Source organism: Ruegeria sp. A5 (genome assembly GCF_056543005.1).
In genome coordinates this window covers 55,127-165,788 of the sequence record NZ_JBQGAV010000009.1, presented here as the reverse complement: position 1 = coordinate 165,788, position 110,662 = coordinate 55,127, and the positions used below count along the sequence as shown (strand labels likewise).

At 57.7% G+C, this 110,662-nt stretch carries 116 protein-coding genes and 1 pseudogene (2 of these 117 cut by a window edge); 64 read left to right on the top strand and 53 right to left on the bottom strand.

The annotated features are described in order from the left end of the window. Positions 1-173 carry the final stretch of a hypothetical protein gene (locus tag ACR0AY_RS18270; protein ID WP_480454490.1) on the top strand. 781 nt of this gene lie to the left of the window's left edge, so the window shows 173 of its 954 coding nt (coding positions 782-954); the start codon falls outside the window, past its left edge; the stop codon is at positions 171-173. 416 nt (positions 174-589) lie between these two features. Beyond that, positions 590-959: pseudogene (locus ACR0AY_RS18265) on the top strand (transposase); the annotation flags it as partial. A 143-nt stretch (positions 960-1,102) separates the two neighbouring features. On the opposite strand, the gene ACR0AY_RS18260 reads toward ACR0AY_RS18265, so the two are convergent. The 8 genes from ACR0AY_RS18260 to iolD all read right to left on the bottom strand — a co-directional run bounded on the left by ACR0AY_RS18260 (position 1,103) and on the right by iolD (position 10,924). Continuing rightward, a complete protein-coding gene (locus ACR0AY_RS18260; protein WP_170515268.1) occupies positions 1,103-2,116 on the bottom strand; it encodes a hypothetical protein in 1,014 nt (337 codons plus the stop codon). 443 nt (positions 2,117-2,559) lie between these two features. Beyond that, positions 2,560-2,700, bottom strand: coding sequence for a hypothetical protein (locus ACR0AY_RS18255; RefSeq protein WP_170515265.1), 141 nt, complete (start codon positions 2,698-2,700; stop codon positions 2,560-2,562). Positions 2,701-4,554: 1,854 nt separating this feature from the next. Then, positions 4,555-5,544, bottom strand: coding sequence for an inositol 2-dehydrogenase (gene iolG / locus ACR0AY_RS18250; protein WP_170515262.1), 990 nt, complete (start codon positions 5,542-5,544; stop codon positions 4,555-4,557). A 1-nt stretch (position 5,545) separates the two neighbouring features. After that, positions 5,546-6,376 carry a class II fructose-bisphosphate aldolase gene (locus ACR0AY_RS18245; protein WP_170515259.1) on the bottom strand — a complete coding sequence of 277 codons (831 nt, stop codon included), beginning with the start codon at positions 6,374-6,376 and terminating at the stop codon, positions 5,546-5,548. Further along, positions 6,373-7,230 carry a 5-deoxy-glucuronate isomerase gene (locus tag ACR0AY_RS18240; protein ID WP_170515256.1) on the bottom strand — a complete coding sequence of 286 codons (858 nt, stop codon included), beginning with the start codon at positions 7,228-7,230 and terminating at the stop codon, positions 6,373-6,375. The genes ACR0AY_RS18245 and ACR0AY_RS18240 overlap by 4 nt, the downstream gene beginning before the upstream one ends. A 12-nt stretch (positions 7,231-7,242) precedes the next feature. Continuing rightward, positions 7,243-8,220 (bottom strand): 5-dehydro-2-deoxygluconokinase, encoded by a 978-nt coding sequence (gene iolC / locus ACR0AY_RS18235; protein ID WP_170515253.1) that lies wholly within the window; start codon positions 8,218-8,220, stop codon positions 7,243-7,245. Continuing rightward, a complete protein-coding gene (locus ACR0AY_RS18230) occupies positions 8,217-9,056 on the bottom strand; it encodes a phytanoyl-CoA dioxygenase family protein (protein ID WP_170395022.1) in 840 nt (279 codons plus the stop codon). The genes iolC and ACR0AY_RS18230 overlap by 4 nt, the downstream gene beginning before the upstream one ends. Further along, on the bottom strand, positions 9,056-10,924 hold the full coding sequence (gene iolD, locus ACR0AY_RS18225) for a 3D-(3,5/4)-trihydroxycyclohexane-1,2-dione acylhydrolase (decyclizing) (RefSeq protein WP_170515250.1): 1,869 nt from the start codon (positions 10,922-10,924) through the stop codon (positions 9,056-9,058). The genes ACR0AY_RS18230 and iolD overlap by 1 nt, the downstream gene beginning before the upstream one ends. Before the next feature lie 129 nt (positions 10,925-11,053). On the opposite strand from iolD, the gene ACR0AY_RS18220 reads away from it, so the two are divergent. Genes ACR0AY_RS18220 through ACR0AY_RS18210 form a run of 3 tightly spaced genes read left to right on the top strand, consistent with a single transcriptional unit; the run spans position 11,054 to position 14,217 of the window. Continuing rightward, entirely contained in the window at positions 11,054-12,157 is a 1,104-nt protein-coding gene (locus tag ACR0AY_RS18220) for a Gfo/Idh/MocA family protein (protein WP_170395018.1), read from the top strand. Between the two features lie 19 nt (positions 12,158-12,176). After that, positions 12,177-13,070 carry a sugar phosphate isomerase/epimerase family protein gene (locus ACR0AY_RS18215; RefSeq protein WP_170515248.1) on the top strand — a complete coding sequence of 298 codons (894 nt, stop codon included), beginning with the start codon at positions 12,177-12,179 and terminating at the stop codon, positions 13,068-13,070. Between the two features lie 13 nt (positions 13,071-13,083). Then, positions 13,084-14,217, top strand: coding sequence for a Gfo/Idh/MocA family protein (locus ACR0AY_RS18210; RefSeq protein ID WP_170408589.1), 1,134 nt, complete (start codon positions 13,084-13,086; stop codon positions 14,215-14,217). Here the strand turns inward: ACR0AY_RS18210 and ACR0AY_RS18205 are convergent. Next, positions 14,214-15,218: a LacI family DNA-binding transcriptional regulator gene (locus ACR0AY_RS18205; RefSeq protein ID WP_170395012.1), complete on the bottom strand. Its 1,005-nt coding sequence runs from the start codon at positions 15,216-15,218 to the stop codon at positions 14,214-14,216. The genes ACR0AY_RS18210 and ACR0AY_RS18205 overlap by 4 nt on opposite strands. Before the next feature lie 187 nt (positions 15,219-15,405). On the opposite strand from ACR0AY_RS18205, the gene ACR0AY_RS18200 reads away from it, so the two are divergent. The 3 genes from ACR0AY_RS18200 to ACR0AY_RS18190 all read left to right on the top strand — a co-directional run bounded on the left by ACR0AY_RS18200 (position 15,406) and on the right by ACR0AY_RS18190 (position 18,358). Further along, a complete protein-coding gene (locus ACR0AY_RS18200; protein ID WP_170395010.1) occupies positions 15,406-16,356 on the top strand; it encodes a sugar ABC transporter substrate-binding protein in 951 nt (316 codons plus the stop codon). A gap of 87 nt (positions 16,357-16,443) precedes the next feature. After that, positions 16,444-17,568, top strand: coding sequence for an ABC transporter permease (locus ACR0AY_RS18195; protein ID WP_170408588.1), 1,125 nt, complete (start codon positions 16,444-16,446; stop codon positions 17,566-17,568). Position 17,569: 1 nt separating this feature from the next. Continuing rightward, a complete protein-coding gene (locus ACR0AY_RS18190) occupies positions 17,570-18,358 on the top strand; it encodes an ATP-binding cassette domain-containing protein (RefSeq protein WP_170515245.1) in 789 nt (262 codons plus the stop codon). A gap of 36 nt (positions 18,359-18,394) precedes the next feature. On the opposite strand, the gene ACR0AY_RS18185 is transcribed toward ACR0AY_RS18190, so the two are convergent. The 5 genes from ACR0AY_RS18185 to ACR0AY_RS18165 are packed head-to-tail and all read right to left on the bottom strand — an operon-like array spanning position 18,395 to position 22,595. Next, a complete protein-coding gene (locus tag ACR0AY_RS18185; RefSeq protein ID WP_170395003.1) occupies positions 18,395-18,937 on the bottom strand; it encodes a DUF3833 domain-containing protein in 543 nt (180 codons plus the stop codon). Then, positions 18,934-19,551 carry a DUF3833 domain-containing protein gene (locus ACR0AY_RS18180; RefSeq protein ID WP_170395001.1) on the bottom strand — a complete coding sequence of 206 codons (618 nt, stop codon included), beginning with the start codon at positions 19,549-19,551 and terminating at the stop codon, positions 18,934-18,936. The genes ACR0AY_RS18185 and ACR0AY_RS18180 overlap by 4 nt, the downstream gene beginning before the upstream one ends. Further along, positions 19,548-20,771 (bottom strand): MFS transporter, encoded by a 1,224-nt coding sequence (locus ACR0AY_RS18175; RefSeq protein WP_170515242.1) that lies wholly within the window; start codon positions 20,769-20,771, stop codon positions 19,548-19,550. Before ACR0AY_RS18175 ends, ACR0AY_RS18180 begins: the two co-directional genes overlap by 4 nt. Continuing rightward, entirely contained in the window at positions 20,771-21,310 is a 540-nt protein-coding gene (locus ACR0AY_RS18170) for a hypothetical protein (RefSeq protein WP_170515239.1), read from the bottom strand. The genes ACR0AY_RS18175 and ACR0AY_RS18170 overlap by 1 nt, the downstream gene beginning before the upstream one ends. After that, positions 21,267-22,595, bottom strand: a complete 1,329-nt coding sequence (locus ACR0AY_RS18165; protein ID WP_170515236.1) for an FAD-dependent oxidoreductase — start codon at positions 22,593-22,595, stop codon at positions 21,267-21,269. Before ACR0AY_RS18165 ends, ACR0AY_RS18170 begins: the two co-directional genes overlap by 44 nt. 185 nt (positions 22,596-22,780) lie before the next feature. Between ACR0AY_RS18165 and ACR0AY_RS18160 the strand changes: the two genes are divergently transcribed. After that, complete coding sequence (locus ACR0AY_RS18160) at positions 22,781-23,506, top strand: SDR family NAD(P)-dependent oxidoreductase (RefSeq protein WP_170515234.1); 726 nt, start codon at positions 22,781-22,783, stop codon at positions 23,504-23,506. 2 nt (positions 23,507-23,508) lie between these two features. On the opposite strand, the gene ACR0AY_RS18155 is transcribed toward ACR0AY_RS18160, so the two are convergent. Continuing rightward, positions 23,509-23,796 (bottom strand): I78 family peptidase inhibitor, encoded by a 288-nt coding sequence (locus ACR0AY_RS18155; RefSeq protein WP_170394986.1) that lies wholly within the window; start codon positions 23,794-23,796, stop codon positions 23,509-23,511. Between the two features lie 129 nt (positions 23,797-23,925). Between ACR0AY_RS18155 and ACR0AY_RS18150 the strand changes: the two genes are divergently transcribed. Then, positions 23,926-25,038: an S-(hydroxymethyl)glutathione dehydrogenase/class III alcohol dehydrogenase gene (locus ACR0AY_RS18150; protein WP_170394983.1), complete on the top strand. Its 1,113-nt coding sequence runs from the start codon at positions 23,926-23,928 to the stop codon at positions 25,036-25,038. Between the two features lie 54 nt (positions 25,039-25,092). Here the strand turns inward: ACR0AY_RS18150 and ACR0AY_RS18145 are convergent, their stop codons facing one another. Further along, entirely contained in the window at positions 25,093-26,031 is a 939-nt protein-coding gene (locus ACR0AY_RS18145; protein WP_170408579.1) for a DMT family transporter, read from the bottom strand. A 196-nt stretch (positions 26,032-26,227) separates the two neighbouring features. Between ACR0AY_RS18145 and ACR0AY_RS18140 the strand changes: the two genes are divergently transcribed. Next, positions 26,228-26,695 carry a DUF1203 domain-containing protein gene (locus ACR0AY_RS18140; protein WP_170515231.1) on the top strand — a complete coding sequence of 156 codons (468 nt, stop codon included), beginning with the start codon at positions 26,228-26,230 and terminating at the stop codon, positions 26,693-26,695. Here the strand turns inward: ACR0AY_RS18140 and ACR0AY_RS18135 are convergent. Continuing rightward, on the bottom strand, positions 26,692-27,684 hold the full coding sequence (locus ACR0AY_RS18135) for an ABC transporter ATP-binding protein (protein ID WP_170395098.1): 993 nt from the start codon (positions 27,682-27,684) through the stop codon (positions 26,692-26,694). The two genes, ACR0AY_RS18140 and ACR0AY_RS18135, sit on opposite strands and share 4 nt — an antisense overlap. A gap of 87 nt (positions 27,685-27,771) precedes the next feature. Here ACR0AY_RS18135 and ACR0AY_RS18130 point away from each other — a divergent pair, with 87 nt between their 5' ends. From ACR0AY_RS18130 to polA, 3 genes are all read left to right on the top strand, one after another. Then, positions 27,772-27,957: a zinc-finger domain-containing protein gene (locus tag ACR0AY_RS18130; RefSeq protein ID WP_170426216.1), complete on the top strand. Its 186-nt coding sequence runs from the start codon at positions 27,772-27,774 to the stop codon at positions 27,955-27,957. Positions 27,958-28,001: 44 nt separating this feature from the next. Then, positions 28,002-28,664: a YrbL family protein gene (locus tag ACR0AY_RS18125; RefSeq protein ID WP_170514188.1), complete on the top strand. Its 663-nt coding sequence runs from the start codon at positions 28,002-28,004 to the stop codon at positions 28,662-28,664. Between the two features lie 104 nt (positions 28,665-28,768). Continuing rightward, complete coding sequence (gene polA / locus ACR0AY_RS18120) at positions 28,769-31,570, top strand: DNA polymerase I (protein WP_170515226.1); 2,802 nt, start codon at positions 28,769-28,771, stop codon at positions 31,568-31,570. A gap of 45 nt (positions 31,571-31,615) precedes the next feature. Here polA and ACR0AY_RS18115 read toward each other — a convergent pair whose 3' ends face one another. Next, positions 31,616-31,846: a DUF2798 domain-containing protein gene (locus ACR0AY_RS18115; RefSeq protein ID WP_170408576.1), complete on the bottom strand. Its 231-nt coding sequence runs from the start codon at positions 31,844-31,846 to the stop codon at positions 31,616-31,618. Between the two features lie 73 nt (positions 31,847-31,919). Beyond that, positions 31,920-32,675 carry a hydroxypyruvate isomerase family protein gene (locus ACR0AY_RS18110; RefSeq protein WP_480454489.1) on the bottom strand — a complete coding sequence of 252 codons (756 nt, stop codon included), beginning with the start codon at positions 32,673-32,675 and terminating at the stop codon, positions 31,920-31,922. A gap of 179 nt (positions 32,676-32,854) precedes the next feature. On the opposite strand from ACR0AY_RS18110, the gene ACR0AY_RS18105 reads away from it, so the two are divergent. After that, the gene (locus ACR0AY_RS18105; RefSeq protein ID WP_480454488.1) at positions 32,855-33,862 is read left to right on the top strand and encodes a DMT family transporter; all 1,008 of its coding nucleotides are present in this window, start codon (positions 32,855-32,857) and stop codon (positions 33,860-33,862) included. Here the strand turns inward: ACR0AY_RS18105 and ACR0AY_RS18100 are convergent. Then, the gene (locus ACR0AY_RS18100) at positions 33,787-34,365 is read right to left on the bottom strand and encodes a DUF1285 domain-containing protein (RefSeq protein WP_480454487.1); all 579 of its coding nucleotides are present in this window, start codon (positions 34,363-34,365) and stop codon (positions 33,787-33,789) included. The two genes, ACR0AY_RS18105 and ACR0AY_RS18100, sit on opposite strands and share 76 nt — an antisense overlap. 64 nt (positions 34,366-34,429) lie before the next feature. On the opposite strand from ACR0AY_RS18100, the gene ACR0AY_RS18095 reads away from it, so the two are divergent. The 6 genes from ACR0AY_RS18095 to ACR0AY_RS18070 all read left to right on the top strand — a co-directional run bounded on the left by ACR0AY_RS18095 (position 34,430) and on the right by ACR0AY_RS18070 (position 43,859). Then, on the top strand, positions 34,430-35,437 hold the full coding sequence (locus tag ACR0AY_RS18095) for an AAA family ATPase (RefSeq protein ID WP_170394959.1): 1,008 nt from the start codon (positions 34,430-34,432) through the stop codon (positions 35,435-35,437). Next, entirely contained in the window at positions 35,434-36,309 is an 876-nt protein-coding gene (locus ACR0AY_RS18090) for a DUF58 domain-containing protein (protein ID WP_480454486.1), read from the top strand. Before ACR0AY_RS18095 ends, ACR0AY_RS18090 begins: the two co-directional genes overlap by 4 nt. Next, positions 36,306-39,068, top strand: a complete 2,763-nt coding sequence (locus tag ACR0AY_RS18085; RefSeq protein ID WP_170515217.1) for a DUF4159 domain-containing protein — start codon at positions 36,306-36,308, stop codon at positions 39,066-39,068. Before ACR0AY_RS18090 ends, ACR0AY_RS18085 begins: the two co-directional genes overlap by 4 nt. Then, positions 39,065-41,107, top strand: a complete 2,043-nt coding sequence (locus tag ACR0AY_RS18080) for a hypothetical protein (protein WP_170515214.1) — start codon at positions 39,065-39,067, stop codon at positions 41,105-41,107. Before ACR0AY_RS18085 ends, ACR0AY_RS18080 begins: the two co-directional genes overlap by 4 nt. Before the next feature lie 67 nt (positions 41,108-41,174). Further along, positions 41,175-43,388 (top strand): response regulator, encoded by a 2,214-nt coding sequence (locus tag ACR0AY_RS18075; protein WP_170515211.1) that lies wholly within the window; start codon positions 41,175-41,177, stop codon positions 43,386-43,388. A gap of 9 nt (positions 43,389-43,397) precedes the next feature. After that, complete coding sequence (locus ACR0AY_RS18070; protein ID WP_170515208.1) at positions 43,398-43,859, top strand: VOC family protein; 462 nt, start codon at positions 43,398-43,400, stop codon at positions 43,857-43,859. Here ACR0AY_RS18070 and yaaA read toward each other — a convergent pair. The 3 genes from yaaA to ACR0AY_RS18055 all read right to left on the bottom strand — a co-directional run bounded on the left by yaaA (position 43,850) and on the right by ACR0AY_RS18055 (position 47,059). Next, positions 43,850-44,620, bottom strand: a complete 771-nt coding sequence (gene yaaA, locus ACR0AY_RS18065; protein WP_170515204.1) for a peroxide stress protein YaaA — start codon at positions 44,618-44,620, stop codon at positions 43,850-43,852. The two genes, ACR0AY_RS18070 and yaaA, sit on opposite strands and share 10 nt — an antisense overlap. A gap of 33 nt (positions 44,621-44,653) precedes the next feature. Continuing rightward, positions 44,654-46,693 (bottom strand): DNA helicase RecQ, encoded by a 2,040-nt coding sequence (gene recQ / locus ACR0AY_RS18060; RefSeq protein WP_170515200.1) that lies wholly within the window; start codon positions 46,691-46,693, stop codon positions 44,654-44,656. Positions 46,694-46,771: 78 nt separating this feature from the next. Beyond that, complete coding sequence (locus ACR0AY_RS18055) at positions 46,772-47,059, bottom strand: YggT family protein (protein WP_170394943.1); 288 nt, start codon at positions 47,057-47,059, stop codon at positions 46,772-46,774. Positions 47,060-47,192: 133 nt separating this feature from the next. Between ACR0AY_RS18055 and ACR0AY_RS18050 the strand changes: the two genes are divergently transcribed. From ACR0AY_RS18050 to smpB, 10 genes are all read left to right on the top strand, one after another. Further along, complete coding sequence (locus tag ACR0AY_RS18050; RefSeq protein ID WP_170515198.1) at positions 47,193-48,560, top strand: MFS transporter; 1,368 nt, start codon at positions 47,193-47,195, stop codon at positions 48,558-48,560. After that, complete coding sequence (gene mepA / locus ACR0AY_RS18045; protein ID WP_170515195.1) at positions 48,557-49,420, top strand: penicillin-insensitive murein endopeptidase; 864 nt, start codon at positions 48,557-48,559, stop codon at positions 49,418-49,420. Before ACR0AY_RS18050 ends, mepA begins: the two co-directional genes overlap by 4 nt. Then, the gene (locus ACR0AY_RS18040; protein WP_170515192.1) at positions 49,393-50,277 is read left to right on the top strand and encodes an esterase-like activity of phytase family protein; all 885 of its coding nucleotides are present in this window, start codon (positions 49,393-49,395) and stop codon (positions 50,275-50,277) included. The genes mepA and ACR0AY_RS18040 overlap by 28 nt, the downstream gene beginning before the upstream one ends. 91 nt (positions 50,278-50,368) lie before the next feature. Beyond that, positions 50,369-51,016 (top strand): queuosine precursor transporter, encoded by a 648-nt coding sequence (locus ACR0AY_RS18035; RefSeq protein ID WP_170394930.1) that lies wholly within the window; start codon positions 50,369-50,371, stop codon positions 51,014-51,016. A gap of 263 nt (positions 51,017-51,279) precedes the next feature. Beyond that, entirely contained in the window at positions 51,280-51,699 is a 420-nt protein-coding gene (gene arfB, locus ACR0AY_RS18030) for an alternative ribosome rescue aminoacyl-tRNA hydrolase ArfB (protein WP_170394928.1), read from the top strand. Positions 51,700-51,759: 60 nt separating this feature from the next. Beyond that, on the top strand, positions 51,760-52,506 hold the full coding sequence (locus tag ACR0AY_RS18025; RefSeq protein ID WP_170515189.1) for an SDR family oxidoreductase: 747 nt from the start codon (positions 51,760-51,762) through the stop codon (positions 52,504-52,506). An 82-nt stretch (positions 52,507-52,588) separates the two neighbouring features. Next, positions 52,589-53,602, top strand: coding sequence for a P1 family peptidase (locus ACR0AY_RS18020; RefSeq protein ID WP_170515186.1), 1,014 nt, complete (start codon positions 52,589-52,591; stop codon positions 53,600-53,602). Positions 53,603-53,714: 112 nt separating this feature from the next. Beyond that, positions 53,715-54,128, top strand: a complete 414-nt coding sequence (locus ACR0AY_RS18015) for a c-type cytochrome (protein ID WP_170394920.1) — start codon at positions 53,715-53,717, stop codon at positions 54,126-54,128. 144 nt (positions 54,129-54,272) lie between these two features. Continuing rightward, complete coding sequence (idi, locus tag ACR0AY_RS18010; protein WP_170394917.1) at positions 54,273-54,815, top strand: isopentenyl-diphosphate Delta-isomerase; 543 nt, start codon at positions 54,273-54,275, stop codon at positions 54,813-54,815. A 44-nt stretch (positions 54,816-54,859) separates the two neighbouring features. Beyond that, entirely contained in the window at positions 54,860-55,342 is a 483-nt protein-coding gene (gene smpB / locus ACR0AY_RS18005) for an SsrA-binding protein SmpB (protein ID WP_170394914.1), read from the top strand. On the opposite strand, the gene glpK is transcribed toward smpB, so the two are convergent. The 3 genes from glpK to panB form a co-directional block, all read right to left on the bottom strand. Next, complete coding sequence (gene glpK / locus ACR0AY_RS18000; RefSeq protein ID WP_170515183.1) at positions 55,339-56,817, bottom strand: glycerol kinase GlpK; 1,479 nt, start codon at positions 56,815-56,817, stop codon at positions 55,339-55,341. The two genes, smpB and glpK, sit on opposite strands and share 4 nt — an antisense overlap. A gap of 70 nt (positions 56,818-56,887) precedes the next feature. Then, positions 56,888-57,739, bottom strand: a complete 852-nt coding sequence (gene panC / locus ACR0AY_RS17995) for a pantoate--beta-alanine ligase (RefSeq protein ID WP_170515180.1) — start codon at positions 57,737-57,739, stop codon at positions 56,888-56,890. Then, positions 57,736-58,575: a 3-methyl-2-oxobutanoate hydroxymethyltransferase gene (gene panB, locus ACR0AY_RS17990; protein WP_170515177.1), complete on the bottom strand. Its 840-nt coding sequence runs from the start codon at positions 58,573-58,575 to the stop codon at positions 57,736-57,738. The genes panC and panB overlap by 4 nt, the downstream gene beginning before the upstream one ends. Before the next feature lie 171 nt (positions 58,576-58,746). Between panB and ACR0AY_RS17985 the strand changes: the two genes are divergently transcribed. The 5 genes from ACR0AY_RS17985 to ACR0AY_RS17965 all read left to right on the top strand — a co-directional run bounded on the left by ACR0AY_RS17985 (position 58,747) and on the right by ACR0AY_RS17965 (position 65,231). Continuing rightward, on the top strand, positions 58,747-60,234 hold the full coding sequence (locus ACR0AY_RS17985; RefSeq protein WP_170408558.1) for an ABC transporter substrate-binding protein: 1,488 nt from the start codon (positions 58,747-58,749) through the stop codon (positions 60,232-60,234). Between the two features lie 154 nt (positions 60,235-60,388). Next, positions 60,389-61,336 (top strand): ABC transporter permease, encoded by a 948-nt coding sequence (locus ACR0AY_RS17980; protein ID WP_170426057.1) that lies wholly within the window; start codon positions 60,389-60,391, stop codon positions 61,334-61,336. Beyond that, the gene (locus tag ACR0AY_RS17975) at positions 61,333-62,148 is read left to right on the top strand and encodes an ABC transporter permease (RefSeq protein WP_170408556.1); all 816 of its coding nucleotides are present in this window, start codon (positions 61,333-61,335) and stop codon (positions 62,146-62,148) included. The genes ACR0AY_RS17980 and ACR0AY_RS17975 overlap by 4 nt, the downstream gene beginning before the upstream one ends. Beyond that, complete coding sequence (locus tag ACR0AY_RS17970) at positions 62,145-63,743, top strand: ABC transporter ATP-binding protein (protein WP_480454485.1); 1,599 nt, start codon at positions 62,145-62,147, stop codon at positions 63,741-63,743. Before ACR0AY_RS17975 ends, ACR0AY_RS17970 begins: the two co-directional genes overlap by 4 nt. Before the next feature lie 36 nt (positions 63,744-63,779). Continuing rightward, positions 63,780-65,231, top strand: a complete 1,452-nt coding sequence (locus ACR0AY_RS17965) for an aldehyde dehydrogenase family protein (RefSeq protein ID WP_170515167.1) — start codon at positions 63,780-63,782, stop codon at positions 65,229-65,231. Here the strand turns inward: ACR0AY_RS17965 and pncB are convergent. Beyond that, complete coding sequence (gene pncB, locus ACR0AY_RS17960; RefSeq protein WP_170394888.1) at positions 65,228-66,520, bottom strand: nicotinate phosphoribosyltransferase; 1,293 nt, start codon at positions 66,518-66,520, stop codon at positions 65,228-65,230. The genes ACR0AY_RS17965 and pncB overlap by 4 nt on opposite strands. A 164-nt stretch (positions 66,521-66,684) precedes the next feature. Here pncB and ACR0AY_RS17955 point away from each other — a divergent pair, with 164 nt between their 5' ends. Then, positions 66,685-67,215: a hypothetical protein gene (locus tag ACR0AY_RS17955; protein WP_170514119.1), complete on the top strand. Its 531-nt coding sequence runs from the start codon at positions 66,685-66,687 to the stop codon at positions 67,213-67,215. Positions 67,216-67,218: 3 nt separating this feature from the next. Here ACR0AY_RS17955 and pncA read toward each other — a convergent pair whose 3' ends face one another. Then, positions 67,219-67,812: a bifunctional nicotinamidase/pyrazinamidase gene (gene pncA / locus ACR0AY_RS17950; RefSeq protein WP_170515163.1), complete on the bottom strand. Its 594-nt coding sequence runs from the start codon at positions 67,810-67,812 to the stop codon at positions 67,219-67,221. A gap of 96 nt (positions 67,813-67,908) precedes the next feature. Here pncA and trhO point away from each other — a divergent pair, with 96 nt between their 5' ends. Continuing rightward, positions 67,909-68,814 (top strand): oxygen-dependent tRNA uridine(34) hydroxylase TrhO, encoded by a 906-nt coding sequence (gene trhO, locus ACR0AY_RS17945; protein WP_170515160.1) that lies wholly within the window; start codon positions 67,909-67,911, stop codon positions 68,812-68,814. Between the two features lie 64 nt (positions 68,815-68,878). Beyond that, complete coding sequence (locus tag ACR0AY_RS17940) at positions 68,879-69,379, top strand: potassium channel family protein (RefSeq protein WP_170515158.1); 501 nt, start codon at positions 68,879-68,881, stop codon at positions 69,377-69,379. Between the two features lie 6 nt (positions 69,380-69,385). On the opposite strand, the gene ACR0AY_RS17935 is transcribed toward ACR0AY_RS17940, so the two are convergent. Further along, positions 69,386-69,715 (bottom strand): hypothetical protein, encoded by a 330-nt coding sequence (locus ACR0AY_RS17935; protein ID WP_170394874.1) that lies wholly within the window; start codon positions 69,713-69,715, stop codon positions 69,386-69,388. 191 nt (positions 69,716-69,906) lie between these two features. On the opposite strand from ACR0AY_RS17935, the gene betB reads away from it, so the two are divergent. After that, positions 69,907-71,361, top strand: a complete 1,455-nt coding sequence (gene betB, locus ACR0AY_RS17930; protein ID WP_170515155.1) for a betaine-aldehyde dehydrogenase — start codon at positions 69,907-69,909, stop codon at positions 71,359-71,361. 680 nt (positions 71,362-72,041) lie between these two features. Here betB and ACR0AY_RS17925 read toward each other — a convergent pair. Genes ACR0AY_RS17925 through ACR0AY_RS17905 form a run of 5 tightly spaced genes read right to left on the bottom strand, consistent with a single transcriptional unit; the run spans position 72,042 to position 76,711 of the window. After that, complete coding sequence (locus ACR0AY_RS17925) at positions 72,042-74,189, bottom strand: hypothetical protein (RefSeq protein ID WP_480454484.1); 2,148 nt, start codon at positions 74,187-74,189, stop codon at positions 72,042-72,044. Further along, positions 74,186-75,055 carry a flagellar motor stator protein MotA gene (gene motA / locus ACR0AY_RS17920; protein WP_170515149.1) on the bottom strand — a complete coding sequence of 290 codons (870 nt, stop codon included), beginning with the start codon at positions 75,053-75,055 and terminating at the stop codon, positions 74,186-74,188. The genes ACR0AY_RS17925 and motA overlap by 4 nt, the downstream gene beginning before the upstream one ends. A gap of 46 nt (positions 75,056-75,101) precedes the next feature. Then, positions 75,102-75,695 (bottom strand): MotE family protein, encoded by a 594-nt coding sequence (locus ACR0AY_RS17915; protein ID WP_170515148.1) that lies wholly within the window; start codon positions 75,693-75,695, stop codon positions 75,102-75,104. Further along, positions 75,692-76,204: a DUF6468 domain-containing protein gene (locus ACR0AY_RS17910; protein ID WP_170394859.1), complete on the bottom strand. Its 513-nt coding sequence runs from the start codon at positions 76,202-76,204 to the stop codon at positions 75,692-75,694. The genes ACR0AY_RS17915 and ACR0AY_RS17910 overlap by 4 nt, the downstream gene beginning before the upstream one ends. Before the next feature lie 9 nt (positions 76,205-76,213). Next, entirely contained in the window at positions 76,214-76,711 is a 498-nt protein-coding gene (locus tag ACR0AY_RS17905) for a flagellar basal body-associated FliL family protein (RefSeq protein ID WP_170515145.1), read from the bottom strand. Between the two features lie 119 nt (positions 76,712-76,830). Here ACR0AY_RS17905 and fliF point away from each other — a divergent pair, with 119 nt between their 5' ends. The 4 genes from fliF to fliP are packed head-to-tail and all read left to right on the top strand — an operon-like array spanning position 76,831 to position 80,021. Continuing rightward, positions 76,831-78,420 carry a flagellar basal-body MS-ring/collar protein FliF gene (gene fliF / locus ACR0AY_RS17900; RefSeq protein WP_170515142.1) on the top strand — a complete coding sequence of 530 codons (1,590 nt, stop codon included), beginning with the start codon at positions 76,831-76,833 and terminating at the stop codon, positions 78,418-78,420. Beyond that, positions 78,420-79,016 carry an ABC transporter ATP-binding protein gene (locus ACR0AY_RS17895; RefSeq protein WP_170515139.1) on the top strand — a complete coding sequence of 199 codons (597 nt, stop codon included), beginning with the start codon at positions 78,420-78,422 and terminating at the stop codon, positions 79,014-79,016. The genes fliF and ACR0AY_RS17895 overlap by 1 nt, the downstream gene beginning before the upstream one ends. Beyond that, on the top strand, positions 79,009-79,296 hold the full coding sequence (locus ACR0AY_RS17890) for a FliM/FliN family flagellar motor switch protein (RefSeq protein ID WP_170394848.1): 288 nt from the start codon (positions 79,009-79,011) through the stop codon (positions 79,294-79,296). The genes ACR0AY_RS17895 and ACR0AY_RS17890 overlap by 8 nt, the downstream gene beginning before the upstream one ends. After that, positions 79,293-80,021 carry a flagellar type III secretion system pore protein FliP gene (fliP, locus tag ACR0AY_RS17885; protein ID WP_170515136.1) on the top strand — a complete coding sequence of 243 codons (729 nt, stop codon included), beginning with the start codon at positions 79,293-79,295 and terminating at the stop codon, positions 80,019-80,021. The genes ACR0AY_RS17890 and fliP overlap by 4 nt, the downstream gene beginning before the upstream one ends. On the opposite strand, the gene ACR0AY_RS17880 is transcribed toward fliP, so the two are convergent. Together ACR0AY_RS17880 and ACR0AY_RS17875 are read right to left on the bottom strand one after the other, a co-directional pair. After that, positions 80,022-81,464, bottom strand: a complete 1,443-nt coding sequence (locus ACR0AY_RS17880; RefSeq protein WP_170426090.1) for a sensor histidine kinase — start codon at positions 81,462-81,464, stop codon at positions 80,022-80,024. Continuing rightward, positions 81,461-82,198, bottom strand: coding sequence for a response regulator transcription factor (locus ACR0AY_RS17875; protein WP_170515133.1), 738 nt, complete (start codon positions 82,196-82,198; stop codon positions 81,461-81,463). The genes ACR0AY_RS17880 and ACR0AY_RS17875 overlap by 4 nt, the downstream gene beginning before the upstream one ends. A gap of 217 nt (positions 82,199-82,415) precedes the next feature. Here ACR0AY_RS17875 and ACR0AY_RS17870 point away from each other — a divergent pair, with 217 nt between their 5' ends. The 5 genes from ACR0AY_RS17870 to ACR0AY_RS17850 all read left to right on the top strand — a co-directional run bounded on the left by ACR0AY_RS17870 (position 82,416) and on the right by ACR0AY_RS17850 (position 87,503). Further along, positions 82,416-83,660: an ABC transporter substrate-binding protein gene (locus tag ACR0AY_RS17870; protein ID WP_170514081.1), complete on the top strand. Its 1,245-nt coding sequence runs from the start codon at positions 82,416-82,418 to the stop codon at positions 83,658-83,660. A 57-nt stretch (positions 83,661-83,717) separates the two neighbouring features. Next, positions 83,718-84,590 (top strand): carbohydrate ABC transporter permease, encoded by an 873-nt coding sequence (locus ACR0AY_RS17865; RefSeq protein WP_480454483.1) that lies wholly within the window; start codon positions 83,718-83,720, stop codon positions 84,588-84,590. Beyond that, positions 84,583-85,482 (top strand): carbohydrate ABC transporter permease, encoded by a 900-nt coding sequence (locus ACR0AY_RS17860; RefSeq protein WP_170426095.1) that lies wholly within the window; start codon positions 84,583-84,585, stop codon positions 85,480-85,482. The genes ACR0AY_RS17865 and ACR0AY_RS17860 overlap by 8 nt, the downstream gene beginning before the upstream one ends. 5 nt (positions 85,483-85,487) lie before the next feature. Next, complete coding sequence (locus tag ACR0AY_RS17855; RefSeq protein WP_170408536.1) at positions 85,488-86,585, top strand: ABC transporter ATP-binding protein; 1,098 nt, start codon at positions 85,488-85,490, stop codon at positions 86,583-86,585. 108 nt (positions 86,586-86,693) lie between these two features. Continuing rightward, positions 86,694-87,503 carry a methyltransferase domain-containing protein gene (locus ACR0AY_RS17850; RefSeq protein WP_170515129.1) on the top strand — a complete coding sequence of 270 codons (810 nt, stop codon included), beginning with the start codon at positions 86,694-86,696 and terminating at the stop codon, positions 87,501-87,503. A 59-nt stretch (positions 87,504-87,562) separates the two neighbouring features. Here ACR0AY_RS17850 and ACR0AY_RS17845 read toward each other — a convergent pair whose 3' ends face one another. Beyond that, a complete protein-coding gene (locus ACR0AY_RS17845) occupies positions 87,563-88,171 on the bottom strand; it encodes an MlaC/ttg2D family ABC transporter substrate-binding protein (protein ID WP_170408534.1) in 609 nt (202 codons plus the stop codon). Beyond that, positions 88,161-88,976, bottom strand: coding sequence for an MlaA family lipoprotein (locus ACR0AY_RS17840; protein ID WP_170394822.1), 816 nt, complete (start codon positions 88,974-88,976; stop codon positions 88,161-88,163). The genes ACR0AY_RS17845 and ACR0AY_RS17840 overlap by 11 nt, the downstream gene beginning before the upstream one ends. 297 nt (positions 88,977-89,273) lie before the next feature. Here ACR0AY_RS17840 and ACR0AY_RS17835 point away from each other — a divergent pair, with 297 nt between their 5' ends. Genes ACR0AY_RS17835 through ACR0AY_RS17820 form a run of 4 tightly spaced genes read left to right on the top strand, consistent with a single transcriptional unit; the run spans position 89,274 to position 92,031 of the window. Next, positions 89,274-89,729 carry a RidA family protein gene (locus tag ACR0AY_RS17835; protein ID WP_170515128.1) on the top strand — a complete coding sequence of 152 codons (456 nt, stop codon included), beginning with the start codon at positions 89,274-89,276 and terminating at the stop codon, positions 89,727-89,729. Continuing rightward, positions 89,726-90,496, top strand: coding sequence for a glycerophosphodiester phosphodiesterase family protein (locus tag ACR0AY_RS17830; RefSeq protein ID WP_170515125.1), 771 nt, complete (start codon positions 89,726-89,728; stop codon positions 90,494-90,496). Before ACR0AY_RS17835 ends, ACR0AY_RS17830 begins: the two co-directional genes overlap by 4 nt. A 45-nt stretch (positions 90,497-90,541) precedes the next feature. Continuing rightward, the gene (locus tag ACR0AY_RS17825) at positions 90,542-91,729 is read left to right on the top strand and encodes a GNAT family N-acetyltransferase (RefSeq protein ID WP_170515122.1); all 1,188 of its coding nucleotides are present in this window, start codon (positions 90,542-90,544) and stop codon (positions 91,727-91,729) included. Continuing rightward, a complete protein-coding gene (locus ACR0AY_RS17820; RefSeq protein WP_170515121.1) occupies positions 91,726-92,031 on the top strand; it encodes a 4a-hydroxytetrahydrobiopterin dehydratase in 306 nt (101 codons plus the stop codon). The genes ACR0AY_RS17825 and ACR0AY_RS17820 overlap by 4 nt, the downstream gene beginning before the upstream one ends. Here ACR0AY_RS17820 and ACR0AY_RS17815 read toward each other — a convergent pair. The 4 genes from ACR0AY_RS17815 to ACR0AY_RS17800 form a co-directional block, all read right to left on the bottom strand. After that, a complete protein-coding gene (locus ACR0AY_RS17815; protein ID WP_480454482.1) occupies positions 92,014-92,322 on the bottom strand; it encodes a hypothetical protein in 309 nt (102 codons plus the stop codon). The genes ACR0AY_RS17820 and ACR0AY_RS17815 overlap by 18 nt on opposite strands. A gap of 28 nt (positions 92,323-92,350) precedes the next feature. Beyond that, positions 92,351-92,698, bottom strand: coding sequence for an EF-hand domain-containing protein (locus ACR0AY_RS17810; RefSeq protein ID WP_480454481.1), 348 nt, complete (start codon positions 92,696-92,698; stop codon positions 92,351-92,353). An 11-nt stretch (positions 92,699-92,709) separates the two neighbouring features. Next, on the bottom strand, positions 92,710-92,955 hold the full coding sequence (locus ACR0AY_RS17805) for a glycine zipper 2TM domain-containing protein (RefSeq protein WP_170515111.1): 246 nt from the start codon (positions 92,953-92,955) through the stop codon (positions 92,710-92,712). 103 nt (positions 92,956-93,058) lie between these two features. Then, the gene (locus tag ACR0AY_RS17800; RefSeq protein ID WP_480454492.1) at positions 93,059-93,547 is read right to left on the bottom strand and encodes a redoxin family protein; all 489 of its coding nucleotides are present in this window, start codon (positions 93,545-93,547) and stop codon (positions 93,059-93,061) included. Between the two features lie 96 nt (positions 93,548-93,643). On the opposite strand from ACR0AY_RS17800, the gene ACR0AY_RS17795 reads away from it, so the two are divergent. From ACR0AY_RS17795 to ACR0AY_RS17780, 4 genes are read left to right on the top strand one after another with little or no spacing between them, the layout of a single operon-like run. Beyond that, the gene (locus ACR0AY_RS17795; RefSeq protein WP_170515105.1) at positions 93,644-94,855 is read left to right on the top strand and encodes an FAD-dependent oxidoreductase; all 1,212 of its coding nucleotides are present in this window, start codon (positions 93,644-93,646) and stop codon (positions 94,853-94,855) included. Continuing rightward, on the top strand, positions 94,852-95,409 hold the full coding sequence (gene rsmD, locus ACR0AY_RS17790) for a 16S rRNA (guanine(966)-N(2))-methyltransferase RsmD (RefSeq protein ID WP_170515102.1): 558 nt from the start codon (positions 94,852-94,854) through the stop codon (positions 95,407-95,409). The genes ACR0AY_RS17795 and rsmD overlap by 4 nt, the downstream gene beginning before the upstream one ends. Before the next feature lies 1 nt (position 95,410). Then, entirely contained in the window at positions 95,411-96,046 is a 636-nt protein-coding gene (locus ACR0AY_RS17785; protein ID WP_170515099.1) for an HAD family hydrolase, read from the top strand. A 25-nt stretch (positions 96,047-96,071) separates the two neighbouring features. Then, a complete protein-coding gene (locus ACR0AY_RS17780) occupies positions 96,072-96,251 on the top strand; it encodes a hypothetical protein (RefSeq protein ID WP_170394788.1) in 180 nt (59 codons plus the stop codon). On the opposite strand, the gene map is transcribed toward ACR0AY_RS17780, so the two are convergent. Beyond that, positions 96,239-97,051 (bottom strand): type I methionyl aminopeptidase, encoded by an 813-nt coding sequence (map, locus tag ACR0AY_RS17775; RefSeq protein ID WP_170515096.1) that lies wholly within the window; start codon positions 97,049-97,051, stop codon positions 96,239-96,241. The two genes, ACR0AY_RS17780 and map, sit on opposite strands and share 13 nt — an antisense overlap. 109 nt (positions 97,052-97,160) lie before the next feature. Beyond that, the gene (gene sfsA, locus ACR0AY_RS17770; RefSeq protein WP_170426107.1) at positions 97,161-97,862 is read right to left on the bottom strand and encodes a DNA/RNA nuclease SfsA; all 702 of its coding nucleotides are present in this window, start codon (positions 97,860-97,862) and stop codon (positions 97,161-97,163) included. A gap of 51 nt (positions 97,863-97,913) precedes the next feature. On the opposite strand from sfsA, the gene ACR0AY_RS17765 reads away from it, so the two are divergent. The 5 genes from ACR0AY_RS17765 (at position 97,914) to ACR0AY_RS17745 (ending at position 101,786) form a co-directional block, all read left to right on the top strand. After that, positions 97,914-98,636, top strand: coding sequence for a molybdopterin-binding protein (locus ACR0AY_RS17765; protein WP_170515093.1), 723 nt, complete (start codon positions 97,914-97,916; stop codon positions 98,634-98,636). Beyond that, positions 98,633-99,343 (top strand): GNAT family N-acetyltransferase, encoded by a 711-nt coding sequence (locus ACR0AY_RS17760; RefSeq protein WP_170515090.1) that lies wholly within the window; start codon positions 98,633-98,635, stop codon positions 99,341-99,343. Before ACR0AY_RS17765 ends, ACR0AY_RS17760 begins: the two co-directional genes overlap by 4 nt. 10 nt (positions 99,344-99,353) lie before the next feature. After that, positions 99,354-99,926, top strand: a complete 573-nt coding sequence (locus tag ACR0AY_RS17755) for a peroxidase-related enzyme (protein WP_170515087.1) — start codon at positions 99,354-99,356, stop codon at positions 99,924-99,926. Then, on the top strand, positions 99,923-100,822 hold the full coding sequence (locus tag ACR0AY_RS17750; protein ID WP_170515084.1) for an OmpA family protein: 900 nt from the start codon (positions 99,923-99,925) through the stop codon (positions 100,820-100,822). Before ACR0AY_RS17755 ends, ACR0AY_RS17750 begins: the two co-directional genes overlap by 4 nt. 148 nt (positions 100,823-100,970) lie before the next feature. Further along, the gene (locus ACR0AY_RS17745) at positions 100,971-101,786 is read left to right on the top strand and encodes a DUF2189 domain-containing protein (RefSeq protein WP_170515081.1); all 816 of its coding nucleotides are present in this window, start codon (positions 100,971-100,973) and stop codon (positions 101,784-101,786) included. Positions 101,787-101,853: 67 nt separating this feature from the next. Here ACR0AY_RS17745 and ACR0AY_RS17740 read toward each other — a convergent pair whose 3' ends face one another. After that, a complete protein-coding gene (locus ACR0AY_RS17740) occupies positions 101,854-102,759 on the bottom strand; it encodes a LysR family transcriptional regulator (protein ID WP_170394766.1) in 906 nt (301 codons plus the stop codon). A 228-nt stretch (positions 102,760-102,987) separates the two neighbouring features. Between ACR0AY_RS17740 and ACR0AY_RS17735 the strand changes: the two genes are divergently transcribed. Then, positions 102,988-103,428, top strand: a complete 441-nt coding sequence (locus ACR0AY_RS17735) for a DUF4399 domain-containing protein (RefSeq protein WP_170515079.1) — start codon at positions 102,988-102,990, stop codon at positions 103,426-103,428. Positions 103,429-103,454: 26 nt separating this feature from the next. Here ACR0AY_RS17735 and ACR0AY_RS17730 read toward each other — a convergent pair whose 3' ends face one another. The 3 genes from ACR0AY_RS17730 to ACR0AY_RS17720 form a co-directional block, all read right to left on the bottom strand. Next, a complete protein-coding gene (locus ACR0AY_RS17730) occupies positions 103,455-103,844 on the bottom strand; it encodes a hypothetical protein (protein WP_170408519.1) in 390 nt (129 codons plus the stop codon). Next, on the bottom strand, positions 103,841-104,002 hold the full coding sequence (locus ACR0AY_RS17725) for a hypothetical protein (protein ID WP_480454480.1): 162 nt from the start codon (positions 104,000-104,002) through the stop codon (positions 103,841-103,843). Before ACR0AY_RS17725 ends, ACR0AY_RS17730 begins: the two co-directional genes overlap by 4 nt. A 186-nt stretch (positions 104,003-104,188) precedes the next feature. Beyond that, positions 104,189-106,216: an NADPH-dependent 2,4-dienoyl-CoA reductase gene (locus ACR0AY_RS17720; protein ID WP_170408517.1), complete on the bottom strand. Its 2,028-nt coding sequence runs from the start codon at positions 106,214-106,216 to the stop codon at positions 104,189-104,191. 137 nt (positions 106,217-106,353) lie between these two features. On the opposite strand from ACR0AY_RS17720, the gene ACR0AY_RS17715 reads away from it, so the two are divergent. After that, positions 106,354-106,839 carry an RNA pyrophosphohydrolase gene (locus ACR0AY_RS17715; RefSeq protein WP_170426121.1) on the top strand — a complete coding sequence of 162 codons (486 nt, stop codon included), beginning with the start codon at positions 106,354-106,356 and terminating at the stop codon, positions 106,837-106,839. Between the two features lie 6 nt (positions 106,840-106,845). On the opposite strand, the gene ACR0AY_RS17710 is transcribed toward ACR0AY_RS17715, so the two are convergent. From ACR0AY_RS17710 to ACR0AY_RS17690, 5 genes are all read right to left on the bottom strand, one after another. Beyond that, the gene (locus tag ACR0AY_RS17710; protein ID WP_170408515.1) at positions 106,846-108,183 is read right to left on the bottom strand and encodes a serine hydrolase domain-containing protein; all 1,338 of its coding nucleotides are present in this window, start codon (positions 108,181-108,183) and stop codon (positions 106,846-106,848) included. Positions 108,184-108,264: 81 nt separating this feature from the next. Continuing rightward, positions 108,265-109,254 carry an adenosine kinase gene (locus tag ACR0AY_RS17705; protein WP_170426125.1) on the bottom strand — a complete coding sequence of 330 codons (990 nt, stop codon included), beginning with the start codon at positions 109,252-109,254 and terminating at the stop codon, positions 108,265-108,267. Continuing rightward, entirely contained in the window at positions 109,251-109,895 is a 645-nt protein-coding gene (gene nth, locus ACR0AY_RS17700) for an endonuclease III (RefSeq protein WP_170515076.1), read from the bottom strand. The genes ACR0AY_RS17705 and nth overlap by 4 nt, the downstream gene beginning before the upstream one ends. Before the next feature lie 96 nt (positions 109,896-109,991). Next, the gene (locus tag ACR0AY_RS17695; RefSeq protein WP_170515072.1) at positions 109,992-110,633 is read right to left on the bottom strand and encodes a cysteine hydrolase family protein; all 642 of its coding nucleotides are present in this window, start codon (positions 110,631-110,633) and stop codon (positions 109,992-109,994) included. 1 nt (position 110,634) lies between these two features. Beyond that, positions 110,635-110,662 carry the final stretch of a MarR family winged helix-turn-helix transcriptional regulator gene (locus ACR0AY_RS17690; RefSeq protein WP_170515070.1) on the bottom strand. 422 nt of this gene lie beyond the right edge of the window, so 28 of the gene's 450 nt are visible here — the last part of the coding sequence; the start codon falls outside the window, past its right edge; its stop codon occupies positions 110,635-110,637.

Sequence of the window (110,662 nt, the reverse complement as noted above, 5' to 3'; positions counted from 1 at the left end):
CAGATAATTTTGGGCGTATCCCCCTGATCTTCGAAAAAAACGAAACCGCCTGTATCGACATGATGTTCCGGGAAGAAACAGGCGTACCAAAGACGCTGGACCCCGGCGACGCGGCAGGTGTCCACTATTGCCTCGGTCGTTGTTCAGAACCACCCATTGTGAATACGCGCTGACAGAACAGCGGAGTTGGCCGCCCAGTCGCGGGTTGCGTGTCTCAGCCGGTGCCGTTTTTTCTATTTCGCGAACGTTGACATTCGTCCTTTTAGGCTAGCCGGCATGAACTTCCACGTCGAAGGCTCCACCAGCGATATCCCGTAGAAAGCGGGATATAACTACGCATGTGAAGGGCCTTGCGTTCGGATGCCGTGGGGCCTTTCTCGTGTGGACGTCCTTTATCTTGCTCTGAAATGCACGCAACGCAGAGGCGTCTGTGAACCCATGCCGGACCTCAAGAAACTGGGAGCCAGTGTAGCAGATCTGCAGGCGATCAATCTGATCGAAGGAAAGAACGCGAGTAGGAAGGTCCAGACCTGCTCGCATGTTCTCTTTCAGAATGGGCGTGTGACCCACCTGCTCGCAAACGCACACTGGCTTGCATATGAGGACCGATATCACACCGGGTTGGACATCTGATTATCGTGGTTTCGATTTGGTAAAGGTAGACAATCTGCCTTAGCCGCGCGTGTTGATAGCAGATCGCGGCTATGATGCTGACAAAACACGTAGACAGATGAATAATCGAGTTGTGATGACCCAGATATCGGTACGGAAAAACACAAAGATGCGCGTTGGTGTCGACCGTTCACTCTACCGTCCGCGAAAACGGGTCGAGCGCTGCTTTAACAGGCTCAAAAACGCTCGACGTGTCGCGATCCGCTACCACAAGGCCGCAGAAAGCTTCCTGGGATATCATAGACATAGAGTCCAACCGACTTTGGCTTCGCCATTTGTCAACATGAACTAGTCGCCAGTTCTCTTGATTAACGGCGTAAGTCGCGATCACCACCGCAGGTCACAAAGTCCAAAGTGCCATTCGCTGCGCTCACATGAGCGCATCTCGGTTTTATCGATGCCTCAATTTTGGCGTGCGAGAAGAATTGACCTATCGCGTCGCATCCAAACCCGGTGGAACGCCCTTGCAATAGCCGCCCGCACAAAACACACCTGCGTTTGGCAGCGACGCCGGCACGGAAATGTCAAAACCATTAACCTTATCCACGAACCAAATGTCGATACAGGCATTCCCTACAATCAGGTATGCAGGGTTGTTGGGCGGCAGCGCCGTGCCGTCAATTTGCATAAGTACAAGCTGAATTCCCGTTCCTCTTGCAATAAACCGCTGCTGATACGAACCACCATTGGGCGGCGGGTTTGAAAAGCCGCCTGATTCTTCGACTTTCAGGCTTTGGCCATTCACATTGAATACCCACCGCACATTGATTGGGATGCCCTCTATGTCGTTCGTAAGTAGATTACGACATAGGACAAACTTGGTGGTTCTTATGTCGAATTGGCCACGACCAAGGCCCTCGTTCGCGTCTTGATCAAAAGCGTACTGGACGGCAGTCATGGAACTGCGACCCAAAATAGCCGTTTTGTAGATTTCCCATTTGTTATTTGGATTGCCCAGATCTGGTGGGGCAGGCGGAAGCGCCTTACACTTTTCTGCGCCGATGTCAGAAACTGTTAGCATTTCTATCGCTGCCGCGGCTTGCACTCCACCACCGTTCAGTTCTTCATCTTCAAAATACCCGAGTGAGTCACCAAGGGCTTCCAACCCAGGGTTATCACTTTGTCTCAGAGCATTGATAAAAGCATCTTCGTTCAATGATCTATAACCATCCTCCTCCGAAGCATTTATCGCAAGTGCGGACTCGGAGCTTAGGCCCAACTCGCTTATTTGGTCGGAAAGCTCTTTTAGGTCAAAAAACTTCTTTATGTGGTTACCTTCAGAATCTTTTTCCTCGGACAGATAGCTGTAGAAAACACTTGGCACCGTCACGATTTCGTTGTCCTGACCGCGAACATCCGTCGCAATGGACAATGAAACCAATAAACACATCGGAGTTCCGTAACGAGCCTTGCTAAAAAAGGCTGCGCAAAGACTACTGATCATAAAACCCTCCCGGAAAAACTTAACGACAAAAAAGCAAAGACTTAAAAACAACAGCTATCAGCTGAGTGCGCTTGAACGGCAAAACATTCACGCAATGAACTAACCACTATAGCGGCGTAAGGATAGCACAATTCAGTGTTCGCTGCACTGGGTTTGTGGCAGTGCGTAGTACAGTTGCCCCTTGGGCATTTCGTTTTGGCCGGAAGCCTCATTCTTAGCAAGGAAACCAAGTAAACTGCCAAACACTGCATCAGACAAAAAATATCGGTCAATTATATGGCGACATCGCGAATCTCGGCCTCGACCCGTGCGCTAGGCCGAGAACTATCATTTTGGGCTAGTCCATGCGCGGTGGGCTGAGTTGTCTAAATTGCTTGGTCTCGTGCGCCAAACAAATGCGCATAGCTCGGCCCATAGTGTGCTTCGTCAAGTGATAGAAGCGGTCACATCACCGACAAGAGCACGATCGCTTTGTAAGCATTTAAAAACGTCCAGCCTCTTTGCTCTAAGAATTGATTGGGTTCAGCGGCATCATAGCCGCCACGCAAGATGCGCGCAAAATGCAGCGTCCGCTGCGGTTTCATTCGCCCCCGTGCCGTTATCGTATCTGATCTGAAAACCCCGAACAATTTCGCGTTTCAAATCGTTCCATCCTTTCGGTCTGGAGTTGGGAAGGCTGGTAATGGTGACCCTCCCGGGCCGCCCCCCTTGCAGGCTTTAATTCAGTATAGTCGCTCAGAATCTTGTCGAAGCGACTCCGAATTTTTTGTATGCCTCTAACTTGGCGTTTCCAGACACTTTTTTTGACTGCCGGTAAAGCTCTACCGCTTCTACGAATAGATTGTTAACTTCCGCGTCATTGTTTTGTGCTCGCACTTCGAATGCTGAAATGCAAAAAAAGCAAACGCCAGCAGAACGGTTCAACGCATGTGACGCGACGATCCGTTGAAATCACCACCTATACCTGACATTTCAGTTGCGTTCGGCATCGGTGGTTGCGCCCTCCCGCAACCAGCGTCGGAAAACCCCAGAGCAGCCCGTGCAGACTACAAACAGTCCACCGGACTGTTCGATTAACGATCAAAACTCGTCAGGCTCATAACCTAAAGATCGTAGTATCGTTGTTTCTGCCGAGAAGGACAAAAAGGCAACGACGATCCGCTTGTCAGCATGCCTCTTAGAAGAGTGAGTGATGTAGTAGAGTTATTAGTTGAAATCAAACTTTCATTACTGAGCACCTTCGAAGCGCAGGGTTTTCAGTGGTCCCGAGAATCTTTCCGAAACATCTTGTTTCCAATTCGCGAACTAAGAGTTTCGAATTTAGCCGTGGACACATTTTTGCCATAATGCCATCCTGGCACAGTGGGCGGCATGTCTTTATTTTTAGCACTTTCTAGTTTTTCCAACTGGATTTGAGGGGGTTACCTAGTTCGATATGCCGCCCCACGAGCAGTCTTCTGATAGCCCAATGACCGAAGCGCATTTTCGGTGGCGTTGATACAATGCGCGTTCAAACCTTTTGTATCGCGCATCTGGGTGTAGTTATGATGTACCTCGACAGCGCCATTAGATTCTATGGGCGCAGTTTCAGGTATCTTTCCATTGATCGTTGCGCGCCGAATGATGTGCAATCGGCGATGCAGAGGTGCAACAGGTCAAGATAGAAATGCCATCAGAACGACCCCAACTAACGTCCTGAGAGCGGTATCTGAGCAAGTAAGCGCTACCTGGATAGCAAGTTTCCGCAACGTAAACATAAGCTCACTTTTCGCCTTTCAAGACTTGCTCTATGCCGGGTGCAGCATTCCGGTGGGGGCCGATATGAAACTCAGTGCGTTGGAAATTCTTTGCGTCATTTTGGCAAGTGTTGTGGCAGTGGCTGGTTTTGCCGGAGCCGTGAATGCGCTTGTTTCAGCGATCTAACGTAGCACCGCAAAGCTGTAGGGCCTTTAAGCGCATGTTGTCGCGCTCGTGACAACTGTTCTCTAGGGGCGCCGAAGGCTTTACGATAAGGTTATGAAATTAAACAATTAAAGAAATACCATACACTTCTTTGTCGTCCATCGGTGACGCCGTCGTCGCGCAAAGTGAACAGGTCTAAAGCCCGCATCGTCCAAATCTCGCGATAGCGGTATTAGATTGAAAGCGTCGCCTCGTATTCCATCTAGCAGAGGGGTTGGCGAGGGGGTCGAGCCAACCCCTCTGAAGGGGATACACGGATCAGTGAAAGTGGTCCGTTGAGCTCAGGTTATGCGATGCGTGTAGGCCCGTATATTGGGGGTTCCCCGTAGTTGGGAAAATTAATCTTTCAGACACATTCCGGACATCTCGCCCAGATACCAAAACGATACGGCGCGCCTAGAAGATGTCTGATGATTTCTTGAGGGGGTACGAGTTTGGCGCGTCGTACCTTGAACCTCGATGATTTCCCAAAAACCTCAAGCGAGGCTGATAACGGTGCCCTGCTTCAAGGACGCATCCGCCGCATCGGCCAGCAACTGAGCCCGCAGCCCATCGATGATACCTGGTGCAAGTTGTCCTGATCCGGACACAGCGGCAGTGAAATGGGCCATCTCGGCTTGATAGGCGCCTTCGTAGCGTTCAAGAAAGAAATGCTGGGCGGGGGCTTTGCGGAAACCCGACGGAGTCGCGACCTCAACCGCATTCTCCAACATGTTTTCGGCCCGCAACATGCCCTTCTCGCCATGCACTTCAATGCGCTGATCATAGCCATAGCTGGCGCGGCGCGAGTTGGAGATCTGGCAAATCTTGCCACTGGCCGTCGTCAGGGTTACGGCTGCGGTGTCGACGTCTCCGGCTTTGCCGATCTCGGGATCGACGAGCGATGATCCAACAGCGTAAACGCTGATAGGTTCTTCGCCCAGCAAGAAACGTGCCATATCCAAGTCATGGATCATCATATCGCGGAACAACCCACCCGAGCTTTCGATATAGCTGATCGGTGGCGGCGAGGGGTCGCGGGACAGAATGGTGACAATTTCGACCGCGCCGATCTCACCTTCGGCGATGCGGGATTGAATATTGGCAAAGCTCGGATCAAAGCGGCGGTTGAAGGCCGTCATGAAGGGCACGCCGGTGGCTTCGACCACCTTGATGCAGTCGCGGATGCGGTCAGCGGACATGTCCACCGGCTTTTCGCAGAAGATCGCTTTGCCGGCATTCGCCGCTTTATGGATCAGATCGTAATGGGTGTCGGTCGGAGTACCGATGACGACAGCATCGACATCTTTGCTTTCGATCAGTTCGTCCGCCGACAGGATCTGTGCGCCAGTTTTGTCGGCCAGCATCTTAGCCGGTTCTGTGAATGCGTCCGCCACTGCGCTCACCCGTGCGCCATCAATCTGCCCGATCGAGCGCGCATGAACCTGACCGATCCGCCCGCATCCCAATAGCCCAATATTCAGCATGTCATGCCCCTTTGAACGCTTTCAGTACCCGGCGCGTCGCCTCGACCACCGGTTCATGTGTATCTTTCAGTATTTGAACGCGGTCGAACCTGTCCGGATCGGCATTCACGGCCGTTCGCAGGGCATTCCCAAAGGCCATTCGCAGCTCGGTCCCGATGTTAAATTTGCAGATTTTCGATCCGCGCGCCAGCGCAGCACGTTGCGCAACCGGCACGCCCGAGCCGCCATGGATCACCAGAGGTATATCGGTCACGGCTTCGATGGCGCGGATTCGGGCCTCGTCCAGACCGCCCTCTTTGTTCTGCTGCAAGTGGACGTTGCCGACCGAGATCGCCATTGCATCCACGCCGGTCTCTCGGGCGAATTGCGCGGCTTCCGCCGGGTCGGTTCCGTCCGAACCTTCACCACCCGAATAGCCGACAAAACCGATTTCCCCCTCGCAGGAGACACCAGCGGCATGGGCCATCTCGGCAATTGCAGCGGTCTCGGCGATATTCTGTTCCAAAGGCTTGCGTGAGCCGTCAAACATGACAGAGGTGAAGCCGCTGTCGATGGCGATGTGGCATTCGTCATAGGTGTAGCCATGGTCCAGATGCGCCACGACGGGCACGCTGGCACCTTCGGCCAGATGGCGGAACATCTTACCCAGAACCGGCAGCGGCGTGTGTTCACGGCAGGACGGTCCGGCTTGCAGAATGATGGGCACGCCTTCGGCTTCGGCAGCGGCCACGTAGGCACGCATATCCTCCCAGCCCAGCGTCACCAACCCGGCCACGGCATAGCCGTCGCGCAGCGCGGGTTGCAGCACGTCCGATAATGTCACAAGGCTCATTTGAACTTGGCCACCATGTCCATAATGCCCGGGATCGTATGCAGCTGGGCTGCATGGGTCGGTTGGAAATACTGCTTCAGCGAGCGCTGACTGAGCCCGCCGAGGATGGTGAAATAGTACATTTCATACCCCGGCAAAACTGCGCAGGGGTGATAGCCCTTGTCCAGCAAGATCGTCGAGCCATCCATGATGTGATAGGCATCACCCGGCTTGTTGTCTTCGCGCTGCAGCATCTGGACGCCAGAACCATAGTTGGGCCGGAAGCGGAAATTATAGGTTTCGTCATGGCGGGTTTCGATCATTTCGCCATCGTCGCTTTTGCGGTCGGTGTCATGTTTGTGGCTGGGAAAGCCGGACCAGCCGCCCTGACCCACGGTATAAAGTTCAGACACCAGCAAGCGGCCGACCTTGTCGTGATGGTTCGCGCCCAGAATGTGTTTGATTTTTCGATGGGTCTTGGTGTCGTCCGATCCATACTGCACCAGGTCCAGCTCGGGTACGCGGACATCAAAGGGTTCAAGCACACGGTCGAATTTTGCGCCCGCGATGAAGGTTTCGGTTTCATCCGTTATGCAGGTTATTCGAACCTTGGCGCCGACGGGAACGTATACGCCCTCGGGCTCGCCATCCCAGACGTCGACGGTGCGGTTGCCAAGGTTGGTATAGATCGCGCCGTCCACATCGACATCCACGGTACCGGTGGCGGGCACGATGCAGGTCTCATAGCCCGGCACGGCATATTCGAACACCTCGCCCTTTTTCAGTTTGACGATGTTGAAATAGTTTAGCGGCACCAGATCATGGTCGGCATCGACGATAGGTTTGTTCTGGTTGTCATGGGGCGCAATATGCATCTGCGTCTCCTTTCAGGTATCCGTGGTGCCCGGGTGTTGGGCCAGAAATTCGTCAAGTTCGGGCGTCGTCGGCATGGCCCCGGCGCAGCCGGGTTTCGACACGACGATCGACGCGCAGGCCGAACCGCGCAGCACCGCATCGCGCAGGTCATGCCCCGCAGCGATCGAGGCCAGCAGACCGGCCAGAAAACTGTCGCCCGCGCCGTTGGGCTTCACGGCGGTAACGGGGTAGATGCCGGTGCGGACCTCTTGCCCGTCTGCCAGCGTAATGGCCCCCTCATGGCCCATCTTGTAGATCACCATCTTGCCGTTGGCCGCCAATTCGCGGGCCTTGTCTAAACCTTTTTCGATGCCGCCCGCCATAAAGCCGAACTCTTCATCATTGCCTACGATCAGATCGCTTTCATTCCCTGCGCGGGTCAGAACCTCTGAGGCGACTTTAGGTGATGGCCAACTATAGGGGCGGTAATCGATGTCGAAGATCACCGGCAGACCTGAGGCGCGCGCATTTTCAAATGCGCGGAAGGTGGCCGAGCGTGAGGGTTCCGCAGCAAACACCGTGCCCGCCGTGATCAGGGCTGAGAAGGCGCTGTAGTCGACCTCATCCATATCCGCCTCGGTTACCTGGAAATCAGCGGCGCCGTTGCGGTAGATGACATTCTGAAAGTCCTCGATGCAACTTTCGTAGACAGCCAAGGACGTACGCGCCTCGCCACCCACAGCTCGGACATATCTCGTTTCAACGCCATAGTCGCGCAGCCGGTTCACACAGAACCGCCCCACGGCATCATCCGAGACCGAGGTGACCAGCGCCGCTTGCGATCCCAGCTTCACCAGTCCGGCGCAGATATTGGCGCTTGATCCGCCCAGATCGGCGCGAAACACCTGTGCGTCTTCGCTTTTGGTTCCGACCGGATCCGCAAACATGTCCATTCCGGCCCTGCCGAACACGGCAAAGCGGTTACCTTTTATACCTTCAATCAGAGTCACGTGCGCCCCTCGGTATTGCCTGCCCGCGCGGCATCCAGCACCTCGGGGTAGGGATAGTTCAAGCCCAGCAACTGCCGCAGATCGGGACTTGCCTGATCAAGGAAATCCTGCGGTAGCGCAGCGGGCATATCTTCCATCGGTTTAACCCATTTGGGCAGATACTGGATCAGGATCGCGCTGCGGTCGTGATCCGCTTTGTTCGGCATCGCGCAATGCCACGTTACGCCATAGAACAGAGCAACATCACCAGGCTCACCGGTCATCTGCTCGCATTTGTCATAGAACTTGTCTTCGGGCGTGGGATAACGCAGCTCTTTCTGCGATCCGGGTACATAGCCGGTCGCGCCGCTTTCCTTGGTGAACGGGTCCAGCAAAACCGAGACCTGTGCATTCATCGGAAATGATCCATTCAGACCGACGGGATGCGTTTCGGGGCTGTGAAAGTCCCAATAGGGATAGTCGACATGCGGCTCCTGCCCCGGCCCGCCCGGCAGGATGCGATTAGCAGCGATCGAGCCCATGATGAACTCGGTCCCCAGAAACTTGCGGAGGATCTTCATCAGAACCGGATGCGCAGCCATGCGTGAAAACACGTCGCCCTTAGCCAACAGATTCCAGACCCGCCGCTGCAGGTTCAGTTTGCCATCCTCTTCCGCAGCGCCTTGGAAATGGGTCACTTTCTCGGCCGCTGTTTCGGATTCGGCCATGACGATGGCACGTGCCTCGGCGATCTCTTCAGGGGTGAAAAGGCCCGAGATTGCGACGACTCCATCACCGTTCAGCAATTCATCCACAATGACGTCTGGGTCAGCCGTTTCTGCCTTGAACCGTTTCATCAGATGCCCTTGCGTTGTTTTTCGCGGGTCGATTCCCATTCGACATGAGCATCACGAACCCTCTCGTCAGCCGAAGTGTGGGGTGTTCCAACCTCCCACCATGCATGGCCTTCAGTGGTCCAGCCTTCATAGGCGTCCACGTCCATCACAATCACATAAGTCTTGTCGCTGGCCTTGGCGCGCTTGAACGCTTCGGCCAGTTCTGCCGGGTTCGCGACCTTTTCGCTGGTGGCCCCCATCGAGGCCGCGTGGGCCGCGAAATCAACGCCAAAGGCTTCGGGGATGGTGGGGCAGTCTTCCAGCAGGTTGTTGAAGCTTTCGTTGCCTGTGTTGTTCTGCAGCTTGTTGATGACTGCAAAACCGCCATTGTCCAGCACCAGAACAATCATCTTTTTGCGGCTCAGAACCGAGGAATAGATGTCCGAGTTCAGCATCAGATATGAGCCATCACCGCAAAACGTAATCGTGTCCTTATCCGGCTCACGCTCAGATTGGGCAATGCGCGCCCCCCAAGCGCCTGCGATCTCATAGCCCATGCAGGAGAATCCGAACTCAACATCAACGGTGCCAATATCCAGCGTGCGCCAGTTGGCGGTGACTTCAGCGGGCAGACCTCCGGCAGCGGCGACCACGCGGTCACGCGAGTCACAGAGTTCGTTCACAACGCCGATGGCCTGAGCATAGGAATTTGGACGGTTCCCGTAAGACACATTCTCAGCCACGTAAGCATCCCAATTGCGGCGCTCGTCTTGCGCCAGTGAAACCCAATCGGATGCAGCCGTGTAGTCAATTGCCTGTGTTAGAGCCTGAATTGAAAGCTTGGCATCCCCAACAACTGGTAAGGACATGTGCTTACCCGCATCATGCCGCGCAGCATTGATCGAGATGAACTGAGCGTCTTTGGCAAAGGCGGTCCACGATCCGGTGGTAAAATCCTGCAGCCGCGTGCCAACAGCGACGATCACATCGGCTTGCTCCGCAATTGCGTTGGCACTGTCCGATCCAGTGACGCCGATCGGGCCAATGTTCAGCGGGTGGGTCGCCAGCATATTGGCGCGGCCCGCGATGGTTTCGACGACCGGGATCTGAAGCTTTTCGGCGAATTCGGTCAGCTCGGTCACGGCTTTGGAATACTGCACGCCCCCACCCGCGATGATCATCGGGCGTTTCGCGCTTGCCAACGCGGTAGCGGCATCGGCGATTTCATCCGCATCCGGAGATTGGCGACGAATGCGATGCACTTTTTTCTCAAAGAACTTCACCGGGTAATCATAGGTCCAACCCTGCACATCCTGTGGCAACCCGAGGAACGCCGGCCCGCAATCGCCCGGGTCCAGCATTGTCGCTATAGCGGCGGGCAGAGATTGAATGACCTGTGCCGGATGCGTGATGCGATCCCAATAGCGGCTGACCGGTTTGAAGGCGTCATTCACACCAAACGTCGGGTCATAGTAGTTCTCCATCTGCTGCAGAACCGGATCCGGTAATCGGGTGATGAACGTGTCCCCGCACAACATCAGCATTGGCAGCCGGTTCGCATGGGCCAGTCCAGCAGCAGTCAACAGATTCGCAGTGCCGGGGCCTGCGCTAGCGGTGCAGAACATGAATCGCTGACGCAGCCACTGCTTGGCATAGCCTGCGGCGGCGAATCCCATGCTCTGTTCATTCTGTCCGCGATACAACGGCAGCTCATCCCGGACAGTATTCAGTGCCTCGCCCAGGCAGGTCACATTGCCATGACCAAAAATCCCGAAGCCCCCGCCACATAGGCGATATTCCTGACCATCGATCTCTATAAACTGGTTCGACAGCCAGCGAATGATCGCCTGCGCCGTTGTCAGGTAAACAGTTTCGTGTTGCGCGGACATGTCTGCGGGCTCCTTTAGGAAAATTATGATGCAGTGCCGAATGCAGCTTGCGAGAGTCCTATTCTCACGATACAAGTTTTGCAACCGGTTGCAAATGGTTTTCAAGAAAAAGCGAGGGAGGACGTCGGAATGGCAGAGATCGGCATTGGCATTCTAGGCGGCGGATATATGGGCAAGGCTCATGCGGTCGCCATGTCCTCGGTTGGGGCGGTGTTCAACACGGCCTTGCGACCACGGTTAGAGATGGTGTGCGCCTCGTCACCGGAAAGCGCTGAGCGGTATCGTCAGGCCTATGGATTCGCGCGCTCGACGGATGACTGGCGTGTGTTGGTGAACGACCCGAAGGTCGAGGCCGTTGTGATCGCCACGCCTCCGGAAACACATCGCGAGATCGCTCAGGCAGCGTTTGCGCTGGGCAAACCGGTGCTGTGTGAAAAGCCTTTGGGCGCGTCGCTGGAGGATGGTGCGGCGATGTCAGCAGCGGCCGAGGCCTCGGGCTTGGCCAACATGGTTGGTTTCAACTATATCCGCACCCCGGCCAGCCAATACGCTCGCGCTCTGATAGCCGAAGGAGAGATCGGCGACATCACATGGTTTCGGGGTGAGCATACCGAAGATTTCTACGCGCACCCTCAAGCCCCGGCAACCTGGCGTACAACAGGAATGTCGAACGGAACGATGGGTGATCTTGCGCCTCATATGATCAATGCCGCACTGGCTTTGATCGGCCCGATTTCACGCGTGATGGCCGAGGTCGAAACCGTGCACAATAGCCGCCCGGGTGGCGAAGTTGACAATGACGACCACGCTCAGATGATGGTGCGGTTCGCGAACGGAGCAATGGGATCGATCTATATCAGTCGAATCGCGACTGGGCGCAAGATGGGCTATGCCTATGAGATCAGTGGCACCAAGGGTGCGATCCGCTTTGATCAGGAAGACCAGAACGTTTTGTGGCTCTACCGTATGGAGGGTCCCGAAGCTGAGCGTGGCTTTCGTAAGATCCTGACCGGCCCTGCGCACCCGGACTATGAGCCGTTCTGTCAAGGGCCGGGCCATGGCACGGGCTATCAGGATCAGATCATCATCGAGGCGCGAGATTTCCTGCGCGCGATCGAGACAGGTAAACCGGTCTGGCCGACCTTCCACGACGGGCATGAGGTCAACCGGGTCGTCGCTGCGGCATTGGCATCGTCAGCGGATGAAAGCTGGAAAAATATCGAAGATTTCTGAGCATCGGAGACAAGACAAGATGAGCATCAGAATTGGCAATGCGCCCTGTTCCTGGGGCGTGGAATTTGCGCAGGACCCGCGCAATCCGCATTGGAAAACCGTTCTCAGCGAATGCGCTGCGGCCGGGTATAAGGGTATCGAACTCGGCCCGGTGGGTTTCATGCCCGAAGACCCTGCGGTGCTGGCCGATGCGCTGGCCGAGCATGATCTTGAACTGATCGGCGGCGTTGTGTTCCGCAACTATCACGACCCCGACGCGTGGGAAGACGTGCTGGACGCCACCCACCGCACCGCTCGCGCATTGAAAGCGCATGGGGCGCAGCACATGGTGCTGATCGATGCGATCTCACCCCGCCGCGCGCCAACCGCTGGTCGCGCCGATGAGGCTGAGCAGATGGACAAGGCCGAGTGGACGGCGTTCCGGGATCGGATTTCTGAAAGCGCGCGGATCGGGTCCGAGGAATACGGGCTGACCGTTGGGATGCACGCTCATGCTGCGGGCTTCATGGACTTTGAACCTGAACTTATCCGTTTGCTGGACGAGGTCGATGAAAGCCTTCTTAAAATTTGCTTCGATACGGGGCATCACTCTTATGCCGGGTTCGATCCGGTCGGCTTCATGAAGCGCTACGTTGATCGGATCTCGTACATGCACTTCAAGGATATCTCTCCGACAGTGAAAGCGGATGTAATTGCCAATCGGACGGGCTTCTATGATGCTTGCGGGCAGGGGATTTTCTGCAATCTGGGCGACGGCGACGTGGACTTTCCGACCGTTCGCCAGGTGCTGCTGGACGCAGGTTTCACAGGATGGTGCACGGTCGAGCAGGATTGCGACCCAACGCTCGACCCTGATCCTGTAGGGGACGCGCGGAAGAATCGTGAATACCTTGAATCAATTGGTTTCAGTTAAGGAGGTCCAGACCATGACCAAGCTGAAATGGGGCATGATCGGAGGCGGCGAAGGTAGCCAGATCGGACCGGCGCACCGGTTGGGGGCGCTGGCGGACGGGCATTTCCAATTCACCGCCGGAGCGCTGGATCACAGGCCTGACATTGGTCGCGAATACGCCCAACGATTGGGTATCGCGGCAGACCGAGCCTACGGCGACTGGACCGAGATGCTGGAAGGTGAGCGCGGGCGCGAGGATCGGATTGATCTGGTCACTGTAGCCACTCCAAATGCGACGCATTTCGAGATCACCAAAGCGTACCTTGAGGCCGGGTTCAACGTGCTGTGCGAAAAGCCCATGACCATGACGGTGGAAGAGGGCGAAGAGATTGTCAAAGTCGCCGAGAAATCAGGGAAGATTTGCGCGGTAAACTACTGTTACTCGGCTTATCCGATGGTGCGTCAGGCTCGCGCGATGGTGCGCGCAGGTGAGATCGGCAAAATCCGTCTGGTCGTTACCAATTTCAGTCACGGCCATCACGGAGACGCCACTGATGCTGACAATCCACGCGTGCGCTGGCGCTATGATCCTGCGATGGCGGGTGTTTCCGGGCAGTTCGCTGATTGCGGTATCCACGCGATGCACATGGCCGGATTCATTGCGGATGATGAGGTTGAGACCCTGTCTGCAGATTTTGCTTCAACCATTGGCAGCCGTGAACTTGAAGATGATGCCATGGTCAACTTCCGCACGACAAAAGGCGCTGTTGGCCGGTTGTGGACCTCTTCGGTCGCCATCGGTCGGCAGCACGGGTTCGACATTCAGGTGTTCGGAGAAACCGGCGGTCTTCGATGGGCGTCGGAGCAGCCGAACCAGCTTATCTACACGCCTGTTGGTGGTCGCCTGCAGATCATAGAAAAAGGCGAAGGCGGGCTGCATGAAGACGCGCAACGACTCAGCCGGGTGGCGATTGCGCATCCCGAAGGGTTCCCGTTGGCGGTTGCGAATATCTATTGCGATCTCGCAGATGCTATTGCCGGGGAAACCCGCGACGGCTTGCCCAATGCGGCAGACGGCGTGCGGTCGATGGCGGCTGTGCATACAGCGGTCGAGTCGGCGAAACAGGGCAGCGCGTGGATGGATGCCCGGCCACCGATGTTTCGTTAACTCTCAGATACGGGGCGCAATGTGCCCCGTTCCACCACCGAACATGGGAATATCCGCGCCTCCGGATATCGGTCGGGTTCGTTCAGGGTTGCCACCATTAGCTCGATCGAGGAACTCACGATTTGCCGGATCGGCTGATGGATGGTGGTGAGATCAATATTCTCCCACCGTGCCATTTCCATGTCGTTCAGGCCGATGATGCCGATGTCTTCGGGCACCTTTAGGCCACTATCCAGAATTGCGGATAACACCCCGATGGACAACACGTCATCGCCGCAGAAATATGCATCAGCCCGCTCAGATTGCAGCAAGCGTAGCATTTCCTGACGACCTGCATCGAATGAGTAAGCCTCAGCAAACGAGCAGGTCACATCAATGCTAGGATGCCGGGCCATCTCTGACATGAATCCCGCATGGCGATCCTGAGTCGAGGTCGCCGCCTCGGGCCCGCCGAGAAAGGCTACTTTCGTATAACCACGCGCGACCAGCTCGCGGGCCGCCATGCGTCCGCATTCCACATTGTCGATCCCGACCACATGAACCTGCGGTGAAGAGGATGACCGGCCAAAGCTGTGCACCACTGGTACGCCAGCATCCCGAAACGCTTTTGCGAACCCGGGCGGCAAGGTCGACGACGCTACGACAACGCCATCGACCGAATATTGGCGCAGCATTCGTACCGAATTTTCGGGTTCAACCTCGTCGGTCAGATTCACCAGCAACGGGCGCAGGCCTCGGTCCTGCAGCCCCCGGGTAAAGAGGTCGAAAACTTCAAGAAATATCGGGTTGTGGAAGTTGTTCGAGACCAGCCCGATCAGCTTAGTTCGGCCTGTGGTCAGAGATGAAGCCAGTGCATTTGGGCTGTATCCCAGCTCACGCGCGGCCTTCTCGACTTTTCGGCGCATCTTGTCGGAAACCGAGGCCCCATCGGTGAAAGTGCGCGACACCGCCGAGCGTGAAACGCCGGCGCGTTCTGCAACCTCTTTCAATGTGACAGCCATGATCCGTCTGACCTTCCTGCGTTTAGTGGCAGTCCTTTTACCTGTATTCTTTGGCAGATACAGTATGAAACACATCTGACACCGTTTGCAACCGGTTGCAAAATTTTGACAGATATGCTCTAACTCGAGTCGGAGAGGTGCGAAGGACTGCCTCAATCCGCGATAACATGAGTTTTGGGAGGACATCATGACTTCACTGACGAAGAAGTTGGCGCTGGCGGCGGCGGTAGCTGCGACGCCTCTGATCGCAGCCACGGGCGCTGCGGCGGAAGGTGAGAAATACATTCTGGTCAGCCACGCGCCAGACAGCGATAGCTGGTGGAACACGATCAAGAACGGCATCGCGCTGGCAGGCGACCAGATGGGTGTCGAAGTCGAATACCGCAATCCGCCCACTGGCGACCTTGCCGATATGGCGCGGATTATCGATCAGGCGGCTGCTTCGGGCCCGAACGGGATCATTACCACGTTGGCGGATTATGATGTGCTGAGCGGACCGATCAAATCGGCGGTCGATGCGGGCGTTGATGTGATCATCATGAACACTGGTACGCCGGATCAGGCCCGGGAAGTTGGTGCCCTGATGTATGTGGGTCAGCCCGAATATGATGCCGGATTTGCTGCAGGCCAGCGCGCCAAGGGTGACGGCATCGGCTCGTTCCTTTGTGTGAACCACTATATCGTTCAGCCCTCAAGCCAGGAACGTTGTCAGGGCTTTGCAGACGGCTTGGGCATTGAACTGGGGGATCAGATGATCGACGCCGGCCAGGACCCAGCCGAGATCAAGAACCGCGTGCTGGCCTATCTGTCGGCGAACCCGGATACTGATGCGGTTCTGACACTGGGTCCAACCTCGGCTGATCCGACAATTCTGGCGCTGGAAGAAAATGGTATGGCCGGTGACATCTATTTCGGCACCTTCGATCTGGGTGGTGAGATTGTCAAAGGCATCAAGTCTGGCGTGATCCAGTGGGGAATTGATCAGCAGCCCTTCCTGCAGGCTTACCTGCCGGTTGTTGTGATGACCAACTACCACCGCTATGGCGTTTTGCCGGGCAACAACATCAATTCGGGTCCCGGCTTCGTAACTGCTGATGGTCTGACCAAGATCGAAGAATTTGCTGGCGAGTACCGCTGATTCTTACAGCGCGGGCGCCCCGCCAAAGCGGCGCCCGCCAACAACTATCTGACGCAAAATCACTGCTTAACTCGGAGGGGCGTTCTAATGAGCGAGTCTGCTCAAAACACGGCTGTAACCGACGAACGGATTAAAGAAATATCGCCGCTGCGCAAGGCCTTGATCCGGCCTGAACTTGGCGGGATGGTTGGCACCGTTGCCGTCTTCACCTTCTTTCTTTTGTTCGCTTTTGACAGCGGCATGTTCAACGCACAGGGCATGATGAACTGGTCGGTTGTCTCGGCGCAGTTCATGATCATCGCCGTGGGTGCCTGCCTTCTGATGATCGCGGGTGAGTTTGACCTGTCAGTCGGGTCGATGATCGGCTTTTCGGGCATGATGATCGCAATTTTTTCGGTCACGCTCGCGTGGCCGGTCTGGATGGCAATTCTCGTCACGTTTGCAATGGCGGTGGCAATCGGCGCGCTGAATGGTTGGATCGTGATCCGGACTGGTTTGCCCAGCTTTATCGTAACGCTGGCCTTTCTGTTCATCTTGCGCGGCTTTACCATCTTCCTGCCGCAGGTGATCGAGCGCAAAACTATTATCGGCGGTGTGAAAGACGCAGCCGAAGGCGATTGGCTGGCGCCGATCTTTGGTGGTAAAATTTTGCAGGGATTGTTCCAATGGCTCGGGGATGCCGGGATCATCGCCGTATTCGAGCGTGGCACCCGCGCCGGTCAGCCGGTTGTGGATGGTATTCCAATGCTGATCGTCTGGGCGATCGCACTGATCATCTTTGGTCATGTGCTGCTGACCAAAACGCGGTTCGGCAACTGGATCTTCGCCTCGGGCGGGGATGCTGAGGCGGCGCGCAACTCGGGTGTGCCTGTGAACCGGGTCAAGATTCTCATGTTTATGTTCACGGCCTTCTGCGCCACCGTCTTTGCGGTCTGTCAGGTGATGGAGTTCGGATCGGCTGGTGCTGACCGGGGTCTGCTGAAAGAGTTCGAGGCGATCATCGCCGTGGTCATCGGCGGCGCGCTTCTGACCGGAGGATACGGCTCGGTACTGGGCGCAGCGCTGGGCGCGCTGATCTTTGGCGTGGTGCAACAGGGGTTGTTCTTTGCCGGTGTCGAAAGCTCGCTGTTCCGGGTCTTCCTTGGGGTGATCCTGCTGGGGGCTGTGATCCTCAACACCTATATTCGCCGCATCATCACGGGAGAGCGTTGATATGAATCCCGAACATGAACCCATCATCCAGATGAAAAACATCGAAAAGCACTTCGGCAGCGTGATCGCGCTGGCGGGTGTCTCGGTGGACGTGTTCCCCAGTGAATGCCACTGCCTTCTCGGCGACAACGGTGCGGGCAAGTCGACCTTCATCAAAACCATGTCGGGCGTGCACCAGCCTACGCACGGAGAGATTCTGTTCGAAGGCCACCCCATGCATTTCGCCGACCCGCGTGATGCCATCGAGGCCGGGATCGCAACCGTGCACCAGCATCTGGCCATGATCCCGTTGATGTCGGTCTCGCGCAACTTCTTCATGGGCAATGAGCCGGTAAAGAAGGTCGGACCTCTTCACTTTTTTGATCATGACTATGCCAACAAGGTCACGATGGAAGAGATGAAGAAAATGGGGATCAACCTGCGCGGACCCGATCAGGCGGTGGGCACGCTGTCAGGTGGTGAACGCCAGACCGTCGCCATCGCGCGGGCGGTGCATTTCGGCGCGAAGGTTCTGATCTTGGATGAACCGACCTCGGCCCTTGGGGTGCGCCAAACAGCCAACGTTCTGGCGACCATCGACAAGGTGCGCAAGCAGGGTATTGCAGTGGTCTTTATTACTCATAACGTCCGCCATGCGTTGGCAGTGGGGGACCGGTTCACGGTACTCAACCGCGGTCAAACGCTGGGTACGGCGCAGCGTGGCCAGATCACCCCGGAAGAGCTGCAGGACCTGATGGCCGGTGGTCAGGAGATGGTCGAGCTTGAAGGCAGTCTGGGCGGAACCGTCTGATACTTTTTTGCCCCGCTGGCTGTGCTGGCGGGGTGACTACTTCTTCTCGAAGTACAATATGACTTCACCCAGCCTTACGCCAAAACGCGAAACATAGGCTCGGTTCAATAACCGGTCATCCGACAACAACCACATCCAGTCATCGAAATTGACACGCATGGTGCCGTCTTTGACGGGCAGGTCGATTTTGTACTTCCAGTTAAACGTATCGCCTCTTTCGACCCCACTGGCTGTGCCCAGCACACCGGGAGCGGTGCCGGTCCAGGTGTCATCGCCGGTCTTGGTCAGGGTCCAGATCCTTTGTTCGGTCGCACCATCGTCATAGACGAAATCTTCGACAAGCGTCAGAGTCTCTCCGTCCCATGTGCCGTCAATATCGACCTGGAAGCGACGCGGGACATTACCTAGTACATCCTGAAACTGACCATAAGCGACAGTCTTACCTTCGAAGAACTCTTCAAGGTTCAGCTGACGATCTGACAGAAACGATTTTGGTATACGCGGTTTGGCCGAGCATGCGGCGAGGATGGCCAACCCCGCGATCGCGACACCTGCAATAAGGGTACGGCGGGCGATCATTGCAAAACCCTCAGCTCAGAGTCTGTATCGTGGCCGTTTGCGCCATGCAGCTGGGTGGATTTCACTTCAGGCGCAGGGCGCATCGTGGCGACCAGCTCGGCCACCTTGATCCCGAATTTTCGCATCTCGGACCGGTTCATGATTACACCGTTCTCCGTCAGATACATCCAGTCGGTCACATCCAGTGTATGCCCGCCCGCGTCCTCGGGCAGGATGATGCGATAGGTCAGCTTGACGGTTGAGCCCGAAATCACGCCTTTGCCCTCGCCGACAATATCGTCCGCTGTTGCGGTGAAAGTGTTGCCCGTGCCCAACGTCAGATGCCATTTGCGGGTCATCTGTTTGCCGTTGGAATAGGTGAAATACTCGGAAAGCGTACCGGTGTTGCCATCCCATTCGCCGACCATACGCGCGACAAAGCTGTTCGACATCTTGCCGTTAGGGCCATAGATCAGCCCTTCCGACAGGATCTCTCCATTCAGGTTCTTCTTCAGCGAAAACTCAGGCCCGGTTCCGCTGTAGTCGGAAGGTGATTGCGAGCGGAAACTGAGGAACCGGTTCTTCACAGCAAACAGCGCAAAAATCGCAAGCAGACAGATCAGGAGCGTTTTCATTTGGCAGAGACCTCTGTCGGGAGGGTCAGGACCATGCCAAACGCTCCGAGTTTCAAGATGCAGGGCAGCACCGCATAGGCGAGGGTGAGTGTATTCAAAGCCTCGGCAGAATTGGCCTGTCCAGGTGTAAAGCCGCTGCGTTCCAGTAGCGGCAGTGTGAAAAAGGCGGCCAGAGCTAGACCCAGCTTACCTGCGAAAGACCAGATGCCGAACGCAGCAGATGCGTTCAGCCCGGCCCGGGTCAGTACGACCGAGAACATTGCGGGCAGGACAACCATGTCCGCCCCAAGCGCCGCGCCGGATGCGAGGCATATGATGGCGAAACCGATGAGATCCCCGGGGGCTAGAAGAGCGGCCCCGACAAAGCCGAGAATGGCCAGCGGCATGGCGATCATCAGAGTCTGTTTCGGGCCAATCCGATTGCTGAGCCTGGCCCAGAACGGAACGCTGAGCCCGGCGCTGAGGAAGAACAGGATCAGCAATGGCCCCGCTTTGCCTGGCAGTTGCAGCCGATCTTCAACAAAGAACAGAAACAGGGTCGAGGTAATGGCGACGGGCAGGCTGTTGACCAACGCAAGGGCAAGCAGACGTAAAGCCCCCGCCTGTCCTAGGCCTGCAAAGGACAGCCCTTGACCGGTGATCGGCGAGCGTCGCCAAATTGGCAGCGTAACAGCCAGAGTCACAACGCTCAGAAGCCCGAGAAACAATCCAAAGGCCGGATACCCCTGCGCGGCTGCGCCAAGCGCCACGAACACAGCGGGTGCTGCGGCTGCTATGATAACTCCGGTCAGTTGTCCGCCTTCGCGGAAGGCGGCCAGTGTCATCAGTTCCTTCGCGCTAGCCTGTTTCGCCAGCGTGGCGCTGCGGCCATAAAGCAAGATGGTCCCGAGGCTGTAGGCCGAGAATAACAGGATCAGAATAGACACTAATGCGGCGATACTTGCCCCTTCTGGCAAACCAAACAGCAATGGGAATCCAATCGCCAGACCCAGCGCAGAGGCGGCGGCAAACAACATTTGCCCACCGGGCCAGCGATCAATGGCCCAGCCAATCAGTGGATCTTGCACCAGATCGACCAGCCGAATGACCAGCAGAATGGTGCCAATGACCCCCAGCCCGATACCGAGATTCACGGCTGCAAAGCGCGGCAGGTGGATGTAAAGCGGGATACCTGCTGCAGCAAGCATCAGCGCATAGAGGCTGACACGCGGGTACAGCATCACTGCCCCTTCAACTGCTGTGTGAACGAGGCGGATCGTGTATTGTTACCCAGAAAAATTGACATGAAGCTGCGTGTGATACCCGGATTTGTCAGGGTGCAGGTTTTGCTTCCGTTGCGCCAGAAGCTGACGCTGTTGGGGCCTTGCGCGATGGCCAGATAGCTATCGCCTTTGCTGACCGCCTGAAAACAGCCCTGCAATTGGGCTTCCGTCGGCGCAGAATTGCCTTGTCGGGCCATCTCTTCCAGTGTCGACTCGACCAGCGCTTTTTGTTTCAGGTTTTTTCGATAGGTCAATTGTAGGCCGAAATTCTCGTTCCAGCTGAATGCGGCACCGCCGGGCGTGTAAAGCTTGGCGTCATAGAGCGGCAGCCCCAGAAAACGGAATGTCCCGGCGCCGCGCAGCTTAGGATCTTTGATTGCATCCGACAAAGGCGAAGCCGCCAGTCCGCCGGGGACCATCAGCGCCAGTGACAGCAGCGCAGCGCAACAGGTTCTATACGCTGGCCGAAACAGCGAGGTCCGTTTCAGGGATACCATTGTCAGCTCCGATGCTCCGCGGGATGGCGGTGAGGCGCTCGACAACATGCATTGCGCTGGCAATCCCGTCTTCGTGGAAACCATGCCGGTTATACGCCCCGGCAAACCAGGTTCGGTTCTGTCCCTGCATCTCGCGGATTTGCCCTTGCGCGCGCAGGGCGGCTTTGTCGAACACCGGATGGGCGAACTCGACCTCGTCATAGATTTTGTCCGCGGGAATGTCTGATGCGGCGTTCAGGGTCACAAACAGTGGGTCACTGTCGGGGATATTCTGAAGCCGATTCATCCAATATGTGACCCCAACATTGCCCTTTTGCGATCGATAGGTCCAACTGGACCAGCAAGCACGCCGCCTGGGCATTTGGCGGGGATCACAGTGCAGGATAGCTTTGTTCGGTTGATATCTAATCGCGCCGAGCGCCGCTTTTTCCGCTTCGGTCGCTGCATCACCCAAGATGGCGAGAGACTGATCGGAATGAGTTGCCAGTATGATTTCCTCAAACAGAGCGGCCTCACCTCCTGCATGGACGGTGACGCCCAGATCATGCCGCTCGATCCGTTGCACGGGTGCGGACAGTCTGATGTCAGCACCGCGCGCACGTAGCGCAGTTTCGATCCGGCGGACATATTCGATGCTGCCGCCTTTCACGGTGTACCACTGGTGCTGATTGGCACGGCCCGAGGCCAGCAGCGCGTGATTGCGGAAGAACTGCACCAGCGAGCGGGCTGGGAACTGATCGACGAACTCGACCGGAGTTGACCAGATCGCGCCGCACATCGGCATCAGATAATTGTGCCGGAACCAGTGGCCGAGACGCAGCTGATCCACGAGCTCACCGATCGTGGTGTCGTCGTCCTGCGCGGCTTCGGGGGCCTCTTTGCCAAACCGCAGGATATCGGCGATCATCTTGTAATAGGCCGGACGCGCGAGGTTGCGCTTCTGCGCGGTCAAAGTGCGCAGATTGTTCAACCCATATTCAATGCGGCCATTGTCGATAGTTGCACCAAAGCTCATCTCACTTTTGGTGACCGGCACGTTCAGCTCATCAAACAGCCGGGTCAAATAGGGGTATGTGACATAGTTGAAGACGATGAAACCGGTATCTACCGGCTGATCTCCGTTCTTTCCGGCCATCACCGTGCGGGCGTGGCCGCCCAGTCGGGGCTCAGCCTCGAACAAGGTTATATCGTTGTCTTCGGAAAGGTAATAAGCTGCGGAAAGACCTGAAATGCCTGCGCCTATGACTGCGATTTTCTTGCGTACGCCCCGGGTTTCGTCGAACATTCCATCCTCGTTATTCGGTATTTACAACAAGATACGCAGGGAATGAGCCTTTGGATCAACCGCGTTAGAAGTTTTTTTCCGACGCGCTATGTTGTGTTATCTGGCCGAATGCTACGAGCGCTGGGCGTGATCCATTGCTGCTGTCAGAACGTATTCGACCTACTAGTACGAAAAAAGACTTACGCATGAGCAGTTTTGACGGAAAAACCTATTGGATCATTGGCGCCAGCGAAGGGCTGGGCCGTTGCTTGGCCGAAAAGCTGAGCCGCGAAGGCGCGCATCTGATCCTTTCTGCTCGCAATGCCGAGCGATTGGATGAAATCTGTGGCACCTTGCCTAATGCACGTGCTGTACCGATGGATGTGACTGATCTCGACACTGTGCGCCGCGCTGTGGTGGAGGCTGGCTCAATTGACGCGCTTGTCTACAACGCAGGCGCCTATGAGCCGATCAGTACGTCAGATTGGGACACCGATGCCGCTTTGGCGATCAGTGATGTGAACTATTCCGGTGCGCTTCGGGTGTTGGGTGAAACCGTCCCAGGATTTGTGGGCTCAGGCAGTGGTGATATCACGCTGATCGGGTCGCTTGCCGGGTATCATGGGCTTCCCAATGCGATCTCGTACGGGGCCAGCAAGGCTGCGCTGATCTCGCTGGCCGAGACCATGCGGCACGATCTGGCAGGGTCAGGCGTGACGGTGCGCATTGTCAATCCGGGGTTCATCAAGACCCGTCTGACCGACAAGAACAGTTTCAAAATGCCGATGCTGATGACACCCGAAGATGCGGCCGATCGCGTAGTGCGCGCCATGTCCCGTCGCCGGTTTCGAACCGATTTCCCGGCACCGTTCTCATGGGTTGTGCGCCTGATCGATTATTTGCCCGATATTCTGGTGTACCGGGGAAAGTGACCCTATCCGCAGGTAAGCCTCTGAATTGTGCCTGCGCCGTTCACATAAACGTTCAGCCGGTCGATGCGATAATCCTGCGTGGCAATATCATCCGGGCCCAGAACGCGCGACCGTTCAGGCAGTTGGGCTTGTATGGTTGAAACCGGCTCACCAATGGTGTTCGCAAACGGTTCTCCCTTGCAAAATGCAAGATCAACCGGTGCCTCCTCTAGTTCAAGCGCCGCGTCCTGCGGTGCAGAGGTCTCAGAACATGCGGTCAGAAGAATTAGGATCGGAAATAAACGGTACATTGGCGCAGGGCTTTCTGGTGATGTCGTTTCTGAAATATCAAAGATTTAGCCAACCTGTCATGAAAGCGCAGTTGAAAAAACCCTGTATTTGACGCAGGGTCGGGCAAAACAGACAGGGAGACAAGCACCATGCGTACCCGTGCCGCCGTCGCCGTTCAGGCAGGCAAACCTTTGGAAGTGATGGACGTAAACCTTGAAGGCCCCAAAGCGGGCGAGGTTCTGGTCGAGATCAAGGCGACAGGCATTTGCCATACCGATGAATTCACCCTGTCGGGCGCCGACCCTGAAGGCTTGTTTCCCGCCATTCTGGGCCATGAAGGCGCAGGTGTCGTGCTTGAGGTCGGCCCGGGTGTAACCAGCCTGAAACCCGGCGATCACGTCATCCCGCTTTATACGCCCGAGTGCCGTGAGTGCGAATACTGCCTGCATCCCAAGACCAACCTGTGCCAGGCAATTCGCGAAACCCAAGGCCAGGGCCTCATGCCGGATGGCACCTCGCGTTTTTCTACGTTGGATGGCGATCCGATCCTGCACTACATGGGCTGCTCGACCTTCTCGAACCATACGGTTCTGCCTGAAATCGCGCTCGCCAAAGTGCGTGAGGACGCGCCCTTTGACAAGATCTGCTATATCGGCTGCGGCGTGACCACCGGAATTGGCGCGGTGATCAACACTGCAAAGGTAGAAATTGGCAGCCGTGCCATCGTGTTCGGTTTGGGCGGTATCGGCCTGAACGTGATTCAGGGCCTGCGTCTGGCTGGCGCGGATCAGATCGTGGGCGTTGATTTGAATCCAGCCAAGGTGGAAATGGCGACCAAGTTCGGCATGACGGATTTCGTGAACCCCTCTGAGGTCGAAGGTGATCTGGTGCCGTATCTGGTCAACCTGACCAAGGGCGGCGCGGATTATACCTTTGACGCCACAGGCAATGTCGGCGTAATGCGAGCGGCACTGGAATCGGCTCACAAGGGCTGGGGTGAATCGATCATCATCGGTGTGGCACCTGCGGGCGCTGAAATCTCGACTCGACCGTTCCAACTGGTTACTGGCCGCTCATGGCGTGGCACCGCGTTTGGCGGAGCGCGTGGACGCACCGACGTCCCGAAAATCGTGGATTGGTACATGGACGGGAAGATTGAGATCGACCCCATGATTACCCACACCATGGGCCTGGATGACATCAACCACGGTTTCGACCTGATGCATAAGGGCGAGAGTATCCGATCAGTGGTCGTCTACTAAGGCTCTATAAGGGCTGAAATGGATTGCACGGCGCGCTGCAATGCGCGCCGTTTCTTATTCTCCGGGCCTCGTCGCTCCAGTATCTGACCGGGGCGACCTGACGCGCAGCACAGGCGTATTAGCAGAGGTAGTGTTTGATCGGCTCTCTCGCCAAACCACGAAAACACCTGATGCGATGATGATACTTGCGCCAACGGCGACCCAGATATCCGGGTGCTCGCCAAAGAAAATCACGCCGAAGATCGTGGCCCAGATGATCTGGCTGTATTGACTAGGGGCAATGACGCCGGCGGGGGCGGCGCGATAAGCAAGGATGATCAGGTGCTGTGCGATTACCGAGAACACCCCGACAAACGCCATCATCGCCAGATGCAGCAATGATGGTGGTTGATAAACTGCCGGTTGGGCGACGCTCATGACGGCGATGGCCAGCAGCATAGGATAAAGGATCAGGACGGCAGAGCGTTCTTCATTCCCGATTTTGCGGACAAGAACCGAAGCAAATGCGCTGCAGAAGGCTGCTGCCAGAGCCGCTAAATGGCCCAGGGTGATTTCGGTCGCGCCAGGGCGCAGGACGATCAGGACGCCGATCAGGCCGACGCCCACGGCCGCCCACCTTTGGGCTCGGACCACCTCACCCAGAATCGGAATCGACAGAACAGTTACGATCAGCGGAAAGGAAAATAGCAGGGAATAGACTTCGGCCAGCGGCAGCACCGAAAAAGCGTAGAAGGCACAAGACATGGCCATGATCATCGTCGCTGATCGCAACAGCACCAACCACGGATGCCGCGGCAGGAAATTCCCAGTGGTCCGATCGGCCAGAATTGTTACTGCCATAGGGACAAAGGAAAACAGCGTCGCAAAGAAGATGATCTGCAAAACCGAATAGGTGCCACCCAGCACCTTGATCAGCACGTCATGCGTCGCGAAGACGGCAAAGCCTAAGAACGCAAAGGCAAGCCCACGAAGGGTGGAGTTCTGAGCGCTCATGACAAAAGCCTCAATCATAGATGGATCGTTTGGGGTGTTTGATGTTTGCTTAGACCCAAATTGGTCTGACGGGTAGCCCCTATTTTATCGCTAACATTCTTTTGCAAGCAGGGTTGCAGATTTTGCAATACGCAGGAAACGGGTCGAATCCAAAACAAGCGATTGCCATGATCATCTCAAATCAAGGAGAAACATCATGCACGGAATTTCAGCCCTACCAACACAGCAGGTTCAGGCATATCGCGCCGGTGCGCCGGATGGATATGGAAACCCACCAGAGCGTGCGATTTCCAATGGGGCGGGCAACCCGTGCCGACATTGTTTGAAATACATACCGGAAGGCAAAGAGATGCTGGTGTTGGCGCACCGACCCTTCCCGGAAACGCAGCCTTATGCAGAGACTGGACCGATCTTCCTTTGTGCCGACCCCTGCGCGCGCTATGAAAGTGAGGATGTGCTGCCCGAGGCGTTGACCGACTCGCCCAACTACCTGATCAAAGGGTATGGTCCGGACGACCGAATTGTCTATGGAACCGGGATCATCACCCCACAGGCGCAGTTGCATGAGGCGGCTGAAAAAATCTTCTCCCGCGCTGATGTCGCTTACATCCACATCCGATCTGCTCTGAACAACTGTTATCACGCACGGATCGATCGTGTCTAAAGCTTGACGCGGTGCATCCCCCGATGTGGTTGGTTCGGGTCGTTGACAGTTGCGTCGTCGACCCGACTGGAGGTCAACGCAAGGAACACATCCTCAAGATCAGCTTCTTCAGTGCGGACGTCCTGGATGCGAATATCGGCCTGACGTACAGATTCCAGCACCTGCTCGGCTGTAGTTAGGTTGCTGTGGTATTGCAGCACAAGGTCGCCGTTCTCACGTTGCGCTGCAATCACGTTATCCGCTACAGGCAGAGTCTGTATGGGGCTATCCGGCACGATCACCATGGTTCGGCTGTCCATGCGGCCCAGCAGATTGGCCGTGCTGTCTTGTGCGATCTTTTCGCCGTGATTGATAATGGCGATCTCGTCACACATCTCTTGCGCTTCTTCCAGATAGTGCGTGGTCAGGATGATGGTCATGCCCTGTTCGTTCAGCTTGCGCACATTGGCCCAAAGCATCTGTCGCAGTTCAATATCCACACCCGCCGTGGGTTCGTCGAGCACCAGAATCTTGGGATGGTGCACCAGCGCCTTGGCCAGCAGCAGACGCCGTCGCATTCCGCCCGAAAGCGTGCGCGCATAGGCCTCGGCCTTGTCGGCAAGGCCAACGAGGTCGAGGATCTCATCGCTTCGCCGATCAGACTTGGGAACACCGTACAGCCCGGCCTGAACTTCTAATGCGCCTCGAGGTGTAAAGAACGGATCAAGGTTCAATTCCTGAGGCATCACGCCGATGGCGGCGCGGGATTGGCGCGGGTTTTGATCCTGGTCGAAGCCCCAGATCGAGACGCTGCCAGACGTTTTGACCACCAGCCCTGCCAGAATGTTGATCAGGGTGGATTTGCCGGCTCCATTCGGGCCAAGCAGACCGAAAACGGACCCCTGCGGTACCGTCAGGTCGATCCCTTTCAAAGCCTGTTTCTCGGGCTGGCCCTTGCCGCCGCGATAGGTCTTGCGCAGTGATCTGATTGTGATTGCCGCATCGGACATGTGGCCCTTGCCCCCGGTTTGCTCATCGCCCATAAACGCACCTAATACATGCCCGCGAGGCCGACAACCAAAGAAGGATCGCCAGCCGTGACCATCGAAGCGCCGGAAACCAAGATTGTCGAAAATACCCGCGTCGCCTGCGATGGTGGCGAGGGTGCGCTGGGTCATCCGCGCGTCTGGCTGCAGATTCCCGAAGACACTGGTTGGGTCGAGTGCCCCTATTGCGATTGCAAATACGTGCTGCGTGGTGAGGACTCTGGTCAGGACGCGTAAGGGCGATCAGGACGGCAGGCGGTCGTAACTGGCGAGGATGGATAATGCTGTTCACAGCCAAAACGATTGACCTTTCCGACAGCCAGCCAATCGCGAACGGGACTGTGCGCAGTGTCTATGACTTTCCCGGTCATCCTGACCTTCTGATCAAAGTTTTTACCCGGTCCCAAGATCGTGTCTCGCACAGGCTTGGCAAGCGACTGGCATGGAAACTGTTCCCCGAGGCGCAGTATCGCAGCACGCTAAAAGAGCTGGAATGCGAGCTGCGGGTATCGCTGAAACTCGGGACGGAAATTGAGCGTTCACCCCTGTCCAGGATGTTGGGCGTGGTTCAGACGACGCATGGGGCGGGGGTTGTGGTTGAGCGCATTTCTGGCCTTGATGGCGGGCTTGCACCAAAGCTGTATGAAGTCTGCCGTAGTGGATTGGACGCCCCGGTTTTAGATGCGCTGAATGCATTCGTCGGGCAGATGTTTGACCTTCACATCGTCGCGCGCGACGTCAAAAGTTCGAATATTGTCTACGGGACAAGGGGCGCTGGTCCGGCCTGCTTCCTGATCGACGGATATGGAGAACGGAACCTCATCCCACTGCGCAGCCTGTCCCAACGTCTGAATGATCGCTCGCTGAACAAACAGTTCTCGTTGATCGCGCAAAAAGCAGGCTTGGCTTGGAATGCGGATAAGCGCACCTTTTCGAATGGCTAAGGCCAGACCACGGGCAAATTAGGTCGCAACGAATTGGCCAGGTGGCCTCGTCTTTCGTGCAGCCCTTCTGTACAACTTGGCGCAACCCAGCGCAGGAGCCTCATATGACCACCACCCAATTCGGAAAAGGCTGCCATCTGCATCTGATTGATGGATCAGCCTTTATCTTCCGCGCCTATCACGCTTTGCCGCCGTTGACGCGGAAATCAGATGGGCTTCCGATTGGGGCCGTGTCGGGCTTTTGCAACATGCTGCAGAAATATGTCGAAGGGAACGCCGGGCCGGATGCGCCGACCCATGTTGCGGTGATCTTCGACAAGGGCTCGCATACGTTCCGTAATGATCTCTATGATCTCTACAAGGCCAACCGTGAAGCGATGCCCGAGGATTTGCGCCCGCAAATGCCGCTGACTCGCGAAGCCACCAAGGCGTTCAACATCGCCTGCAAAGAACTTGAAGGCTATGAAGCCGACGACATCATCGCGACCCTCGCCGTTCAGGCGCGTGAGGCTGGTGGGCGGGTGACCATCGTCAGTTCTGACAAAGACCTGATGCAGCTTGTGGGCGGCGGTGTCGAGATGCTGGATGCGATGAAGAACAAGCGGATCGATCGCGATGGGGTGGTTGAGAAGTTCGGCGTTGGGCCCGAGCGGGTAGTCGATGTGCAGGCTTTGGCCGGGGATTCGGTGGATAACGTACCGGGCGCTCCGGGCATTGGTGTGAAGACGGCAGCGCTGTTGATCAATGAATATGGCGATCTGGAAACCCTGCTGGATCGCGCTGAAGAGATCAAACAGCCCAAGCGCCGCCAGACTCTGATCGAAAAGCGCGACCAGATCGAGCTTTCGAAGAAACTTGTGCAATTGGATGAAAACACACCGTTGGATTTCACTCTGGATGACCTTGAGGTGAAGGATCCCGATGCTGAGACTTTGATGAAGTTTCTGGCAGAGATGGAATTTCGGACGCTCACCAAACGCATTGCTGACAAGCTGGGCGTCGAGTCCCCTGTCATCCCCGATATATCCACGCCCGAGGCGGAGTCACAGGCCGAAGACGTCCCATTTGATGCAACGAAATACGAATGCGTGCGCGATGCTGCGGCTTTGCAGAAATGGATCGATCAGGCCTACGAGCGCGGCTGGGTTGCGGTGGATACCGAGACCACTGGCCTGAATGAGATGATCGCCGATTTGGTCGGGATTTCGCTATGTGTCGAGGCGGGTGAGGCTTGTTACATCCCGTTGACTCACCGTGAAAGCGCGACCGATGATCTGTTCGGATCGGATGCGCTGGCCGATGGACAGATGCCGCTGGATGAGGCTCTAAACTTTCTGAAACCGATGTTTGAGGATCCGTCGATCCTGAAGATCGGACAGAACATGAAATACGATGCCAAAATCTTTAAGCGATACGGCGTCGACGTTGCCCCCATCGACGACACGATGCTGATGTCCTACGCCATGCACGGCGGTGAGCATGGGCATGGCATGGATACGCTATCTGAACGCTATCTGAGCCATACGCCGATTCCCATCAAACCTCTGCTTGGCTCGGGCAAGTCTGCAATCACTTTCGACAAGGTGCCGATTGACAAGGCCACGGCCTACGCTGCCGAGGATGCGGACATCACCCTTCGCCTGTGGAAATTGTTCAAGCCGCAGTTGCATCAGGTGCAGGTGACGACGGTGTATGAAACACTTGAACGTCCATTGGTGCCGGTTCTCAAAGAAATGGAGATGCATGGCATCAAGGTCGATCGCGATGTTCTCAGCCGAATGTCAAATGCATTTGCGCAGAAGATGGCCGGGTTAGAGGCTGAAATCCACGAATTGGCGGGTGAGAACTTTAACGTCGGTTCGCCAGCGCAACTGGGTGAAATCCTGTTCGACAAAATGGGGCTTGAGGGTGGCAAGAAGGGCAAGACCGGTAAGTACTCGACCGGGGCGGACATTCTTGAGGACCTCGCGACCGAACATGAACTGCCGCGCCGGGTGCTGGACTGGCGGCAACTCTCCAAGCTGAAATCGACCTATACGGACGCGCTGCAGACCCATATCAATCCTGATACGGGCCGGGTGCATACGTCATATTCGATTACGGGGGCGAATACGGGCCGTTTGGCCTCGACCGATCCGAACCTGCAAAACATTCCGGTGCGGACTGAGGAAGGTCGGCGCATACGTGAGGCGTTCATTGCCGAGCCGGGCAATGTGCTGGTCAGCCTTGATTACAGCCAGATTGAGCTTCGGATTCTGGCCCATATCGCCGATATTCCGACCCTGAAACAGGCGTTTGCGGATGGTTTGGACATTCACGCAATGACGGCGTCCGAGATGTTTGATGTTCCGTTGGACGAGATGACGCCGGATATCCGTCGTCAGGCCAAGGCGATCAACTTTGGTGTGATCTACGGCATTTCGGGCTTTGGGCTGGCGCGCAATCTGCGCATTCCCCGGGCGGATGCGCAGGGTTTCATCGATCGCTATTTCGAACGTTTCCCCGGTATCCGCCGTTATATGGACGACACGATCGCGTTTGCCAAAGAGAATGGCTATGTCCAGACCCTGTTCGGCCGGAAAATCCATACACCTGAGATCAATGCCAAGGGGCCGCATGCGGGGTTCTCGCGTCGTGCTGCGATCAATGCTCCGATCCAAGGGACGGCAGCAGATGTGATCCGGCGCGCGATGGTGAGGATGCCGGATGCGATCAACGGCTTGCCCGCCAAGATGCTGTTGCAGGTGCATGACGAATTGCTGTTCGAAGTGGCCGAAGAGGCCGTGGATCAGACCATCTCGGTCGCGCGCGCGGTGATGGAAGGGGCGGCTGATCCGGCAGTGAAGCTGGATATCAAGCTGGTCGCGGATGCCGGACAAGGCGCGAACTGGGCCGAGGCCCATTAGGGGCGGCGCAGCTTATCAAGCCCTGCGGGCCCTCTTTGCAGCGGGTCAGGCTTCTGGCCTGACCAGGCGGGCGATCAGGCGTTTTACGAAAGGGCCCAGCGTCAGGATGACGGTAAAGGCGATAGGCCAGCAAAAGGCCCAAGAGGCCATCCAGTCTCCGAGTGTTGAAGGGCTGAAGCCGATAGCTTTTAGCGTGGCTATGCCGGTGACGACGCAGGACATCAGGCCGGACATGATCAAGGCGAACAGGGCATTGGCATAGCGGGCAGATATCATGCGGGGCATCCTTGGCGTGTCGATGCCCTCAATTGCGCCATTTCAGTCTGAAAATCCAGCGTTCATATAGGGTTTAATACTGTATCCAAGCCAGTGAGTCCTCAGTCCGCCGAGTTGAGGGGTTGTATTCGGCGCTGACCCAGCCGCTGTAATCCGACTGGTCCATCGCAGCAAACAACGCGGCAAAGTCCATTGTACCCAGCCCGGGTTCCGAGCGATCCGGCGCAGCCCCGATCTGTGCATGGACAATACGGGGCTGAAAACGGTGCCAAATCGCCAGCGCGTCGCCGTGGATCATCTGTGCATGAAAACTGTCATATTGTAGGCCGACATTTGCGCGGTCGAAGCGGTCCAGCACTTCGGCGGCCAGATCATAATTGTTCAGGAAGTAACCGGGTTGCGATACGGGGTTGAGCGGTTCGATTGTAAACCGCTGTGCCGGCGCGAGGTCGGCGGCCCATTGCAGGTTCTCGACAAAACAACGCAGGGACTCGGGGCCGGAAGCGTATCCTGCCATAACGTGAATCATCTCTGGCCGCAGCACATCCGCGTAGCGCAGAACGCGCCGGATATCGGACTTAAACCTGTCAGAGCTGCCGGGCATGGCGGCGTAACCCGGTTCACCGCCGGTATAATTCGGGGGCGGGGCGTTGATCAGCACCAGATCAAGCCCGCTGGACAGCAGCGCGCGGCGGGTCTCTTTGGCCGCGAGGTCGTAGGGGAAGAGAATTTCAACAGCCGTAAACCCGGCCTGCGCGGCGGCTTGAAACCGGTCGAGATAGGGCAGTTCTGCAAACAGCAGTGAAAGATTGGCGGCAAATCTGGGCATCGGGCATCCGGTGTCGAACTTTGCAGAGCCTAACGATCACGACGGCCACGTGAAAGAGACTGAAAACGACAGATTGTCGAAAATCGGCCAGATAAAGGCTTTCGAATCAGGGACCATCAGGCTCAAGCGGTATCCCGTTGCGAGGGCCGCGCCAACAATAAGGTCTGATCACGATGGCCATGAGCCCTGAACCCGCGCGCGGGACCGCTATAGCTGTATCTGACGGTCGACAGACCGCGTTCACCGGAAATACGCTGGCGGTGGCTTCGATGCTGACGTGGGCGGCGGGTTTCCCGGCGGCTGAGATCCTATTGCAAAGCTGGCCACCTATCGCCCTGTTCGCAGCACGGATGTCTCTTGCGGTGTTGGTCATGGTACCAATCTGGCTGATTCTGGACGGACCGGCTCAGGTATTGCGCGCCCGTTGGGGCCATGCCCTCCTGGTCGGCGGTTTGGGGCTAGGGTCGGGGATGTTCCTGATCCTTGTAGCGCAGAAGCTGACCGACCCAGTTACCGTTGCCATTATCGCCTCGTGTGCGCCTTTGATCGCTACGATCATGGAGCTTGTGGCGGGAACGCGGCGATTGCGCTGGAGCTTTGCGCTGGGATTGGTGATTTCAATCATTGGCGGCCTGATTGCCACCAGCGCGGTGGCACCGGCACAATTAGGACTGGGCGCGATGTGCGCAGTGGTGTCTACCGCGCTGTTCTGTTGGGCCAGCATGGCCACTGCGCGCGACTTCCCCGAGCTTAGCCAGTTGGGCCGTAGCACCATTACCTTGGTCGGAGGATTGTCGACCGCAGCCATTCTAGTACCGTTAGCCGGATTGCTGGGGCTAGAGGTCATGCCTACACGCCCCGTAGATGTGGCGCAGATGGGTATGTTGGTGTTCTACGCACTGTTCTCACTGGGCCTGAGCCAATTTTTCTTCATAGCATCAGTGGGAAAACTAGGGGTCGCCCTGGCGTCATTCCACATCAATATCGCGCCATTTTATGTGATGGTGATCATGATGGCGCTGGGCGAGGACTGGAACTGGACCCGCGCGCTGGGCGCGTCGCTGGTGGCGCTTGCGGTCGTGCTGGCGCAGGACCGCAAACCGCGACCGGTTCAATCCTCTAGCACATCGGATGCGATCAGTGGGAAAAACTGGCCGTCCGACCAGACACCAAACCAACCGTCGTGATGTCCGGCGATCTCGACCAACCGGTAAAAGCTCTTGCGATCAATGCGCGCCTCAAGATTCGCGCGCACCAATATGTAGGGTGAGGGCTCATCAGTTTCCGTATTTAGGACAATGCGTATCGGGTGATCGGGCCCGGCGATGGCTGTATCGCCCACTTGCGTCGTAAAAGTCAGACGTTGGGCTTCGCCTTGTCCCTCATGCTCAAAATCAACGGCAACAAACGGCGCATCCTCGACGGTGATTCCCACCTTTTCAGCGGGAGTGACGAGAAAGTACCTACCCTCTTCTTTCTTAAGAATTGAGGAAAATAGCTTAACAAGCTCGACCCTGTTGATCGGTGACCCTAGATAACTCCAAGTGCCATCTTTGGCGATCCGAATGTCCAGATCGCCACAAAACGGAGGATTCCATAGGTGAACGGGCGGCAAACCCCGCGTTTTGGCCGCTTTGACCGAAGCCGCCAGACCGTCTGGCGAAGGGGTCACGGGTTTTTGTCCGCTCATTGCTTTTGCCATTTCCTCTCAGCGCGATACACTTCAATCATAACAGTCCACGGAAGGGAACCTCATGTCCGAACCTGCCGACCTCGTGTCCGAGATCGAAGCGCTGGAAAACAAGCTGCAAGAGGCCAAATCCTCGATCACCCGCCGCTTTATCGGGCAGGAGAAGGTCGTGGACCTGACCCTGACCGCGCTTTTGTGCGGCGGTCACGCGCTGCTGATCGGTCTGCCGGGGCTGGGCAAGACGCGGTTGGTCGAGACGCTTTCGACCGTGATGGGCCTGCATGGCAACCGCATCCAGTTCACGCCGGACCTGATGCCTGCTGATATTTTGGGCTCGGAAGTGCTGGATACTGCCGAAGATGGCAGCCGCCATTTCCGCTTCATCTCCGGCCCGATTTTCTGTGAGTTGCTGATGGCGGATGAGATCAACCGTGCCAGTCCCCGGACTCAATCGGCACTGTTGCAGGCGATGCAAGAGCGTACGGTGACAGTCGCGGGCGAAGACCGCGAATTGGGCGTACCGTTCCATGTGCTGGCAACGCAGAACCCGATTGAGCAGGAAGGGACCTATCCATTGCCCGAAGCTCAACTGGACCGGTTTCTAGTGCAGGTCGACGTGGAATATCCGGATCGCCAGACCGAGCGTGATATTCTGCTGGCTACCACGGGTGTTGAGGAAGCCGAGGCGCATCAGATTTTCACCAAAGAAGAATTGCTGGCCGCACAGGTTCTGTTGCGCCGGATGCCTGTAGGAGAGTCGGTTGTCGAACTGATCCTCGATCTGGTCCGCGCCTTCCGCCCGGATGAGGCAGGTGTGTCAGAGCGGGTGAAGGAAACTGTTGCCTGGGGTCCCGGACCGCGCGCTGCGCAGGCTCTGATGATGACCGTGCGCGCAAATGCGATGCTGGAAGGCCGTTTGGCCCCCAATGCCGAGGATGTTCTGACCATGGCCCGTCCGGTTCTCAGCCACCGTATGGCGTTGAACTTCGCGGCGCGGGCACGTGGTGACAGCCTCTCTGACCTGATTGAGTCCACCGCTACTGGGCTGGTCCGAACAGAGGCCGCGGCGTGAGCGCCGCCCAGACCCTACGCGAACGCTCCGAGGCCGAGGCGTCCCGGTTGCCGCCGTTATTGGCGCGTGCCGAGCATCTGGCCGGAACTGTGTTATTGGGCGATCACGGGCGGAGACGCTCGGGTCTGGGGGATGATTTCTGGCAGTACCGCCCTGCGCAGATTGGCGACAGTCGCCGGTTGATCGACCATCGCCGTTCGGCCCGTGGTGATCAGCAGTTTGTACGTGAGCGCGAATGGCAGATTGCACAGTCGATCATGCTTTGGGTCGATCAGGGCGCGTCGATGCGGTTTGCTTCGGACAAGAACTTGCCGACCAAGGCCGATCGTGCGCGCCTGCTGGGGCTGTCGACCGCTATCCTGCTTGTGCGTGGCGGCGAGCGCGTTGGTCTGACTGGCACGACGCTGCCCCCGCGCAGGGGGAATGCTCAGATCATTCGGCTGGCCCAAGCCTGGTCTGAAGATGCGCAAACCGATTACGCGCCACCCGAACACCGCGCCATGATCCCGCATGCGCGTGCGGTATTTATTTCGGATTTTCTTGGGCCGCTGGACGAGGTCGAGCTTGCGCTGACCAAAGCCGCCGACCGGGGCGTGCGCGGCGTGTTGTTGCAGGTTCTGGATCCCAGCGAAGAATCCTTCCCCTATTCGGGACGTACCATTTTTGAAAGTGTTGGTGGCACCGCTCGACATGAAACCTTGAAGGCCGCAGACCTGCGTGATCGTTATCTGGATCGCCTTGCGCAGCATAAGGACGCGCTGACGCAGCTTTGTCGTGCGACCGGATGGCAGATGGGGCTCCATCACACCGGTGACAGTGCTCAATCGGCTCTGTTGTGGCTTTATCGCGCCTTAGATGGGGGTGCGCAATGACGGTTCTTGCAGGCATCGGCTTTACCGCGCCATGGGTGCTGCTGGGCCTTTTGACCCTGCCGATCCTGTGGCTGATCCTGCGCGCTGTTCCGCCTGCGCCGATCCGCCGACTGTTCCCTGCGGTTACCTTGTTGCTGGGCCTTAAGGATGATGAAAGCGTTTCGGACCGTACACCATGGTGGTTGCTGCTACTGCGGATGCTGGCAGCCGCAGCGATCATCATCGGGCTGGCAGGGCCGGTGCTGAACCCCTCACGCGATGAGACCGGATCCGGGCCGCTACTGCTGGTGCTGGATGCAGGCTGGGGGGGCGCGACACGTTGGTCCTCGACACTTGATCAGATTGATGCGCAATTGACGGAAGCCGGGCGGGCGGGTCGTCCTGTGTCGATCTTGCGTCTGACTGAGCCTGAGGCACCTGTGTTTCAGGCCGCCGAGGCGTGGCGTGGGCGTCTGCCGGGCCTTACACCGATGCCGTGGCAACCAACCCAAGCGCAGATTGACCAAACTCTGATCGCGTTGGGACAGGTTGAAGGTGGCTTCGACACCCATTGGTTCAGCGACCGTCTGTCCTATGTCGGCCATGATCGTTTGACTTCTGCCCTTCAGGCGCGTGGGGACGTGATTGTCTACCAATCCACTGCACCCGTTACCGCGATCTTGCCCGCCACCTATCAGGACGGCGCAATCCGACTCAGCGTACAGCGCGCTAATCCAGGACCAGAGGAAAGAGTCACCGTTCTGGCGCAAGGGCGCGACCCGGCAGGAGCAATGCGGGTGCTGCAATCGACCAATCTTGAGTTCGAAAACGGCTCTACGCAGGCGGAAATTGATCTTGCGCTTCCATCGGAACTGCGCGCACGCATTACACGGTTCGAGATTCAAGGCCAGCGCTCTGCCGGTGCCATTACACTGACAGATGACAGCCTGCGTCGGCGCGAAGTGGCATTGATCGCAGGTACCCTGAACCGCGAAGGGTTAGAGTTACTGTCGCCGCTTCACTACCTGACACAGGTACTGATTCCGACCGCTGATTTTGTCGAAGGCGGCCTGGCCGAGGTTCTCCCCGCGAACCCGGATGTGATCGTATTGGCGGATGTGGCCAAGCTGTCCGAGTCGGAACAGGCTGAAGTCGTCGAATGGGTTGAACAGGGCGGCCTGCTGCTGCGCTTTGCCGGCCCACGCATGGCCGCCAGCGATCTGGGGCGCGATACTGAGGATGCACTGTTGCCGGTTCGACTTCGTAGCGGTGGCCGCTCGGTCGGCGGCGCCATGAGCTGGGGTGAAGCGAAGGGGCTTGCTCCGTTCACTGAAAACTCGCCGTTCTATGGGTTGGAGATTCCTGCGGACGTCTCTGTGACCACTCAGGTCATGGCACAACCAGATCCTAATTTGGCGGATCGGGTCATTGCATCACTGTCGGATGGCACACCATTGGTGACCCGAAAACCGCTGGGGCTGGGGCAGGTGGTTCTGTTCCATGTCACGGCTGATGCGGAATGGTCCAGCCTTCCGCTGTCCGGGCTGTTTGTCGAAATGCTCGACCGGCTTGCCGTTGCCTCTGCTGCCAAATCGCGTCAAGAGGCTCAGATGCAGGGCACCGTATGGGAGCCGATTCAAATAATGGATGGCTTCGGTGTTTTGACTGACGCAGGAACGCTGCCCGGTGTCGATGGAGTCGAACTGGTTTCTGGGCAAATCGGGCCGGACCTGCGCCCGGGGCTTTATGAAAACGGCAAGCAGAAACTGGCGCGGAATGTTCTTGCCGAGGATGCTGTACTATCCCCGGTGATCTGGCCGTCTGACGTCCCAATCCGGGGTCAGGAGATCAGCAATGAGACTCCGTTGGAAGGGCCGTTGCTTGGCCTTGCACTGTTGTTGCTGACAATCGATGTGATTGCGTCTTTGGCGTTGTCGGGGCGCTTGGCCAAGGCAACCCCTGTTGCATTTGCGCTTGCTGCCCTGTTCCTTGCCCCTGAGGTGCGGGCACAGACCCCTGAAGACACCGATTTTGCATTGAACGCGACGCATGAGCTTGTGCTGGCGCATGTACTTACCGGGAATGCTCAGGTCGACGATATCGCGCTCGCCGGGCTGCGCGGGTTGGTGCAGACGCTGCATTTTCGCACTTCGGTCGAACCCGCCGATCCGATTGGCATCGACCTTGAACGTGATGAGCTTGCATTCTTTCCGCTGCTCTATTGGCCTGTTACTCCGGACCAGCCACAGCCCTCGGTTGAAGCCTATGCAAAGCTGAACGCCTATCTGCGTTCGGGCGGGATGATTTTATTTGATACGCGCGACGCCGATATCGCCGGTTTCGGGGCGTCCAGCCCCAATGGGCGTAAGCTGCAACAACTGGCCGCCCCGTTGAATATCCCCTCATTAGAGCCTGTCCCGCGTGATCATGTCCTGACCCGCGCCTTTTATCTGCTGCAGGATTTCCCCGGACGATATTCTGGCACCGAGGTCTGGGTCGAGGCCGCGCCACCCGATGCCGAGCAGATCGAAGGAATGCCCTTCCGAAACCTCAACGATAACGTGACCCCGGTGGTGATCGGCGGTAATGACTGGGCCGGGGCCTGGGCGGTGGATCGCAACGGTCAGTCCCTATTGCCCGTGGGTCGCGGTTATGCCGGAGAACGGCAGCGCGAGTTGGCCAATCGGTTTGGGGTTAATCTGGTGATGCATGTGCTGACCGGGAATTACAAATCCGATCAGGTTCACGTGCCCGCGCTTTTGGACAGGTTGGGACAATGACCGGAACCGTCATCTTTGACCCGCTAATCCCTTGGCCGTTTCTGGCAGCCGTGGCATTGATTGCCATGTCAGGTGTGGTTCTGGCGCTTTGGCGCGGTCTGTCGGGCTGGGCCCTGCGCGGCTTGGCGGCCTTGGTCATCCTCGGGGCGCTTAGCGGTCCTGTCTATCAGGTCGAAGATCGCGCGCCGCTTACCGACATCGTGTTGATGATCGAAGATGAAAGCGCCAGTCAAACCCTATCGGATCGTGCCGAACAGACTGCTCAGGCTGCCAACGACCTCGCGACCGAGATCGAAGCCCGAGAAAATACCGAGCTGCGCCGCATCCAGGTTGGTGACGGCGATGGTGACGAGGGCACGCAGGTCATGGCTGCGCTGAACGCGGCGCTGGCCGAAGAACCCCGTGCGCGGATAGCGGGCATTATCGTGGTGTCAGACGGCATCGTTCATGATGCAGACCTGGCACCCGACCTGCCTGCTCCAATGCATCTGTTGCAGACCGGGCGCGAAGGCGATTGGGATCGGCGCCTGATCGTGCGTAACGCCCCAGCCTTCGCCATTATCGGTGAACCCGTGACCCTGACCCTGCGCGTCGAAGATACTGGCGCTGCGCCTGCTGGAGTTACTAACGCTCCGCTTGAGATTTCCGTCGATGGAGGTGAACCCGAGCAGTTCACCATTCCAATCGGTCTGGAGGTCGAGCTCCCGATCACGCTGCCGCATGGCGGTCGGAACGTCATCCAGTTCACGGTTCCGCAGGCCGAGGGTGAGCTGACTGACCGCAACAACACGGCTCTGATCCAGATGAACGGCGTGCGGGATCGCCTGCGTGTTCTGCTGGTTTCGGGCGAGCCGCATCCGGGCGGGCGTACGTGGCGCAATCTGTTGAAATCCGACAGCTCGGTTGATCTGGTCCATTTCACCATCCTGCGGCCACCGGAAAAGCAGGACGGCGTTCCGGTGGACGAACTCTCATTGATTGCCTTCCCGACGCGAGAGTTGTTTCTGGAGAAGATCAATGATTTCGACCTGATCATCTTTGATCGCTACAAGCGGCGCGGCATCCTGCCTGCGATCTATCTGGACAATGTTGGCGACTATATCGTCAATGGTGGCGCGGTGCTGGTCGCTGCTGGCCCTGATTTTGCCACGGCTGACAGCCTGTACCGATCCCCGCTTGGGCCGGTCCTGCCCGCAAAACCCAGTGCGCGGGTTTACGAGGAACGGTACGTGCCCATGGTCACCGATCTGGGCCAGCGTCATCCGGTTACCGCTGATCTGGGCGATGCTGAGACTTGGGGCGCTTGGCTGCGCCAGATCGATGTCAGCCAGCTGTCCGGCAATATGCTCATGACCGGCGTGGATGATCGTCCGTTGCTGCTGTTGGATCGCGTGGGTGAAGGCCGTGTGGCGCTGATGGCATCAGACCACGCCTGGCTATGGAGCCGCGGCTTTGAGGGTGGTGGCCCGCAGCTGGAACTACTCCGCAGGCTGGCGCATTGGATGATGAAAGAACCCGAGCTTGAGGAAGAGGCGCTGTGGGCCGAAGCGAACGGCCAGTCCATGCGCATTATCCGTCAAACGCTGGAGGATGAGGTTGGCCCGGTCACCGTCACCCTCCCCAACGGCGACACCTTGGAGATTACGCTAAACGAAGTCTCGCCCGGTCGGTTCGAGGCGCAGTACTTCGGCCCTGAAATTGGCCTGTACCGTCTGGAAGAGGGTGCGCATTCTGCCGTGATCGGTCTTGGTCCTGCTGCACCAAAGGAATTCGAGCGCACGATCGCGACCGATGAGATTCTAAGCCCCGTTCTGGCCAGCCTGCGCGGGGGAACGATCCGGTTGGAAGAGGGTCTGCCCTCAATCCGGAATGTCCGTGCGGGCCGACCGGCAGCAGGTCGGGGCTGGATCGGTCTGACCCCGCGCGACGCCTATGAAACCCGCGATGTTACACAGGCCGGGTTGCTTCCACCCTGGCTGGTGCTGTTGCTGGCCGGTGGGTTCCTCTTGGCCGGTTGGTTGCGCGAGGGACGTCGCTAACGCTGCTTAAGCACTTTTTCATGCTCTACCGCGATGCTCTGAGCAGATTATCGCGGGAAAACTTTACATGAGTCTTGCTGAGAAACTGGCGCAGGAACGGCGCGCACGACTGGCGGCCGAGCGGTTGTTGCATCTGAAACAGGCCGAGTTGTCTGCTGCCAACCGCAAATTGGGACGTCATGCTATCGCATTGACACGTCAGATCGATGAGACTCAGGCCGAAGTTGCGACGGTTCGCGATGAAAACGAAAAGGTCAAATCCGATCTGACCGTGGCCAATGCCAAGATCGAAGTGGCTGAACGCCGCCTGTGGCATTCGATCCAGACCATCCCTGACGGGTTTGCCTTTTTCGACGGCAACAACACACTGATCGGTGCCAACGCCGCTTACCTAAGCGTATTCGATGGGCTGGAAGAGGTCGCGCCGGGGATCAGCTACACGCGTATTCTTGAAATTCTGACCCATGAAGGGATCGTGGACATCGGCGCAGAAAATATCGCGGACTGGCAGGTGCGTATGCTTGCACGCTGGGCGCAACCGCACCCCGAACCCGAGGTGATCCAGTTGTGGAACAGCCAATATATCCGGCTGATTGATCAGCGGGGCCACGGCGGTGACGTGCTGAGCCTGGCGTTGAACATCACAGCCTCGGTCCGGCATGAGGCCGAGCTGGACGCTGCACGTGAACGGGCCGAGGCCGCAAACCGCGCCAAATCCGCCTTTCTGGCCAATATGAGCCATGAGATTCGCACGCCGATGAACGGGATCGTCGGTATGACCGAACTGCTGACCGAAACCCCGATGAACGAAGAACAAAGGCTCTATGTAAGCACAATTCGCAATTCGGGCGAGGCTTTGCTGGTCATCATCAACGATGTTCTCGACTATTCCAAGATCGAGGCCGACAAGTTGACGCTGCACCCCGAACAGTTCGATTTGGAGCGCTGTATCCTTGAGGTCGCGATGCTGTTGCAACCCAGCGTACGCGACAAGGGCCTGACCTTGCTGGTGGACTATGACCTGTTCCTGCCGACGCTTTTTGTGGGTGATCCGGGGCGGATTCGGCAGATTCTGACCAACCTTGTCGGCAATGCAGTGAAGTTTACCGCGCAAGGCCATGTCCTTATTCGGGTGACCGGCGTTCCTGACGCGACAACTGAAACCTGCGACATCCACGTGGCCATCGAGGATACGGGTATCGGAATCAAAGCCGACAAGGTCCCGCACATCTTTGGTGAATTCAATCAGGTTGAGGATGCTCAGAACCGCCAATTCGAAGGCACGGGTTTGGGGCTGGCAATCACCAAGCGGCTGATCTCGATGATGGGCGGTGCCGTCTGGGTCGAAAGTGACGCGGGCAAAGGATCTTGCTTTGGTTTCCGTATCACACTGCCCACGGCCGAAGGTCCGCAGCCCGTTCCGCCTGATCTGGCGGGGCAGTTGGGCCGTGTTCTGGTGGTCGAGGATATGGCCGTCAACCGCGCCATTTTGACCAAGCAACTGAGCCGCCTTGGGTCTCAGGCGCTCACCTGTTCAACAGGGGCTGAAGCGCTTTCTGCAATGGACAAAACTATTGATCTGGTGCTGTGCGATCACGATCTGCCGGACATGGACGGTCTGGAACTCGCCACAACACTGCGCGACAAAGGATGGGGTGATCTGCCAATTGTGGTGATGTCGGCCAATCCGGGTGTGATTCATGCCGACCCGGCCCATCGCCTGATTGACGGCGTGTTGCAAAAGCCCATTCCTCGCGCCGAGCTGTATTCACGGCTGATGGCGCTGGGTGCTCCTGTATTCAAGTCGGATCGCAGTGACGACTGCGTCGCTGATCCCGAGACTCATGCGCAAGTTCCGCAGAATCAGAGGCTGATGCGAGTTCTGGCAGCCGAGGACAATCGAACCAATCAACTGATCCTTCAAAAGATGACCAAAGATCTGAATATCGATTTGAAATTCGTCTCCAATGGGTTGGAGGCGGTCGAAACCTTCGCCAGTTTCGACCCGGACCTGATTTTCATGGATATCTCGATGCCCAAGATGGATGGGAAAGAGGCGACGGGTGAAATCCGGCGGCGCGAGATCGGCACGGATCGACATGTTCCCATAGTGGCCCTGACGGCCCATGCCATGACAGGGGATGATCAGGGCATACTGGCAGCCGGGCTTGATCATTACATGACCAAACCGTTGCACAAGAAGCTGATCCACAAGATGATACTGGAACATCGTCCAGCCGATGCCCAATTGGTCGGTGCAGAAAGTGAAAGTACGGAATAGGATCGATTTATGTCAGATGAGCGCGGTTTTCGCCCCCGGGGATTGGGTGAGATTGCAATTCGCTGCACCGATATGGCGGCAATGGTGTATTTCTATGAGAAGGTGATCGGGTTGCAGCGATTGCAAGGCGACCATAACAGCGCCATCACCTTTTTTCGGATTGCCGAAGGGTTTGGTGGACATACACAGGTGCTGGCCCTGTTTCACCAGTCTGTTGGCTCTGAGCGTGGATCGGGCCAGACTGGCGCGGCAGTGCCAGTAACAGGGGGTGCCTCGGCCCTGCACCATATCGCGCTGTCGCTGCCCTTTGTCGAACAGGATGCTGTCATGCGCTGGTACGACCAGATCGACAAGCCTTATCGGGTCGAGCATTTCGGCTGGATCGGCTGGCGCGGTATCTTCACCCAAGACCCCGAAGGGAACACCGTTGAGCTTGTAGCCTACGACCCTTCACTGCTTGATCAGGCCTGATAGGGGCGAACAAACACAGGTTTGTAGTCGTCAGACAGATCTGCCCTGTATTCATAACCACCGCTGTCGAAATCCAACAGGCCACTGGGATCGGTCAGGCGGTGCTGGATGATGTAGCGTGCCATCGCACCGCGCGCTTTCTTGGCAAAGAAGCTGACGATCTTGGGGGTGCCGCCCTTGTCCTCCATGAAGACCGGGGTCACAACGGGCAGCTTCAGTGCCTTCAGGTCGACCGCGCCGAAGTATTCCTGACTGGCGCAGTTCACCAGAACCTTGCTGTCAGTTTCGGCGGCCTGCGCGTTCAGCACCTTGCTTAGCTGATCGCGCCAATATTCGTACAGGTTTTTTCCGCGTCTGGTTTTCAGTTTACTACCCATCTCAAGCCGGTAGGCCTGTATGGCATCCAGCGGGCGCAATACGCCATAAAGCCCGGACAGAATGCGCAGGTGATCCTGTGCCCAGGCCATTTCGTCAGCATCCAGCGATGCGGCTTCAAGCCCTTGATAGGTATCGCCCGCAAACGCCAGTGCGGCAGGGCGCGTCGTCTCCGCATCGGGCGCGTCCGAGAACATACGATACCGGTCGCGGTTCAGGCGGGCCAAGTCGTCGCTCAGGTCCATCAGTTTTTTCAGATCGCCCAATGTCAGATTGCGTGCGGTCTTCGACAAGCGGATCGCGTCATCCTGAAAATCGGGTTGGGTTAATTCGACGTTTCGTTCTGCCCAATCCAGCCGCTTGGCCGGGGAAATCACTACCAGCATATCCGCCCTCGTTTCTCGCCTGTTCAGGCGTATCTAGCCCGCCTGTTGCAGCACGTCCAGAAACGCCGCGCCAAACCTTTCGTGACGACGGTCACCCAGAACCTGCTCCATCGCTCGTGGATCATTCGGGTGCAGTTGCGCCACTTTCGCCAGTTGCGAGGCCGTACAGCTTAGCGGTTTGTCGATCCCGTCGGGGCCACGCGACAATTGCGATTGAACCTCAAGCAACTGATCGTAAATGTCGCCCTGATTGCGGCCGGCAAGTTTGCGCCGCGCCGGGTGCAATTCTTCTACCGCGCCGGTCAGCACCTCAAGGAAAGTGGAACCATAGCGTTCCAGTTTCTTTGACCCGATACCGCTGATCCGCGCCATGTCATCCAGATTTGCAGGTCGGGTTTCTGCCATCTCGATTAGGGTGCGATCAGGAAAAATGACATAAGCCGGGACCCGAGCGGCTTCGGCCAGTGCGCGCCGCTTGGCCTTGAGCGCCGAGAGCAGCGGCGCGTCTTCCTCGGACACCATCGCTTTGACAGCGGATCGTCGGGTGGCTTTGCGGATGGTATCCTTGCGCAGATCGATCAACGCCTCACCTTTCAGGATGGGTTTGGCGGTTTCTGTCATACGCAGCGCGCCGTGGCGTTCAGGGTCGGGGCGCACCAAATCATGGCCCATCATCTGCCGGAAGATCGCTTGCCATTGTGGGCGCGACCAGTCCTTGCCGATGCCGTAGGTGGACAGATTGTCGTGTCGCCGTGCGCGAATTCTATCAGTCTCGTTGGCAAGCAGAATGTCGATCAGATGACCTGCCCCGAACCATTCCTCGGTGCGTAGAATGGCGGACAGAGCCATGCGGACGGGCGTTGTGCCGTCGAAGACTTCGGGCGGGTTGTCGCAGAGATCGCACTTGCCACAGGGTTCAGCCTGTTCCCCAAAATACCCCAGCAAGCTCTGGCGGCGGCATTTCAGGGCTTCGGCCAATCCCAGCAGCGCGTTAAGACGCGCATGATCCGCCATGCGCCGTTCAGGTGGGGCTAGCCCTTCGTCGATCTGTGAGCGTCGCAGACGGATATCATCTGGCCCGAACAGGGTCAGGGTCTCGGCTGGTCCACCATCGCGTCCGGCGCGACCGATTTCTTGATAATAGGCCTCGATCGATTTCGGCAAATCCGCATGGGCGACCCAGCGGATGTCCGGCTTGTCGATACCCATGCCAAAGGCGACCGTAGCGACGACAATCAGCCCGTCCTCGCGCGCAAAGCGAGCTTCCACGATGCGGCGATCCTCGGCCTCCATCCCGCCGTGATAGTGGCAGGCCGTGTGACCTTCGGCGCGCAGGGCTTGCGCCAGCACCTCGGTCTTGTTGCGGGTCCCGCAATAGACGATGCCGGACTGGGTTTTGCGCGCGGCAGCGAAATCGAGGATCTGTTTGCGCGGTCCATCCTTGGCGGCAAAAGCCAGATGGATATTGGGCCTGTCGAAACCCCGCAGGAATTTGCGCGGCGCGACACCGTCGAACAGTTTTTCGACGATCTCGTCCTGCGTTTCCGCATCCGCTGTCGCGGTGAACGCGGCGAGGGGAACATTCAAAGCGCGCCGCAGCTCTCCGATCCGCAGATAGTCAGGGCGGAAATCGTGGCCCCATTGGCTGACACAATGGGCTTCATCCACCGCGATCAGATTGACGTTAATCCTACGCAGCATCCCCAGCGCCGACCCGGCGGCCAGACGCTCGGGCGCCATATACAGAAGCTTGAGCCGCCCAGCCTCTAATGCGTCCCATACCGCATCAGTTTCTTCGGGGGTGTTGCCCGAGGTGAGCGCGCCCGCCTCGACACCGGCTTCCTGCAGCCCACGCACCTGATCGCGCATCAAGGCGATCAGCGGAGAGATCACAACAGTCACGCCGTCTCGCAGCAACGCAGGTAATTGGAAACATAAGGACTTGCCCCCACCAGTGGGCATGATCGCCAGCACGTTTTCACCTGCGGTCACGGTGTCGACGATCTCTTCCTGACCGGGGCGGAAGTCGTCGAATCCGAAAACGTCTCGCAACAAGGGTGCGGAGTCGAACATGCGACGGAGGGTCCTGTTTTATGGTTAATCTGCTCTTAAGACAGGACCATCACATACTAAGATTCGGTGAACAAGAGGTCAGTAGAAATAGACCGCGTTGTTGATCAGGATTATCCGCAATGCATAGACCCCGATCAGCACCACCAGAGGGGTCAGATCCAGACCGCCCATGGCGGGCAGAATGCGGCGAATGGGGCCGTAGATCGGCTCTAACAAACGGTTCAGTCCGTACCAGATTTGCGCCACCAGTTGCTGGTGCAGGTTCAGCACCTGGAAGTTGATCAGCCAGCTCATGATCACATGGGCAAGGATGATGAACCAGACAATGTCCAGGATCAGCAGAAGGATTTGGATCAGTGACAGCATGGGCACTCCGTTCGTCAATTGCCCTGAGACCTAAGCGTCACAGCCGCAAAGAGCAAGTGCGCCCCAACAGAACGCTTGCGAATTGACCCAAAGCCTCGTCTTATGATCGCAACAATAATAATATGGGGCAGAGATGGCGGAGATTTCCAAGCGTAAGCGCATCTGGGGCTGGTGGTTTTTCGACTGGGCCAGCCAGCCGTTCCATACATTGCTGGTGACCTTTGTCTTTGGCCCCTATTTCGCCGGGGTGGCGGCTCAATACTATGCGAATACCGGATTAGACACCGATGCTGCGGCGGCGCAGGCGCAGACCGTCTGGGCGAATTGCCTGACCATAACTGGGCTGATCATCGCGTTCGGAGCGCCCCTGTTGGGCGCGATGGCGGATGTTTCGGGTCGGCGCATCCCGTGGATTCTCGGGTTTTCGGTGATGTACGCGGTGGGGTCTGCCGCGTTGTGGTACACGATGCCCGATGGCTCGAACATGTGGTTGATGCTGTCAGCTTTTGGTCTGGGCTTTGTGGGCGCAGAATATGCACTGATCTTCATCAACTCTCAGCTGCCCGATCTGGGTGACGATAGAGAAGTGGGCGAGATTTCAGGTTCGGGCTTCGCCTTCGGCTATTTCGGAGGCCTGCTGTCGCTGGCCATCATGCTGGCGCTGTTTGTTGAACAGCCCAACGGCAAGACCTTGATTGGTATGGATCCGTTGTTCGGGCTGGATGCGGCAACGCGTGAAGGGACGCGGTTTGTCGGCCCCTTCACCGCTGGATGGTTCGTGTTGTTCATGGTGCCGTATTTCCTGTGGGTTCGGGATGATCCTGAGACCAACAAACAGGGTAGCGTGGGTGAGGCGCTGCGCTTGCTGGGCAAGTCCGTGGCGGCTTTGCGTCACCGGGTCAGTCTGGCGACCTATCTGGGGTCTTCTATGTTCTATCGCGACGCGCTGAACGGGCTATACAGTTTCGGAGGCGTCTATGCGCGGCTGGTGCTTGAATGGGACCTGATAAAAATCGGCGTATTTGGGATCGTCAGCGTTCTGGCCTCGGCCATCTTTGCGTGGATCGGGGGCAAGATGGATCGCAAGTACGGCCCTAAACCGGTGATATTGGTTGCGATTTGGGTTCTGATCTTTGTCTGCGTAACGGTTGTGTCGATGGATCGAACACAGATCTACGGAATTTCATTACCCGTAGGCTCGGGCCTGCCGGACATGGCGTTCTTCGGGTGCGGAGTTCTGATCGGCGGCATGGGAGGTATTCTGCAATCCGCCAGCCGTTCAATGATGGTACGCCATACTGATCCCGCCACCCCGGTCGAGAGTTTTGGGCTGTACGGGCTTTCGGGTCGGGCGACCGCCTTTGCGGCGCCGCTATTGATCGGACTAGCAACAGCAGCGACCGGTAGTGCAAGACTGGGGGTGTCACCGATCATTCTGTTGTTTATTCTGGGCCTAGTCCTGATGCGCTGGGTGAAACCGGAAGGGGATCAGAGCAGATGATTTTACTACGTTTTTTGGCCGTTCTGGCCGCAATAGCACTGGCAGGCGTGGCCACGGCACAGCCCTTGGCCAAACAGTTATTCGGAGCCCAGAAGGTGGGGTCGCAGCAAAAGTCCGCCGCATTCGGCAGTTATTCGCGCGGGTGCGCCGCCGGGTCGGTGCAACTCCCTGAAACCGGGCCAACTTGGCAAGCCATGCGCCTGTCGCGCAATCGCAATTGGGGGCATCCTCAGGCGATCGACTATGTGCAGGATCTCAGCCGGTTTGCCGCGAAACAACCGGGGTGGAATGGTCTCTATATCGGGGATATCAGCCAACCGCGGGGTGGGCCGATGACCTCGGGCCATCGTTCGCACCAGTTGGGTTTGGATATCGATATCTGGATGCTGCCGGGCGATAACATGCGCCTAAGCCGCAAAGCACGCGAGAATATCTCGTCTATATCCTTGCGCCGCGCGAACGGCGCGTATGTAAACGGCAACTGGACCAAGCAGCACCATGCGGTATTGCGCGAAGCCGCCAAGGACAAGCGCGTTGCCCGGATCTTCGTATTCCCGGGTGCAAAGGTGCAGATGTGCAATGACGAGAAGGGCAACAAAGCCTATCTGCGCAAGATCCGGCCATGGTGGGGACATCACTATCATTTCCACGTGCGGCTGAAATGCCCGAAAGGATCGAAAGGTTGTGTAAATCAGGACCCACCACCCAAGGGTGATGGTTGCGCCGAGGCACAGCAATGGGTGCGCAATATTCTGAACCCACCGCCACCTGATCCAAATGCACCAGCACCGAAAAAGCGTCGTGAGTTTCGTCTGGCTGATCTACCCCAGCAATGTACCGCCGTTCTGCAATCCAACTGATCACGGCGCTTCTGCTGGCAGGGACTGTTCAGGCGGTGGAGCTTAAGCAGGCTTCGCTGCTGGACAGCTATGTCTGGCGCGACAACGCCAACTGGTTCGGTGGATTTTCGGCGATTCATATCTCTGAAAACGGGCGGAACATGGTCGCTATCAGTGACCGGTCAACACTGATCACCGCGCGGATTGAACGAGATCAAGATACGATCAGAAACATCCAAATCCTTGACCAGTGGCCGATCCTGTCCAGCAAAGGCCGTATCTTGAAGGGGAGGGCAGGGGATTCCGAAGGGCTCGCCGTTGCTGCAGATGGCAGCGTTTACGTCTCGTTCGAAGGCGTTCACCGAGTCGTGCATTACACTGCCCCCGACGCCAATGGACGGGTTCTGCCGCGCCCGCGAGAGTTCCTGAATATGGACCTCAACGGCTCATTTGAAGCGCTGGCGATAGATGGTCGCGGGCGGTTGTATACGCTGACCGAAAAGACCCGCACTGTTCGGGGCGATATACCGGTCTATCGCTGGGATGGCGCACGCTGGTCAGCGCCTTTTGTGCTGCCGCCCCGTGGAAAGTTCCTACCGGTTGCAGCGGATTTCGGGCCCGACGGGAGGCTCTATGTGTTAGAGCGTGCGGTGGCTTTCATCGGCTTCCGCTCACGCCTGCGACGATGGGTGATCTCTGGCGACGTGCCCAAGGCCGAAGAAACGCTGTTTGAAACCGCTACCGGGGCCCATGACAATCTGGAGGGTCTTTCGGTCTGGCGCGATCAGAACGGGCGGTTGCGCGCAACCATGGTATCGGACGACAATTTTCGTTCCTTGCAACGTACCGAGTTGGTGGAATACTTGCTGCCTGATTGACAGGCCGCATACAATGGTCTAAACGCACGGCCTGCCTCGGGATGAGCCTGGGGCCAAGTCGCCGCTACCTTGTCAAAACGGGCATCTGAAAATGCAACGCAGCTTTATTCCCGGCATCCTTGCCATGGCCTCGATCGTCGTGGCCTCAAACATCCTGGTCCAGTTCCTGATCCTTGACGGCCTGTTGACCTGGGGTGCCTTCACCTATCCGTTGGCCTTTCTGGTCACCGACATCATGAACCGCGTCTACGGCGTGGGTCCGGCCCGCAAGGTCGTATTCGCCGGTTTTGTCACCGGTATCATCTGCTCGCTGATCGGCAGCCAGATCATGCTGCAGGGTGACGGCTTCACCTATGCCGCCGTGCCGCTGCGCATCGCAGTCGCTTCGGGCACCGCCTTCCTGATCGCGCAACTGACCGACGTCACTGTGTTCAACTCACTGCGTGGTGGACGCTGGTGGCGCGCGCCGCTGGTGTCGACACTGGTTGGCTCGGCGCTGGATACAGCGATCTTCTTTACCCTTGCGTTCTCGGCCTCAGTTACCGTCTTTGGTGCCAATGCAGATGCAGCGATCAACTGGGCGTGGGAGCCTGTGCCCTTCATGCTGTCCGGCCCGATGGCCCCGCTCTGGGTAACGCTGGCCTTCGCCGACTGGCTGGTGAAACTGTCGCTGGCGCTAATCGCCCTGATTCCGTTCAAGGTGATTGTTGCCCGTTTGACCGCCGCGCAGCCAGCATAAAAAAGTGCTTTGAGATTGGCGCATCTTGTGTCAGGCTCAGAGTTAACCGCAACAGATAGAAAAGGAGGTGATCCAGTGTCGAGAAAGAGATTGGAGAGAGGTGTTGGAACAACCGGGGGGATCGCCTGTTAAGGCAGCCCTTGGCGGAGCGCTCGCTCCGGCTGGTCGATTGATCTAACCGACCCAACCTCCTGAACTTTCGAAGGGCCGTCCCGCCGGGGCGGCCCTTTTTGTTTTCAACTGCGCCCTGTAAGGTCCGATCCATGTTGCGCATCACCGACGATATCGCCCTGCAAGACTGGGAAATGACCGAAAGCTTCGTGCGGTCCTCTGGTCCGGGTGGGCAGAACGTCAACAAGGTCTCCACCGCCGTTGAGCTGCGGTTCGAGGCCGCGCGCTCACCCTCCTTGCCTGATCCGGTCAAGACACGTCTGAAACGGCTGGCCGGACGTCGCTGGACCAAGGACGGCGCCATCATCATTCAATGTGAAGAAACACGCTCTCAGGCCCGCAACCGCGACATCGCGCGCGCCCGGTTGGCTGAACTGATCACGCGGGCTTTGGTCAATCCCAAGCGCAGGATCGCGACCAAACCCACTTATGGTTCGGTCAAGCGAAGGCTTGCTGCTAAGAAAGCCCGCGCGGATGTCAAAGCCCTGCGAGGCAAAGTGTCCGAAGATTGATCTGGCAGTTTCGCTGCACGTTGCTACTCTGCCGGTGCAAGACGCAGGGGAGGTAAAGCCATGAGGCTTGAGGGAAAAACCGCCATCGTAACCGGCGGCGCATCCGGGTTCGGCGCTGGGATTGCGCAAAAGTTCCTGACCGAAGGCGCCCGCGTGATGATCGCAGATATCAATGGCGAAGCGGCTTCCGACATGGCGTCTGCGGTCGGCACGAATGCCATCGCACAGCGCGTTGACGTCTCGGATGCGGCATCGGTTCAGGCCATGGCACATGCGGTGTCGGAAGAATTCGGAAAGCTTGATATTCTGGTGAATAATGCGGGCGTGACGCACCTGCCGGCCCCACTTGAGGACGTCGATGACGATGAATTCGACCGCGTCTTCGCCGTGAACATGAAATCCGTTTACCTGACCGCGCGCGCCTTTGTTCCGCAGATGAAGATACGCGGCGCGGGGGCGATCCTGAACGTGGCCTCAACAGCAGGCCTGTCGCCGCGGCCCAATCTGAACTGGTACAACGCCTCCAAAGGCTGGATGATCACCGCGACCAAGACGATGGCCGTCGAACTTGCCCCCTCGGGCCTGCGCGTCAACGCGATCTGCCCGGTGGCGGGTGAAACCCCGCTGCTGAAATCCTTCATGGGTGAAGACACCCCGGAAATCCGCGCCAAATTCCTGTCAACGATCCCGCTTGGTCGCTTCTCAACGCCCGAAGACATGGCAAACGCCGCCTGTTTCCTCTGCTCGGACGAGGCCAGCATGATCACCGGCACAGCCCTGGAAGTGGACGGAGGCCGATGCATCTGATCCGCCCTTCATCTGGCCATAAATATCTCCGCCGGAGGCAGCGCGCGCCAGCGCGATTTCCGGCCCAGTGTGCGAGACGAAAATGAACCCCGGACCCAGAAACCTGATCACTGATGTCGCTGGCCTCATGGTTGGCAATGCGCGCGATGATACGCTTAAATCAGGCACAACTGTCCTGACGGCGGACAACCCGTTCACAGCTTCGGTTCATGTGATGGGCGGCGCCCCCGGCACGCGTGAGACCGACCTTCTGGCGGTCGACAAAACTGTTGATCGGGTCGACGCGATTGCTTTGTCCGGCGGCTCGGCCTTTGGACTGGATGCGTGCTCGGGCGTTTCAGACGCATTGCGCGCTCAGGGGCGCGGATTTCAGGTCGGTTCGGCCGTCGTGCCCATCGTGCCGGGCGCGATTCTGTTCGATCTACTCAATGGTGGAGATAAGAACTGGACCGAAAATCCTTATCGCGATCTGGGGAAGTCTGCGTATCTCACCGCCTCACCAGAATTTGAACTGGGCTCGGTGGGGGCTGGTACCGGCGCATTGGCCGCGATGCACAAGGGTGGCTTAGGCTCGGCTTCGTTAAAGCTTGAGGGTGGCGTAACCGTCGGTGCGCTGGTTGCGGCCAATCCGCTTGGCAGCGTAACCACACCGGGTGATCGGCATTTTTGGGCTGCGCCGTTTGAGATCGATGACGAGTTCGGTGGATTGGGGCCAGACCCGGCCTCGGGCCTTGGTTCCTCTCTTGTCAGCCGCAAGGCGCAAATGATGCATTCTGTTCCGCCAGATCACGCAAACACCACGATTGCTATAGTTGCAACTGATGCAGCGCTGACCAAACCGCAATGCCAGCGTCTGGCGGTAGCAGCCCATGACGGCATCGCCCGCGCCATCGTGCCTGCGCACACGCCTGGCGATGGAGATCTGGTATTCGGTCTCAGCACCGGCGCGCGCACGGTTGGCCCCGAGGCGATGGCGATGATCGGCCATGCGGCCTCGATCTGTCTTGCGCGCGCGATTGCACGGGCGATCTATCTGGCTTCCCCCCGCGCTCGCGACCTGCTGCCCTGCTGGTCGCAGTTACATGACTTCGGTTAAGTACGACACCGATCGCCTGTGACACAGTGCCGTCGCGCGGCAATCTGCGCGTTGACTCTCTGCTGTGCCAGCGATCCATTCGGTGCAGCCAATTCATATCGGAGCAAAAGCTATGAATCGTATCCTTGCCACCGCAATTGCCGGTCTGCTGGCCCTTCCTGTCTATGCAGAAGGTGATGCCGAAGCGGGTAAGAAGACCTTCAACAAATGCAAATCCTGTCACATGATTGCTGACCCTGCGGGTGAAGTTATCGTTAAGGGCGGTAAGACGGGTCCGAACCTGTACGGAATCGCAGGCCGCACCGCCGGCACTGAAGAAGGCTTCAGATACGGCGACAGCATCGTGGCCGCGGGCGAAAATGGGCTGGTCTGGGATGAAGAGACTTTCGTGGCCTACGCCCAAGACCCCAAAGCATTCTTGAAAGACTATTTGGGGGAAACCTCGGCCAAGTCGAAAATGACCTTCAAGCTGAAGAAGGGCGCCGAAGACGTTTACGCCTATATCGTGAGCGTTTCGGGAGAGTAACTCCGCCAACAGGTTTACAGACGAACTTCGAAATGCCGCAGCCCCTGCGGCCTTTCGTGCGATTGATTGACATTGTAATCAGCGCCACTTTGGTGAAAACCGGTAAGGCCATGTGCACCGGAGATCGCCAACAGGAGACGACAGATGGGAATCTTGATCCCGGCTTGGGTTGAGGGCGAACTGACACCCGTCGACAAGCTGGAGGCGCATGAAAAGGGGCTGCGACACAAGGCTGTGTCCGTGTTTGCCGTGCGCGGGACCGAGATATTGCTGCAACGCCGGGCGATGGGCAAATACCACACGCCGGGTCTATGGGCGAATACCTGTTGTACGCATCCGGATTGGGACGAGAGCGCTTCGCATTGTGCCGTCCGGCGCCTGCGCGAAGAATTGGGCATCACCGGACTTTACCCCGAATACCGGCATCGATTGGAGTATCACGCCGATGTCGGCAACGGAATGGTCGAGAACGAGGTGGTCGACGTCTTTCTGGCCCATGTGCGTGGAGCCTTGAAAATCGAGCCTAACCCGGAAGAAGTGATGGATATCCGCTGGGTCGATTACCACGATCTGCTGGCCGAGGTGAAGCGGCACCCCGACCGTTTTACCCCGTGGCTCAAGATTTATCTGCACAATCACGCTGACACGATATTTGGACCTGACCTGATAATCTCGGCCAATTCATAACCCTGCCTTGCAAGGCGGACGCAAGCGGCATACATCAACGCGTCATGGCCAAGCAGAAGCAGAACACTGACCCGAATTACAAAGTGATCGCCGAAAACCGGCGTGCGCGCTTCGATTATGCGATCGAAGACGATCTCGAATGCGGTATTGTCCTGGAAGGGTCCGAGGTCAAATCCCTGCGTGCCGGTGGGTCGAACATTGCTGAAAGCTATGCGTCGGTTGATGACGGAGAGCTATGGCTGATCAACAGCTATATCGCGCCCTATGAGCAGGCCAAGGTCTTCAAACATGAAGAACGCCGCCGCCGTAAACTGCTGGTGTCACGCAAGGAACTGTCGAACCTGTGGAACGCGACCCAACGCAAAGGCATGACGCTGGTGCCGCTGGTGCTTTACTTTAATCACAAGGGTCGGGCGAAGCTGAAGATCGGCATCGCCAAAGGTAAGAAGCTGCACGACAAGCGCGAAACGCAGGCCAAGCGCGACTGGTCACGGCAGAAACAGCGCTTGATGAAGGACCACAGTTAGAACGCCATGGCCGCCTGAACCGCGCGTTGCCAGCGCGAATAGGCCGCGTCTCGGTCAGCAACGGGTTTTGCAGGCTCAAACCGCCGGTCCAGATCCCAGGTTTCGGCGAATCCGGCCTGATCCGGGTAGACACCCGCTTTCATGCCCGCCAGCCATGCGGCACCAAGCGCGGTGGTTTCCTGCATCACCGGGCGGTCGACCGGGGCGCCCAGAATGTCGGAAAGCCCCTGCATGGCCCAGTCCGAGGCGCTCATTCCGCCGTCGACGCGCAGGATCACGTCAGTCTCTGCGCCCCAATCGCCCTGCATTGCGTGCCACAGGTCGCGGGTCTGGAACGCGATGCTTTCCAGCGTGGCGCGCGTGATTTCGGCGCGGCCTGAATTGCGAGTCAGGCCAAAGATTGCGCCCCGGCAATCGGGTTTCCAATAAGGCGCGCCGAGCCCAGTAAAGGCAGGGACGAGAACAACGTGCTGGTTCGGATCAGCTTTGGCGGCCAGTTCACCGCTTTGCGGTGCGGTTTCGATGATTTGCAACGCATCGCGCAGCCATTGCACCGCCGCACCGGCAATGAAAATCGAGCCTTCAAGCGCATAGGTTTTCTGCCCGTCCAACTGATAGGCAATTGTCGTTAGCAGCCGGTTTTTCGATTCAACTGGCTGCGTACCGGTGTTGAGTAGTGCGAAACAGCCCGTGCCATAGGTGGATTTCATCATGCCCGGCTGGAAACAGGCCTGTCCGATGGTGGCAGCTTGCTGATCCCCCGCCACGCCGAGAATTGGAATATTACCGCTAAACAGGGAGGTCGATCCGAAGTCTGCGGCGCAATCGCGCACGTCGGGCAACAAAGCTTGGGGGATGTCCAGCAAGTCGCAGATCTCGGTACTCCATTCCCCTTTGTGAATATCGAATAGCAATGTGCGGGCCGCATTGGTGGCGTCGGTGGCGTGCACGCGCCCTTCTGTCAGTCGCCAGATCAGGAAGGTATCGATTGTGCCGAACAGCAGCTCTCCGGCGGCGGCACGGTCGCGTGCGCCGGGGACGGTATCAAGCAACCATTTGACCTTGGTGCCTGAAAAATAAGGATCTAGCAGCAGACCGGTCTGGGCAGTTACGTCATCCTCGCATCCCGCTTTGCGAAGACGCTCGCAAATCTCAGCGGTGCGACGGTCCTGCCAGACGATTGCGTTGTGAATGGGGGCCCCAGTGGCGCGATCCCAGATGACAGTGGTTTCGCGTTGGTTGGTAATCCCGATACCAGCGATCTGTGCCGCGGATACACCTATCGTTTGCATTACTTCACGGCAAACCGTCAGAACGCTGTCCCATATCTCCTCGGCATCATGCTCAACCCAGCCTTCCTGTGGGAAATGCTGTGTAAACTCGTGCTGCGCAGTGCCGACGCGCTGCATTTGCGCGTCGAACAGGATTGCACGAGACGATGTGGTGCCCTGATCGATTGCCAGAATATAGGTCATTCCTGCGCCCCTCCCGCTTTGGTTTTGCAGGACTTTAGCGCAAACACAACCAAACGTGCCAGAGGGGAAATCAGACCGGAGACACCGGTAGATTGTCGATCAGCCGCACGCCGTCGACCAAGGCTGCCGCAAACAGTCGTGCGGGTCGTTTGGCATGGGTCATAGGCTCCAGCGTTTCAGCGCAGCGTAGTTGCAGATACTCCACTTCGTTGAAGCCGGCGGCCAAAAGATCGGCCTGTGCCTGAGAAGCCAAAGCTTCGAATTCTTCGCCGTTTTCCAGCGCCTGAACAACTGCACGCATGATACGATGTTTTTCGGCTGCGATGGCCAGACCATCCTCGGATAGCCTTTGATTGCGCGAAGACATTGCGAGTCCCGAAGGTTCACGCACCGTGGGGCAACCAATCACCTCGATCGGGATATCGAGGTCGCGGGCCATCCGGCGGACGATCATAAGCTGCTGATAGTCTTTTTCCCCGAAATAGGCTCGATCCGCTTGCGTTTGCAGGAACAGCTTGGCGACAACTGTTGCCACACCATCGAAATGACCCGGGCGGAATTCTCCCTCCATCGCGTCGGTCAGACCCAAGACCGAGACTGTGGTGGCGAAGCCATCTGGGTAAATCTCATCCGGGTCGGGCACGTATATCGCATCGACGTTGTAAGGCGCGAGCTTTTTCGCGTCTTCTTGTTCGGTGCGCGGATAGTTGGCGAGGTCTTCGGGGTTGTTGAACTGCTTGGGGTTTACAAAGATCGTCACGATCACCCGGTCGCAAGCCGTCTTCGCGGCTTCGGCCAGCGACAGATGCCCCTGGTGCAGCGCACCCATGGTGGGGACAACTCCGATCACCTCACCATTCAGATGCCAATCACGGGTCAGAGCGCGCAAGTCTGCCAGTCGACGCAGAATAGGCGCGGTCATGACTTGGGTCCTTTGACGGGTACGGCATCGGCAAAGACATGTTCGTCTGCCGGGAAGCTTCGCGCACGAACCTCGGCTGCGTATTCAGCAATGGCGGCTTCGGCCAACGGGCCAAGATCAGCATAGCGTTTGACGAATTTCGGTTTGAAGGCGGTGAAAAAGCCAAGCATATCGTCCACCACCAGAATTTGCCCGTCGCACCCGGCCGAGGCACCAATGCCAATTGTGGGGATCGCAATCTCAGCGGTAATTCGGTTTGCCAAACCCTGCGGAACTTTCTCTAACACGACCGAAAACGCGCCTGCTTCGACGACGGCCTGGGCGTCGGCCAATACGGCATCGGCCTGTTCGTCGCGCCCTTGTACCTTATAGCCACCCAAAGTGTTTATCGACTGCGGTGTCAGGCCAATGTGTGCCATCACCGGGATCCCGCGTTTGACCAGAAACCGGATGGTTTCAGCCATCTCGACGCCACCTTCCAGCTTAACCGCCCCAGCTCCTGTTTCCGACATCAGCCGGGCTGCGTTGCGGAATGCCTGAGCCGGGTCATGCTCGTAGCTGGCGAAAGGCATGTCGATCACCATCATTGCCTTGTCCAGACCACGGGCAACGGCCTGGCCGTGCATGATCATCATCTCCATCGTCACACCAAGAGTCGACGTCAACCCGTGCAACACCATGCCGACGCTGTCACCGACCAGAACGAAGTCACAATGCGCATCCATCAACTGCGCCATCGGTGTTGTGTAGGCGGTCAACGAGACCAGTGGATCAGTACCTTTCCGGGCGCGGATATCCTCGGCGTTCGGGGCTTTCTTGCGGGCGGTGGCGCTCATGCTCGCTCCTCGCAGGGTTCATGTTGCAGCGCGGCATAGCAGATGCGGCAGGCGCAAAGAAACCCCGGTTGCGCCAACAATTCCTTGATTGACCCCGGGTTTGCGAGGACATTGGTCGCAGATCGGCCCGAAAAAAGCAGGGCTAGCCAATTTCAGTGGGGAGAGATTTTCATGACAAAGCAGCGCTTTCGCTCGTTCGCGTCGGCCCTGGTCCTTGGCGCGGGCCTGTTTGCCACGCAGGCCATGGCCAAATCTGACATCACCATCGCCATGCAGCTTGAGCCACCGCATCTGGACCCGACCAGCGCTGCGGCGCAGGCTATCGATTCGGTTGTCTACACCAATATCTTCGAAGGCCTGACCCGGTTCATGGGGGATGGCTCGGTGGTGCCGGGGCTGGCCGAAAGCTGGGAAATCTCGGATGACGGTACCGTTTACACATTCAAGCTGCGCGACGGTGTGACATTTCACGATGGCACAACGATGGATGCCGAGGACGTCAAGTTTACCCTTGATCGCGCCACGGCAGAAGACAGCGCCAATGCGCAGAAGGCTTTGTTTGCGGGCATTAAAAGTGTCGAGGTAGTGGACCCCCTGACCGTTCAGGTGACGTTGAATGAGCCGAACGGGAACTTCCTTTTCAATCTCGCCTGGGGTGACGCGGTGATCGTTGCGCCCGAAAGCATCGAGAATATCAAGACCAATCCGGTTGGCACGGGGGCCTTCACCTTCTCTGACTGGCTGCAGGGTGACAGCATCATCCTGAATCGCAACCCCGACTATTGGGGCGAACAGCCTGCGCTAGAGACCGCAACGTTTAAGTTCATCTCGGATCCGACCGCCGCCTTTGCCGCCATGATGGCCGAGGATGTAGACGTGTTCGACAACTTCCCCGCACCCGAGAATCTGCCGCAATTCGAGGCTGATCCGCGCTTTCAGGTTCTTGTCGGCTCGACCGAGGGGGAAACCATTCTGTCGACCAACAACAAACAAGCCCCGTTTGATGACATATTGGTCCGACAGGCATTGGCCCACGCGATTGACAGGCAGGCCATCATTGATGGGGCTATGTTCGGCTATGGCACACCCATCGGTACGCATTTTGCTCCGCATAACCCGGCTTACGTCGATCTGACCGGCAATTCGGCCTATGACCCGGAAAAAGCCAAGGCGCTGCTGGCCGAGGCCGGGTATCCCGATGGGTTCGAGACCACGCTGCACTTGCCGCCGCCTTCCTACGCCCGACGCGGGGGTGAAATCATCGCTGCGCAGCTGGCCGATATTGGCATCACCGCCGAGATCATCAATGTGGAATGGGCGCAATGGCTGGAAAGCGTGTTCAAGGGCAAGGAGTTTGGCCTGACCATTGTCAGCCATACCGAGCCGATGGATATCGGTATTTATGCCCGGCCCGACTATTACTTCCAATATGACAGCACCGACTTTCAGGCATTGATGGACACGCTGAATTCGACCACAGACCCTGATGAGCGCACACGTTTGCTGGGTGAGGCACAGCGCTTGATTTCGACCGATTACGTCAACGGGTACCTGTTTCAACTTGCCAAGCTTGGCGTGGCCAAGGCCGGTGTTGAGGGGCTATGGGAAAACGCACCCACGGCAGCGATTGATCTGACCGGGATCAGTTGGTCCGAATAGAAGAAAAGAGTTGGACCGGGGCGATGGCCAGCGCCCCGGCGCGAACTGTTGCACCATGAAACCCACAAAGAATCTGGTTTGGCGGGTTTCTTTTGTCTATCTTCTCGTGCCTTAGGCGCTGGACCCACACGGGATGTGACCCTAACGTTTCCAAATGCTCCGCTACGCCCTCAAACGTCTGCTGTCGCTGATCCTGAGCCTGGCCGTCGCCTCGGTTGTCATCTTTGCAGTGATCGAGGTCGCGCCCGGTGATCCGGCGTCGTTCATGCTGGGCGTGAACGCGCAGGCCGATACATTGACCGCGCTGAGAGCTGAACTGGGCCTCGATGTCTCGAAGATCGAGCGGTACTTTAACTGGGTCGGCGGGATGCTGGTTGGGGATTTTGGTACGTCCTACACCTATCGCACACCCGTGTCGCAGATGATCGCAGATCGATTGTGGGTGTCATTGCCGCTGGCTTTATACGCGCTGACCCTGTCCACGCTGATTGCTTTCCCCGCCGGTATCTACGCAGCCTCACGGCGCGGCAAACCGGGTGATCTGACCGTGATGGGTGCGACTCAGCTTGGTATCGCGGTGCCGAATTTCTGGTTCGCGATGATGCTGGTGCTGGTCTTTGCCATCAACTTGCGCTGGTTCAATGCCGGCGGGTTTGCAGGGTGGGAGAACGGCATTTGGACCGGTCTACATTCGCTGACCCTTCCAGCCATTGCATTGGCCCTGCCGCAAGCGGCGATCCTTGCGCGGGTTATGCGCTCGGCTCTGTTGGATATTCTGGCCGAGGATTTTATGCGCACCGCACGCGCCAAGGGCCTTTCGCGTCGGCAGGCGCTTTGGCGACACGGAGTGCGGAATGCTCTGATCCCGGTACTGACGATCATTGGACTCCAATTTTCCTTCCTGCTGGCGGGTTCGATCATCATCGAACAGGTGTTTTATCTACCCGGCCTCGGGCGGCTGGTTTTTCAGGCCATATCGGCGCGCGATCTGATCGTCGTGGAATCGGTAGTTATGCTGCTGGTCTTTGCCGTCATCATGGTGAACTTTTTTGTCGATCTGGCCTATGCCGCAGTCGATCCAAGGCTGAGGAGCAGGACATGAGCCGCAACCTGATCCTTGGCGCGACGCTGTCCTCACTGGTGGTGTTGGCAGCGCTGGTGTCCTTTGTCTGGACCCCATACGACCACGCCGCGCTGAGCATTCCGGCCAAGCTGCAGCCACCTAGCGCGCAGCACTGGTTCGGTACCGATCATTTCGGACGCGACATGTTCTCGATGATCATGGTTGGTGCGCGCACCTCGATTGCGGTGGCGCTGGTCGCGGTCGGGATTGGTATGGCGCTGGGCGTCCCCTTGGGTCTGGCCGCCGCTGCGCGCAGTGGATCGTGGCTAGATGAATTCATCATGCGCGGCAATGATCTGGTCTTTGCATTCCCCTCTCTCGTCATCGCCATTCTGATCACTGCCGTCTTTGGTGCCGGGGCCATTAACGCGATCATCGCCATCGGTATCTTCAACATCCCCGTTTTTGCCCGCATCACCCGAGGCGCAGCTTTGTCTCTTTGGGAGCGCGAGTTTATCCTTGCCGCCCGCGTGTCAGGCAAAGGCGCGGCACGGATATCGGCTGAACATATCCTGCCCAATGTCGCCAATCTGCTGATTGTTCAGGGAACAATCCAGTTCTCACTTGGTATTCTGGCCGAGGCTGGGCTGTCCTATGTCGGTCTTGGTGCGCAACCCCCTACGCCAAGCTGGGGCAGAATGCTGGCCGATGCGCAGACGATGGTTAGTTTTGCCCCGCATTTGGCTCTGATTCCAGGTCTTGCCATCATCGTGACGGTTCTGGGCCTGAACCTTCTGGGAGATGGCTTGCGCGATTGGTTGGACCCTCGGATACGGGTGGCCCGCGCATGAGTCTTTTGCAAATCAAGGACCTCTCGTTGGCTATCCATGGCACGCCGATTTTAAAGAAGATCAACCTGTCGATTGCCCCTGGGCAGATCGTGGCTGTGACCGGAGAAAGCGGTTCGGGCAAATCAATGACAGCCTTTGCCGTGATGCAGTTGCTGCCAAACGATGCCGAATTAGATGGGGTGCTAGAGTTAGAGGGCCAGAACCTACTGAACCGGTCTGAGGCCGAGATTTGTGCGTTGCGGGGCGCTGCGATCGGAATGGTTTTCCAAGAGCCGATGACTGCCCTGAACCCGGTGAAGACCATCGGCGATCAAGTTATGGAGACTATCCTGATCCACAAGGCCATGCCCCCGGCCAAAGCGCGCGCTCGGGCCGAAGAGGTTCTGGCCCGGGTTGGATTGCCAACCGACAGGTTTCCGTTGAAGCGTTATCCTCACGAACTGTCAGGCGGTCAGCGCCAGCGAGTGGTGATCGCCATGGCGATTGCACTGCGCCCCCGACTGTTGATTGCGGATGAGCCGACAACGGCGCTTGATGTGACCACGCAGGCGCAAATCCTTGATCTGCTTAAAGGGCTCGTGTCGGAATACGGCATGGGTCTGTTGATGATCACGCATGATTTGGCGGTGGTTGCCGACATGGCGGATCAGATCGTGGTCATGCGGCATGGAGAGGTGGTTGAAACGGGCGCAACAGATCATCTCCTGCGCCATATGCAGCACCCTTACACCCGTATGCTGTTCGAAGCTTCGGGGCATCAAGTCAACCTGCCGACCTCTCCTGCACCGCGAGCGTTGCTTGAGGTCGAGAACGTGGTGCGGGACTACCGTCTGCCCCGAACGCGCCTGTTTGCCACGCCCGGTCATCATCGGGCTGTCGATCAGGTCAGCTTTACCCTGAATCGGGGGGAGCGTTTAGGGCTGGTTGGAGAGTCCGGTTGTGGAAAATCGACCCTAACACGAGCCATTTTAGGCTTGGAGGAGGTGCAGCAAGGCCGCATTTCCCTTGATGGCCAGCCTGTTTTCACCGGCCACAAACCCAATCTGGCAGTGCGACGCAAGATGCAGGTGGTGTTTCAGGACCCCTATGGCAGCTTCAATCCTCGCCACCGGGTCGCGCGCCTGATCACCGAGCCATTTCATTTGCTGGACACCCCGCCAACCGGTTCTGAACGGCAGGATCGCGTCGCTGAGATGCTTACCGCCGTTGGCCTAAGCCCCGATGATGCGGGCCGCTACATTCACGAATTCTCGGGTGGGCAGCGGCAACGTATCGCTATTGCGCGCGCTCTGATTATTCGACCCGAGTTGATCCTGTTTGATGAGGCTGTCTCGGCGCTGGATGTCTCGGTCCGCGCCCAAGTTCTCGACCTGCTGGCCGAGCTTTGTGCGGCTTACGATCTGACTTACCTGTTCATCAGCCATGACCTGAGCGTGGTTCGAACCATCACCGACCGTGTGCTGGTAATGCAGGCCGGCAAGATTGTGGAACAGGGTGAAACCGAGCAAGTCTTCACAGAGCCTCAGCATCCTTACACACGAACTCTGATCAATGCGGCACCGAAATTGCCGGAGACAGGACGAGGCGCTGCATGAAAAACCCCCGTATAGAGCCTGATATTGGAGCTTCCGATGACTAACCCCCACTGGTTCGATCCCAACCTTTGCCTGATCGGCGGAGAATGGAAAATGCCCGCGTCCGGTCAAACCTTGCCGCTGGTGAATCCCTCGGACGGTTCCGAAATTTGCCAGATCGCTCGAGGTGGCCAAACCGATATCGACGCTGCAGTGCGGGCCGCCCGATCCGCGTGCGATGGCGATTGGGGTCGCATGACGGCCCTGGAGCGAGGGCGTATCCTCACCCGACTGGGGCAACTGGTTATGGACCGAGTGGATGATCTGGCACAGCTAGAGGCGATGGATGTCGGCAAACCGCTGACCCAAGCGCGGGCAGATGCGGTAGCATTGGCGCGGTATTGCGAATTTTATGGTGGTGCTGCGGATAAAGTGATGGGCGAGACCATTCCCTATCTGGATGGCTATACCGTCTACACGTTGCGCGAGCCGCACGGTGTGACCGGCCACATCGTGCCGTGGAATTATCCGATGCAGATCATTGGCCGTTCTGTCGGGGCGGCGCTGGCAATGGGTAACGCCTGTGTTCTGAAACCGGCGGAAGAGGCCTGCCTGACCGCACTGGCCTTCGCGCATCTGGCGATACTAGCGGGCTTGCCGCCCGGGGCCTTGAACGTGGTACCTGGTCTGGGGGCAGAGGCGGGCGCGGCCTTGTCGGCACATCCGGGTGTGGATCACATCTCATTCACCGGTTCGGTCGCGACAGGCGCGTTGGTTCAGCAGGCGGCGGGTCGAAACGTTGTTCCGGTGACACTGGAACTGGGCGGCAAGTCGCCGCAACTGGTTTTCGATGACGCCGATCTGGATGCCGCGCTGCCGTATCTGGTGAATGCGGGTATACAGAATGCGGGCCAGACCTGCTCGGCCTCGTCGCGCATTCTGGTGCAGCGCGGTGTTTATGATGCGGTGAAATCCCGTATGGCCTTGGCATACCAAGAGCTTACCGTCGGTCCGGCGATCCGGGATTTGCGCGTTGGTCCGCTGATCTCAACACGGCAAAAAGAAATCGTGACCGGTTTCCTTCACCAAGGCTCGGACTTGGCGATTGCCGCCGAGGGCCAGATTGCGGCTGGCGCACCCGAATCCGGCGCATATGTCAGGCCCACATTGTTCTCGGATGTGCCGCCCGATCATGCCTTGGCGCGGGATGAGATCTTTGGCCCCGTACAGGTTCTGATCCCGTTTGACACCGAGGAACAGGCTCTAACCATAGCAAATAGCACCGAATATGGCCTTGTTGCCAGCGTCTGGACCCGAGATGGTGGGCGGCAGATGCGGCTGGCCAAGGGTTTGCGTTCGGGGCAGGTGTTCATTAACAACTACGGCGCGGGCGGAGGTGTCGAGCTGCCTTTTGGCGGCGTTGGAAAATCCGGCCACGGCCGCGAAAAAGGGTTCGAGGCACTTTATGGTTTCTCACAACTGAAAACGGTTGCGGCCTACCACGGCTAAACGATCACTTCGATCGGCTCCTGCGCTCCAACGCCAAAGACGCGCTTGTACCGCTCAATCTGCTCGGCGGGTCCCATCGCCTTTTCTGGGTTGTCAGATAGTTTGACCGTCGGGTAGCCATTGGCCGAGACCGCCTTGCAGACTAGCGAAAAGGGAGCCAATGCGTCATTCGGTACAAGTTCGCGGAAGTCATTGGTCAGCAACGTACCCCAGCCGAACGAGACATTGGTTTGATCCGCGAACTGAGCGTGCAATTCGCGTATCTTGTCCACATCTAACCCGTCCGAGAAAATAACCCGCTTCTGCGTCGGGTCTTCGCCGCGTGATTTCCACCAGTCTATTGCGATTTTTGCGCCGGTTGCGGGGTCGCCGCTGTCAACGCGAATGCCGGTCCAGCCTGCCAGCCAGTCAGGCGCGCGGTCCAGAAACCCTTTGGTGCCATACGTGTCGGGCAGAATGATCCGCAGATTTCCATCATGTTCCTCGTGCCAGTCGCTGAGGACGTCATAGGGCGCCTGCGCAAGCGCGGCGTCGTCTTCGGCGAGCGCAGAATACACCATAGGTAGTTCATGTGCGTTGGTGCCAATAGCCTCAACTTCGCGTCGCATTGCGATCAGACAGTTGGACGTTCCGGTAAAGGACGAGCCCAAACCTTCAATCATGGCCTGCACACACCAGTCCTGCCAAAGGAAGGAATGCCGCCGCCGCGTGCCGAAATCCGCGATCCCAAGCCCCTCAATAGTGCGAAGCTGGGCTATCTTTTCCCATACGCGTGTCATTGCACGGGCATAGAGCACCTGTAGTTCGAACCGGCGCATATCGTTCAGAACCGCGCGTGAGCGTAATTCCATCAGTACGGCCAGCGCCGGGATCTCCCATAGCATGACCTCGTGCCACTTGCCCTCAAAGGTCAGCTCATACTGATCACCCTTACGTTCCAGATGGTAAGGGGGCAGGCGCAGGTTCTCGAACCATTCCATGAAGTCCGGGCGGAACATCTGACGCTTGCCGTAGAATGTATTGCCCCGCAACCACGTGCTTTCCCCACGACTCAGACTTAGCGAGCGGATGTGATCCAACTGCTCGCGCAGCTCGCCTTCATCGATCAAACGGGCCAATGGCACGTGATTCGACCGGTTGATCAGCGAAAACACCACATCGGTTTGGGGCTTATTTCGAAACACTGACTGGCACATCAGCAGTTTGTAGAAATCTGTGTCGATCAATGACCGGATAATCGGGTCAATCTTCCATTTATGATTGTAGACCCGCGTCGCGATATCGACCATGGGGACCTCCTGCAATTTCCGTTGTTAGATCAATCGGAGCACGAAATGGCAAGAGTCGCGGAATTGGGAACAATGCCCACGACAGAACACATTACGGGCTTATTGTAGGTTTCCTTCACGCTTTAGTGAGGGGTGGGGATGGAACTGAAGGTTGAAGTTAGTGAATGAGTCTCGAGTACGATTTTGACATTGTTGCAATAGCTCCGGATGAGGTTGATCCTGAGCATGGGCAAACATCGATAACTGGGCGGCCCCCGGTGCGGGCGCGGTTCAGGGATATCAAGACGGCAGACGCTTTGCGCGCTGCATCGCCCAAGATTCGCAGAATATTTCTGGAATCAGGATTTAGCCTGGACGAGTCGGATGGGCATCTTGCCCGAGGTTATTTTCGGCCAGAAGAGGCTGAAGATCGCCTCCTGATCCTAAAGCGGCTTTTTGCGAATATCCGGAATATGGGTGTCCAGGGAGAGTATAGTGGTGAGTTCGATTTCCATCACTTCTTGGGCCATATCAGGACCGCAAAGCCCGGGACCGTGAACCGGAAAATGCCCGAGCGACCATTGCAAGCGCCACGCCCAAGACCAGTGCGTCCAAAGCGTCGCACGGTTTCTGGGCGTATCGGTTTCGCGTTAGGTCTTGCCGTGATCCTGTTTGTGTTTCTGAAACTGCTGGCCGAGCATGGTGCCGCGCTTTGATCCTCAGGCCAGTGTCACACCTGCTGCGCGCATGGCCTGTTCTGCGACAGCCAAAGATCCGTCCATATCAATGGCGCGGCACAAGTTGCTTAAGACAGTGACATCAAACCCCAGCTGTGCCGCATCTACCGCCGAATAATGCACGCAGAAATCTGTCGCCAAACCGACCATGGTCAGCTGCGTGATCCCGCGCGTCTCAAGATAGCCTTTTAGACCAGTGGGCGTGGAATGGTCGTTTTCGAAAAACGCGCTATAGCTATCGATAGCGCTGCGAAATCCCTTGCGGATGATCAGATCGCCATCTGTTCGCAAATCCGCATGGAAGTTCGCGCCTGCGCTGCTCTGAACACAGTGATCGGGCCACAAGACCTGAGGGCCATAAGGCATGTCGATCATCTCGAACGGCGCTTTGCCAGTATGAGAACTGGCGAATGAAGAATGCCCCGCCGGGTGCCAATCCTGTGTCAGGATCACCGTATCGAACGTATCCATGATCGCATTGATCGGTGCGACGATCTCGTCCCCTCCGGCTACGGCAAGCGCGCCGCCTGGGCAGAAGTCATTCTGAACATCGATAACGAGCAGGGCGTGGGACATGCTGGCCTCCTAAAGTCGTGTTATCGGTATGGTGCGCAGCGGGTATCGTCAATCCGGTCTCTTGTGTGTTTTTGCCAAGGGCATTAGATCGCCCACATGTACACAATCGCTGCCCTCTATCATTTCACGCGTTTTCCCGACCCCGATGCGCTGCGCCCAGCTTTGCACGAGCTTTGCCGCGCGCACTCGGTAAAAGGCACCCTGCTGTTGGCGCAAGAAGGGATCAATGGCACCATCGCCGGACCCCGCGCAGGTATCGATGCGGTTCTGGCGCATATCCGTGCGTTGCCAGGATGCAGTGATCTTGAGTGGAAAGAGGCGACTTCGGACCACCCGCCCTTCGGCAAGATGAAGGTGCGGTTGAAGAAAGAGATCGTGACTATGGGCCAGCCCGATGTCGATCCCCGCGCAAATGTCGGGAACTACGTCGAGCCTGAGGACTGGAACGCGCTGATCCGTTCGGATGATGTGGTGGTGATCGACACCCGCAACGATTACGAGGTGGCGATTGGCACGTTTGAGGGTTCAATAGACCCTAACACAACCAGTTTCCGCGATTTCCCGGCGTGGTGGGAACAGAACAAGGACCGCTTTCACAACAAACGCGTTGCGATGTTCTGCACCGGTGGCATCCGGTGCGAAAAATCCACCAATTATCTGCTGGGGCAAGGGGTCGAGGATGTCTATCACCTGAAGGGTGGCATCCTGAGGTATCTGGAAGAAACGCCACTCGAAGACAGCACTTGGCAGGGTGAGTGTTTTGTCTTCGACAACCGCGTCTCAGTTGGTCATGGTCTGGTCGAGGGGCCGCACAAGCTATGCCATGGTTGCCGTCGCCCGATCCTGCCCGAAGATGTGAAACGCCCTGAATACGAGCATGGCGTATCCTGCCATCGGTGTATCAATGAGACTTCAGAACAGGACAAGGCGCGGTTTCGCGAGCGACAAAAGCAGATACAGCTGGCCCGCGCGCGGGGCGAGGAACATCTGGGTTCTGACTGAAATCAGCTTGCAGGCCGCGTTTGAAATCGGATGATTGTGCGCAAGCCCAACCGACGGAGCGCTCATGACCCACGAACCCAGAACCCTGGAAGAATGGAAATCAACTTTGCTGGCGGCGCTTGGACTGGTCTTGGCAAGCTTTCTTGCGTGGTACGGTCTGTCGCGCCTGAACGAAGCCACTGCAGGCGACACCATTGGCACGCTTTCCTCGGTAGGCCTTCTAATCTGGATCGCCTCGCAGTCCTGGTACTACATGACCCAGGTGAAATCCCCCCGGAGGTTGTTGTTCCTGATGGGGGTGTCCTTCATCCAGGTCGTGCCATTCCTGTTCGCAGCCGTCTACGGCGCGTTTGGATATAACGAACATTGTGTGATCGGCGCCGAAGGGCCAGCCGATATTCTGTATTTCTCATACGTCACCTTCACAACGGTCGGATATGGGGACATGTCCCCAACCGGCTTTTGCCGTGGGCTGGCTGTGGCCGAGGCCGTGACGGGTTACATCCTGTTGGGCATGTTTGTGGCCGCCGCCGTCGCGCTATACGCGCGCAACCACGGCAAATAGAGCGATCTATTTATTATGATCGATCCAGCGCGACATCATTTGTTTGTCGCGGAAACACTCGGACGGGATCGGGCGGCGCTTGCTGCGCGAGATACGTTCGGCAAAAGCAACCTGCTTACCTGTTGGGTAGTTTGCAAAGGGCGACGGATCATGCGGCTTATGGGCTGAAATCCAGTCCGACAGGGATTTGCGGTCACGCTGCGCCTCGACCGGAATCTCAAGCGCTGATTGTTGCGCGATGGCGCGGGCAAAGCGCATCTGCCGATCTGTAACTGGCAGCAGGTGATAGTCGTTTGTCGGGCCGCTCAGGGCGGAATTTCGCATGTTCTGGGCCATCGGGTAATCCTCTGACTATGTAGAACATAAATAGAACATTAACCTTTCGTTTCAAGGGAAGACCCTTTGGGTTAGGCGAGAACCTGCCAATTTGCGGCTTGATTGACTGATCAGTCAATAATCGATAGTTCGATTCTCAACGTACGCGATCTCTTTGCCTAAAGAGATTTCTGAACACAGAGGGAACCGGCATGAAGTTTCAACCTAAGGCCAGCCATTTCATCGATGGCGAGTATGTCGAGGACACCAATGGCGCGCCCATCGGCGTTATCTACCCCGCCACCGGAGAGGTCATCGCACGGCTGCATTCCGCCACGCCTGAGATTGTTGAAAAGGCTCTAAACAGTGCAAAATCGGCCCAAGCGGCTTGGGCTGCCCTATCGGGCACCGAGCGAGGCCGTGTGCTGCGACGCGCGGCCGACATCATGCGGGATCGCAATCGTGACTTATCGATTATCGAAACCCATGATACCGGCAAACCTCTGCAGGAAACGCTGGTGGCCGACGCTACCAGCGGCGCGGATGCGCTGGAGTATTTTGGCGGTCTGGCGGCCTCGCTGACCGGCGAACATATCCCTCTGGCAGACGGGGATTTTGTCTATACTGTCCGCGAGGCGCTGGGCGTTTGTGTGGGCATTGGGGCATGGAACTACCCGACGCAGATCGCTTGCTGGAAGGGTGCCCCGGCGTTGGCGTGCGGAAACACAATGATCTTCAAGCCTTCCGAGACTACTCCGCTGTCGGCATTGCAAGTAGCCGAGATTTTGATCGAGGCAGGTGCACCCAAAGGCGTCTATAACGTTGTTCAGGGCTACGGTGACGTAGGCGCCAGCCTGGTGACCGACCCCCGAGTGGCCAAGGTCTCGCTAACAGGGTCGGTTCCAACGGGTCGCAAGGTGTACGCTGCTGCCGCCGATGGCATGAAACATGTCACCATGGAATTGGGTGGCAAGTCCCCGATGATCGTGTTCGACGACGCCGACATCGAAAATGCCGTGTCAGGCGCCATTCTGGGAAATTTCTATTCCTCGGGACAGGTCTGTTCCAACGGCACTCGAGTTTTTGTGCAAAAGGGAATCAAGGAAGCGTTCCTTAAGCGCCTGTCTGAACGCCTTGCTACGGCGAAAATCGGCGACCCGATGGATGAAGAGGTCAACTTTGGCCCGATGGTCAGCGAAAACCAGATGAATATCGCGCTTGGCTATGTCGAAAAGGGGAGGGCCGAAGGCGCGCGGCTGATCTATGGCGGCGAACGGGTCGAAGGCGATGGTTTCTACATGCAGCCCACGGTTTTTGCCGATGTTAAGGACGATATGACAATCGCGCGCGAAGAGATTTTCGGCCCCGTGATGTCGGTGCTGGACTTCGACACCGAAGAAGAGGTTTTGGCCCGTGCCAATGACACCGAATTCGGTCTGGCCGCCGGCGTCTTCACCAACGACCTGACCCGCGCCCACCGCATCGTGGCAGGTTTTGAGGCGGGGACTTGTTACATCAACACTTATAACCTGGCCCCGGTAGAGGCACCGTTCGGCGGATCTAAGATGTCGGGTGTCGGTCGCGAGAACTCGAAACTGGCAATCAACCACTTCAGCGAGATGAAGACAGTCTACGTCTCGATGAATGATGTGGAGGCCCCATACTGAATAAATCCGGTTAAATAGTCTCTGTTCTTGACAGTTCACGTCGGGGGCAGAGCACATGCCGGTTCGTACATATGGCTAAATTCCTCAAGACGACTCGTCCGCAAACCGGAGATCAGCCTGTGAAAACACACGCCCAAGCTTTTGTGATCGGTGCAGTTTGATCCTTTATCATCTGGCCAAGTTTGGTTGGATTGACGTGGCGATGCTGGAAAGGGCGAGCTATCTTCGGGCCAACCCCAGACCATGTCCCCGGCACGATACGCAATGCCAATTGTAGCGATTGTTTTGGCGGTGCATGTTCGCATCTGGGCTGAACACATTTCTGGGGCGGGTCTGCCGGATCCCGATGTGGCAACCGTAATGCCCTGGAATACGGTTTCAGAAAGTCTGAGTCACTCGGCCTGGTTTACCAAGGGCAGATGTGGTGATCGTAATTTCAGATAGAGTTGTCCAAGAACCAGCACACTTGAACGCGTGCGGTGGTCCTGAATGATCATTGAGCCAGCTGTAGATCTTCGACACGTTCACTGAGTTTACCGCCACTGTCCTATGGGCATCATGGATTGGTGCACAGGAAGGCCAAATGAATTCAATACCTTTGTTAGAGGCTGATTTTGGCGTCTATCAGCCTACAGGTCAAAGCAGTTACGACTGTCTCTGCAAGAACAGACATCCAAGGTTCAGTTCGGGTCGATTGTGCGCACTGTCTCAAGCATTTCAATGATCTGCGCGCGTGCGATGGTGCTGTCCTGTATTAGCATTGCGGCGTCCGACAATGGCTTGTCCGGCTGTCGCGCAACCGGCTTGATCAGGGACGTTTGGATGCGGGACAAATCGGTGAAGGTGTTTGACCTCGCTTCATCCGCACCGCCGGAGCCCGCCAACCAGTTGTATCGATCGGCCATCTCGTGCTTCCCGCCTGCCTGCAATGCGCGCGCGGCGGCATCGAAATCCTGTGTTTGCATCATGGCCTGGGCGCGCAACTCTTGCGCGGTGTCCGAGGAATCGTCCGCGATTTCCAGCAGCGCCTGACGGGGGCGGTTGCCCATCAGAGCCGCCTTTGCCCGAAGCCGAGCACGATCACGGCTGCGTTCCCGATCTTGCGGTCGGTTTGCCAGCGCGTAAGCCTGCGCTGAAAACCCAAGGTCAGCCAATCGCTCTGCCATGGACACGGCAGTTTCGACCGCCAGCGCGTTGCGTCGCTTGTCCTTCAATTCCATCACATGGCGCAGGAAAGTGATGTCGTCCGCCCGCTCCGCCAGCAATTGGAACACCTGATCTCGTGTCCTCTGCCATTCGTCGGAATCTGAGACATCCTGAAAACCGGCAAGAGCTCCGGTAAAATCCTGCGACAAAGCCATCGCCAAAGCGTGAGCACGCGCCAACATCGGGCCAAGTTCGGACTTCCGAAGCTCGCGCGCATAACTTGCAGCTAAATCGAGGTCGCGGGGCGAGACCGTACCCCGGTCCGACCACCGCTTTTCGATCAACCGCGCGAGGGCCAACGGCGCATCGGTCGCGGCATCGGGCGCCGATATGACCTCGGCTAACAGCGTTTCTGCGGTATCGGTATCCCCTGCAGCATCCGCGATTTTGGCTTGGGCAAAGGTTACATCAGCGGGTTCATCCTCTAAGATCCGTTCGACCGCACGCAAGATCCGGCGCGATGCTTCAAGTCGGCCTGCCGAGACAAACATCTCGGCGATATCCGGGCCGAGATGTCGCCTGAGATGCCACGGCAGCCGACCAAAACTGCGTTCGATCGCCTTCACATGCGCATCGGATTGAAGTTTACTCTCACTCAAAAGCGCCCAGAGTGCGGCGGCACCATCACATCTTTGCTGCCCTTCCAAAGGGTTCGGCGTCGGTGCAGGCAACCCGTCCATCACTGATGCGATGGCCGCTACTCTGCGCTGCTCAACCGAGGTCTCCGACAACAAAGACAGGGCTTGGTGCGCTTCTACACCGAACCCGAAATACGTATAGAGCTTCGCCAAATCCATTGCATACGCCTGGTCGACACGATCGAATTCCTGAAATAGCCCGACCCGCAATTCGGCCACATCCTCGGAAAATGATCGAGCGCCCGACCACGTCTCAAAACCCAGTTCGCTGACCGTGATACATTCCGGTTTGCTATCAATCTGAGGAACTGCCAGATTGCCCAGCCCCGAAACCTCATCGAGCACTGAAGACAGTCGCAGATTTGGCACCAGCTTTTCCGAAGATCGCAGCGGACCAAAACTGGACGATTCCCTGCGTCCGACACCTGCCAGTTCAAGATCAACAACCTCTCGATCAGCGCTTTGCAATATACGTGATGCCAACTGCTCCTCAAAATTTCGTTGATTTAACTGCAGCAAAGGCAAGGCCAGTTCGGTGGCTGGAATATCAGTAGGTAAGGGTTTTGGGGCCGGGATACTTGCAGTCCTGGGAAGCGCCTCTGGCTCTACCGGGTCATTTGCAGGTGTACCCTGGCCGGGTGCGATATCTATGACAACCATAGTTTGGCGATGCAGAAATGCCGTTGCCACGCAGTCGCACCCAAATGTCATCTCCAACGCTGCACCTGGCCCGGCCTGTTGAAGCGATTGCAGACGGTTCCCCGACAGGCGGTCGAAGACAGCTGCAGTGTTGAATGTCGCATCATCGATGCCAATGCTCAGCCGCGCGCCGTTCTCGACCGGATCCAACATCCAACCGGTGCCAGAAGGGACCTGCACCACCAGACGCGTGTATCCCTCATGCTCGCCCGATCGCACGGTCAAAGCCTGTGCTGACGCGCTTGTGCCCCATGCGAGCAAGACCAAAGACAATGCGCGGATCATGCTGCAGCCTGCTTGAGTTCCTTAAGCGCGTCTTCAAGTTCTGAGAAACCGGGCCGGTTGTGGGTCGGTGTGTTCTGGCGGCCGACCTCAATACACATGGCCGCGTTGTGGTTGTGAAGATTAGCCACCAGAACCTCTTTGATGAGTTGGTAAAAGTGGTTGTCTTCTTCGACAACAGATTTCAGCTTGCCCGCAAAAGGGCCCACCAATCCATAAGCCAGAAAAACCCCCAGAAACGTCCCAACCAACGCGCCGCCGATCAGCTTACCTAGGACTTCCGGTGGTTGGTCGATTGATCCCATCGTCTTGATCACACCCAGAACGGCGGCCACGATCCCCAGAGCGGGCAACCCGTCAGCAACGGTTTGCAGCGCGTGGCTTGAATGCATGGCATGGTGGAAGTTCGCCTCCATCCGCTTCTCCAGCACCTCCTCAACCTGGTGCGGGTCGTCATAGTTCATCGCCGCCGAGCGCATGGTGTCACAGATCAGGTCCACCGCTTCTTTGTCGGCTTGAATCTTGGGATATGCGGAAAATAGCGATGAGCTTCCCGGCTCTTCAATGTGCTGCTCTACCTCGACCGGGTTCGCGCGTGAGATCCGGATCAGAGAGAATAACAAGCATAACAGATCGCGATAATCCTCGGGCTTCCATTTGGGTCCTTTGAAAACTTTCGCGATATCCTTGGCGGTGTGTTTTACGCCGCCGATATCATTGCTGATCAGAAATGCGCCGACTGCGGCCCCTCCGATCATCATCATCTCGAAGGGCAGTGATTTCATAATGATGGCCATCTTGCCGCCTGCGGCAAGGTAGCCGCCGAATACCATGACAAAGATGACGGCAATTCCGATGAGCCCGATCATGAAAGGTCTCCAGCGTTGAGGGTGCAGATAGATATGGCCATGAGGGTCATTCCTGTGGGGCACGTGCATTGCGCCCGGCCATGATCACGCTGATGGAGTAAGCAGCCTCGGGGCTGAGACCGGCCATAACTTCAGCGGCAGCTTCCGGTGGCATGCGAGACAGGAAGCCAGCGGCGAATACCGCGTCCATCGTTTCGAACAACGCGGCGGCATCTTTGGGCTTCATGCTCTGATACACGTCAGTCAGTTGTGTCAGATCGTTTTCGGCGGCCTTTTCGGCAATCGCCACCGTTTCACGCAGAGCGTTCTCGGCGTCCTCCAGCATGGTGAGCCGGGTTTCGATGGCCTGATCGGCAATGTCGAGCGCCCGTTCCCGGTCCAAAATCGTGCTTTCACGCTGGTTTAGAGTCTTTTCACGGCGCAATAGTTCCGTAAGCAGCAATTGTAGATCTGCCGCATTCGCCTCTTTGCGTTCACCACCGACCGGCGAGGCCATGTTTGGTTCCGCGCCGCGGGCAAGTGCAGGCCCGGCCTCAAGCCCGATGCGAATAATCGCAGAGCCGACCATCAGCAAGGAAATGATGGTCAGAACACCGCCCCGCGCTCGGCGATCAGGCGCTTTTGCCCGGTTGCGACTCATTTCGCTGCTCCGCCAGATGGTGCGGCGTGCCGAAAGAACATCAGGCCTTCTGGTTTCTTTGCGGGCGGCTCTGGTGGAGCTTCCGATGGCTCAGTCGAGACCTCAGTTGGTTCACCAGACGAATCGGATGCTGTTTCTTGTGCTTCGCCGGGCTGCTCAGACCTGTCCTCAGCAGGTGCGTCATCTGGCTGATCCTTGGGAGCGTCTGGCTCAGAGGGCTCTTCCTGAACAACATCGTGCATCGAGGCCATCATAAGCTCCAACCGTTGTGCGACGGTTTCCGCCCGTTCGGTCAACGTCTGCAACGCGGTGCCGGAATCATCCGAAGCCTGGCGTGCGCTATCCAGCGATTTTCGCAACTCTTCTGCTTGCGAGGACAGCACGGAAACGGCGCCACCCACACCCTTCTCAAGATCGGTAAACCGCTTCAGGCGTCGCGACAGAACGAAACAATACAGACCAGCCCCAAGAGCGCCCGCAACCAGCAGAATATCGGCAATCAACTCCACCATCGCCTCCTAATTCAGTACAAATTCCATGACCAGAACGTCACGCACGCGGCCTTCGCCCACGACGATCCCAATGCGTCGTAGCAGGTGTCCGCGGATCCTCATCAAAGCCAGAGAATCTTCCAGATCGGTTAACTCAAGGGCGCGCAAATAGCTGTTCAGAACGTCCATGATTCGCGGCTGCATCTTTTCAACCTCGGCGGCGTAGCCCGCGTTCACTTCAAGCTGCGCGTGAAATTTCAAATGTCGCGAATCATCTGACTTGACCGAGATGATCACCGGCGGAAGATCGACAAATTTCACATCGGGAAGTGCCTTTACGGAAGCGTCTTCGCCTTTCTTTTTGGCCTCTTTCACCATCTCGGACCCACCTATGGGAAGCAGGCCGGATGCAGTTATGAAATAGCCACCAACACCGCCCGCGATAGCCAGAATCAGTCCAAGCAGAAGGCCTTTTTTCCCTGATTTTTTAGTGGCTTCCGCCTCATCTGCAGTTGCGTCGGTCATGCCGTCCTCATGAATCTGTTCGGCAACCGTCATAACCCCTCAGGGACTAACCGATTGTTAAGGGCAATCGTCCAAACAAGGGCAGAGCCGCACAGAATGTCGGTGAGTCGGAGGTAAGCGTGCAGCAGATCGGAACTGTCTGGGCAAGTTTGGACAGGCGCAAACAAATTATCGTGGCCGGTGCCGTGGCACTGGTGTTTCTGGGTGTGCTTACGATGTCACGGATTGTGACAGCGCCGTCGATGACGCTGCTTTATGCGGGGCTCGAAAGCGGTGCGGCAGGGGATATCGTGCGGGCGCTGGACCAGCGTGGTGTGACCTATGAAATAAGGGGTGGCTCGATCTACGTCCCCGGCGTTCAGCGGGATGAGTTGCGGATGACTTTGGCCAGCGAGGGCCTGCCTGCGAACGGCAATCGCGGTTACGAACTGCTGGATTCGCTCAGCGGCTTTGGCACTACGTCGCAGATGTTTGATGCCGCCTATTGGCGCGCAAAAGAAGGAGAGCTGGCGCGCACGATCGTGGGCAGCCCGCATGTCAGCAAGGCCCGGGTGCACATCGCCAACAGCTCCTCCAACCCGTTTCAGCGCAGCATAGCACCAACCGCTTCGGTTTATCTGGTCCCGTCGGGTGCACCGATTAACGGAGATCAGGCAAAGGCGATCCGGTTTTTAGTGGCGTCGGCGGTTAGCGGGCTGGCACCGGAAAACGTCACTGTGATTGATTCAAACGGGGCCGTGATTGGCGCGCAGGACACGGCGGTGGCAGCCGATACTGCAGATGATAAGGCGCGCCAATTGCGTGAGAAAGTTCTACGTCTGATCGAAGCCCGGGTCGGGGTCGGCAACGCGGTGGTTGAGGTCAGCGTAGATACGGTGACCGAAACCGAGTCTATCCGGGAACGTCGCTTTGACCCCAAAGGCCGTGTTGCGATCAGCACGGATGTTGAAGAACGGTCGGACAGTGCGCGTAATCAGTCGGCGGATGTGACAGTGGCGTCGAATCTGCCGGATGGCGACGGGGCAGGAGGCGATGAATCCAATTCGAATGCCACTCAGACCCGCGAACGGGTGAATTATGAGGTGTCAGAGACCGAGTTGGAAGTTCATCGCGCGCCAGGTGCGATCAAACGTTTGACTGTCGCGGTGCTGGTCAATGGTGTTCGAGCGGCAGGTACAGATGGCGTCGAGATTTTTGAACCCATGCCGCAGCCCGAGCTTGATGCACTGCAAGAGCTTGTGGCTTCTGCGGTCGGGTTTGATGCTGAACGCGGCGACGTCATCACACTGAAATCGCTCGACTTGCCCATGGTTGAACCCCAGGGCGAGTTGGTGTCCGGGTCGATCTGGCAGAACATGCATATCGACGCTATGTCGCTAATCCAGATGGTGGTTTTGGCGCTGGTTTCCCTTGTTTTGGGTCTGTTTGTCATACGGCCAATTCTGACGAAATCTGCAGCATCGGCGCTGCTGCCAGCAGGTGCACCGGTCGAGGTCGCCCCAGCGCCTTCCCTGACCGGGGAAATTGCGACCGCAGATGTGCAGGACTTTGCGCCGCTCCCGGATGCAGCGCAGCCGAGTGTTCCGGCGATTGCCGCTGCCCGCGGCGAGGATCCCGTTGACCGTTTGCGCGCCATGATCGGCGACAAGCAGGAAGAGACGGTTGAGATCCTGCGCAGCTGGCTTGAAGAAGGCGGGGAGAAGGTGTGATGTCGATCGCTCATCTTCTTGAAGACTTCACTGCCCCTGCGGCTGGGGTGGCCGTACATCTACTGGATGAAGACGCACTGGAAGAACAGCGGCTTGCTGCATTTGAACAAGGCTATGGGGCGGGCTGGGAAGATGCGGTTCAGGCGCAGGAACAGACTGGTACACAGCTAAGCTCCGATCTGTCGGCGACGTTATCCGACCTGTCTTTTACCTATCAAGAAGCATTGACCCGCATGACCCTGTCGCTGGAACTGATGTTCCAGAGCCTGGTTCAGACTATTCTGCCTGAGACGATCGAGCATGGCTTTGCGAAGCGATTGACCGAGCAGCTTTGCGACATGGCGCGTGAGCAGGTCGGCCAGCCACTGCAGCTGACTGTTCCGGCGGGCACTTCGGATCAGGTCGAGGCGATGCTGCCGCAGGATATCTCGCCGCGTCCCCAGGTCATCGAGGATGTCTCGCTCCAGCCGGGACAGGCGCGATTGCAGGTGGGGATCGCCCAACGCGAGGTGGACTGCGCTGCCTTGCTCTCATCCATTGCTGCAGCGTTCGACGCATATCTGTTTGAAGCAAAAGAGGCTTTGTCAAATGAGTGATCCTCAACCACCGAAACCCGAAAAACCCAACCCGTTCGAGACTGTTCCGATCGAAGTCACCGTCTCGGTCGGGCGTGCGCGGCCTTTGATCCGTGACCTGTTGAGCATGGGTGAAAATGCCGTACTGACACTGGACAAGCGGATCGAGGATCCGGTTGACCTCTATGTCGGGGATCAATTGGTCGCGCGCGGTCTGTTGGAAGAGATGGAGGGCGATCAGTCCGGGCAACTGGCGGTACGGCTGACCGAAATCTCGGATCTGCAGAACGGGATCGGATGATGCGCCACCTGTTTTTGCTGGCATTTTTGCTAGTCATACCCTCCGGTGGCGCGGCGCAAGATCTGTCGCTGTCCCTGGGCGAGGGCGGGTCGATCTCGGCCCGGACCATCCAGTTGATTTTGCTGATCACGGTGCTCAGCCTGGCACCGGGACTGGCGATCATGATCACCTGTTTCCCGTTTTTGGTCACGGTTTTGGCGATCCTGCGGCAAGGAATCGGCTTGCAGCAGTCACCGCCAAACATGCTGATCGTCAGTCTGGCGCTGTTTCTGACCTATTTCGTCATGGAGCCGGTTTTTACCGAGGCGTGGGAGACCGGGATTCAGCCGATGGTCGAGGAAACGCTTGACATAGAGCCTGCGCTGGAACGCGCGCTGGTGCCGTTTCGCAGTTTTATGGCAGCGCGTATTGATGCCGACACGTTTCAGGCCATGGCAGACCTGCGCCCGGATGGTGCTGCGATTCAACTATCGCCCGAGGCCCCGTTATCCGTGCTGATGCCGTCCTTCATGTTGTCGGAAATCGCGCGGGCCTTTCAGATCGGGTTCCTGATTTTCCTGCCTTTCCTGATAATCGATCTCGTTGTCGCAGCGGTTTTGATGTCGATGGGAATGATGATGGTGCCCCCGGCTACGGTCTCGCTGCCGTTCAAATTGGCGTTTTTCGTCATCGCTGATGGCTGGGCCTTGATCGCCAGCGCCTTGGTGCGCAGCTATGCGCCATGACTATTGCCGGGTGATCTGCAGGCGCGCGCGCAGGCCCTGATCTCCGGCCTCGAAACTCAGCGTTCCGCCGTGTTGTTCGGCAACGGTGCTGACAATTGTCAGGCCCAATCCGAACCCATCCGAAGATCCGATGTTTGATCCGCGCTGGAACGGTGCCAGTAGCGCCTCGATATCCGCGACCGATAGGTCGGTGCCCTTGTCTTCGACGATGATCGTGGCGGTCTGAGCATCAGTTTCCAGTTCAACCTCGGCGTGACGACCGTATTTCAGGGCATTGTCGATCAGATTGGACAACGCTCGTTTCAATGCGATGGGCTGACCCGTCACCAGGATGCGCCGCGTTTCCGGTAGCGACGCATGCCCACGGCGTGACATGAAAACAGACGACGCACTTTCGACGACAACGGGATCAACGGCTTTCAACGACACAGGCCGGTCCATATCCTGATAATCGGCCACAAGCGATTCAACCAGCGAGGTCAACGATATCTGGCGCGGTTCCTCGACGCTGAGTTCCGATCGCGTGTAAGTAAGCACGCTTTCTATCATGCCGGTCATCTGGTCCACGTCGGCCTCGAGCTTTTCGCGCAACTCGCCATCGGGAATCAGCGCCGCACGCAGCCGGACGCGGGTTGCAGGGGTCCCCAGATCGTGGCTGACACCCGACAGTACAATGGCGCGTTTCTCAAGCTGCGCACGTTCGGCATCGAGGTGATCATTCACCGCAGTCACGATATCGCGCAGCTCTTCAGGCCCGTCCGCGTCATAGCTTTGCGGCCCGCCGCGACGTCGGCGGTCACCAAGTGCCTGAGCAAAGCGTGCGAAACTGTCAGAAACATTCCCGACCGAGGTCAGAAGCACCGCCAAGGACACAATGCCCAGCAATATTGCGGGCAAACGCAGATCAACCGGCGCAGCCTTACAGCCCCAGATTTCGGTGCCGTCGACTTGCTGCCAGACCCCGCGCCCGAATTGTGCGATCAGGATAGGTTCGCTGCAATATGTGGCCAACAGACGGGTCAGGTTCCCCATCTTCTCGGGGCCGGTCTGATCGCTGCCGGATACGATGTCTGAAACCGGATAGACCAGTCGATCCGATAACACCGCAAGCGTCAATTCGCGGCCACTCAGGGGGGCTGAACTGTCGGTCAGAATCGAAAGATTGGTGACAAAGCGGCGATCTGCAAAGCCGGGCATTTGCTGGAACGCTCCCCTGTCAGCAAGCGCGGCTGCCTCGGTTGGCAATGGGTTGATCAATAGGCCGGGTGGCGGCGCCATCCCCGTTCGCAAATCTTCGTATATGGTGAAACCAGCAACAAATGCTGCGGTCTGATACCGGTTCCAAGCCTGTGCCGAGGTGAACCACATCCCGGCAGCCACCAGCCCCGCGACAAAGGCGGACAGGGTCCAGAGCCACCCAAAACTGCGCAGGCGCAGGGTCATGCGTCCTCATCCACCATAACGTCAGCGGTAAATAGATAGCCAACACCGCGCTCGGTGCGCAGCATCTGGGGGTCTTTCGGATTGGCCTCGATTTTCGACCGCAACCGCCCCACCAGCATATCTATGGCACGGCCTTGCGCCTCGGGCTTGTCGGCCTCACCGGTTACATCCAGTGCGGCGGCGATCTCATCACGGGTCAGCGGAATATGCGGGTTCGCCAGCAAAACCTTCAGCAGGGCGGTCTCCCGTTGGGACAGGGAAACCAGATAGCCTTCGGGCGAATGCACCTCGTCCCGTTTGCCGTCAAAGACCCAGCCGTCAAAGTGAAAGGAGCGCGTGCGGCGGCGGTATGCCAGCGAAGGCGTGCGTCGGGCGCGTTGCATCACCGCACGGACGCGGGCCAGCAACAGTTGCGGATTGAATGGTTTGGCGATGTAATCGTCTGCTCCAACCTCATATCCTGCCATGCGCTGATGATCCGCCGACAGGGCCGAGACCAGAATGATCGGTACATCCTGTTCGGCCCGCAACCGGGCACAGATCTCGACGCCGTTTTCATCGCCCAGCATCACGTCCAACAGGATCAGGTCGATCCGCCCCGAGGTTAGATGCGTGCGTATTTCACTTTCGGAACTGGCAGGCAGAGCAATATACCCGTTCTGCTGAAAGAACTGGGTCATCATCGACCGCATCTCCGAATCGTCGTCCACCACCAGGAGCCGGGGAATGCCCACTCTGTTTCTCCTCCTTAGGGTTCTCCGTCGCCGCCAATTGTAACGAATGGAAACGGATTCAAGGCCAACGTAACACGGGGTAACAAAAGCGGTGAAAATTTCCACCTTGTCAGGATATTGCACTGCATTCTGCGTTGCCATGCAGCAATTCGTTAGCGCTATATCGCGTATGGCCGCCCTTGGGGTGGCACCGAATTCTCAGGGAGGAGAACAAAAAATGAAGCGTTTTGCATTTGCCACCGTGTCGACATTGGCCGTAGTGGCCGGGTCGGCTGTTGTGGCTGAACCAAAGGCCGAAGTTCTGCACTGGTGGACATCCGGTGGTGAGGCGAAATCGGTCGCGGTTTTGCAGGAAGAGTTCGCCTCGAACGGCGGCACATGGACCGATATGCCGGTCGCAGGTGGCGGCGGCGATGCGGCCATGACTGCGCTGCGGGCCCGGGTTCTTGCGGGTAACGCGCCGACTGCTGTTCAGCTGAAAGGACCTGCCATTCAGGAATGGTATGAAGAGGGCGTTTTGGCAGACATTTCATCCGTGGCAGAAGCCGAAGGCTGGGCCGATGTGCTGCCAGCATCGATTGCAGGCCACATGATGTGCGAAGGTACGTGGTGCGCAGCACCTGTGAACGTGCACCGCATCGACTGGATTTGGGCCAATGCTGACGTTCTGGCCGCCAACGACATTGAAATGCCCACAACATGGGAAGAGTTCAACGCCGCTGCCGAAAAACTGCAGGCTGCCGGAGTGATCCCTTTGGCCCATGGTGGCCAGGCATGGCAAGACGCCACAGTGTTCGAAGCGGTTGCGCTGGGTCTGGGTGGCCCCGAGTTCTATCAGAAAGCCTTTGTCGATCTCGACCCCGAGGCGCTGACCTCGGACACCATGGTGCAGGTCTTTGACCAGATGCGCACCCTGCGCGGTTATGTGGACGAAAACTTCTCAGGCCGCGACTGGAACCTTGCCACCGCCATGGTGATGAATGGCGAAGCAGCTTTCCAGATCATGGGTGACTGGGCCAAAGGCGAATTCCTGGCGGCTGGCAAGAAGCCCGGCGAAGACTTCCTGTGTGCCTCGACCCCCGGCGACGGATATCTGTACAACGTCGACAGCTTCGCCATGTTCGAAGTGGAAGGTGACGACAACCGCGCTGGTCAGGAATTGCTGGCCAAGCTGATCGTCGCGCCGAAATTCCAGGAAGTGTTCAACCTGAACAAGGGCTCGATCCCTGCGCGGACTGATGTGGCGCTGGATGCGTTCGACATCTGCGCGCAAATCTCGGCCGAAGATATGGGTTCGACCTCGGCAGGCGGTTCGCTGCTGCCGTCTTATGCCCATGGCATGGCGCTGCGCGGGTCGCAGGCCGGTGCGATTACGGATGTTGTAACCGCACATTTCAACTCGGATATGTCCTCGGCTGACGCGGTTCAGCAACTGGCGGACGCGGTAGCAAACAGCTACTGATCCAATACGCTCTGCCCCCTATAGTGAGGGGCAGAGCATCTTTCCCCGGAGGCTAAAATGTCCGAATGGCTGGAAAACCACCTGCCCAAGGTGGTGCTGGCACCGTCGTTCATCGCCGTATTGATCTTTGTCTACGGCTTTATCGGATGGACCGCATGGGTGTCGCTAACCCGATCGAAACTACTGCCGAGATACGAGATCAAAGGCTTCATTCAGTATGAACGCCTGTTCGACTCTCCCCGCTGGGATACGGCGATCAACAACCTGTATATCTTTGGCGCGCTGTTCATCGTGATCGCGATGGTACTGGGCCTGTTGCTGGCCATCCTGCTGGATCAGAAGATCCGCGTCGAAGGCGCGATCCGGACGATCTACTTGTACCCGATGGCGTTGTCGATGATCGTGACCGGTACGGCGTGGAAGTGGATTTTGAACCCGGGCCTGGGCATCGAATCCATGGTGCAGGGCTGGGGCTTTCCGAATTTCGAATTCGACTGGCTGGTGAACCCTGACTATGCGATCTACACTATCGTGATCGCCGCGATCTGGCAGAGTTCCGGCTTCGTCATGGCGTTGTTTTTGGCCGGTTTGCGTTCGGTCGATGGCGAGATCATCAAGGCCGCACAGGTCGATGGTATCCCCACGTGGCGCATCTATACGGCGATCATCATCCCTTCGATGGCCCCGATTTTCCTGTCTGCTTTCATCGTGCTGGCGCACCTCGCAATCAAAAGCTTCGACCTTGTCATCGCCCTGACTGGTGGCGGTCCGGGCTACGCAACCGATCTGCCCGCTACTTACATGTACGCCATGGCGTTTTCGCGCGGTGATATTGGTCAAGCAGCCTCGTCCGCGATGATCATGATGCTGGTCGTCTTTGCCATCGTGGTTCCCTATCTTTACTCAGAGCTGAGGGCGAAAAATGACTGATCTGTCGATGCCCCAAACACAAACCCGCACCCAAAGCACTACGGGCAAGATTGCCCTGCGTTGGTTGCTTTATGTCCTGCTTGGCCTGTTTGCACTGTATTATCTGATGCCGCTCTTCGTGATGTTGACGACATCATTGAAAAGCCTTGAGGAGATCCGTACCGGCAGCCTGATTTCGCTGCCGCGAGAGGTCAGCTTTGACGCTTGGAAAACCGCATGGTCCGGCGCTTGTACCGGTATCCAGTGTGAAGGTTTGCGACCCTATTTCTGGAACTCGGTTCTGATCGCGGTGCCTGCGGTATTTTTGTCGACCCTGTTGGGTGCGCTGAACGGCTATGTCGTGGCGCAATGGCGGTTCAAAGGGGCCAATATCATCTTCTCGCTGATGCTGTTCGGTTGCTTCATCCCGTTCCAAGTTGTTCTGCTGCCAATGGCACGTCTGCTGGGTATGATGGGGATTGCCGGAACCATTCCGGGCCTGATCTTTGTCCATGTGATCTACGGGCTGGGCTTCACCACGCTGTTCTTCCGCAACTACTATGTCACCATTCCGGCCGAGCTGACCAAGGCGGCGCGGGTTGATGGGGCTGGGTTCATGCGGATTTTCTGGTCGATCTTTCTGCCGCTGTCGCTGCCCATCATCGTGGTGACTGTGATCTGGCAGTTCACGCAGATCTGGAACGACTTCCTGTTTGGCGTGTCGTTCAGCCAGGCGGGGACACAGCCCGTGACTGTTGCGCTCAACAACATCGTAAACTCCACCACCGGCGTCAAAGAGTACAACGTCGACATGGCCGCCGCGATCATCGCGGGGCTGCCAACGCTGCTCGTCTATGTCGTTGCCGGTAAGTATTTCATCCGCGGCCTGACCGCTGGCTCAGTGAAGGGATAAGACCCATGGCTCCCATCCTTGATATCAACAAACTCTACAAGAATTACGGCGCGACCGAGATTCTGAAAGACATCAACATCTCGATTGAACCGGGCGATTTCCTGGTGCTTGTCGGCCCCTCGGGCTGCGGTAAGTCTACGCTGCTGAACTGCATTGCGGGACTGGAAGAGATCACCGGTGGCACATTGTCCATCGGCGGCAACGACATGACCCATGTCAGCCCCAAGGATCGCGACATCGCGATGGTGTTCCAGTCTTACGCTTTGTACCCGACCATGTCCGTGGCCAAGAACATCACCTTCGGCATGAAAGTGCGTGGAGTTGATCAGGCCACGCAGGAAGCCAAGCTGAAAGACGTCGCCTCCTTGCTGCAGATCGAACCATTGCTGAACCGCCGCCCCAGCCAACTGTCGGGTGGTCAGCGTCAGCGGGTCGCGATGGGCCGGGCGTTGGTGCGCGACCCCAAGCTGTTCCTGTTCGATGAACCGCTGTCGAACCTTGACGCCAAGCTGCGGGTCGAGATGCGGACCGAGATCAAGAAGCTGCACCAGACACTGGACGCCTCCATTGTTTATGTCACCCACGACCAAATCGAAGCGATGACGCTGGCCACCAAGATCGTGGTCCTGAAGGGCGGGGTCGTGCAGCAGATCGGTACTCCGGCCGAGATCTACAACAACCCGGCCAACCTGTTTGTGGCGGATTTCATGGGCTCACCTGCGATGAACCTGATCCCGGCACAGGCATCGAACAATGGCTCGGGGACGCAAATCTCGATCGCGCGCGAATCCGGTGAAACGCTGGTTCTGAACGATGCACGCGACTTGTCTCTGCCGCAGGATGTCATCCTTGGTCTACGCCCTGAAGATATCGCCGAGGCGGGGTTCCGCGCTGGCGCAGGCGTGCAGGAAGCCGCCTGCATGGTCGATATGGTCGAACCCGCAGGGGCAGATACCTATGTGGTGTCGGAATTGGGTGGCAAGCAGGTCACGGCGCGGCTGCATGCTGAAACCAGCGCGCAGGCCGGTCAATTGCTGAACTTGGCGTTCGACATGAGCAAGGTTTCCTACTTTGCCAAGGAAACGGGTGAACGGCTGAACTAAGGGACCGTTGGCCCGCACCAACCCGGGGTGGGCCATAGCAATCACGGTCGGTTTTGGCCGGTTAATTTGAAATATGCTATCTTGGGACGTAGCGAAGGGAGGCGCGCTATGTCCGATCCGTATTCCGATCTGGCCGGGCAGGATATCTCGGTCCAAGAGCGTATCGCCGAAGCTATGGAAGCGCGGTGTCTGGAGCCGGCGCAGAAAGAGATCAGGGATAGCTATCTAAGTGATCTGATTGTCCCTGAGGGCGGGTTCGCGGTTGAGCTGGGTTCAGGCACCGGGCACATCACGCAAGAGCTGCTGTCAGTTGGCGGGGTGGAGCGCGCGCTCGGCATTGAGCCCTCACCGGTTATGGTCAAACGTGCGAGAAACAGCTTCGCCAGCGAGAGCAATCTTGTTTTTGAAACCGGCGATGCAAAGGCAACCAGGCTTGAAGATAGCTCAGCAGACCTTGTTCTGGCGCATACACTGTTGTGCCATGTACCCGGCCCCGAGGATGTGGTTTCCGAGGCCTTTCGGATACTGAAACCGGGCGGGATATTCGCGATTTGCGATGGGGACTACGATACCGCCACAGCGCAGATTGCCGATTTTGATCCTCTGGATCAACTCATTCGGTTCATGATCAATCAGAACGTCACAAACCTCTGGATCATGCGCCAGATTGGCGGTGCACTTTCTCAAGCAGGTTTTGAGTTGGGCCGTCGCCGGGGACACGGTTATGTGGCCGAAGGAGAGGCGACTTACTTTCTGACCGTTATCGACCGTGGTGCGGATCGAATGGCCGAGACCGGGTTGTTGGCGCCTGAAACGGCACAGGCGCTGAAATCCGAGGCCCGGGCGCGTGTGTCTGCAAACACGTTTTTTGGCTACAAGTCTTATGTCAGCCAGATCGCGCGCAAGCCTGCAACCTGAACAAAAAAGCCACCGCGCGAACGGGTCGAGCGGTGGCCGGCGTAGGATAATACCTCTGATCAGCCAGTCTTTTTCAGATCCTTGATCAGGCGATTCAGGTCGCCGCCGCGCGCATCCAGCATTGCGCCAATCTCTGTGCGCTCGGTCAGCAACAAATTCACACCTTCGATGAACATGTTGTAGAACTTTCCACGACCCGATTTGTCGGACACCAGGAATGTCACTTCGAACGGGGATGAGCCGCGCAATTTGACCGAGGTTCTGACCTCGTATCCGGTCTTGATCTTGCGCGCATTACGCACGGTGACCTCACCGCCGATGAACTCGCGGAACCGGCGACCATATTTGCGCGAAATATAGCCTTCGAACGCTTTGGTGAACTGACGCAGCTGTGCGGATGAGGCTGTGCGTGCATCCGCCCCCAGCGCATAGCGGGCCATGATCGGCACATCACCGTATTGCACAAAGATCTTTTGAAAATCACGCAGCATGGCATTTTCGGATTTACCCGAGTCAATGATACGCGTGATATCGGCCACAACGCTGTTGACCAGCTGTTTGGCCTGCGCTTCGGTCAGCGCGAACGCGGGCAGAGGCAATGCGGCAACTGTCATCCCGGTCAGGGCGGTGGCCACAAAACGGCGTCGGTTCAACAGGTTATTCGGCATAGGGGTCCTCGTACGGGTCAAGATAGGGGTCTCTGACAGGGTCGGTCCCGGTGGTGGCGTAGGGATCGTCATACAGACCCAGATAGGCGTCTTCATCATCCCTTGCCAGTTCAAAGCGGCGATTTTGCAGGTAGATCGTGCGCGCTTGCGCGTAACTGTCTGCACTTTCGTACAGAATCGAATCAACTGTATCCGAGAACCGACCGCGATCTCCCATCCGCCGCACGACCTCGGCATAGACACCAATATTGTCGACCGGGCGGGTCGGGCTAAAGTTGATCGGATTCGAGAACAGGTTGACCACAACGCCGACCGCATCGCGCGCGGTGGACGGGCCGTAGAAGGGCAGTTCCACATAAGCACCTTCGCCCACGCCCCAGACATGCAGGGTTTCGCCGAAATCAGTATCAACAGGCGGCAGGTTCAGCTCATCCGCCGGGGCTGACAGGCCAAAGCCGCCCACGGTCGAGTTGATCAGAAAGCGCAGCAGCGCATTGCCGGACTGTTTCAGATTGCCTTGCAGCAGATAGTCCAGCGCCTGCCCGGGCATCGTCAGGTTTTCGGCAAAGTGATTGAAACTGGTAACCATCGGATCTGGTACGATCTTCACATAGCCTTTCGAGGCCGGTCGGAACAGGAATCGGTCCACACCCAGATTGAACTTGTGAATGCCCCGGTTGGTCCCTTCATAGGGGTCAAAAATCTCACCCCGCGCCGCTGCGTCTTGAGGCTGCGTCGCGCATGCCGATAGGACCGTCAGGATGGCGAATATGATCAGGTGCTTCAGACGAATGTAACTTGGCACTGTCTTCGTTACTCCGAAAATTGCCCAGCGGTATCCGGGCCTTCAATCAATACAGCCTTTGCACCCTTGGTGGCGCAATTGGTCTCACATAGAGGTTTCGCGCAGGATTTGAAACAACAACTCGCGTTTACCTCAGCCGATGGGGCGACGTAAAGTGACACGAATTCAACACTTCCTGAATAAGAGAAGACCTGCCCAGTTTGCAGGCAATGGGAAAAATCCCGCTTTCCCGCTTTCGGAAACAGGTTTTCCCGGGTAGCGTCCGCGCTGAATCACTACGAGATGAGGATCAATCATATGAGCATCGCAGCAAAACTGGACAGCCTGGGTATCAGCCTGTCGGACGCACCTGCTCCGGCAGCGAACTACGTTCCTTTCGTGCGCATCGGCAACATTGTCTACGTGTCGGGCCAGATCTCCAAGGCGGATGATCTGATCACTGGTAAGCTCGGTGATGATATGGATGTTGAGGCAGGCGCCGCAGCGGCGAAGGTTTGCGCCATCAACCTGTTGGCTCAGGTCAAGGCGGCCTGTGGTGGCGATATCGACAAGCTGGTGCGCGTGATCAAGCTGACCGGTTTTGTAAACTCGACCGCTGATTTCACAGAACAGCCGAAGGTGATCAACGGGGCCTCCGACTTCCTGGTCGAAGCGCTGGGCGACGCCGGTCGTCATTCGCGCTCGGCCGTCAGCGCAGCCTCATTGCCTTTGGGTGTTGCCGTTGAAATCGAGGGTATTTTCGAGGTTAAATGAAACCGTCCCTTCCGTCTGAGTTCCTGCAGCGCCCGATAGCACATCGCGCGCTGCATGACATTTCTGATCAGCGGCCCGAGAATAGCCGGGCCGCCATTCGTGCCGCAATAGACGCCGGTTATGGGGTCGAGATTGATCTGCAACGCACCCGTGACAATCGGGCCATGGTGTTTCACGACTATGACATGACCCGTCTGACTGGGCAGCCCGGACCGATCCAACAGATCACCGAAACACAAGCGCGGGCCCAGACGCTTCTGCATTCTGACGGGGAAGGTATCCCCTCGCTGGAAGAGGTGCTGGCCATTGTTGCAGGACGGGTGCCCTTGCTCATCGAGTTGAAGGATCAAGATGGTGCAATGGGCCCCGATATCGGTGCTTTGGAAGCAGATGTTGTAAGCGCACTGAAAGACTATGAAGGCCCGGTCGCGCTGATGTCGTTCAACCCGCATTCAGTCGCAGAGATTGCACGCCTTGCGCCACATTTGCCGCGCGGTCTCGTTACCAGTTCTTACGAGCCCAAGGTCGAGCTTCTGCCGCAAGCCGTCTGCGATCATCTGCGCAACATCCCGGATTTCGACCGCGTTGGAGCCAGCTTTATCAGCCATGAAGTCATCGATCTTGACCGCCCCCGGGTCGCTGAGTTGAAGGCACAGGGTGTGCCGATCCTGTGCTGGACCGTGCGCTCGCTTGAACAAGAAGCAGAGGCACGCAAGGTTGCCGATAATGTTACGTTCGAAGGCTATCTGGCCGAACATCCCGCTTGATCCCGGCGCGCGCGATCACAGATAAAGGTGTAGCGCGGAGGGGATATGGATCAGGCACAGATTGAGGTTCGGGTTCTGACATCTGTCTCGCAGATTTCCGCGAGCGATTGGGACAGTTGCGCCTGCCCCGAGGTTGCCGATGGCGGACGTCCGCTTGATCCGTTTACGACGCATCGGTTTTTGCTGGCTTTGGAAGACAGCGGTTCGGTCGGGCCCGGCACGGGTTGGCAGCCGCAATACCTGACAGCTTATCTGGACGGGATGCTGATTGCGGCAGCCCCGATGTTTGCCAAATCGCATTCTCAGGGTGAATACATCTTTGACCATAGCTGGGCCCATGCTTACGAAAGTGCGGGCGGGCGGTATTATCCCAAGCTGCAGATCGCGGTGCCCTTTACGCCCGCGACTGGCAGGCGGTTTCTGGTGCGGCCCGGATATGATGCGGTCGGCATCTCGGCTCTGGTGCAAGGGGCGGTGCAACTGGCTGCCGAAAACCGAATTTCATCCCTGCACGCCACTTTCTGCACCGAGGCCGAGGCACTGGCGGGTGAGCAGATGGGCCTGATGGTGCGCCACTCGCAGCAGTTCCACTGGCTCAATGATGGCTACGCGACCTTTGATGAGTTTCTGGCTGCGCTGTCCTCGCGCAAACGCAAGAACATTAAGAAGGAACGCGCGCAGGCCTCTGATTTCGGCGGGCAGATTCGCACCGTCACCGGCGATGATCTGCAGCCTGAGCACTGGGACGCGTTCTGGCGGTTCTATCAGGATACCGGCGCACGCAAGTGGGGTTCGCCTTACCTGACGCGGCAATTCTTTGATATCGCTCAGGAAACCATGACCGATGACATTGCCTTGGTGCTGGCTGAACGCAACGGATATCCTGTGGCCGGGGCCTTGAACTTCATCGGACGGGAAACGCTTTTTGGCCGGTATTGGGGCTGTGTCGAACATCACCCCTGCCTGCATTTCGAACTGTGCTATTATAGGGCGATCGACTTTGCCATCGCGGAAGGTCTGGCCCGGGTTGAGGCCGGTGCGCAGGGCGAGCACAAGCTGGCGCGCGGTTATCTGCCAACCCGTACGCATAGCTTGCATTGGGTTGGCGATCCGGGTTTTGCTGATGCGGTTCAGAAATATCTGGACGCCGAGTCCCACGCAGTGGGAGAAGAGATCGAGATTCTGACGGATTATGGCCCGTTCAGGAAATCGAACCCGGAGGAACAGCAATGACCGAACTTCTGTCAACCGAGACCCGCGGCCCGCTGCTGGACCCGCTGTTCAGAAATGGCTGGACCATGGTCGAAGACCGCGACGCGATCACCAAGACGTTCATCTTCGACAATTTTGTCGCCGCCTTTGGCTGGATGACGCAGGTTGCGATCTGGGCCGAGAAATGGAACCACCACCCCGAATGGTCGAATGTTTACCGCACGGTCGAGGTGGTGCTGTCCACCCATGATGTTGGCGGCCTGTCTGCACAAGACGCCAAGCTGGCGCGCAAGATGGACAGCCTGCTAGCGGTCTCCGCGTGATCCCATGCCACCGGCCAACAGCGTCGCCGTTCCGAGCTGTTGGAACTCGGCCGGGGTGATTGTGCCGTCGCTGACATTGATATTGCCCGGTATGCCAATGGTACGGGTGCCGACGGACCGCACGCTGCGGGCCGCCGGGTTGATATCCAGACACCGATTTTCGTAGCAGGTCAAACCGCTGGTATTGATCTGAATCTGTACCTGACCATCAGGGCCGGTGACCACCGGAGATTGCTGTACCTCACAGGCCGCCAATACCGCCAGGCTGCCGAGGCAGATCCATTTCTTCATGACATGCTCCTGCCAACCGCGTTGGCGTTCAATCCAAGAGACCGTTGCCATCCTTGTCCGCAGCTTCAAAATCGCTCTGCATCTGGCTGACATATTCTGCCTTTGAGATAAGACTGTCGCCATCCCGGTCAACGGCTTCGAACTGTTTGATGTCCAAAAACGGCTTTGCCTCGCTTAGGCCCAGAGTGCCGTTCTTGTCCTCATCCATTGCCTGAAAGGCATAGTCCGAAAAGGCGTTGAACTCGTCCTTGGACAGGAAGCCGTCATTGTTGGCGTCGATGTTGTTCAACTCGGCCTCGTGCAGTTCCGCAACGCTCTCGGCATTTGCGACGCTGGCCATGAGGAGAGCCGCAGTAACACTCAATACGCGTTTCATATCCGATCTCCTCAACATGCGTAGCGTTCGCCAGACAAACCGCCCGCCGCAGCGCCCGCTGCCGTCAGGATGGTTTTGCCCGATCCACCGCCAAATTGATTGCCGATCACGCCGCCGATCAGAGCGCCACCCAATGTGCCGCTCAGGCAGGCGATCTCATGCTGCCGGGCGGCCTGCTGCTGGGGCGTGGGGGCAGGGCCGCAAGCCGCCAATGCCCCGACGCTACCAAGAAACAAAGTTAGTAATTTCAGTCGCATCAATGAACTCCCGAATTGTATGGGCCAAGTATTGGCCCATCGGGGCGTTGCATCAAGTTAAATGCGGTTCATGTAGCCCTGAACTCGCCGGGGCCGACAGGGATCAGATGGCCTCAAGCAGCCCTTCACCAGCCGAAACCTCGCACACGCCGGGGTTTTCTTCCAGATTCAGTGCCACGACTTTGCCGTCCTCGACCAGCATGGCATAGCGCTTGGATCGCGCGATCAGACCCACGGGCGGGGCGTCGAAATCCATGCCGATGGCCTTGGTGAACTCGGACGCGGCATCGGACAGCATGGTCAACCCGGCCGCTGTTGCACCGGTGCTTTCGCCCCAGGCGTTCATCACGAACGGGTCGTTGACCGAGATACAGATAATTTCCTCTACACCTTTGGCATCGAACTGGTCCTTGGTCCGCATGAAGCTTGGTACATGAGAGGTTGTGCAGGTTCCGGTGAACGCACCGGGTACAGCGAAGATCACAACCTTGCGCCCTTTGGTCTTGTCTGAAACCCGAACCTCCTCGGGGCCTTCGGCACCCATCTGGATCAGCGTGGCCTCGGGCAGCATGTCACCTGTTGAAATCATTATTAGGCTCCTGTCATTTGGATTTGCAGAGTCGGGCTTTGTCGCAATATAGGTGGTCGCAACTGATAGACCATGGGTATTCTGCAAGGTGGGCACAACATGAGCCATATCGTCGTGATCGGGGCAGGCCAGGCCGGCGCTTCTTTGGTAGCACGGCTGCGCAAGGACGGGTTCGAAGGTGACATCACCCTGATCGGAGCCGAGCCGCATTTGCCCTACCAACGCCCGCCCTTGTCCAAGGCTTACCTGTTGGGCGAGATGGAGCTGGAGCGCCTGTTCTTGCGGCCCGAGAGCTTCTATGCCGAAAACAATATCACCCTACGGTTGGGTCAACGTGTGACGGCGATTGATCCAAAGGCCAAGACGGTGACCCTCGGCGATGAGGTGATCACCTATGATGAACTGGCGCTGACCACTGGGTCCGACCCACGCCGCCTGCCCGCAGCGATCGGGGGCGATCTTGAGGGTGTCCATGTGGTGCGAGATCTCGCCCATATCGACGAGATGGAACCTCGGGTATCGGATGGCGCCCGCGCGCTGATCGTTGGTGGCGGCTATATCGGGCTTGAAGCCGCCGCCGTTTGTGCCAAGCGCGGGGTCAGGGTGGCCTTGGTCGAGATGGCCGACCGCATCCTTCAGCGTGTCGCGGCCAAAGAGACAAGCGACTACTTTCGCACGCTGCACACCGAATACGGGGCCGACATTCGTGAGGGCGTCGGGTTGGATCGTCTGGTTGGTGAAATTGGCAAGGTGACGGGTGCCGTCCTGACCGATGGCACCCAACTTGAGGTGGATTTTGTTGTCGTTGGCGTCGGCATCGCGCCGTCGACTCAACTGGCTGAAATGGCCGGGTTAGAGCTGGATAACGGCATCAAGACCGACGCCCATGGCCGCACCTCAGATCCGTCGATCTGGGCGGCAGGCGATTGCGCTTCCTTCCCGCATGGCGAAGGCCGTATCCGCCTGGAAAGCGTGCCGAACGCCATTGATCAGGCCGAGATCGTGGCCCAGAACATGCTGGGCGCAGCTAAGGATTACACCGCAACACCTTGGTTCTGGTCGGACCAGTATGACGTCAAGCTTCAGATCGCCGGGCTGAATACCGGCTATGACCGTGTGGTGACTCGCAAGGGTGAGGGCGCGACGGTGTCCTTCTGGTACTACAAGGGCGATCAGCTGATCGCGGTCGACGCGATGAATGACCCGCGCGCTTATATGGTCGGCAAACGCCTGATTGATGCGGGCAAGACCGCTGATCCGGCTGTTGTTGCCGACCCAGAAGCGGACCTGAAACCGCTGCTCAAAGCGTGAGGATCATCGCCGGAGACTTCCGGGGCCGGGCTCTGACTTCGGTTGGCAAAGGCGATGCCGGTGCGCATCTTCGCCCGACCACTGACCGGGTAAGGGAAAGCCTGTTCAACGTTTTGAATCATCAGATCGACTTCGACGGCTTGCAGGTTCTCGACCTGTTTGCGGGCACCGGTGCATTGGGACTAGAAGCGCTGTCTCGCGGCGCGTCCCACGTCACGTTTGTCGATGATGGGAGGGTCGCGCAGGGTCTGATCCGCAAGAATATCGGCCTGACCGGAAGCGCTAGCCAGGCCACTTTGATCCGGCGGGACGCGACCCGTTTGGGCGAAAACCCGGGCACTGTTTGTGATCTGGTTTTTCTGGATCCGCCTTACGGAAAAGCTCTGGGTCAAAGGGCACTGGCCGCGGCTACCCAAGGTGGTTGGCTGTCTGATGACGCTCTGATCGTCTGGGAAGAAAGCACCCCCATGCTCGCGCCCGAGGGCTTTACGCTGCACGACACGCGGAAATATGGCGACACGCATATCTCGCTAATGTGGCGCACAGGGGGCTGAGATGCACGATCTGGTTATCTTTGATTGCGACGGCGTTCTGGTCGATAGCGAGGTTTTGTCCAATCAGGTCATGGTCGACAATCTCGCTGGCCATGGCCTGCACTTGTCCTTAGCCGAATGCATGTCCCTGTTTGTTGGCGGCACCATGACCGGTGTGCGCGACAAGGCGCGCGAGCTGGGGGCTGATCTGCCGGATGACTGGACTGATCAAATCTATGCGGAAATCTACGAGACGCTGAAAGCAGGCACGCCTCTGGTCGCGGGTATCCGTGAATTGCTGGCGCAACTGGATGCAAGCGACATTCCCTACTGTGTCGCCTCAAATGGGCGGCCTGAGAAAATGAAGATTACTTTGGGCCAGAATGGTCTTTGGGAGCGTTTTCAAGATGTGATGTTTTCGGCGCAGGTGCTTGGAACGGGCAAGCCCGACCCGACCCTGTTCCTGACCGCTGCACAGCATTTCAGCGCAACGGTGCCGGTTGTGATCGAAGACAGCGAAAACGGTGTCACCGCAGCAATCCGCGCCAATATGCGCTGCCTGGGCTACGCGGCCCATGATGATGGTGCGCGATTGGAAGAACTAGGGGCCGAAGTGTTCTCCGACATGTTACATGCGCCCAAGCTTTTGGGACTTTGAGCCATAAACGTGTTATGCTTGGTCCATGGACCGCGCTATCACACCTCCGCTCTGGGCTTTTTCGAAAGACGCCGACACCACAACTGGGCCTCCGCCCAAACCGATGCGCGCGCCGGTGTTCATTCACGACGCGGTCATCCCGTGGCGGGATGAAACCTTACTGCTGAAGCTATTACGCGATCAGGCGACCGATCAGGACGAATAGGTCGGGTGATATTTGCCGCCCGGTGACAAGGTGAAAATCTCAACCCCATCTGCGGTCACACCGACCGAATGCTCGAACTGCGCCGACAGCGATTTGTCGCGGGTCACGGCAGTCCAGTCATCGGACAGTGTCTTGGTTTCAGGACGCCCCAGATTGACCATCGGCTCGATGGTAAAGAACATGCCCTCTTCCAACACAGCTCCGGTACCCGGACGACCATAGTGCAGGACATTTGGTGGCGCGTGGAACACCCGGCCCAGACCGTGGCCGCAGAAATCGCGTACAACGCTCATCCGATGCGCCTCGACATAGGCCTGAATGGCGTGGCCGATATCGCCGAAGGTATTGCCCGGCTTGACCATCTCGATACCTTTGAACAGTGCGTCGTGGGTCACCTGAATCAGCCGTTCGGCCTTGCGCGGCAATTTACCCGCCACATACATGCGCGACGTATCACCGAACCAGCCATCAACGATGACGGTCACGTCGATATTCAGAATGTCGCCATCCTTCAGCTTTTTGTCACCCGGAATGCCGTGACACACCACGTGGTTCACGCTGATGCAGCTGGCGTGCTGATAACCCTTGTAGCCAATGGTTGCCGATTCCGCACCTGCATCCTCGACCATCTGAGTGATCAGCCCGTCAATCGCACCGGTGGTCTGGCCGACAAAAACATGTTTAGCAATGTCATCCAATATCCGCGCAGCCAGCGCCCCTGCCGCATGCATGCCGGCAAAGTCACTCTGTTCATAGATGCGGATACCGTCTTTGGTCAGACGGCCACGATGTTCTTTCATCGATGCGGGACTCCAAATATTTCACGCAGCACTTCTTTTACGCTGCTTGTGCAGAAAGTACCAGAGGGCTCGGTTTTCAACTAGTAAATAGGGTCTATCAAAGAAGTTTCTAGCCCGCGCCCCATTGCCGAGCGGGCTCAACCCAGACGCCTTCGGGCGTGATCCGAGTTCCAACGACAAAGCGTTCAACCCCAATCGCTGCCTCAAACGCCGCCGCATAGGCTGGGTCAATATCATCGGCCAGTGCAAACCGATCGCAATCGGTCCTTTGCACCAGATAAAGCATGATCGCCCGATGGCCCTGTACGGCCATCTTTGCCAGTTCGCCCAAATGTTTGGTGCCGCGTGCGGTGACGCTGTCGGGAAACTCGGCGAGGCCCGCTTGGCGTGAGAGGGTGACGCTTTTGACCTCGACATAAGCATCGGGTAGGCCCGGCCCGGTCAGTAGGAAATCGATACGGCTGTTTTCACCGTATTTGACCTCGGGGCGCACGGTTTCATAGGCGGCCAGCTCGGGGATTTCACGCGCCTCGAGCGCCAACCGAAGCGCCTTGTTGGGGACTGATGTGTCGACCCCTGTGAAATGCCCGTTCTCATGATCGACCAGCCGCCAGCCGTATTTCAGCTTTTTCTTCGGATCGTCGTTGGGCTCCAGCCAGATTTTCTCACCCGGTTCTGCCAGCCCCATCATTGAGCCCGGATTGGCGCAATGGGCTGTCACCTCGCGCCCGTCTTCCAGCCTGCAGTCTGCCAGAAAGCGTTTGTAGCGGCGGATCAGTCGAGCGGGGACAAGGGGGGTTTCAAATCGCATGGCCAAGGGCCTATACCTGCCCTAACGGTCGATCAAGAGGGAGGGCGCGTCATGGCCAATCCAACCGCTGCAATGTTGGTGATCGGGGATGAGATCCTCTCGGGCCGCACCCGCGATGCCAATATGCACTATCTTGCCGGAGAGCTGACCAAACACGGCATTGACCTGAAAGAGGTGCGCATTGTCAGCGATGACGCGCCCGCGATTGAGGCGGCGGTCAAGGCACTGTCCGATGCCCATGACCATGTGTTCACCAGCGGCGGCATCGGCCCGACCCATGATGATATCACTGCCGATTGCATCGCCCGTGCCTTTGGCGTGCATATCGATGTTCGCGACGACGCGCGTGCATTGCTTGAGGCGCATTACGAGAAATCCGGGCTGGAACTGAACGACGCTCGCCTGCGCATGGCGCGTATTCCGGAAGGGGCCGAATTGATCGACAACCCGGTCTCGACCGCGCCCGGCTTTACCATCAACAACGTCCATGTCATGGCCGGGGTGCCTTTGGTTTTTCAGGCCATGGTTGCGAGTGTTCTGCCTTCGCTCATCGGAGGTAGCCCGCTTTTGTCGCAGACGCTGCGTGTGGATCGGGGTGAAGGCGATATTGCAGCAACTTTGGCCGCACTGGCCAAAGACTTCGGCGATCTTTCGATCGGCTGTTATCCGTTTCAGACGAATGGCGTCTTCGGAGCCAACGTCGTCGTGCGCGGCACCGAGGGTGGACGGATCGATGCCGCCATGACCCGCCTTGCGAAAGAGATCGAGCTTTGAATCCCGATTGGGCCGCCGTTGTCGATGGCACATGGCCTGCCGCCGGCTATCAAACGCAAGGCCCATTTCGACTGCGGCAAGGACAGGGCGGAGGTTCACGCGTTTCTGCCGCCAATCGCACCGGGGACGTCACCAGCGCCGATATCGATGCGGCCGAAAGCGCCATGCAGGCGATGGGTCAAAAACGCATCTTCTGCCTGCGGCCCGGAGATGAGGCGCTGGATGCAATGCTTGCGCAACGCGGCTACGACATCCTTGATCCGGTTAATATCTATTCCTGCCCGGCGCAGCAGTTGACCGATATCCCGATCCCGCGCGTGACTGTTTTCAACATCTGGGAACCGCTGGCCATCATGCGTGAGATCTGGGCGCAGGGCGGTATCGGCCCCGAACGGATTGCGATCATGTACCGGGCACCGGGCCCAAAGACCGGCCTTTTGTTGCGCCACAGCGATCAGCCCGCAGGAACCGGCTTCGTGGCGATCCATGAAGGTATCGCGATGGTTCACGCGCTGGAAATCCTGCCGGATCACCGCCGCAAGGGGTTGGGCCAGTGGGCCATGCGCGCCGCGGCCTTTTGGGCGCTGGACAATGGCGCCGAGACGCTTAGCGTGATCTGTACCAAGGCGAACGCGGGGGCCAATGGCCTCTACCACTCGCTTGGGATGAAGATCGTCGGAGAATACCACTATCGCCAGCGCGTCTGAGGAGGACGAATTGACCAAACAGGACATGCCTACTGCCCTGGATCTGCCAATGGTGGACCCACTACCGTCAGAGACGCAGAAATACTTCGATATATGTGTCGAGAAACTGGGAATGGTGCCGAATGTCCTGCGCGCCTACGCCTTCGATATCGACAAGCTGAATGCCTTCACTTCGATGTATAATGATCTGATGCTGGCCGATAGCGGGCTGACCAAGCTTGAACGCGAGATGATTGCGGTCGTGGTGTCCTCGATCAACAAATGTTTCTACTGCCTCGTGGCTCATGGCGCAGCGGTGCGGCAGCTTTCGGGCGATCCGCAGCTGGGTGAGATGCTGGTCATGAACTACCGCGTCGCCAAATTGGACGCGCGCCAACGTGCAATGCTGGATTTCGCAGCCAAGATGACCACCGCTAGCACCACAATCGAAGAGCCCGATCGCCAGCTTTTACGCGATGTCGGGTTTTCGGATCGCGATATCTGGGACATTGCCAATGTCAGCGGTTTCTTCAATATGACCAACCGCGTGGCCAGTGCCACTGCCATGGTCCCGAACCCCGAGTATCACGCACAGTTCCGATGATCCGTTTCCTGTTCCTTAGCCTCCTTTTGGCCGTGCCTGTGCAGGCGCAGGAACTGACGTTGCCCGCCAGCGCCCGGCAGATTTCGGATCGCACCAGTGCATTGGACAGCTACGACCTGCCAACCGGCGTGTTTGCTGACGGCGCAGTTCCATCCCGCACTGTCGAAGGGCGTGTCGAGCGGCTAACATGGCGCCTGCAGGCCGGGTCCAGCACGACGCTGCAAATTCTTGCACCGCTTCGGGATCAGCTTCAGGCGCAAGGTTTCGAGATCGCGTTTGAATGCGAGGCACGCAATTGTGGCGGTTTCGATTTCCGCTTTGGCACCGAAGTGGTGCCGACGCCTGACATGTATGTGGCGATCCACGATTACCGTTTTCTATCCGCCTCCCGCGGTGACGAAGTGCTGAGCCTGCTGGTCAGCCGCAACCCGCCGGATGGCTATGTGCAGATGATCCGGGTGACCCCGCAAGGTACGCAGCCTGCGCAGCCACTTGTGATCGAGGAAACCGTTGAGGGCCCTGCCGGGTTGCTAAACGATCTCAGCAGTACCGGGCATGTCATCCTTGATGACCTGCACTTTCGCACCGGCGAAGTCGCGCTGGGCGAAGGGCCGTTTGCCTCGCTGGCGCTGCTTGCGGGCTATCTGACCGACAATCCTTCGACCCGTTTGGCGCTGGTAGGACACACGGATGATACGGGCGCATTGCAGGCCAATATTGCGGTCAGCACCAAACGGGCGGAAGCCGTGCGTGCGCGCCTGATCGAAGCGCACGGTGTTGCCGCCGACCGGATCGAGGCGCAGGGCGTAGGCTATCTTGTGCCCATCACCTCTAACGCTACGCCCGAGGGCCGCGATCTCAATCGCCGGGTCGAGGCGGTGTTGCTGGTCAACTAACAGGCGCGAGCACCGCGGACGCCCTGTGTCCCCCTTGCCCTGATGGCGCGGCCTGATGCACACTTGCAGCTAATCGGTGCGTCTGTCTTGCCATCAGGCCTGTTGGCAGGCAGTCCCACCAGTCACCATGCTTTGGGAGGAATGCGTCATGGCATCCAAAACCGAAGATACCACTCCGCCGGATAACACGGTCCCACAGCAATCCATGCCCGAGGTTAACAGGCTGACGGCCGAGGATATTACCGCATCGCTGAAGGCCGGGTTTTCCGACTTCCTCGCACACCCGGTCATGAGCGGCTTTTTCGGCCTGTTCTACGCGGTTTTCGGCATCCTGTTCGTTTGGTGCCTGGTCGGGCTTGGCAAGATCTGGATGATCATTCCTGCCGCCGTAGGCTTTCCGCTGGTTGCCCCATTTGCGGCCGCCGGGCTTTATGAAATGTCCCGTAGGATGCAGAAAGGGGAAAGCTTCGGTTGGTCCGAAATCCTCAGCGTCATGGCCCATCAACGCAAGCGCGAGATGGGTTGGATGGCCTTTGTCACCCTGTTCATTTTCTGGGTATGGACCTACCAAATCCGCCTTTGGCTGGCGATCATCCTGCAAAAGGCGTCCTTCTCGGATTTCGAAGGGTTCATGAACACCATCTTCTTCACATCGCAAGGCTGGATCTTTCTAGCGGTCGGCACCTGCATCGGCGCGTTTTTGTCTGCGGTCCTGTTCTCGGTGACTGTGGTGGCCATGCCCATGCTTCTGGATCGGGAAACCAACTTTGTTTCCGCCATGCTCACGTCCATTCGCGTGGTCGCTGAAAGCCCGGTGGTAATGCTCAGTTGGGCGGCGATCATCTCGGTCACCATGCTTTTGTCGCTGGTTCCGGCGTTTCTGGGGCTGATTTTCACGCTGCCGATCCTGGGCCACACCACGTGGCACCTGTATCAGCGGGCCGTATCACCAGAGACTAACTGATGCATCGCTAAACAAAAAAAGACCCGTGCTATTCAGCACGGGCCGTTTAGGTGCCACAGGGAGAATTCTACCAATCCATCGGACCCTTTTCGGCAAAGGACTCGACAAGAAAATCAATGAAAGCCCGCACCTTGGGCTGGGTGAACCGGCCCGGCGGGTAGACCGCATAGACGCCCTGAACCTCATCCGGCAGCGATGGCATGGCGTCTACCACCTCGCCCGATTTCAGTGCTTCGGCATATAGATAGCTGGGCAGATGCGCGATCCCAAGCCCCGAGATCGCGGCGTTCAGCAGCGACTGCCCATCATTTACGCTCAGCCAGCCAGCAGTGCGGACCTGACGCTTCTCGCCCGAAGGCGCCGTCAGCTTCCACACGCTGCCCGAGGATTGGCTGGAGTAATGCAGCAGTTTGTGTTCGTTCAGATCGTCGATCTTCTGCGGGCGTCCGAACTGCTCGATATATCTCGGCGACGCGACCATGCGTTTCACTGTTTCGGTCAGCTTACGGGCGCGCAGCGTGCTGTCTTCCAGCTCACCAATGCGCACGGCCACGTCAAAGCCTTCGGAAATCAGCTCAACATAGCGGTTGTTCAGAACCATGTTCACGGTGATGTCCGGATAGGCCGACAGGAAGTCCGACAGGACCGGCGACAGGTGATTGACGCCAAAATCTGTTGCCACAGAGATCCGCAGCAGACCAGAAGGCGCAGATTGCATCGAAGTCACCAGCGCATCCGCTTCGCCTGCGTCGTTCAGCACGCGACGGGCGCGATCATAATAGGCCAACCCGATCTCGGTTGGCGAAACCCGGCGCGTTGTCCGGTTCAATAGCCTTGCCCCCAACCGCGCCTCGAGGCTCGAGACGTGTTTAGACACGGCTGATTTGGAGATGCCCATTTTCTTGGCCGCGTCGGTGAAACCACCCTGGTCCACCACGTTGGAAAAGGCCTCCATTTCAGTTAGTCGATCCATTCTCGTTCCCCAGGTCTTCCGTTCGTTGTCTCTTTATCGCGATCAATCTGGGCAAGAACTGGGCAGACATGGGATAATATCAGGGTTTTGAATCGGATCGTTTGCAACTAGGAAACGCCCGGGCCTATATGCCGCGGACCATGCCTTTCGATACAAAATCCCGTTTTCTGGACTTTTTTCCAATCGTGCTATGATGAGAATGGCATTTTTGTGACCACGGAGGAGACTATGAAAGCCCTATTTGCTGTCATTACCCTGTGTCTGACCGCCAGCCTTGCGTGGGCCGGAGGGGAAACACCATCGAATCCAGATGCGAAGGTCTATTTCGTCAACCTGTCTGACGGGGACACCGTGCAATCACCTGTGATCGTAGTCTTTGGCCTCAGCGGCATGGGCGTTGCCCCTGCAGGAACCGACAAGGAAAATACAGGGCACCATCACCTCCTGATTGATCGCCCACCACTTGGGCAGGGAGAAGACGGTGCGGACGAACTGTCATACGGTCTGCCCGCAGACGCCAATCACATTCATTTCGGTGGCGGTCAGACTGAGGTGACTTTGGAACTTGCTCCGGGTGAGCATACTTTGCAGCTGGTGCTTGGGGATGCAGGCCACGTCCCGCATGCGACGCCCATTGTGTCCGAGGTGATTACGATCACTGTTGAGTAACAATTCACCTTCGCCGCAAAACACGATTATGCGGCGGCAGGCAGCAGGAATATATCGCGGGCAAGCTGCGTGTTGAGACGTTCCGCAGAATACCATTGGTTGAGTACTGACTTGGCCATCAGGTCGGAGTTTTCCTGTGCGAAACTCTTAAAGTCAGTAGCTTGCGTGTTGGCCAACTGCTCTGCGATAAGGCTCATGAATGCGTAGGTGATTGTCAGATTGAACTTGTCCGGTGCGCCTGCGTTCGCTGCTAACGCGCGAATACCCTTGGCGTAGATCGCTGCGGCATCGATGAAATCATACTTGCGTAGCAGGTCATAAGCGACTTGCACATGTTTGGCGTGTCCGAACGTTGCGTTGTCGATTGCGTGTGCTTCAAATGCGATGGTGACGTCGGCGTATCGCGATGCGCTCATTCTTCATCCTCCTTGAAACGGTGGCTGTCTTCAGCTGTCCAATCGAAGTCGTAGACACTTTTGAGCTGTTTGATCTTCTTCAGCGTCTCTTCAGAGAAGGCTGGCTTGTTCTCAAAGCTGTGCAGCGCGACGCCCTCAATCAGGTCGCCAAGGGTCATGTCCAGCGATTCTGCCAGCCCTTTGAGAACCTTCAAAAGTCGCTTCTCGATTCGAATTCCTGTTTGGGTGCGTTCTATATTCTGACTCATGTTGTACATATGTACTTAAGTACCACTTGAGTCAAGAGGAACTAAAAAAGCCGCCTCTTCCGGGGCGGCTTTCTCCAGCGCACTGGCATTACAACGTCAGAACGCTGCCGCCAGACGTGTGCCCTGATTGATCGCACGTTTGGCGTCCAGCTCGGCTGCCACATCTGCGCCACCAATCACATGCGGGGTCATTCCACGTTCGATCAGCTCATCCGCCAGCGACCGGTCCGAGACCTGCCCGGCACATAGGACGATCGACTCGGCTGCGATGACGGTTGGATCATCGCGGGTTTCGCCAAAGCTGACATGCAGGCCGTCCTCGTCGATGCGCTCATAATTCACACCACCAACGAAACTGACGTCCTTCATCTTTAATGTCGCGCGGTGGATCCAGCCCGTTGTCTTTCCCAGCCCCTTGCCGTGACGCTGCGCCTTGCGCTGCAGCAGCGTGACCTGCCGTGCTGGTGCTTCGGGCTGCGGGCCCTCGGGGGCCAGGCCCGAGCGGTGTTCTGCGGGGTCGGTCACGCCCCATTCCTTCATCCACAATGGAAGGTCCGTGGTTGGGCTGTGACCGTCTTCCAGCAGGAATTCGGAGACATCGAACCCGATGCCTCCGGCCCCGATCACGGCGACGGTGCTGCCGACCTTGGCCTTGTCGCGCAGCACGTCGATGTAGCTGAGCACATTGTCCCGATCCTGGCCGGGAATCTGTGGATCACGAGGAGTGACACCGGTGGCGATGACCACCTCATCATAACCGATCAGATCATCTGCGCTGACTTCGCGGTTCAGTTCGACCGTCACGCCTAGGTCGTCCATCATGGTGCGATACCAGTCGACCAGTCCCCAGAACTCTTCTTTCCCTGGCACCTGTTTGGCCATGTTCAACTGCCCGCCTATCTCGGCGGCGCGATCAAACAGGGTTACATCATGGCCGCGCTGGGCAGCTGTCATCGCGGTGGACAAACCTGCAGGGCCAGCGCCGACAACGGCCACTGTCTTGCGTGTCTCGGCCTTGCCGATCACCAATTCGGTCTCATGACAGGCGCGCGGATTGACCAGGCATGAGGTCAGCTTGCCGCTGAAAGTGTGGTCCAGACAGGCCTGATTGCATGCGATACACGGCGCGATCTTCGCGGCCTCATCCGCAATCGCCTTGTTCACGAAATCCGCGTCGGCCAGCATGGGCCGCGCCAGAGACACCATATCGGCGCAACCGGTCGATAGAACTTCTTCGGCAACCTCAGGCGTGTTGATCCGGTTCGAGGTGATCACTGGAATCCCGACTTTACCCATCAGCTTCTTGGTAACCCACGCAAACGCTGCACGGGGAACGCTGGTGGCAATCGTCGGAATCCGCGCCTCATGCCAACCGATACCGGTGTTGATGATCGTTGCCCCGGCCTGTTCAATCCGCTGCGCAAGTTCAACGACTTCGTCATGGGTCGACCCATTGGGCACAAGATCAATCATCGAAAGGCGATAGATGATGATGAAATCGCTCCCCACGGCTTCCCGCGTGCGGCGCACCACCTCGATAGGCAGACGCATCCGGTTCTCGTATGACCCACCCCAGCGATCCTCGCGCTTGTTGGTGTGGGTCACGAGGAACTGGTTCAGGAAATACCCCTCGGACCCCATGATCTCGACCCCGTCATAGCCCGCCTGTTGGGCCAGAACAGCCGCGTTGACGATGTCGCTGATTTGCTTCTCGATACCCTCTTCGTCCAACTCATGCGGCGGAAACGGAGAAATTGGGGATTTCACCGGGCTGGGGGCCACGCATTTCGGACCATAGGCATAGCGCCCCGCATGCAGGATCTGCATCGCGATCTTGCCGCCTGCCTCATGCACACGTTTGGTCACAATGGAATGGTTCGCCACCTCTTCATCATTGGTCATCATCGAGGCCCCGGGCAGCACCGAGCCCTCAAGGTTCGGGCCAATCCCACCCGTCACCATCAAAGCAACACCACCGCGCGCGCGATCCGCGTAGAACTCGGCGACACGGATCCAGTCGCCGGTCTCTTCCAGACCGGTATGCATCGAGCCCATCAGCACGCGGTTCTTCAACGTGGTAAAACCCAGATCCAGCGGGGCCAACATGTTTGGGTACGCAGTCATGGCAAACTCTCCCTCCCGACTTTGACCGTCAGATTGACCTTCGCGTCACCTTTGTCACGCGAAACCTAACGTCATTCCCTTTGCCTTTACTGCGGCGCTTGCTAGAGACGCAGCAAAGCTTAATCACGAGGCCGCGCATGACCCCTGATGAAATCGCCAAACTGCCCTATCGCCCCTGCGTGGGACTGATGTTGATGAATGCCGAGGGTCTGATCTTTGTCGGTCAGCGCAATGATCGTCACAAGGACGCCTGGCAGATGCCGCAGGGCGGCGTGGACAAGGGCGAAGACCCGCGCGATGCGGCCCTGCGCGAGCTTTGGGAAGAAACTGGTGTAACCAGCGATCTGGTCGACATCATCGCCGAGACCGACGGCTGGCTGCCCTATGACCTACCGCATGACATTGTGCCGAAAATCTGGAAGGGCCGGTATCGCGGACAGGAGCAGAAGTGGTACCTGATGCGGTTCTTAGGCCGGGATGATCAGATCGATATCGCAACCGAGCACCCCGAGTTCACCCACTGGAAATGGCAGACCACGACGCGGCTGGTCGATGAGATCGTGCCGTTCAAAAAGGACGTCTACCAGCAGGTGCTTTCTGCGTTTCAGCCGCATCTCGGGTAGTTCGGGTCAGGAACCAAGCGCCGTAATCACCGCTTTGGCCAGCGGCAGCGGGGAATAACCGGTATCGGACGGTGTAAGCCCCAATCGCACGATCACCAAATCACGCGAAGGGAATATCCCGACCGATTGCCCATCATGTCCGGCCATCCAGACCGCATCTTCGAACGGGGGTTCTCCACCCGGCACGTCGCGCCACAAGTGACCTTTGGCATATGCCCCGCCCGAGACAGCAACCGGTTCGAACATCCAGTCAGTGAACCCTTCGGGCAGAATTTGCTGCCCGTCCCATGTGCCGCCCTGCAGCAGGAATTGCCCATATCGTGCCCAATCCCGCGCTGTGGCGTACATATAGCTTGAGCCGACAAAGGTGTCAGAAACATCAGTTTCAAGTATGGCCGAGGTCATGCCCAGTGGCAGCAGGAGTGCGCGCTGCGGATAGGACAAGCTGTCATCTTTGACCTGATCCTGCCAGACCCGCGCCAAGACGGTGGATGTGCCCGACGAATAGTTGAATTCAGTATTTGGCTCAGCCTCGGCCTCAAGCGAAGTGACAAACCCCGCCATGTCGTCGCTCAGATATAACATCCGAGTCACGTCCGAGACGTCACCATAGCCTTCGTTCCATCGCAGGCCGCTTGACATGGTCAACATATCCTCGACGGTAATGTGCTGCCGGTTGTCCTCTGCCCAATCGGGAAATGAATCGACCAGTGTATCCGTCAACTTCATCTGACCGGATTTTATCAGCGTTCCAATCAATCCAGAGGTTATGGTTTTGGTCATTGACCAGCCCAGAAGAGGGGTATTTTCGTCGAATCCATCCGCATAAGCCTCACCAATGATCCGGCCATCATGCACCACAACTACGGCGCGGAAGCCCTTTCCCAGAATGGTCGGGTCCGACAGAACCATTGCCAATTTGGAGTTCTGCGCTGGGGCCACGGTGGTGCCTTCCGGCCAAAGTGCATCAGACAGCGCGGGCAGAGTGTTTAGCTGGGCGTTGACCGGTTGGGCCTCATGCGTATTCGCACATCCAAGCCCCTCGCGATATTGGCTGGTCGCAGGGGCGAAGATCCCGAGTAGCTTTGCGGATACTGATTGCGCCTCGGGGTCTACCGAGACCGAGACGTGTTTCAGCAACGGATGCCCGGGCGCCTGCACATCAACCGCCAGTACCTCCTGCGCATCCCGCCTGGCGATGAACACGTTAGAACAGACGATCTTGGCAGAATAGTTGGTCCCGACTCGCAACAGGTCGGGCGGAGAGATCAGCAGGTACCCAACGCCGGCCACAAGCCCCAACGCCAATGTTCCTGCGGTGATCCTGAGTGCTCTGCCCAACATGAATTGGCTCCCCCTTACATCCAAAAAAAGGGTAGCCATTCCGAAATGTGACGCACCAGCGTTACGTTGCGTTTCGCGGGATCAGAGCAATCCCTCAGCCTGCAGCAACTCCTGCATGTTCGCCTCAGGGCGCGGGCCGATATGGCTGATCACCTCGCGGGCACAGACATTGCCGATCCGCGCACAGGTCTCGTAATCGCGGCCTGTTGCCATGCCATAAAGGAACCCGGCGGCGAATTGATCGCCCGCGCCGGTCGCGTCCACGGGGACGATCTTTTCAACTGGTACGTCGATGCGCGCGTCGCCGTTCAGAACGGTCACCCCGTCGCCAGACCGGGTGCAGACGACCAGAGGGCAAATCTCGGCCGTTTTCGCCAGCGCCTCTTCAAGATCGTCGGTTTCGAACAGCGATTTGATTTCGGCCTCGTTGCCGATTACAAAATCCAGCTCATTCTCGATCAGCAGCAGGAAATCGACCCGGTGCCGTTCTACACAGAACGGGTCAGAAATGGCGATGCCCGCCTTGCCGCCACCCTTGTGGCAGTTGCGCGCGGCCTCCAGGAATGCCGCCTTGCCCTTTTCCTTGTCGAACAGATAGCCCTCGAGGAACATGATCTGGCTGTTGCCCGCGACGTCTTCCGAGACATCCCGAGAAGACAGCTCGGACGAAATACCCAGATAGGTGTTCATCGACCGCTCGCCATCCGGTGAGACAAAGATCATTGAACGCGAGGTTGGCAGCTCGCCCCCCGGCACCGGCGGGTTCACGAAATCCACCCCATCCTCGTTCATCGCATCCGCATAGAACCGCCCCAGCGCATCATCATGCACCCGCCCGATAAACGCCGAATCCAGACCCAGTGCACCCGCACCCGCAATGGTATTGGCAACCGAGCCGCCCGGCGTCTGCACCCGGCCTTCCATCGAGGCATACAGTACCTCGCCGCGCTCCTGTTCGATCAGCTGCATGATGCCCTTTTCGATGCCCATCAGCTCAAGGAAACTGTCATCGGCTTGGGAAATCACGTCCACAACGGCGTTTCCGATGCCGGTCAGTTGGTAGGTTTTCATTCGGTTTTGTCCTCAAATTCGCAGAGATCGCGGATGATACAGGTAGGGCACTGTGGTTTGCGTGCCTTGCAGTGATAGCGGCCATGCAGGATCAGCCAGTGATGCGCATGCAGCTGAAAGTCGGTCGGTATGTTGTCTTCGATGGCGCGTTCGACGGCGTCTACATTCTTGCCCGGACAAATGCCGGTGCGGTTACCGACGCGGAAGATATGCGTGTCCACCGCCTGCGCCGGATATCGCCACCACATGTTCAAGACAACATTGGCTGTCTTGCGCCCCACACCCGGTAGCGATTGAAGCGCCGCGCGGGAGTTGGGCACCTCACCGCCATAGTCTTCGACCAGAATGCGACTCAGCTTGATTACGTTCTTGGCCTTCTGGCGGAACAGGCCGATGGTCTTGATATGTTCGATCAGACCTTCTTCGCCCAGATCCAGCATCTTCTGCGGCGTGTCAGCGATCTTGAATAGCGCGCGCGTAGCCTTGTTGACGCCGGCATCGGTCGCCTGCGCTGACAGTGCGACGGCAACGACCAGAGTATAGACGTTTACATGCTCCAACTCGCCCTTGGGTTCAGGGTCGGCGTCGTGAAAACGCGTAAAGATCTCGCGGATCTTGTGGTATCCGAGTTGATTGGCCATCCGAGCCTTAATGCCCTGCCAGACAAGCGGTCGCAATTGAAAAGGTGCGTTTTGGTTTTGCCTAGGCGCGGGTCTTGGTCGATTTATCCCTATGCCTCACTTTTGCAGTCGGAAATCCACCCCCGCCGTTGCAAGTTGATCCCTGATCCCCTGCCACCGGTTCGGATCAGCTGCCAGTACAGCCGCCGGATCGATCTGAACCCGATATCCTCGATTGAGCGCGCCCTGCGCGGTCTTATTCACGCAATGACACCCGTCCAACCCTGTCAGAACCAGCGTTCCGATCCGTTTGTCTTGCAGGAACCGTTCAAAGCCCGGCGAAGAAAAGGCGTCACCTACGGATTTTACAAACTCGGCATCGGGATTCAGCGCAAGACGCGGATCCAACCCAACTCCGTCGGAACTTGCGTTGCCGCGCCCCTGATTGAACCACCCGTTCAGCAAGTTCGCCAGCCGTCCCTTGAATTCATGACGGATGGCAATCACGGACCAGTCAGACTGGCGGGCGCTGTCCGTCGTTGACCGGATCGTCGACAAGGCACCCTCAATTTGCGCGTCATCCCAGGCGGGTATCGAGGTAAAATCTGTTTGCATATCGATCACCAGCAGCGCCGTTTCAGGCCGCGATGCCAGGTCTATTTTGGCTCCGGTTGTCGGAGTGCCAATTTTTCGGATTTGCAAGAGGATGTACAACACGGCGATCATGATGCTTGCCGCCATTATCCAAAAGACGGTCATGTCAGGCCTCCTTGGCGAGTTCTGCGAAA

Excerpts from the sequence above, each read along its gene's own strand:
- ACR0AY_RS18180 (WP_170395001.1), bottom strand. The coding sequence starts at position 19,551 with ATGAAAACGCTCCTGATCTGTCTGCTTGCGATTTTTGCGCTGTTTGCT.
- ACR0AY_RS18135 (WP_170395098.1), bottom strand. The coding sequence starts at position 27,684 with ATGTCCGATGCGGCAATCACAATCAGATCACTGCGCAAGACCTATCGC.
- ACR0AY_RS18075 (WP_170515211.1), top strand. The coding sequence starts at position 41,175 with ATGAGTCTTGCTGAGAAACTGGCGCAGGAACGGCGCGCACGACTGGCG.
- ACR0AY_RS17740 (WP_170394766.1), bottom strand. The coding sequence starts at position 102,759 with ATGGATCGACTAACTGAAATGGAGGCCTTTTCCAACGTGGTGGACCAG.
- ACR0AY_RS17765 (WP_170515093.1), top strand. The coding sequence starts at position 97,914 with ATGGCCAATCCAACCGCTGCAATGTTGGTGATCGGGGATGAGATCCTC.
- ACR0AY_RS17710 (WP_170408515.1), bottom strand. The coding sequence starts at position 108,183 with ATGTTGGGCAGAGCACTCAGGATCACCGCAGGAACATTGGCGTTGGGG.
- smpB (WP_170394914.1), top strand. The coding sequence starts at position 54,860 with ATGGCCAAGCAGAAGCAGAACACTGACCCGAATTACAAAGTGATCGCC.
- ACR0AY_RS18230 (WP_170395022.1), bottom strand. The coding sequence starts at position 9,056 with ATGAAACGGTTCAAGGCAGAAACGGCTGACCCAGACGTCATTGTGGAT.
- ACR0AY_RS17975 (WP_170408556.1), top strand. The coding sequence starts at position 61,333 with ATGAGCCGCAACCTGATCCTTGGCGCGACGCTGTCCTCACTGGTGGTG.
- ACR0AY_RS17855 (WP_170408536.1), top strand. The coding sequence starts at position 85,488 with ATGGCTCCCATCCTTGATATCAACAAACTCTACAAGAATTACGGCGCG.
- ACR0AY_RS17860 (WP_170426095.1), top strand. The coding sequence starts at position 84,583 with ATGACTGATCTGTCGATGCCCCAAACACAAACCCGCACCCAAAGCACT.
- ACR0AY_RS17835 (WP_170515128.1), top strand. The coding sequence starts at position 89,274 with ATGAGCATCGCAGCAAAACTGGACAGCCTGGGTATCAGCCTGTCGGAC.
- ACR0AY_RS17785 (WP_170515099.1), top strand. The coding sequence starts at position 95,411 with ATGCACGATCTGGTTATCTTTGATTGCGACGGCGTTCTGGTCGATAGC.
- ACR0AY_RS17825 (WP_170515122.1), top strand. The coding sequence starts at position 90,542 with ATGGATCAGGCACAGATTGAGGTTCGGGTTCTGACATCTGTCTCGCAG.
- ACR0AY_RS17850 (WP_170515129.1), top strand. The coding sequence starts at position 86,694 with ATGTCCGATCCGTATTCCGATCTGGCCGGGCAGGATATCTCGGTCCAA.
- nth (WP_170515076.1), bottom strand. The coding sequence starts at position 109,895 with ATGGCCAATCAACTCGGATACCACAAGATCCGCGAGATCTTTACGCGT.
- ACR0AY_RS17895 (WP_170515139.1), top strand. The coding sequence starts at position 78,420 with ATGTCGATCGCTCATCTTCTTGAAGACTTCACTGCCCCTGCGGCTGGG.
- iolD (WP_170515250.1), bottom strand. The coding sequence starts at position 10,924 with ATGTCCGCGCAACACGAAACTGTTTACCTGACAACGGCGCAGGCGATC.
- ACR0AY_RS17890 (WP_170394848.1), top strand. The coding sequence starts at position 79,009 with ATGAGTGATCCTCAACCACCGAAACCCGAAAAACCCAACCCGTTCGAG.
- pncB (WP_170394888.1), bottom strand. The coding sequence starts at position 66,520 with ATGGTCGATATCGCGACGCGGGTCTACAATCATAAATGGAAGATTGAC.
- ACR0AY_RS17715 (WP_170426121.1), top strand. The coding sequence starts at position 106,354 with ATGACCCCTGATGAAATCGCCAAACTGCCCTATCGCCCCTGCGTGGGA.
- ACR0AY_RS18150 (WP_170394983.1), top strand. The coding sequence starts at position 23,926 with ATGCGTACCCGTGCCGCCGTCGCCGTTCAGGCAGGCAAACCTTTGGAA.
- ACR0AY_RS18160 (WP_170515234.1), top strand. The coding sequence starts at position 22,781 with ATGAGCAGTTTTGACGGAAAAACCTATTGGATCATTGGCGCCAGCGAA.
- ACR0AY_RS18095 (WP_170394959.1), top strand. The coding sequence starts at position 34,430 with ATGTCCGAACCTGCCGACCTCGTGTCCGAGATCGAAGCGCTGGAAAAC.
- ACR0AY_RS18035 (WP_170394930.1), top strand. The coding sequence starts at position 50,369 with ATGCAACGCAGCTTTATTCCCGGCATCCTTGCCATGGCCTCGATCGTC.
- ACR0AY_RS17810 (WP_480454481.1), bottom strand. The coding sequence starts at position 92,698 with ATGAAACGCGTATTGAGTGTTACTGCGGCTCTCCTCATGGCCAGCGTC.
- ACR0AY_RS18210 (WP_170408589.1), top strand. The coding sequence starts at position 13,084 with ATGACCAAGCTGAAATGGGGCATGATCGGAGGCGGCGAAGGTAGCCAG.
- ACR0AY_RS18215 (WP_170515248.1), top strand. The coding sequence starts at position 12,177 with ATGAGCATCAGAATTGGCAATGCGCCCTGTTCCTGGGGCGTGGAATTT.
- ACR0AY_RS17795 (WP_170515105.1), top strand. The coding sequence starts at position 93,644 with ATGAGCCATATCGTCGTGATCGGGGCAGGCCAGGCCGGCGCTTCTTTG.
- ACR0AY_RS18205 (WP_170395012.1), bottom strand. The coding sequence starts at position 15,218 with ATGGCTGTCACATTGAAAGAGGTTGCAGAACGCGCCGGCGTTTCACGC.
- ACR0AY_RS18055 (WP_170394943.1), bottom strand. The coding sequence starts at position 47,059 with ATGCTGTCACTGATCCAAATCCTTCTGCTGATCCTGGACATTGTCTGG.
- ACR0AY_RS18175 (WP_170515242.1), bottom strand. The coding sequence starts at position 20,771 with ATGCTGTACCCGCGTGTCAGCCTCTATGCGCTGATGCTTGCTGCAGCA.
- ACR0AY_RS17940 (WP_170515158.1), top strand. The coding sequence starts at position 68,879 with ATGACCCACGAACCCAGAACCCTGGAAGAATGGAAATCAACTTTGCTG.
- map (WP_170515096.1), bottom strand. The coding sequence starts at position 97,051 with ATGAAAGAACATCGTGGCCGTCTGACCAAAGACGGTATCCGCATCTAT.
- mepA (WP_170515195.1), top strand. The coding sequence starts at position 48,557 with ATGATTTTACTACGTTTTTTGGCCGTTCTGGCCGCAATAGCACTGGCA.
- ACR0AY_RS17705 (WP_170426125.1), bottom strand. The coding sequence starts at position 109,254 with ATGAAAACCTACCAACTGACCGGCATCGGAAACGCCGTTGTGGACGTG.
- ACR0AY_RS17820 (WP_170515121.1), top strand. The coding sequence starts at position 91,726 with ATGACCGAACTTCTGTCAACCGAGACCCGCGGCCCGCTGCTGGACCCG.
- ACR0AY_RS18100 (WP_480454487.1), bottom strand. The coding sequence starts at position 34,365 with ATGAGCGGACAAAAACCCGTGACCCCTTCGCCAGACGGTCTGGCGGCT.
- ACR0AY_RS18050 (WP_170515198.1), top strand. The coding sequence starts at position 47,193 with ATGGCGGAGATTTCCAAGCGTAAGCGCATCTGGGGCTGGTGGTTTTTC.
- ACR0AY_RS18025 (WP_170515189.1), top strand. The coding sequence starts at position 51,760 with ATGAGGCTTGAGGGAAAAACCGCCATCGTAACCGGCGGCGCATCCGGG.
- ACR0AY_RS18140 (WP_170515231.1), top strand. The coding sequence starts at position 26,228 with ATGCACGGAATTTCAGCCCTACCAACACAGCAGGTTCAGGCATATCGC.
- ACR0AY_RS17905 (WP_170515145.1), bottom strand. The coding sequence starts at position 76,711 with ATGACCGACGCAACTGCAGATGAGGCGGAAGCCACTAAAAAATCAGGG.
- ACR0AY_RS18255 (WP_170515265.1), bottom strand. The coding sequence starts at position 2,700 with ATGAAACCGCAGCGGACGCTGCATTTTGCGCGCATCTTGCGTGGCGGC.
- idi (WP_170394917.1), top strand. The coding sequence starts at position 54,273 with ATGGGAATCTTGATCCCGGCTTGGGTTGAGGGCGAACTGACACCCGTC.
- ACR0AY_RS18240 (WP_170515256.1), bottom strand. The coding sequence starts at position 7,230 with ATGCATATTGCGCCCCATGACAACCAGAACAAACCTATCGTCGATGCC.
- ACR0AY_RS18015 (WP_170394920.1), top strand. The coding sequence starts at position 53,715 with ATGAATCGTATCCTTGCCACCGCAATTGCCGGTCTGCTGGCCCTTCCT.
- ACR0AY_RS18220 (WP_170395018.1), top strand. The coding sequence starts at position 11,054 with ATGGCAGAGATCGGCATTGGCATTCTAGGCGGCGGATATATGGGCAAG.
- ACR0AY_RS17870 (WP_170514081.1), top strand. The coding sequence starts at position 82,416 with ATGAAGCGTTTTGCATTTGCCACCGTGTCGACATTGGCCGTAGTGGCC.
- ACR0AY_RS18165 (WP_170515236.1), bottom strand. The coding sequence starts at position 22,595 with ATGTTCGACGAAACCCGGGGCGTACGCAAGAAAATCGCAGTCATAGGC.
- ACR0AY_RS18190 (WP_170515245.1), top strand. The coding sequence starts at position 17,570 with ATGAATCCCGAACATGAACCCATCATCCAGATGAAAAACATCGAAAAG.
- yaaA (WP_170515204.1), bottom strand. The coding sequence starts at position 44,620 with ATGCTGGTAGTGATTTCCCCGGCCAAGCGGCTGGATTGGGCAGAACGA.
- glpK (WP_170515183.1), bottom strand. The coding sequence starts at position 56,817 with ATGACCTATATTCTGGCAATCGATCAGGGCACCACATCGTCTCGTGCA.
- ACR0AY_RS18260 (WP_170515268.1), bottom strand. The coding sequence starts at position 2,116 with ATGATCAGTAGTCTTTGCGCAGCCTTTTTTAGCAAGGCTCGTTACGGA.
- ACR0AY_RS18195 (WP_170408588.1), top strand. The coding sequence starts at position 16,444 with ATGAGCGAGTCTGCTCAAAACACGGCTGTAACCGACGAACGGATTAAA.
- ACR0AY_RS17865 (WP_480454483.1), top strand. The coding sequence starts at position 83,718 with ATGTCCGAATGGCTGGAAAACCACCTGCCCAAGGTGGTGCTGGCACCG.
- ACR0AY_RS17830 (WP_170515125.1), top strand. The coding sequence starts at position 89,726 with ATGAAACCGTCCCTTCCGTCTGAGTTCCTGCAGCGCCCGATAGCACAT.
- ACR0AY_RS17845 (WP_170408534.1), bottom strand. The coding sequence starts at position 88,171 with ATGCCGAATAACCTGTTGAACCGACGCCGTTTTGTGGCCACCGCCCTG.
- ACR0AY_RS17970 (WP_480454485.1), top strand. The coding sequence starts at position 62,145 with ATGAGTCTTTTGCAAATCAAGGACCTCTCGTTGGCTATCCATGGCACG.
- ACR0AY_RS18020 (WP_170515186.1), top strand. The coding sequence starts at position 52,589 with ATGAACCCCGGACCCAGAAACCTGATCACTGATGTCGCTGGCCTCATG.
- ACR0AY_RS18105 (WP_480454488.1), top strand. The coding sequence starts at position 32,855 with ATGAGCCCTGAACCCGCGCGCGGGACCGCTATAGCTGTATCTGACGGT.
- ACR0AY_RS17965 (WP_170515167.1), top strand. The coding sequence starts at position 63,780 with ATGACTAACCCCCACTGGTTCGATCCCAACCTTTGCCTGATCGGCGGA.
- ACR0AY_RS18170 (WP_170515239.1), bottom strand. The coding sequence starts at position 21,310 with ATGGTATCCCTGAAACGGACCTCGCTGTTTCGGCCAGCGTATAGAACC.
- ACR0AY_RS17985 (WP_170408558.1), top strand. The coding sequence starts at position 58,747 with ATGACAAAGCAGCGCTTTCGCTCGTTCGCGTCGGCCCTGGTCCTTGGC.
- ACR0AY_RS17735 (WP_170515079.1), top strand. The coding sequence starts at position 102,988 with ATGAAAGCCCTATTTGCTGTCATTACCCTGTGTCTGACCGCCAGCCTT.
- fliP (WP_170515136.1), top strand. The coding sequence starts at position 79,293 with ATGATGCGCCACCTGTTTTTGCTGGCATTTTTGCTAGTCATACCCTCC.
- betB (WP_170515155.1), top strand. The coding sequence starts at position 69,907 with ATGAAGTTTCAACCTAAGGCCAGCCATTTCATCGATGGCGAGTATGTC.
- ACR0AY_RS17720 (WP_170408517.1), bottom strand. The coding sequence starts at position 106,216 with ATGACTGCGTACCCAAACATGTTGGCCCCGCTGGATCTGGGTTTTACC.
- ACR0AY_RS18125 (WP_170514188.1), top strand. The coding sequence starts at position 28,002 with ATGCTGTTCACAGCCAAAACGATTGACCTTTCCGACAGCCAGCCAATC.
- recQ (WP_170515200.1), bottom strand. The coding sequence starts at position 46,693 with ATGTTCGACTCCGCACCCTTGTTGCGAGACGTTTTCGGATTCGACGAC.
- ACR0AY_RS18085 (WP_170515217.1), top strand. The coding sequence starts at position 36,306 with ATGACGGTTCTTGCAGGCATCGGCTTTACCGCGCCATGGGTGCTGCTG.
- panC (WP_170515180.1), bottom strand. The coding sequence starts at position 57,739 with ATGACCGCGCCTATTCTGCGTCGACTGGCAGACTTGCGCGCTCTGACC.
- ACR0AY_RS17780 (WP_170394788.1), top strand. The coding sequence starts at position 96,072 with ATGGACCGCGCTATCACACCTCCGCTCTGGGCTTTTTCGAAAGACGCC.
- ACR0AY_RS17935 (WP_170394874.1), bottom strand. The coding sequence starts at position 69,715 with ATGGCCCAGAACATGCGAAATTCCGCCCTGAGCGGCCCGACAAACGAC.
- panB (WP_170515177.1), bottom strand. The coding sequence starts at position 58,575 with ATGAGCGCCACCGCCCGCAAGAAAGCCCCGAACGCCGAGGATATCCGC.
- sfsA (WP_170426107.1), bottom strand. The coding sequence starts at position 97,862 with ATGCGATTTGAAACCCCCCTTGTCCCCGCTCGACTGATCCGCCGCTAC.
- ACR0AY_RS18200 (WP_170395010.1), top strand. The coding sequence starts at position 15,406 with ATGACTTCACTGACGAAGAAGTTGGCGCTGGCGGCGGCGGTAGCTGCG.
- ACR0AY_RS18145 (WP_170408579.1), bottom strand. The coding sequence starts at position 26,031 with ATGAGCGCTCAGAACTCCACCCTTCGTGGGCTTGCCTTTGCGTTCTTA.
- ACR0AY_RS18245 (WP_170515259.1), bottom strand. The coding sequence starts at position 6,376 with ATGAGCCTTGTGACATTATCGGACGTGCTGCAACCCGCGCTGCGCGAC.
- ACR0AY_RS17925 (WP_480454484.1), bottom strand. The coding sequence starts at position 74,189 with ATGATCCGCGCATTGTCTTTGGTCTTGCTCGCATGGGGCACAAGCGCG.
- ACR0AY_RS17955 (WP_170514119.1), top strand. The coding sequence starts at position 66,685 with ATGAGTCTCGAGTACGATTTTGACATTGTTGCAATAGCTCCGGATGAG.
- ACR0AY_RS17750 (WP_170515084.1), top strand. The coding sequence starts at position 99,923 with ATGATCCGTTTCCTGTTCCTTAGCCTCCTTTTGGCCGTGCCTGTGCAG.
- ACR0AY_RS18155 (WP_170394986.1), bottom strand. The coding sequence starts at position 23,796 with ATGTACCGTTTATTTCCGATCCTAATTCTTCTGACCGCATGTTCTGAG.
- arfB (WP_170394928.1), top strand. The coding sequence starts at position 51,280 with ATGTTGCGCATCACCGACGATATCGCCCTGCAAGACTGGGAAATGACC.
- ACR0AY_RS17880 (WP_170426090.1), bottom strand. The coding sequence starts at position 81,464 with ATGACCCTGCGCCTGCGCAGTTTTGGGTGGCTCTGGACCCTGTCCGCC.
- ACR0AY_RS17730 (WP_170408519.1), bottom strand. The coding sequence starts at position 103,844 with ATGAGCGCATCGCGATACGCCGACGTCACCATCGCATTTGAAGCACAC.
- trhO (WP_170515160.1), top strand. The coding sequence starts at position 67,909 with ATGTACACAATCGCTGCCCTCTATCATTTCACGCGTTTTCCCGACCCC.
- ACR0AY_RS17915 (WP_170515148.1), bottom strand. The coding sequence starts at position 75,695 with ATGAGTCGCAACCGGGCAAAAGCGCCTGATCGCCGAGCGCGGGGCGGT.
- ACR0AY_RS17815 (WP_480454482.1), bottom strand. The coding sequence starts at position 92,322 with ATGAAGAAATGGATCTGCCTCGGCAGCCTGGCGGTATTGGCGGCCTGT.
- ACR0AY_RS17805 (WP_170515111.1), bottom strand. The coding sequence starts at position 92,955 with ATGCGACTGAAATTACTAACTTTGTTTCTTGGTAGCGTCGGGGCATTG.
- ACR0AY_RS17745 (WP_170515081.1), top strand. The coding sequence starts at position 100,971 with ATGGCATCCAAAACCGAAGATACCACTCCGCCGGATAACACGGTCCCA.
- ACR0AY_RS17695 (WP_170515072.1), bottom strand. The coding sequence starts at position 110,633 with ATGACCGTCTTTTGGATAATGGCGGCAAGCATCATGATCGCCGTGTTG.
- ACR0AY_RS18185 (WP_170395003.1), bottom strand. The coding sequence starts at position 18,937 with ATGATCGCCCGCCGTACCCTTATTGCAGGTGTCGCGATCGCGGGGTTG.
- motA (WP_170515149.1), bottom strand. The coding sequence starts at position 75,055 with ATGATCGGGCTCATCGGAATTGCCGTCATCTTTGTCATGGTATTCGGC.
- ACR0AY_RS18110 (WP_480454489.1), bottom strand. The coding sequence starts at position 32,675 with ATGCCCAGATTTGCCGCCAATCTTTCACTGCTGTTTGCAGAACTGCCC.
- ACR0AY_RS18080 (WP_170515214.1), top strand. The coding sequence starts at position 39,065 with ATGACCGGAACCGTCATCTTTGACCCGCTAATCCCTTGGCCGTTTCTG.
- ACR0AY_RS18070 (WP_170515208.1), top strand. The coding sequence starts at position 43,398 with ATGTCAGATGAGCGCGGTTTTCGCCCCCGGGGATTGGGTGAGATTGCA.
- ACR0AY_RS18115 (WP_170408576.1), bottom strand. The coding sequence starts at position 31,846 with ATGATATCTGCCCGCTATGCCAATGCCCTGTTCGCCTTGATCATGTCC.
- polA (WP_170515226.1), top strand. The coding sequence starts at position 28,769 with ATGACCACCACCCAATTCGGAAAAGGCTGCCATCTGCATCTGATTGAT.
- ACR0AY_RS17725 (WP_480454480.1), bottom strand. The coding sequence starts at position 104,002 with ATGACCCTTGGCGACCTGATTGAGGGCGTCGCGCTGCACAGCTTTGAG.
- ACR0AY_RS18040 (WP_170515192.1), top strand. The coding sequence starts at position 49,393 with ATGTACCGCCGTTCTGCAATCCAACTGATCACGGCGCTTCTGCTGGCA.
- ACR0AY_RS17980 (WP_170426057.1), top strand. The coding sequence starts at position 60,389 with ATGCTCCGCTACGCCCTCAAACGTCTGCTGTCGCTGATCCTGAGCCTG.
- pncA (WP_170515163.1), bottom strand. The coding sequence starts at position 67,812 with ATGTCCCACGCCCTGCTCGTTATCGATGTTCAGAATGACTTCTGCCCA.
- iolG (WP_170515262.1), bottom strand. The coding sequence starts at position 5,544 with ATGCTGAATATTGGGCTATTGGGATGCGGGCGGATCGGTCAGGTTCAT.